Source organism: Ezakiella coagulans, assembly GCF_003096635.1.
In the GTDB taxonomy this organism is placed as follows: Bacteria; Bacillota; Clostridia; order Tissierellales; family Peptoniphilaceae; genus Ezakiella; species Ezakiella coagulans.
Genome location: NZ_QEKV01000001.1, coordinates 129205 through 244547, shown reverse-complemented (window position 1 = coordinate 244547; position 115343 = coordinate 129205). Strand labels below are relative to the sequence as shown.

General features: G+C 37.3%; 105 protein-coding genes, 1 pseudogene and 2 riboswitches (2 of these 108 only partly in view). Of the genes and pseudogenes, 11 read left to right on the top strand and 95 right to left on the bottom strand.

Features of this window, described 5'->3' with window-relative positions; translation table 11 throughout:
• The 3 genes from C7381_RS01105 to C7381_RS08550 form a co-directional block, all read right to left on the bottom strand.
• Positions 1-392, bottom strand: the 5' portion of a protein-coding gene (locus C7381_RS01105) for an MptD family putative ECF transporter S component (RefSeq protein ID WP_001060382.1). It extends 211 nt beyond the left edge of the window; only the first 392 of its 603 coding nucleotides appear in the window; its start codon is at positions 390-392; its stop codon lies beyond the left edge, outside the window.
• 141 nt (positions 393-533) lie between these two features.
• A complete protein-coding gene (locus tag C7381_RS01100) occupies positions 534-1505 on the bottom strand; it encodes a helix-turn-helix domain-containing protein (protein ID WP_116479587.1) in 972 nt (323 codons plus the stop codon).
• Between the two features lie 156 nt (positions 1506-1661).
• On the bottom strand, positions 1662-1817 hold the full coding sequence (locus C7381_RS08550; RefSeq protein ID WP_165803544.1) for a hypothetical protein: 156 nt from the start codon (positions 1815-1817) through the stop codon (positions 1662-1664).
• A gap of 68 nt (positions 1818-1885) precedes the next feature.
• Between C7381_RS08550 and C7381_RS01095 the strand changes: the two genes are divergently transcribed.
• Positions 1886-2257, top strand: a complete 372-nt coding sequence (locus C7381_RS01095; RefSeq protein WP_116479586.1) for a plasmid mobilization protein — start codon at positions 1886-1888, stop codon at positions 2255-2257.
• Here the strand turns inward: C7381_RS01095 and C7381_RS01090 are convergent.
• From C7381_RS01090 to C7381_RS01070, 6 genes and pseudogenes are all read right to left on the bottom strand, one after another.
• Positions 2151-2622: pseudogene (locus tag C7381_RS01090) on the bottom strand (nucleotidyl transferase AbiEii/AbiGii toxin family protein); the annotation flags it as partial. The gene C7381_RS01095 and the pseudogene C7381_RS01090 sit on opposite strands and share 107 nt — an antisense overlap.
• A 75-nt stretch (positions 2623-2697) precedes the next feature.
• Positions 2698-3546 (bottom strand): AraC family transcriptional regulator, encoded by an 849-nt coding sequence (locus C7381_RS01085; RefSeq protein WP_116479585.1) that lies wholly within the window; start codon positions 3544-3546, stop codon positions 2698-2700.
• Between the two features lie 146 nt (positions 3547-3692).
• Positions 3693-4280, bottom strand: coding sequence for a type IV toxin-antitoxin system AbiEi family antitoxin domain-containing protein (locus tag C7381_RS01080; RefSeq protein ID WP_116479584.1), 588 nt, complete (start codon positions 4278-4280; stop codon positions 3693-3695).
• Between the two features lie 553 nt (positions 4281-4833).
• Positions 4834-5319, bottom strand: coding sequence for a hypothetical protein (locus C7381_RS01075; protein ID WP_116479583.1), 486 nt, complete (start codon positions 5317-5319; stop codon positions 4834-4836).
• A 1-nt stretch (position 5320) separates the two neighbouring features.
• Complete coding sequence (locus tag C7381_RS08545; RefSeq protein WP_165803543.1) at positions 5321-5494, bottom strand: hypothetical protein; 174 nt, start codon at positions 5492-5494, stop codon at positions 5321-5323.
• An 898-nt stretch (positions 5495-6392) separates the two neighbouring features.
• Positions 6393-7571 (bottom strand): iron-containing alcohol dehydrogenase, encoded by a 1179-nt coding sequence (locus tag C7381_RS01070; RefSeq protein WP_116479582.1) that lies wholly within the window; start codon positions 7569-7571, stop codon positions 6393-6395.
• 1036 nt (positions 7572-8607) lie between these two features.
• Positions 8608-8728: riboswitch (adenosylcobalamin (AdoCbl) riboswitch) on the top strand.
• A gap of 46 nt (positions 8729-8774) precedes the next feature.
• On the opposite strand from C7381_RS01070, the gene C7381_RS01060 reads away from it, so the two are divergent.
• From C7381_RS01060 to C7381_RS01040, 5 genes are read left to right on the top strand one after another with little or no spacing between them, the layout of a single operon-like run.
• On the top strand, positions 8775-10265 hold the full coding sequence (locus C7381_RS01060; RefSeq protein ID WP_116479580.1) for an ABC transporter substrate-binding protein: 1491 nt from the start codon (positions 8775-8777) through the stop codon (positions 10263-10265).
• A 1-nt stretch (position 10266) separates the two neighbouring features.
• Complete coding sequence (locus tag C7381_RS01055; RefSeq protein WP_116479579.1) at positions 10267-11184, top strand: ABC transporter permease; 918 nt, start codon at positions 10267-10269, stop codon at positions 11182-11184.
• On the top strand, positions 11184-11951 hold the full coding sequence (locus C7381_RS01050) for an ABC transporter permease (RefSeq protein ID WP_116479578.1): 768 nt from the start codon (positions 11184-11186) through the stop codon (positions 11949-11951). The genes C7381_RS01055 and C7381_RS01050 overlap by 1 nt, the downstream gene beginning before the upstream one ends.
• On the top strand, positions 11948-12706 hold the full coding sequence (locus C7381_RS01045) for an ATP-binding cassette domain-containing protein (protein WP_116479577.1): 759 nt from the start codon (positions 11948-11950) through the stop codon (positions 12704-12706). Before C7381_RS01050 ends, C7381_RS01045 begins: the two co-directional genes overlap by 4 nt.
• The gene (locus C7381_RS01040; protein WP_165803542.1) at positions 12591-13373 is read left to right on the top strand and encodes an ABC transporter ATP-binding protein; all 783 of its coding nucleotides are present in this window, start codon (positions 12591-12593) and stop codon (positions 13371-13373) included. The genes C7381_RS01045 and C7381_RS01040 overlap by 116 nt, the downstream gene beginning before the upstream one ends.
• A gap of 1000 nt (positions 13374-14373) precedes the next feature.
• On the opposite strand, the gene C7381_RS01035 is transcribed toward C7381_RS01040, so the two are convergent.
• The 53 genes from C7381_RS01035 to nagA all read right to left on the bottom strand — a co-directional run bounded on the left by C7381_RS01035 (position 14374) and on the right by nagA (position 76845).
• Positions 14374-16161, bottom strand: coding sequence for an ABC transporter ATP-binding protein (locus C7381_RS01035; protein ID WP_116479575.1), 1788 nt, complete (start codon positions 16159-16161; stop codon positions 14374-14376).
• Entirely contained in the window at positions 16148-17932 is a 1785-nt protein-coding gene (locus C7381_RS01030) for an ABC transporter ATP-binding protein (RefSeq protein ID WP_116479574.1), read from the bottom strand. The genes C7381_RS01035 and C7381_RS01030 overlap by 14 nt, the downstream gene beginning before the upstream one ends.
• A gap of 496 nt (positions 17933-18428) precedes the next feature.
• A complete protein-coding gene (locus tag C7381_RS01025; protein ID WP_116479573.1) occupies positions 18429-19661 on the bottom strand; it encodes an MFS transporter in 1233 nt (410 codons plus the stop codon).
• Positions 19662-20211: 550 nt separating this feature from the next.
• On the bottom strand, positions 20212-21543 hold the full coding sequence (locus C7381_RS01020) for a C1 family peptidase (protein WP_116479572.1): 1332 nt from the start codon (positions 21541-21543) through the stop codon (positions 20212-20214).
• A 9-nt stretch (positions 21544-21552) separates the two neighbouring features.
• Entirely contained in the window at positions 21553-22872 is a 1320-nt protein-coding gene (locus C7381_RS01015; protein WP_116479571.1) for a C1 family peptidase, read from the bottom strand.
• 1000 nt (positions 22873-23872) lie between these two features.
• A complete protein-coding gene (locus C7381_RS01010; protein ID WP_116479570.1) occupies positions 23873-24454 on the bottom strand; it encodes a hypothetical protein in 582 nt (193 codons plus the stop codon).
• 24 nt (positions 24455-24478) lie between these two features.
• Positions 24479-24880 (bottom strand): hypothetical protein, encoded by a 402-nt coding sequence (locus C7381_RS01005; protein WP_116479569.1) that lies wholly within the window; start codon positions 24878-24880, stop codon positions 24479-24481.
• 757 nt (positions 24881-25637) lie between these two features.
• Positions 25638-25976 carry a 50S ribosomal protein L17 gene (gene rplQ, locus C7381_RS01000; protein ID WP_034547819.1) on the bottom strand — a complete coding sequence of 113 codons (339 nt, stop codon included), beginning with the start codon at positions 25974-25976 and terminating at the stop codon, positions 25638-25640.
• A 12-nt stretch (positions 25977-25988) separates the two neighbouring features.
• Positions 25989-26942, bottom strand: coding sequence for a DNA-directed RNA polymerase subunit alpha (locus C7381_RS00995; RefSeq protein ID WP_116479568.1), 954 nt, complete (start codon positions 26940-26942; stop codon positions 25989-25991).
• Positions 26943-26969: 27 nt separating this feature from the next.
• Entirely contained in the window at positions 26970-27368 is a 399-nt protein-coding gene (rpsK, locus tag C7381_RS00990; RefSeq protein ID WP_116479567.1) for a 30S ribosomal protein S11, read from the bottom strand.
• Positions 27369-27381: 13 nt separating this feature from the next.
• Entirely contained in the window at positions 27382-27738 is a 357-nt protein-coding gene (gene rpsM, locus C7381_RS00985) for a 30S ribosomal protein S13 (protein ID WP_116479566.1), read from the bottom strand.
• A gap of 14 nt (positions 27739-27752) precedes the next feature.
• Positions 27753-27866, bottom strand: a complete 114-nt coding sequence (rpmJ, locus tag C7381_RS00980) for a 50S ribosomal protein L36 (RefSeq protein ID WP_034547827.1) — start codon at positions 27864-27866, stop codon at positions 27753-27755.
• Between the two features lie 19 nt (positions 27867-27885).
• Complete coding sequence (gene infA, locus C7381_RS00975) at positions 27886-28104, bottom strand: translation initiation factor IF-1 (protein ID WP_034547830.1); 219 nt, start codon at positions 28102-28104, stop codon at positions 27886-27888.
• Positions 28104-28370: a KOW domain-containing RNA-binding protein gene (locus C7381_RS00970; RefSeq protein WP_034547832.1), complete on the bottom strand. Its 267-nt coding sequence runs from the start codon at positions 28368-28370 to the stop codon at positions 28104-28106. The genes infA and C7381_RS00970 overlap by 1 nt, the downstream gene beginning before the upstream one ends.
• 3 nt (positions 28371-28373) lie before the next feature.
• Positions 28374-29015 carry an adenylate kinase gene (locus tag C7381_RS00965; protein ID WP_116479565.1) on the bottom strand — a complete coding sequence of 214 codons (642 nt, stop codon included), beginning with the start codon at positions 29013-29015 and terminating at the stop codon, positions 28374-28376.
• Positions 29015-30289, bottom strand: coding sequence for a preprotein translocase subunit SecY (gene secY / locus C7381_RS00960; protein WP_116479564.1), 1275 nt, complete (start codon positions 30287-30289; stop codon positions 29015-29017). The genes C7381_RS00965 and secY overlap by 1 nt, the downstream gene beginning before the upstream one ends.
• Positions 30289-30723, bottom strand: coding sequence for a 50S ribosomal protein L15 (rplO, locus tag C7381_RS00955; RefSeq protein WP_034547839.1), 435 nt, complete (start codon positions 30721-30723; stop codon positions 30289-30291). The genes secY and rplO overlap by 1 nt, the downstream gene beginning before the upstream one ends.
• Positions 30724-30732: 9 nt before the next feature.
• On the bottom strand, positions 30733-30909 hold the full coding sequence (gene rpmD, locus C7381_RS00950) for a 50S ribosomal protein L30 (RefSeq protein ID WP_034547841.1): 177 nt from the start codon (positions 30907-30909) through the stop codon (positions 30733-30735).
• Between the two features lie 10 nt (positions 30910-30919).
• On the bottom strand, positions 30920-31423 hold the full coding sequence (gene rpsE / locus C7381_RS00945) for a 30S ribosomal protein S5 (protein WP_116479563.1): 504 nt from the start codon (positions 31421-31423) through the stop codon (positions 30920-30922).
• Positions 31424-31437: 14 nt separating this feature from the next.
• Positions 31438-31800, bottom strand: a complete 363-nt coding sequence (gene rplR, locus C7381_RS00940) for a 50S ribosomal protein L18 (RefSeq protein ID WP_034547846.1) — start codon at positions 31798-31800, stop codon at positions 31438-31440.
• A gap of 12 nt (positions 31801-31812) precedes the next feature.
• On the bottom strand, positions 31813-32349 hold the full coding sequence (gene rplF, locus C7381_RS00935; protein ID WP_034547848.1) for a 50S ribosomal protein L6: 537 nt from the start codon (positions 32347-32349) through the stop codon (positions 31813-31815).
• Between the two features lie 10 nt (positions 32350-32359).
• Positions 32360-32758, bottom strand: coding sequence for a 30S ribosomal protein S8 (gene rpsH / locus C7381_RS00930; RefSeq protein WP_034547850.1), 399 nt, complete (start codon positions 32756-32758; stop codon positions 32360-32362).
• A 16-nt stretch (positions 32759-32774) separates the two neighbouring features.
• Complete coding sequence (locus tag C7381_RS00925; RefSeq protein WP_034547852.1) at positions 32775-32960, bottom strand: type Z 30S ribosomal protein S14; 186 nt, start codon at positions 32958-32960, stop codon at positions 32775-32777.
• Positions 32961-32971: 11 nt separating this feature from the next.
• On the bottom strand, positions 32972-33514 hold the full coding sequence (rplE, locus tag C7381_RS00920) for a 50S ribosomal protein L5 (RefSeq protein ID WP_034547855.1): 543 nt from the start codon (positions 33512-33514) through the stop codon (positions 32972-32974).
• A 13-nt stretch (positions 33515-33527) separates the two neighbouring features.
• On the bottom strand, positions 33528-33839 hold the full coding sequence (gene rplX, locus C7381_RS00915) for a 50S ribosomal protein L24 (RefSeq protein WP_034547857.1): 312 nt from the start codon (positions 33837-33839) through the stop codon (positions 33528-33530).
• A 10-nt stretch (positions 33840-33849) separates the two neighbouring features.
• Positions 33850-34218: a 50S ribosomal protein L14 gene (rplN, locus tag C7381_RS00910; protein WP_034547860.1), complete on the bottom strand. Its 369-nt coding sequence runs from the start codon at positions 34216-34218 to the stop codon at positions 33850-33852.
• Positions 34219-34231: 13 nt separating this feature from the next.
• Complete coding sequence (gene rpsQ, locus C7381_RS00905) at positions 34232-34486, bottom strand: 30S ribosomal protein S17 (protein ID WP_034547863.1); 255 nt, start codon at positions 34484-34486, stop codon at positions 34232-34234.
• A 4-nt stretch (positions 34487-34490) separates the two neighbouring features.
• Entirely contained in the window at positions 34491-34697 is a 207-nt protein-coding gene (gene rpmC, locus C7381_RS00900) for a 50S ribosomal protein L29 (RefSeq protein WP_034547865.1), read from the bottom strand.
• Positions 34687-35130 carry a 50S ribosomal protein L16 gene (gene rplP, locus C7381_RS00895; protein WP_034547867.1) on the bottom strand — a complete coding sequence of 148 codons (444 nt, stop codon included), beginning with the start codon at positions 35128-35130 and terminating at the stop codon, positions 34687-34689. Before rplP ends, rpmC begins: the two co-directional genes overlap by 11 nt.
• A 14-nt stretch (positions 35131-35144) precedes the next feature.
• The gene (rpsC, locus tag C7381_RS00890) at positions 35145-35855 is read right to left on the bottom strand and encodes a 30S ribosomal protein S3 (RefSeq protein WP_116479562.1); all 711 of its coding nucleotides are present in this window, start codon (positions 35853-35855) and stop codon (positions 35145-35147) included.
• A 15-nt stretch (positions 35856-35870) separates the two neighbouring features.
• Positions 35871-36203: a 50S ribosomal protein L22 gene (gene rplV / locus C7381_RS00885; protein ID WP_034547874.1), complete on the bottom strand. Its 333-nt coding sequence runs from the start codon at positions 36201-36203 to the stop codon at positions 35871-35873.
• A gap of 12 nt (positions 36204-36215) precedes the next feature.
• Entirely contained in the window at positions 36216-36497 is a 282-nt protein-coding gene (rpsS, locus tag C7381_RS00880; protein ID WP_034547877.1) for a 30S ribosomal protein S19, read from the bottom strand.
• A gap of 9 nt (positions 36498-36506) precedes the next feature.
• Entirely contained in the window at positions 36507-37337 is an 831-nt protein-coding gene (gene rplB / locus C7381_RS00875; RefSeq protein ID WP_116479561.1) for a 50S ribosomal protein L2, read from the bottom strand.
• A gap of 14 nt (positions 37338-37351) precedes the next feature.
• On the bottom strand, positions 37352-37642 hold the full coding sequence (gene rplW / locus C7381_RS00870) for a 50S ribosomal protein L23 (RefSeq protein ID WP_034547881.1): 291 nt from the start codon (positions 37640-37642) through the stop codon (positions 37352-37354).
• A complete protein-coding gene (rplD, locus tag C7381_RS00865; RefSeq protein ID WP_116479560.1) occupies positions 37642-38262 on the bottom strand; it encodes a 50S ribosomal protein L4 in 621 nt (206 codons plus the stop codon). Before rplD ends, rplW begins: the two co-directional genes overlap by 1 nt.
• An 11-nt stretch (positions 38263-38273) precedes the next feature.
• Entirely contained in the window at positions 38274-38900 is a 627-nt protein-coding gene (gene rplC / locus C7381_RS00860; RefSeq protein WP_034547887.1) for a 50S ribosomal protein L3, read from the bottom strand.
• A 58-nt stretch (positions 38901-38958) separates the two neighbouring features.
• Positions 38959-39270, bottom strand: a complete 312-nt coding sequence (gene rpsJ / locus C7381_RS00855; RefSeq protein WP_034547889.1) for a 30S ribosomal protein S10 — start codon at positions 39268-39270, stop codon at positions 38959-38961.
• Between the two features lie 1493 nt (positions 39271-40763).
• Positions 40764-41303 (bottom strand): PIN domain-containing protein, encoded by a 540-nt coding sequence (locus C7381_RS00850; RefSeq protein ID WP_116479559.1) that lies wholly within the window; start codon positions 41301-41303, stop codon positions 40764-40766.
• A complete protein-coding gene (locus C7381_RS00845) occupies positions 41296-42039 on the bottom strand; it encodes an ImmA/IrrE family metallo-endopeptidase (protein WP_081935508.1) in 744 nt (247 codons plus the stop codon). Before C7381_RS00845 ends, C7381_RS00850 begins: the two co-directional genes overlap by 8 nt.
• Positions 42029-42376 carry a helix-turn-helix domain-containing protein gene (locus tag C7381_RS00840; protein WP_116479558.1) on the bottom strand — a complete coding sequence of 116 codons (348 nt, stop codon included), beginning with the start codon at positions 42374-42376 and terminating at the stop codon, positions 42029-42031. The genes C7381_RS00845 and C7381_RS00840 overlap by 11 nt, the downstream gene beginning before the upstream one ends.
• A gap of 1246 nt (positions 42377-43622) precedes the next feature.
• Complete coding sequence (locus tag C7381_RS00835; RefSeq protein ID WP_116479557.1) at positions 43623-44807, bottom strand: PD-(D/E)XK nuclease family protein; 1185 nt, start codon at positions 44805-44807, stop codon at positions 43623-43625.
• Between the two features lie 493 nt (positions 44808-45300).
• Positions 45301-46911: a hypothetical protein gene (locus C7381_RS00830; protein ID WP_116479556.1), complete on the bottom strand. Its 1611-nt coding sequence runs from the start codon at positions 46909-46911 to the stop codon at positions 45301-45303.
• Between the two features lie 84 nt (positions 46912-46995).
• On the bottom strand, positions 46996-51720 hold the full coding sequence (locus C7381_RS00825) for an S-layer homology domain-containing protein (protein WP_116479555.1): 4725 nt from the start codon (positions 51718-51720) through the stop codon (positions 46996-46998).
• 46 nt (positions 51721-51766) lie between these two features.
• Positions 51767-60061: an Ig-like domain-containing protein gene (locus tag C7381_RS00820; protein ID WP_116479554.1), complete on the bottom strand. Its 8295-nt coding sequence runs from the start codon at positions 60059-60061 to the stop codon at positions 51767-51769.
• Positions 60062-60128: 67 nt separating this feature from the next.
• Positions 60129-65996 (bottom strand): hypothetical protein, encoded by a 5868-nt coding sequence (locus C7381_RS00815; RefSeq protein ID WP_116479553.1) that lies wholly within the window; start codon positions 65994-65996, stop codon positions 60129-60131.
• Between the two features lie 1038 nt (positions 65997-67034).
• Complete coding sequence (locus tag C7381_RS00810; RefSeq protein WP_116479552.1) at positions 67035-67511, bottom strand: sigma-70 family RNA polymerase sigma factor; 477 nt, start codon at positions 67509-67511, stop codon at positions 67035-67037.
• A 179-nt stretch (positions 67512-67690) separates the two neighbouring features.
• A complete protein-coding gene (locus C7381_RS00805) occupies positions 67691-67912 on the bottom strand; it encodes a DUF2922 domain-containing protein (RefSeq protein ID WP_034547922.1) in 222 nt (73 codons plus the stop codon).
• Positions 67913-67965: 53 nt separating this feature from the next.
• The gene (locus C7381_RS00800; RefSeq protein WP_034547924.1) at positions 67966-68160 is read right to left on the bottom strand and encodes a DUF1659 domain-containing protein; all 195 of its coding nucleotides are present in this window, start codon (positions 68158-68160) and stop codon (positions 67966-67968) included.
• Between the two features lie 837 nt (positions 68161-68997).
• Positions 68998-70386, bottom strand: coding sequence for a replicative DNA helicase (dnaB, locus tag C7381_RS00795; protein ID WP_116479551.1), 1389 nt, complete (start codon positions 70384-70386; stop codon positions 68998-69000).
• Positions 70387-70830, bottom strand: coding sequence for a 50S ribosomal protein L9 (rplI, locus tag C7381_RS00790; RefSeq protein ID WP_034547935.1), 444 nt, complete (start codon positions 70828-70830; stop codon positions 70387-70389).
• Positions 70831-72819, bottom strand: a complete 1989-nt coding sequence (locus C7381_RS00785) for a DHH family phosphoesterase (protein ID WP_116479550.1) — start codon at positions 72817-72819, stop codon at positions 70831-70833.
• 1322 nt (positions 72820-74141) lie between these two features.
• Positions 74142-75659, bottom strand: a complete 1518-nt coding sequence (gene ptsP / locus C7381_RS00780) for a phosphoenolpyruvate--protein phosphotransferase (RefSeq protein WP_116479549.1) — start codon at positions 75657-75659, stop codon at positions 74142-74144.
• Positions 75660-75726: 67 nt separating this feature from the next.
• The gene (gene nagA / locus C7381_RS00775) at positions 75727-76845 is read right to left on the bottom strand and encodes an N-acetylglucosamine-6-phosphate deacetylase (protein WP_116479548.1); all 1119 of its coding nucleotides are present in this window, start codon (positions 76843-76845) and stop codon (positions 75727-75729) included.
• A 160-nt stretch (positions 76846-77005) separates the two neighbouring features.
• Between nagA and nagE the strand changes: the two genes are divergently transcribed.
• Positions 77006-78493, top strand: a complete 1488-nt coding sequence (gene nagE, locus C7381_RS00770; RefSeq protein ID WP_116479547.1) for an N-acetylglucosamine-specific PTS transporter subunit IIBC — start codon at positions 77006-77008, stop codon at positions 78491-78493.
• Positions 78493-78957 (top strand): PTS sugar transporter subunit IIA, encoded by a 465-nt coding sequence (locus C7381_RS00765; protein WP_116479546.1) that lies wholly within the window; start codon positions 78493-78495, stop codon positions 78955-78957. The genes nagE and C7381_RS00765 overlap by 1 nt, the downstream gene beginning before the upstream one ends.
• A gap of 70 nt (positions 78958-79027) precedes the next feature.
• On the opposite strand, the gene C7381_RS00760 is transcribed toward C7381_RS00765, so the two are convergent.
• The 30 genes from C7381_RS00760 to C7381_RS00615 form a co-directional block, all read right to left on the bottom strand.
• On the bottom strand, positions 79028-79543 hold the full coding sequence (locus C7381_RS00760; protein WP_165803541.1) for a histidine phosphatase family protein: 516 nt from the start codon (positions 79541-79543) through the stop codon (positions 79028-79030).
• A 17-nt stretch (positions 79544-79560) separates the two neighbouring features.
• Positions 79561-80304 (bottom strand): adenosylcobinamide-GDP ribazoletransferase, encoded by a 744-nt coding sequence (gene cobS / locus C7381_RS00755; protein WP_116479544.1) that lies wholly within the window; start codon positions 80302-80304, stop codon positions 79561-79563.
• The gene (locus C7381_RS00750; RefSeq protein WP_116479543.1) at positions 80301-80834 is read right to left on the bottom strand and encodes a bifunctional adenosylcobinamide kinase/adenosylcobinamide-phosphate guanylyltransferase; all 534 of its coding nucleotides are present in this window, start codon (positions 80832-80834) and stop codon (positions 80301-80303) included. The genes cobS and C7381_RS00750 overlap by 4 nt, the downstream gene beginning before the upstream one ends.
• Complete coding sequence (gene cobT, locus C7381_RS00745; RefSeq protein ID WP_116479542.1) at positions 80827-81906, bottom strand: nicotinate-nucleotide--dimethylbenzimidazole phosphoribosyltransferase; 1080 nt, start codon at positions 81904-81906, stop codon at positions 80827-80829. Before cobT ends, C7381_RS00750 begins: the two co-directional genes overlap by 8 nt.
• Positions 81906-82640 (bottom strand): precorrin-6A reductase, encoded by a 735-nt coding sequence (gene cobK, locus C7381_RS00740; protein ID WP_116479541.1) that lies wholly within the window; start codon positions 82638-82640, stop codon positions 81906-81908. Before cobK ends, cobT begins: the two co-directional genes overlap by 1 nt.
• Positions 82637-83356 carry a precorrin-3B C(17)-methyltransferase gene (cobJ, locus tag C7381_RS00735; RefSeq protein WP_116479540.1) on the bottom strand — a complete coding sequence of 240 codons (720 nt, stop codon included), beginning with the start codon at positions 83354-83356 and terminating at the stop codon, positions 82637-82639. The genes cobK and cobJ overlap by 4 nt, the downstream gene beginning before the upstream one ends.
• Before the next feature lies 1 nt (position 83357).
• On the bottom strand, positions 83358-84323 hold the full coding sequence (locus C7381_RS00730; protein ID WP_116479539.1) for a cobalt-precorrin 5A hydrolase: 966 nt from the start codon (positions 84321-84323) through the stop codon (positions 83358-83360).
• Positions 84316-85086 carry a precorrin-4 C(11)-methyltransferase gene (gene cobM / locus C7381_RS00725; protein ID WP_034547391.1) on the bottom strand — a complete coding sequence of 257 codons (771 nt, stop codon included), beginning with the start codon at positions 85084-85086 and terminating at the stop codon, positions 84316-84318. Before cobM ends, C7381_RS00730 begins: the two co-directional genes overlap by 8 nt.
• Positions 85083-85622 (bottom strand): precorrin-6Y C5,15-methyltransferase (decarboxylating) subunit CbiT, encoded by a 540-nt coding sequence (gene cbiT / locus C7381_RS00720; RefSeq protein WP_034547393.1) that lies wholly within the window; start codon positions 85620-85622, stop codon positions 85083-85085. The genes cobM and cbiT overlap by 4 nt, the downstream gene beginning before the upstream one ends.
• Positions 85609-86211 carry a precorrin-6y C5,15-methyltransferase (decarboxylating) subunit CbiE gene (cbiE, locus tag C7381_RS00715; protein ID WP_116479538.1) on the bottom strand — a complete coding sequence of 201 codons (603 nt, stop codon included), beginning with the start codon at positions 86209-86211 and terminating at the stop codon, positions 85609-85611. Before cbiE ends, cbiT begins: the two co-directional genes overlap by 14 nt.
• A complete protein-coding gene (cbiD, locus tag C7381_RS00710; RefSeq protein WP_245893678.1) occupies positions 86211-87281 on the bottom strand; it encodes a cobalt-precorrin-5B (C(1))-methyltransferase CbiD in 1071 nt (356 codons plus the stop codon). Before cbiD ends, cbiE begins: the two co-directional genes overlap by 1 nt.
• A complete protein-coding gene (locus tag C7381_RS00705) occupies positions 87282-87908 on the bottom strand; it encodes a precorrin-8X methylmutase (protein ID WP_034547442.1) in 627 nt (208 codons plus the stop codon).
• Complete coding sequence (locus C7381_RS00700) at positions 87908-89236, bottom strand: cobyrinic acid a,c-diamide synthase CobB (RefSeq protein ID WP_116479537.1); 1329 nt, start codon at positions 89234-89236, stop codon at positions 87908-87910. Before C7381_RS00700 ends, C7381_RS00705 begins: the two co-directional genes overlap by 1 nt.
• Entirely contained in the window at positions 89226-90260 is a 1035-nt protein-coding gene (locus C7381_RS00695; protein WP_116479536.1) for a pyridoxal phosphate-dependent aminotransferase, read from the bottom strand. The genes C7381_RS00700 and C7381_RS00695 overlap by 11 nt, the downstream gene beginning before the upstream one ends.
• The gene (locus C7381_RS00690; RefSeq protein WP_116479535.1) at positions 90253-90903 is read right to left on the bottom strand and encodes a precorrin-2 C(20)-methyltransferase; all 651 of its coding nucleotides are present in this window, start codon (positions 90901-90903) and stop codon (positions 90253-90255) included. Before C7381_RS00690 ends, C7381_RS00695 begins: the two co-directional genes overlap by 8 nt.
• A gap of 2 nt (positions 90904-90905) precedes the next feature.
• Entirely contained in the window at positions 90906-91652 is a 747-nt protein-coding gene (locus tag C7381_RS00685) for a sirohydrochlorin cobaltochelatase (RefSeq protein WP_116479534.1), read from the bottom strand.
• 10 nt (positions 91653-91662) lie between these two features.
• Positions 91663-92613: an adenosylcobinamide-phosphate synthase CbiB gene (gene cbiB, locus C7381_RS00680; protein WP_034547403.1), complete on the bottom strand. Its 951-nt coding sequence runs from the start codon at positions 92611-92613 to the stop codon at positions 91663-91665.
• Positions 92610-93449, bottom strand: a complete 840-nt coding sequence (locus tag C7381_RS00675; protein WP_165803540.1) for a cobyric acid synthase — start codon at positions 93447-93449, stop codon at positions 92610-92612. Before C7381_RS00675 ends, cbiB begins: the two co-directional genes overlap by 4 nt.
• Before the next feature lie 121 nt (positions 93450-93570).
• A riboswitch (cobalamin riboswitch) is annotated at positions 93571-93744 on the bottom strand.
• A 99-nt stretch (positions 93745-93843) separates the two neighbouring features.
• A complete protein-coding gene (locus C7381_RS00670) occupies positions 93844-94428 on the bottom strand; it encodes a hypothetical protein (protein WP_116479532.1) in 585 nt (194 codons plus the stop codon).
• 105 nt (positions 94429-94533) lie between these two features.
• Positions 94534-96108: an ATP-binding cassette domain-containing protein gene (locus tag C7381_RS00665; RefSeq protein ID WP_116479531.1), complete on the bottom strand. Its 1575-nt coding sequence runs from the start codon at positions 96106-96108 to the stop codon at positions 94534-94536.
• Positions 96109-96241: 133 nt separating this feature from the next.
• Positions 96242-97801, bottom strand: a complete 1560-nt coding sequence (locus tag C7381_RS00660) for an ABC transporter transmembrane domain-containing protein (protein WP_116479530.1) — start codon at positions 97799-97801, stop codon at positions 96242-96244.
• 334 nt (positions 97802-98135) lie between these two features.
• The gene (gene truA, locus C7381_RS00655) at positions 98136-98876 is read right to left on the bottom strand and encodes a tRNA pseudouridine(38-40) synthase TruA (protein WP_165803539.1); all 741 of its coding nucleotides are present in this window, start codon (positions 98874-98876) and stop codon (positions 98136-98138) included.
• Between the two features lie 16 nt (positions 98877-98892).
• Positions 98893-99702 carry an energy-coupling factor transporter transmembrane component T family protein gene (locus tag C7381_RS00650; RefSeq protein WP_116479528.1) on the bottom strand — a complete coding sequence of 270 codons (810 nt, stop codon included), beginning with the start codon at positions 99700-99702 and terminating at the stop codon, positions 98893-98895.
• Positions 99699-101480 (bottom strand): energy-coupling factor transporter ATPase, encoded by a 1782-nt coding sequence (locus C7381_RS00645; RefSeq protein WP_116479527.1) that lies wholly within the window; start codon positions 101478-101480, stop codon positions 99699-99701. Before C7381_RS00645 ends, C7381_RS00650 begins: the two co-directional genes overlap by 4 nt.
• Positions 101461-102108: a glutamate racemase gene (locus C7381_RS00640; protein WP_165803538.1), complete on the bottom strand. Its 648-nt coding sequence runs from the start codon at positions 102106-102108 to the stop codon at positions 101461-101463. Before C7381_RS00640 ends, C7381_RS00645 begins: the two co-directional genes overlap by 20 nt.
• Before the next feature lie 511 nt (positions 102109-102619).
• Positions 102620-104749, bottom strand: a complete 2130-nt coding sequence (locus C7381_RS00635; RefSeq protein WP_116479525.1) for an adenosylcobalamin-dependent ribonucleoside-diphosphate reductase — start codon at positions 104747-104749, stop codon at positions 102620-102622.
• 284 nt (positions 104750-105033) lie between these two features.
• On the bottom strand, positions 105034-105690 hold the full coding sequence (locus tag C7381_RS00630; RefSeq protein ID WP_165803537.1) for an ABC transporter ATP-binding protein: 657 nt from the start codon (positions 105688-105690) through the stop codon (positions 105034-105036).
• Positions 105683-106675: a hypothetical protein gene (locus tag C7381_RS00625; protein ID WP_116479523.1), complete on the bottom strand. Its 993-nt coding sequence runs from the start codon at positions 106673-106675 to the stop codon at positions 105683-105685. The genes C7381_RS00630 and C7381_RS00625 overlap by 8 nt, the downstream gene beginning before the upstream one ends.
• Positions 106668-107702, bottom strand: a complete 1035-nt coding sequence (locus C7381_RS00620) for a hypothetical protein (RefSeq protein WP_133240912.1) — start codon at positions 107700-107702, stop codon at positions 106668-106670. The genes C7381_RS00625 and C7381_RS00620 overlap by 8 nt, the downstream gene beginning before the upstream one ends.
• A gap of 142 nt (positions 107703-107844) precedes the next feature.
• Positions 107845-109194, bottom strand: a complete 1350-nt coding sequence (locus C7381_RS00615) for an MATE family efflux transporter (RefSeq protein ID WP_116479521.1) — start codon at positions 109192-109194, stop codon at positions 107845-107847.
• A 292-nt stretch (positions 109195-109486) separates the two neighbouring features.
• On the opposite strand from C7381_RS00615, the gene C7381_RS00610 reads away from it, so the two are divergent.
• Positions 109487-110986 carry a C69 family dipeptidase gene (locus tag C7381_RS00610; RefSeq protein WP_116479520.1) on the top strand — a complete coding sequence of 500 codons (1500 nt, stop codon included), beginning with the start codon at positions 109487-109489 and terminating at the stop codon, positions 110984-110986.
• 178 nt (positions 110987-111164) lie between these two features.
• On the opposite strand, the gene C7381_RS00605 is transcribed toward C7381_RS00610, so the two are convergent.
• From C7381_RS00605 to C7381_RS00595, 3 genes are read right to left on the bottom strand one after another with little or no spacing between them, the layout of a single operon-like run.
• Positions 111165-112058 carry a C39 family peptidase gene (locus tag C7381_RS00605; protein WP_116479519.1) on the bottom strand — a complete coding sequence of 298 codons (894 nt, stop codon included), beginning with the start codon at positions 112056-112058 and terminating at the stop codon, positions 111165-111167.
• Entirely contained in the window at positions 112051-113607 is a 1557-nt protein-coding gene (murJ, locus tag C7381_RS00600; protein ID WP_116479518.1) for a murein biosynthesis integral membrane protein MurJ, read from the bottom strand. The genes C7381_RS00605 and murJ overlap by 8 nt, the downstream gene beginning before the upstream one ends.
• Positions 113608-113631: 24 nt before the next feature.
• On the bottom strand, positions 113632-113910 hold the full coding sequence (locus tag C7381_RS00595) for a DUF1294 domain-containing protein (protein WP_034547426.1): 279 nt from the start codon (positions 113908-113910) through the stop codon (positions 113632-113634).
• A gap of 121 nt (positions 113911-114031) precedes the next feature.
• Here C7381_RS00595 and C7381_RS00590 point away from each other — a divergent pair, with 121 nt between their 5' ends.
• Positions 114032-115126, top strand: coding sequence for an ornithine cyclodeaminase family domain (locus C7381_RS00590; RefSeq protein ID WP_116479517.1), 1095 nt, complete (start codon positions 114032-114034; stop codon positions 115124-115126).
• On the top strand, positions 115126-115343 hold the 5' portion of the coding sequence (locus C7381_RS00585; RefSeq protein ID WP_034547428.1) for a putative NPN-dependent ornithine cyclodeaminase. The gene runs 844 nt beyond the window's last position; the window shows 218 of its 1062 coding nt (coding positions 1-218); the start codon lies at positions 115126-115128; the stop codon falls past the right edge of the window. The genes C7381_RS00590 and C7381_RS00585 overlap by 1 nt, the downstream gene beginning before the upstream one ends.

Below are 115343 nucleotides of genomic sequence, written 5' to 3'. Positions count from 1 at the left end.
ACTCCTATTCCCATGAACATACCAGCACCATAAACACTCCAGCCAATCATATTTCTTATTGGATTTATATAAGTATCTTTGCCTATCATTACTATTTCACACAAAATAGCAAGTCCAATAAAATATGGAAGCATAAACACATAACCCATAGCTGCTGTGATAAGACCATAAATTAATATCCATATAAATAATAGCCCGTGTTTATTAAGTCTGTTAGCTGCTACTAAGTAGAAAATAGCTCCTATAAACATTTCAATTCCAGCAGTACCATAAATATATACAACTGGAACAGCAACCATACTCATTCCAATAACAATAGAAATTGCATAAAATAAAGCAATCATAATAGCTACTGTTACTACATCTTTTGTAGTCATTTTTTTATTGTTCATAAAACACCTCCGTTAATTAATAAAATGTACATAGAATGTGTATAGAGAATATTTACAAAAAAATATCCATCTCAACTTTATTATAAAGTAAGATGGATATTTTCTTTATAACCTGACAGCTCTTTATTTGCTCTAAAAAGGTCAGATGGATTTTTTTCTATATTCTTGAGGAGTTTGCCCAAAATGTTTTTTGAATGACTCAGAAAATTTACTAGGATTCAAATATCCTGACAAATCAGAAATCTCTCCTATTGACATTAAGGGTTTATGAATTAATAATTTAGCAGCGGCTTCTAAACAATTTTCCCTAATAAAATTACCTATTGAGCTTCCAGTTATGTATATAAAACATCTCTTCAAACTGGATTCTGAAATAGCATATTTTTTTGATAAATCAGAAATAGAATATCTTTCAAAAGGATTATTTAAAATCGTCTTATATGATTCTACAGTTGCTTTATATACTGGTTCTGAAAAAGACGTTAACTTAAATGTATCTGAACTTTCAACTAAATTTAAAAATAATAACAACTCTATTGTCTTTATAATTGAATAAGAAAGTCTTATTCTAGAATCTACTCTATAAAGTTCACTAATAACATGGTCTATCTCATGACGTGAATGAATAATTAAAGCTGCACCATTTTTACATAAACGATCTTTTATTTCTAACAAATCAATTTTTGCATATGGAAAGTATTTATCGATAGATTTTTGTGCCTTTTCAATATCAATAAATATTGAAAGTCCCACATATTTTTTTGTTGGTATGCATGAATCTTCAAAAGGAACTTTACCTATTTCGATTACACTTAGATCACCTTTACCTATCAAAGCACGTTCATTATTTTCAAGTTTAAACTCATAACATCCCTCTAAGCAATGATCTATTTCTAAAACCCCGCTTTTAGGATTTATTTTTTGATATGCCGTCTCCATATTAAGGTTATTATAAGATAACTGAACGCCTTCAAATAAATTGTAGCAACGCATTTCGCCACAGCCAGTAGAATTTTCAATTGTATAAATTTTACATTCATCAGTAACCTTTTTTTCAGAAAAAACATATCCTTCAAGGACATCTTCTATAATATCTTCATGATTTAATTCCAAAACTCTACCTCCTAATGCATCATAATAATCAATTAAATTATACCCAAAAATTAGTTTTTATACTAAAAATACACTATAGCATATTAATCGTACATCTATATTTTAAGCTTTTCTATTAGATACAAACATTTCAATTTTATGGTATAATGGTAGTAATTAAATAACAAGCTTAACGCTTATAACTTTAATAGCAAGCTTAACGCTTATAACTTTAATAGCAAGCTTAACGCTTATAACTTTAATAGCAAGCACAGTAAGTGTACGGACACTTACGAAAAAATTAATGGAGCAGCCCTTTACGGAATGCTCCATTTTTTTAATTTTTACCTTGTTAGGGAGAACCCTAAGACCCCGAAATATATTTTATAAAGGAGAATAAAATGGCAAATAGATTTAGAAATGAAAGAATAGAAATAAAATTAACTAAGGAAGAAAAGGAAGTTTTTGAAAAGAAAATGAAACTTGCTAATTGCAAAACTATGTCTCACTTTCTTAGAAAGTGTGTATTAGAAAAAGAAATTTATATAGTAGATTTAGAACCATTTAGAAACCTACAATGGCTACTTTCAAATGCAACAAATAATATAAACCAGATTGCAAAAGCTACAAATACAACTGGTGTTATTTACAAAAATGAAATTGAATCTATGAATAATCAGATAGAAAAATTATCAAAAGAAATATGGCAGATCCATTCCCTACTCCAACAACCTTATCAAAGGTCAAATCACCAATATACTTATTTTCACTGAGATATACTTACCACAAGGATCTTAGATATGAATCTTCTTTTATGTCCTCGATTATTTACTCATAGTCTTTCATTATCTCCTGACTTCCTCTTTTATTTGAGGTTCTTTCTATTGCTTCTTTTAATATTTTATAATCTATCTCATTTTTTTAATTTGTAGAGGGTGTATAGGTCGTAAAAGTCTATCATTCTTGTTGTTGCTATATTTCTTCTGAATATTGTTTCGTATTTTTCTGCTAAAATTGTTTCTAATGGACATACCATTATTTTTATATTTTCTTTGCTAAAGATACATGGATAGGTGTATTCTATTTCCCTTGGTGTCATTGCATCACCTGTTGTTAGGTCAAGTTTCATAGGACTTTTTACTCATTCCTATTTTTACTAATATCAATCAAAAAAGCACCTACCATTTGATAGATGCCGTTAAACAAATTTAAATTATTCTTTTACTATAGGAACCCATAATTCCATTTTATAATCTTCTGAATTAGGGTCTCCATCTCCATATACTTCAAAATCGGGACTTTCATCATGTCTATATCCCTCTTTTGGGAAGAAATATGAAATAATATACTTCCATCCTTCGTGAATGCACTTTGGTATAGGACCTTCTAAGCTTACAATAGCATACTCTTTTTCAGGAATGCTGAGTATATCTAAACCTAACTCCTCAGCTTTTACCTCATCCGTTAAATCAAAACCAGCTAAGTATATAAATGAATCTTCTTCATCCATTACATAGTCATATCCTACGCCAAAGATTTGACCATTACCAAACTCTTCAAATTTTTCTCTTGGTACTTTTTCAACCAGTCTATCCCAAACTTTTGGGAAATTTGAACTTTTAGTTACATCTGATTTAATACCAGCTACTTTAAACGCTTTCTTTTTCTCAATCTTAATATCCATTTGATTTCCTCCTTGAACTGAAATTGAAAAGTAGATTCTTGGGAAATATTGATACTTTTCTCCTTTTTTTACTTGACCTGGAGTTAGCTTATGAAAACTTTTAAAAGCTAAGGCAAAAGAATCCTGAGAATTATAACCATATTTTATTGCGATGTCTATAATTCTTTTATCTGAATTTTTTAAATCAATTGCAGCATTTGTCATCTTTCTTAATCTTATATATTCAGATAATGAATATCCTGATACGATTGAAAATATTCTTGAAAACATTGGAAATGAATATCCTGTTATCCGTGTTATTTCTTTTTCATCAAGTTCATCAGTTAAGTTATCTTCAATATAGTCAATTGCTAAGTTAAATGATTTCATTATATCCATCTTTCCACCACCTTTCATTTAAATTGTACAAGGATTTATTAAATTATACCCGATAATGCTAATACAAATATTATAGCATCACATGTTTATACTATTTTTCTTCTCTGCCAGACTTCTTATCTTTCCCTTTATACTCTCGATATTAATCACAATAATACCTCCATATATTTTCTAATTTCATCTTCTATGTTAAATAGTCTACTGTACTTTATTAGTCGTCTTAGATTTTTATTTGGTGATTTAAAGTATCTTTTTATGGCTTCTGTAAAAATTTGCTTATCTATTTTTTCTCTGTCTATTATGATATCGCAAATTGTTCTTTCGATATCGTAATCTGGTATGAGATTGCCTTGTGGCGATTTTATTTCTGCCTTTCCTAGTTCGTATAAATCTTTTTTTACATAGTGAACTTGTAAATCTTCATATCTCTTTTTTATATGACTGGCATTGTAGCCTTGGGGTACAGATATATGAAATACATTTGGGGTCCTATCGTATAGGTCGTGGAGGTATAGGGCTGTTTGATGGGAAAATATAATTCGATTGCTATTTGATGATATTAAAACAAAATCGTCTATTACTTTTCCTTTTAATTGATATAGTCCCGGTCTTAATCTTTCTAATTGTCCGCTTTCTGTTAATTCAGATAAATTATGCCTGGTATATCCAAGTTCTTCTGCTTCTTTGTTGGTTATCACTAAATTTTCTTGGATATATTCTTTAAGTGTATTCATAGTCCGCCTCCTCTCGTTTACGCTTTTATTATATGTTGTAAAAGCGAATATGTAAAGTTGCTTATGAGTTTTCCATTTTTTGAAAAAGGATGTAACGAATCCTTACTCCCTTTAATAAAAAAAGAGCAGCCTTTTCAGCTACTCTTGTAGAAAGTACAAAATGAGTTAATTATATTTTTTGTGTTTCCTCATACTAGTCTCAAAACTACTCTTACGTTCATGTAGTTTTTTGAGTCTTTTTGACATATCCTTCTTCATCTTTATCAAAAACAAAATGATTATAAAACTGCTTGAAATGCAGGATTTCTAAATTTACATCTTTTGTATCAACGCTATTGCTTCCACATGAGGCGTATTGGTAAATACGCTGTAGGTTGGGAACTTCTGAAAAGCAAGTTAGTCGCCATTTTAGCAAGAATAATTACACATTCGCAGATAAAATGGATGAAAAAGGCGTAGTACAGACAACACTCGAGTGAGACGTGCTTAAACGCACGTCGCAATGAGAGTGGTGACGAAACAAGCCTTTTTCGCCATTTTAGCAAGAATTTTTTTATCTGGTGATTCCTAATCCTATGGGAAACCTAATCTCCTCCCCCTTGTACTCAAAACTGAGCACATTAATCTTCTTTTCATCTCTCAATCTTGTACACTTTTCCATAAGCATACTTATTTCAAATAAGATCTTGTTGTTTAAGGTACCGTTCTTGCGATTTTCATAAAATTTCTCGGGATCCATAAACACTTCGCTAAAGAGCCTTTCATCCGTTGGAGCGTAAAATTCGTAATTCTTCTTTTCTTCTTCCAATACTTCGGACCTATGCATTGATGCACTTCCAAAAAAATCCCACATTTTCCAGATTTTATCATAGATTTCATCTGAATCTTCATTTTCAATGTCGACGTGTGTTATTTTTGCATCTATGACTTTCTCTTTTCCGATTAAGACAAATAGCTCAGTAAATATAAATGAAAATAAGACGGCGAAAAGAATTATTTTTACATATGGAATTTTTTCTAAATTCATTTCATTTTTCATATTAATACCCCGGAGAAGTTTCCACAACTATTTTCATATATTCATACACTTCATCAAAAACAAATCTCAGATTTTCTTGTCTCGTTGAATAGAAAAACACGGCAACCAAAATTCCAATTAAAACGGAATATATCCACCAGTGTTTTATGCTGAATTTTTTAAATTTTTCCTTCATTTTTTCATCCACTCCTAACACTTATATTTTATCACAATAGAAAAAAATGTCAAAGATGTATTTTTTGCTAATGAAAAGATGATATTATTGGATAATTATTATAGGGAGATATTCTATATACACAGCGTTGTTCGTAATAACAAATATTTCCCATACACAAAAATGGGCGTCGCAATGTTAAAGACCTAACCCGTAATTTTTGATTTGAAAAATCAAAAATACGATGGTAGGTCTTATACAAAGACGTCCGACGATATTTCGACGAACAGGAGAAATGAGTCTATGACGTCGATTGTGCACCCGACGCTACTTTTTGGGATACGTACAGATCGAAAATACGTTTATAAATTATAAAATAGAATAGTTTATATATTTTATATGCACAACGTTGTTGGTAATGTTCCAAATTTAATACACGTCATATATGGCGGCGGGATTCCCGGAACCCGCCGTTACAGCAGCGTACACACACCTCTACAAAAAAATACCTTGAAATGATTTTTAATCAATCTCAAGGTATTTTTATTATATATTTCACCCAAATTCTTCGCTAAAATGGATGAATAACGCCGCTTTGGAAGAAGCGACCAACCGAGGCGTATTGGTAAATACGTCGCAGGTTGGGAGCTTCTGAAAAGCAAGTTAGTCGCCATTTTAGCAAGAATGATTCCGTGCGAGACTTTTTTGGAGCGAGGCATACTGCTAAGTATGTCGCAGCGACTAAAAAGTCGAACAACCGTTTTTCGCAATTTTAGCAAGAACAGTTATACTGTAAATTCTTAGATAAAATGGATGAAAAAGGCGTAGTACAGACAACACTCGAGTGAGACGTGCTTAAACGCACGTCGCAATGAGAGTGGTGGCGAAACAAGGCTTTTTCGCCATTTTAGCAAGAATTTTAGAAGGTAACTTCTTCTCCGTAATAAATGCATTTTAACAGTTTTTCCATCGTCGCATCGTCAATTTTTCTTGGGTTTGAGCCTGTGCATGCGTCGAGGACTGCATTCTTTGCAATTGTAGGGAGTTTTTCGAGGAATTCCTTTTCATCGACTCCGAATTCTTTCAAGGAATTTACGATTTCGAATTCTTTGTTGAAATCTCTAATCATTGCAATATATTTGTCGCTGATTTCTAGATCTGTTCCTTCAAAACCGAGCATTCTTCCGATGTCACCATATCTCTTCAAAGCTCTTTCGTCTTTTCTGTTGTACTGAATTACATATGGAAGATACATTGCGTTTGCGTAGCCGTGAACAACGTGTCCGCAACTAAATGCTGCGCCTGTTTTGTGAGCAAGTGAGTGGACAATTCCAAGAAGTGCGTTCGAGAAAGCTTGTCCTGCCATGCATTGTGCATAGTGCATTTGTTCACGTGCATCTTTGTCGCCGTGGTATGATTTTTTTAGATATTTATCAATCATTGCAATTGCTTTTAGAGCGAGTGGATCGGTAAAAGGTGATGCAACTGTTGATACATAAGCTTCAGTTGCGTGTGTAAGAGCGTCCATACCTGTGTCGGCTGTAAGTCTTTGCGGCATAGATTCAACAATTCTTGGGTCAAGGATTGCAATATCAGGTGTTATTTCAAAGTCTGCAAGTGGATATTTTATTCCTTTTTCGTAGTCCGTAATAACAGAGAAAGCGGTAACTTCCGTTGCTGTTCCTGAAGTTGAAGAAATCGCAACAAATTTAGCTTTCTTTCTTAGTTTCGGAAAATTGAAAGGTATGATCAAATCTTCAAATGTCACTTCCGGATGTTCATAGAAAGCCCACATTGCTTTTGCAGCGTCAATCGGAGAACCTCCGCCGATTGCAACAATCCAGTCCGGTCCGAAGTCTTGCATTGCCTTTGCGCCCTTCATAACAGTTTCAACTGACGGGTCGGATTCAACATTTTCAAAAAGTTCGACTTCCATTCCGGCTTCTTTTAAATTGTTTACAGTTTCGTCGAGGAAACCGGCTCTTTTCATCGAACCTCCTCCGACAACAACAATCGCTTTCTTTCCTTCAAGTTCCTTCAAAATGTCTAGAGCGTGATCGCCATAATACATATCTCTTGGTAAAGTAAATCTCATCATAATAAATTCCTCTCTTTCTATAATTACATTCTAACAGACAGAATTGTTGATTTCAAATTTACAATATGAGCATGTTTTTATTGTATATTAATATATTTTTAACGATAATCGCCTATATAATAACTTCTTATTCCGTTTTGTGTGCAAATTAAATCATATATAGAGATATATAATGATTTTTTGTCCAACTATTACACGTTTCAATGTTTATTGTTAAGAAATCATAATGTTTGTGAATAGTATGTTTTTTATTTTTTTAAATATGTTATGAAAATTATTAAAATATCAATTGTCTTAATCGTTGTGGGAGCGATATTTTATATATAGCATTGTTGATGTGGTTGTAAATTATATAATTAAGGTGGTTTATATTTTTTATTTACACAACGTTGTTGGTAATGTTCTAAATTTAATACACGTCATATATGGCGGCAGGACATCGTTACTCCTTACGTCGTAACGTATGCCAGCCGCTACAACGCGTATACATGCTTATACAAAAAAATACCTTAAAATTATTTAACAAAATCAATATCAAGGTATTTAACGTCTCCTAACTAAAATTCTTCGCTAAAATGGTTGAATAACGCCGCTTTGGAAGAATCGAATAACCGAGGCGTATTGGTAAATACGTCGCAGGTTGTGAGATTCTGAAAAGCAAGTTAGTCGCCATTTTAGCAAGAATAGTTACGTGCGAGACTTTTTTGGAGCGAGGCATATTGGCAAGTATGTCGCAGCGACTAAAAAGTCGAACAACCGTTTTTCGCAATTTTAACAAGAATAGAACCGAGCAACCGAGGCGTATTGGTAAATACACTGCAGGTTGGGAGGTTCTGAAAAGCAAGTTAGTCGCCATTTTAGCAAGAATAATTACACATTCGCAGATAAAATGGATGAAAAAGGCGTAGTCCAGACAACACTCGAGTGAGACGTGCTTAAACGCACGTCGCAATGAGAGTGGTGGCGAAACAAGCCTTTTTCGCCATTTTAGCAAGAATAGTTGTTATCTAACTCACTTTGCAGTATAATGGGAATAGATAGAATATAACAAGGAAGTGGGTTAGAATCCCACACAGTGCCGCTACGGTATTTGCATTTATGCATAAGTCCGATACTTGTACCTTAGTTTTGCTCCGGTTCAGAGCAATGCTAGTTTTTTTACCTGTTTATTTCTATACTATAATTAGTTAAAGGAGAATTTTTATGAAAAAACTAATTTTAATTGCAGTTTTAATTGCTATGTTATTTACATTCGGCTGCAAAAAAGACGACACACAAGCAGATGTTAAAGAAATTGTTGTCGGTCAAACATGGGTTATCGCAAGCGATGATCCGCTTGACGGTGCAAACGGTTGGAGTTTAACAAACCATGGTATCAGTGAATATGTTTATACTCTTCAACCTGACGGAACACTTAAGTCAAGATTTGTTAAATCAATCGAGGCTAAGGACAACAACAATTTTGTTGCAGAGCTAAACGAAGGCGTCTGTTTCTCAAACGGAGACAAAGTTGACGCTCAAGCTTTCTGTGATGCAATGAATATGATTATGGACAAAAACGAATTTGCACGTGCATCTGCCGGCAAGATTGTTTTCACTCCAATCGATGAATACAAGGTTCAAATTGTTACAGAATTGCCGACAGTTAGCCTTGAATCAATTTTTGCAGAATGGACAAATGTTATGTTTAAGAAAGACGGCGACAAGTTTATTTTCACAGGAGCTTACAAGATTAAGGATTTAAAACCGGGTGCCGAAGTTGTTTTGGAAAGAAATGAGTTCTACGACGGTTTTGAAGACAGACCTGAAACAGTTCTTATTAAGGCATTCCAAGATGCAAATGCACTTAGACTTGCTTATGAAAGCGGTGAAGTTGACGTTGCTTTCGGTTTAACAAATGATGTTGCAACAAGTTTGAAGAAAAAAGGATTTAATGCTGTAGATTATAGTGCAGGTTATCAATATTATTGTTTCTTGAATTTGAACAGAGACCATATCAAGGATATTCATTTCAGAAAGGCCCTTGATTTATTGGTAAATAGACAAGAAATAATTGATGCTCTCGGCGGCGGAGACATTCCTACAGGATTATTTGCAAAGAATTTCAGCTTCAACGGCGATCAAAAAATTGTTTACGATGTTGATAAGGCTAAAGAAGAATTTAAACAAGCAGGCTATTCATATAACGGCGGCAAGTTGGTTGACAAAGACGGCAACAATGTTAAGCTTTCAATTTTAACATATTCTGCAAAACCAGATCTTCCGATTATCGGTCAAGTTCTCGTTTCAGATTTGGAACAAGTCGGTATTGAAGCTACTGTAAGACTTGCAGACAGTATCGATGAAGAAGCTGAAAAGGGAGACCACGATATTCTTCTTTATGCACAAAATCCTACAGCAAGCGGCAATCCGCACTATTTCTTTGCACAACACTTCAAGACAGGTTCTGTAAAAAATCACAGCTACTATGGAAATGAAGAAGTTGACAAGTTGATTGATGAACTCGGAGTTACAGCTGATATCGCTAAGAGAGATGAACTTTCAAAAGAAATTCAAGCAAAGATCTATGAAGATCTTCCAATTTTATACACAGTCGACCCGCACTGGTTCGTAATGCTTTCAGACAAGGTTAAAGGTTACGAAATTTGGAACGGAGACTTTTTTGTTACAAATCCGACTTTAAAAGTTAGATAAGATGAAATTTGTAAATTTTTTCTGTAAATGGTTTCTAATTTTCTTCATAGGCTCTATCATCGCATTTGGCGTTGTAAGGCTTATGAGCGGTGACCCGGTTATGATGGTCCTCAGTGAGAAAAATCTGCCCGCCACCGAAGAAAACATTAACTATTTGAAAAAAGAATTCGGTCTTGATAAACCCCTTATCACACAGTATTTCGACTGGATTTCAGATTTTATTAAAGGAGATTGGGGCAAGAGCTTTATGACCGGTGTAAATTTAAAACCTGAGATCATAAGGCGTGCTCCAACGTCTCTTTTGCTAGGCTTTTTAGGGCTATTATACGCAAGTATATTAGCCTTTTGTCTTGGCTATCTGTCCAGTTTGAAAGACGGTTTTTTTGACCGTTTAACAAGAGCACTCGCGCTTTTTACCCAAACTGTTCCTGTCTTTATCCTTATAATTTTATTCGTATACTTTTTCGGGGTAAAGTATAAATTTATCAGGTTTTTCAGATCCGGATCAGTTGCAAGTCTTGCTGTCGGCGTTTTTTTTGTTGGACTCCCGCTTATCGGGCCGATGTCGCGAACGGTTAGAATCTACTTTTTAGACGTTATTAAAAAACCTTTTTTCAGATTTTATATCGAAAGAGGTTACAGCAAACAGAAAGCTCTCCTAAAGTATTGCTACCACGAACCGCTTCAAGGGCTGTTCGGGCTTTTGATAAGCCAAAGTGCCTATGTCATCGGGGCAAGTTCAGTTGTTGAATTCGCACTCTCGATTCAAGGGCTTTCAGCATTTTTAATCGAGTCGATAGCACACAGGGACTATCTGATAATTCAGACATATATAATGATGATTATAATATGGATGTTTTTTGTACATCTAATATTTAACATCTTTTCGAGCCATTTTATAAAAAGGGGGAATGATTAATGAAAAGAGCTTTAATAGCAATTGCTGTCATCGTTTTGTTGGCAATTATTTTTTCTATAATTCCCACACAAAATCCGAAATTCGTAAACATAGCTAATAAATTTTTGCCTCCATCGTCGGAACATTTAATGGGAACCGACCATTTGGGGAGAGACATATTTTCTCTCATGGCACAAGGTTTTTTAAGAACGCTTTATGTAGTTGTTGTTGCAAGTACTGTGTCCTACATTTTCGGGGTCTTTCTTGGAATTATTGCGGGATTCTACGGAGGATTCCCCCTTGTTGTCATAAGATTTTTAACTGACCTTACACTTATAATTCCTACATTTATTGTGGCACTTATTTCATCCATCATGTTCAGCGACTCCGTCTTTGCGGTCGGACTTGCCCTCGGATTTTCAAATATCGGCTTTTTCGCAAACCAAAGCTACAAACTGTGCGATATAATTTTAAGAGACCCGTATGTGGACACGCTAAGGATGCTTCAGGCTCCAAATTCATACATCATGAGGAAGTTTTTGTTCCCGGAACTTCTTCCGTCAACATTAAATCTTATGGGCAACAAAGCATCAAATCATATTTTGGCATACGCATCGCTAACATTCATCGGTTTGGGTGCTGACATCACCTCTCCTGATTTTGGAACTATGCTATATCAATATAGAGGATTCATTATTGAAAAGCCGCTGGTCGTGCTTTGGCCTGCACTCGGAATATTTTTCCTGAGCTTGATATTCCACTACACATTTGACGAGGTTCATATATGATTGAGTTAAAAAATTATTCAGTAAGTCTATCCGACAATACTATTATAAAAGATATCAACTTGAATCTTGAACCTGGCTCTTCACTTGGAATCATCGGTGCTTCCGGTGCCGGAAAGAGTTTTACCTTCCGCTCTGCACTCGGTCTTATAAACAATGCAAAAATTGACGGCGAAATTTTTTATAATCACGAAAAAGTTCAGACGAATTTAAAAGATAAATTAAAAAAATCCATCGGCTATATCACGCAAGATGTTCAAAACTCATTAAATCCGTATATAAAAATCATCGATCAAATGGTCAGCGACTTGATTTTTGTAAAAGGCATTTCAAAAAAAGCCGCAACGGAAATTGCCCTCGATTCATTAGAAAACATCGGCATCAATAAAGAAAACGCCAAAAAATTTCCTGAAGAATTTTCGGGCGGAATGCAACAACGTGTCGTAATAGCGATGATATTAAATCGTGAGCCGGAGCTTTTGATAGCTGACGAAATTTCCAGTGCTCTCGACAGAGACTCCACCGACATGGCAATAAGCATTATAAAATCTCATATTGAAAAAACAAATATGAGCCTTATATACATCACGCATAACCCATTTGATGCAATTCAGCTCACAGACAGAATCTGCGTGTTTAAGGATGGAAAAATTACCGAAGACAAAAACTCCAAAGAGATTTTTGACAGCAAAGATGAAAACACACAATCTCTTTTACAATCAGCAAGGATTATTTATGGACAAAATTCTAGAGATTAAAAATTTAAAAAAGAGTTTTAAGATGGAAGACGCTCCAACCATTATGGACCTTAACCTGGATTTATATGAAAATGAATTTTTGGGAATAATAGGTCCGTCGGGCAGCGGCAAAACCACACTATTGAGACTTATTGCAGGCCTCATTGTTTTGGACAGCGGTGAAATCCTATACAAAGGAAGGGATCTTCCGATTGTCGGTGACAAACGGAGAAATCTTGAAGATTTTCCGGTTCAGCTTATTTTCCAAAACGCAGTTTCATCGTTTGACTCGAAAAAAACTATCCTTCAAAGTTTCAAAGAAGCACTTCACTTCTCCAAAAAAGAATTTAATGAAGCGGAACTTGAAACACTTATTGAAGATTTTGAACTGGATAAAGAATGCCTCAAAAAGCGTCCTTACGAATTGTCAGGCGGAATGATAAGTCGTGCACAAATCATCAGGGCACTTCTAACTGAGCCGAAAGTTTTGCTTGCCGATGAAATCACTTCCCCGCTTGACGTGAATTTGAAATTAAAAACAACGGAGCTTTTGGATTCATATAGAAAAAAACACGGCATGAGTATAATTCTTGTAAGCCACGACGTTCAGCTTCTTTACTATGCTTGCGACAGAGTGGTCAACATCAAAGACATCATGCATAAACAAAAGAAATCACGATTTAAATAAAACAGGAACCGGCGGCAAAAATGCTTTCGGTTTTTATTTACATATTGACACAAACTGAAAATTATAGAATAGGAATGGTATATATATTTTAAAAACACAACGTCGTTGGTAATGTTCCAAATTTAATAGACGTCATATATGGCGGTACCCTTCCCGCGTTCAAATACGAAATCAAAGATGTATGCCTGTGCCCGGCAGTGCGAAAAAGAAATCTGTGATTTCGTATTTGAGCACTGAGAGGGTATTTCACGCGGTTGGGCACAGGCAGTTCTATCGTTACTCCTTTCGTCGTAACGTATGCCAGCCGCTACAACGCGTACAAAAGCTTATACAAAAAAACACCTTGGAAATGTATCTTCCCAAGGTGTTTTCATTTCAAATATCACCAAAATTCCTCGCTAAAATGGATGAATAACGCAGCTTTGCAAGAAGCGACCAATCAATTGTTCACCCTAATTCTTCGCTAAAATGGATGAATAATGCCGCTTTGCAAAAACCGACCTATTATATCTCAACATCATTCGCAGATAAAATTGATGAAAAAGGGGTAGTACAAACAACACTTGTGTGTAGTCGAAACAAGCCTTTCTCCTTAATAGCATAATTGTTATTTTTACCCTAAATTCTTCGCTAAAATGGATGAATAACGCAGCTTTGGAAGAAGCGACCAACCGAAGCGTATTGGTAAATACGCTGCAGGTTGGGAACTTCTGAAAAGCAAGTTAGTCGCCATTTTAGCAAGAATAATTACACATTCGCAGATAAAATTGATGAAAAAGGCGTAGTACAGACACCACTCGAGTGAGACGTGCTTAAACGCACGTTGCAATGAGAGCGGAGGTGAAACAAGCACCTATCATGATTATAACAATTGTATTTTTGTCCTCACATTCGCAGATAAAATTGATGAAAAACGGTTAGTGCGAGACTTTTTTGGAGCGAGGCATACTGGCAAGTATGTCGCAGCGACTAAAAAGTCGAACAACCGTTTTTCGCAATTTTAGCAAGAATAAAAATACTTAGCTTGGGCCTCCCACATTTCTCGATACCTCTCACTCCCTCTAATCATTTCCTCATGCGTTCCGATTGCTGAGATTTTACCTTTTTCAAAGAGTATGATTCTGTCGGCAAATTTGCAGGCACTCATTCTATGAGAGACGAAGATTGAGGTTTTTCCTTTCGAGACTTCGTTGAAGCTTTCAAAAACTTTCATTTCCGATTTCGGGTCGAGTTTTGATGTAGGTTCGTCAAAGAGCAAGATTTTTTTGTTTCCATATATTGCCCTTGCGAGTGCAATTTTTTGAGCTTCTCCGCCCGAAACGTCGACACCGTCTTCGTCAATGTCTTTGTAGAGATATGTTTCAAGCGGATATTTGTCGCCGAAGCCGGAGGTTTCGAGTGCGAGTTTTGCATTTTTCACATCAACATCCCTTGACGATGTAACATTTTCTCCGAGCATAAATGAGAACAAGAAGAAGTCCTGGCTCACAACTCCCGCTTCTTTCGAAGTATTTTCAAGTGTCGGAGTTTTTCCGTTCACAAATATTTCTCCCGATGTCGGTCTATAAAGTCCGGTCAAGAGATTTATAAATGTTGTTTTTCCCGAGCCGTTCTCGCCCACGATTGCAATTTTCTCGCCGTTTTTTATTGTGACATCAATTTCTTCGAGTGTGTTTTTGTCGCTTCCCGGATAAGCAAAGCAAATATTTTTTGCAACAATTGCATTTTCCGTGCTTTCTTCAATATATTTTCCTTCGTCGCTCTCCGATTTAAGAGCGATTACGTCATATAAAATTTCTATTTTCGGCTCGATGGATTTTTTATAGCCGACCGATTCAATCAAAAGTTTTATTCCATCGACAATTTCTTTGAATGCACCGTAGTAGATTATAAGCGCATCCGCCCCAAAGAGTCCGCCGATTGCCTTTACCGCAAGCACGAGCAAAAATAACACATTGATTCCCGTCATCAAAAATTCGTTCATGGCTTGCGAAAAAGCGGTTCTTACACTCACTCTTCTGTCCAGTGACAGTCCGTCTTTCACAAATTTGTCGTTCAATTCTCTTTTGATGAACGGCTTTTCATCAAATATTTTTATTTGTTTGAGCGACTCGTAGTCGGACAAAAGGCGCATATAAAAATCGTAGATTTTATATTTTACCGAATATTCTTCGCGGTCATCCTCATTTTTCTCCTCAACTTTTTTTCTAAAGATTGCTAAAAGCACCGAAAGTATAATAAGCGCCGCAAGTAAAATAAGCGGAAAATATCTTTCCCCGAGAATTTTTATATCCACCGACTGATTCAAAGTTTTATAAAATCCACCGAGAGAAATTGCCGCAATAATAATCGTCAAAACTCCGCTCACAAAATCGCTCAAAAGATAAAGCGTTTCATAATAAACTCCGCCGATTCCGTCGGTCTCCTGTCTGTGTCTCGAAATCTTATCCTTGTATTCCTTGGATTCGAAATCCTTGAAGTCGAGATTAAACATTCCCTTAATCAAAAGATTTTTCTCTTTGCAATTCAAATAGTCCATAAATTCCATTTTGTAATTTTCCGTTATGTTTTTTATAACATAAACCGCAAGAGAAATCGCCGCCCCGACAAGAGAAAGCGTAACTATTTCTTTAAACGCCCTTCCCTCAATCAAATATTTCACCAATTTCCCCGACACAAAAATAAACACAAAAGGCTCAATCGCACTGAATAGACAGTTTAAAAGTATAACCGGAAGAATGTTTTTATTAATTTTGTTTATGTCGCGATAAACATCAATCATCTTCATTTTCGTCCTCCTTATAATACTTCGCTTGCAAATCGAACATCTTTTTGTATTTTCCGTTCAGCTTCATCAGCTCCTCGTATGTTCCGTATTCCGCAATTTCGCCGTTTTCCAAATAAATTATTTTGTCGCAAAATCTCGTCGAGGTGATTCTGTGCGAAATAAAAATGGAAATCTTGTCCCTGCTGAAATCCTTGTACTCATTGTAGAGCTTTTCTTCGCTTATCGGGTCAAGTGCAGCCGTCGGCTCGTCAAGAATCAATATGTCGCTCTCTTTCATAAGCGATTTTATAAGGAGAATTCTTTGAAGTTCCCCTCCCGAAAAACCTTCAATTTTATTGTTTTCCACATCGATCACTTCGCTTTGAAGCCCATCTGTCAAGCCGTCTATTCTATCTTTAAGTCCAAGCTTTTCCACAAACTCCGTCGCCCTTTTTTCGTCAAGACCTTTGTTGTCCATATTTTCAAGAAGCGTCCCCGGAAGCATGAAATAATCCTGAAAAAGAATGCTCGTCCTTTTATAAATAGACTCGCTCGAAAAATTGTTAAAATCTTTACCATTTACATAAATCTCGCCCGCCGTCGGCTTGTATAAACCGGCAAGCACTTTTATAAGCGTGGTTTTTCCGGCTCCGTTTTCACCGACAATTGCAACCGAGTCGCCCCTTTTCATCGATAAATTTATATCCTTTAAAATCTTCGAATCCTCGTCATATTGAAATGAAAGATTTTTTAGTTCGATATCATTTATGACGTCAATGTCCGGCTTCTTATCCTCGTCTTTCTTCTCATCGACAAACTCGCGATACTTGCCGCAGCCGATTGAAATTCTTTTAAGACTCATAATATGACCCGTGAAATTGTTCAGCCATTCCGAAAAACCGACAACAAGAGTGAGATAAAAAATAAAGTCACCGGTCGAAATTTTTCCAAGTGCCGCATTTTTCGCCAAAATATAATATGTGAAAAAATCTCTCACAAAACCAAGCACCGCTTGGAGTTCTGTGGATGTGTTCGCCTTTTTTGTATATTTTCTTAAAATTGAATAATATGCGTTTGAAAACTTTGCAAGATACGAATAGACCATGCCGAAAGCATTCAAAATCCGCACCTCTCGTTGTGCACGCGACTCGCCGGCTATCCTATATAAATAATATAGGCGCATCTCCTCGAGCGACATCTCGTCCGCCGTCACATTTCCGAATTCCGTCAACTTGTGTTGGAGAAAATATGCAATAAACGAAGTCAAAATAACAATCGCAATCAACACAAAACTGACCTTGCTGAAAATGATCGTGTAAGTAAGAAAACCGACAAACGATGTCAAAAGCTTTGAAAATCTTATCGCTGACCACGCACCGTCCGCTTGGTCTCCGTCAAATGCAAAACTCTTTGCACGCTCAAAAAGCGAGCGGCCCTTCGTGCTTTCAAAATCCGCAAGCTCCTTGTCCATGACCGCATCCATCAAATCGACTCCATAGAGCATGCTGACCTTGTTTTGAAAAAACCACGTCCGTTCCTCCGCCCACACATTTATAAACTTCAAAACTATATAAACGCAAAAAAGAACCGCAAGCTCTCTTATGAAAAAACTAATCTCCGCACTTTCAATTATCGAATTTGCAACAGTTCTCGTAATAAATGCATCAACCATCGGAATTATAACGGAAATAATAGCCGAAACAAAAACGACAATCGCCCCGAACGTGTCCTTTTTGAACCAATTTTTTATTAGAAAAAATAAATTGCTGAAAAAACTGTACTTGTCTTTCATAATGTACTCCCTTGTGAAAATAATATGTATATTTATAGTATATCAATGCTTGTTGATGGTGTCAAATCATAAAAGGAATGTGAAGGTGTAGGACGAAATAGATGAGGTTCTTATTCGATATTATATAAGCACAAAGTTGTTGGTTTGTCTTCATATTCCAAACACACAAAAATGGGCGGCGGAATGTAATCCGCCGTTACAGCGGCGTACACACACCTCTACAAAAAAATACCTCAAGATGATTTTTAATCAATCTCAAGGTATTTTTATTATATAGTTCACACTACATTCTTCGCTAAAATGGATGAATAACGCCGCTTTGCAATAAACGACCAACCGAGGCGTATTGGTAAATACGTCGCAGGTTGTGAGATTCTGAAAAGCAAGTTAGTCGCCATTTTAGCAAGAATATTTCCGTGCGAGATTTTTTTGGAGCGAGGCATACTGGCAAGTATGTCGCAGCGACTAAAAAGTCGAACAACCGTTTTTCGCAATTTTAGCAAGAATATTTCTCCACCTTTAACAACGCATAATACACCCCAAATACAACCAGAGCCACCGCGTATATATATTGTGTCATTATGCTTCCATATTCTTTTATTACAAATGCTCCTGCAAAAGTTCCTAAAGGAATTATTGCCGAGATAATGCTTTCATTTATTGTCTCAACTCTCCCCAATATATTCACCGGAACAGTTGATTGGACAAGCGATATAAATAAAATATTCATAAAGCTTATAAAAGCACTGCAAAAAAATATTGAGATGCAACACAAAACAAAAATTCTATTTATTGTTATCGCAGTTATTAGTTTAAATATCCCGGATGATATCAAGCACATTGCGACCGTTTTTCTAAGATTCGCTTTTTCAATATTTTTAAATTGTGTAAATGCGCCACCCACAATTGACCCAATTGCACTGATTGATAGTATAAGCCCATAGCCTGTGGCTTCATCTGAAATATATTCGCTTGCAAGCCTCGGTAGCCCTATATCCGCAATTGCAAAAAAGAAGTTTATTACCATAAGAGGTATTATGAGTTTTAGAAGTTCATTTTGTTTTCGAAGTTCCACAAATCCCTCTTTTAAATCCGCTATATATTCTCCTACCGTTCCCTCTTCTTCATAGTCTTCAATCTCTGAAAAGTCAAAATTTTCATCATAATTTAACAGCGAATATAGCTTTATCCCAATTAAAAAAACTACCAACGAAATGATCAGATTGAAGCTTACGTTAAAAGATGAAATTAAGAGTGTTGCTCCGGCATTAAAAAGCACATCAAATATTTTTTCAGAGAGATTAAATATTCCGTTTACTTTAACCAAAGGTGTCTCACCTGCTACCATCGGTATCATTTTTGTCTGTAATGGATAAATTATTGTGCTTGCGAGAGTGGTTATAGTTAAAGAAAGAACCATTATAATCGAATATATCACATTACTTTTGATTCCAAAAGTAATATTTATCACACACAAAATCAGAACATTTATTATTTGTACTGCAGAACATTTAATCAACAATTTTTTGCTGTTCGAATTATCAATCAGCGGTCCAAATAAAAAACTGATTACATCTGCCCCGGATTCAATCGCAAATATTACACCCAACAAAAAAGGTGACTTAAATGTCTCGTTGAAAAACCAAAGAATCATCATATATTGAAGTGAGTCCGCTATATTTGTGGCAATTCTCCCTCCAAGTAAGTATTTTGTCTGTTTGTTATACATATATTGTCTCCCGTTTTAATTGAATTTATGTATGTCATTTTAATTGAAGTACATCAAAATTTATAGCTTTTAATAGTATTATAACATAAATATTAGTTTGCTCCTAATTGATGTTATAATTATAAATTTTCGATCTTCGTTATAATCAAATTGGTTAGTTTGTCTACATATTCTAAACACACAAAAATGGGCGTTGGGAAGCGTACAGAGCGAATAAAGGTTTATGTATTATATGATTAGGTATGTTTATATATTTTGCAACACAGCGTTGTTGGTAATGTTCTTCAAAACACAAACGTCATATATGGCGTCAGGACATCGTTACTCCTTACGTCGTAACGTATGCCAGCCGCTACGTCGCGTACAAAAGCTCCCACAAAAAATACCTTGGAAACACATTGTTCCCAAGGTATTATATCTCACCAAATTGCACTCTAAATTTGATGAGATTGTGGGATGAAAGAAAAAAATACCTCGAGTCGTACTTAAAATGTACGTCGAGAGGTATTTTTTGAATTTCAGACCGCAAGGTCGCAAATTTAGTTGCAATTTATGCTAGGGAGCCCATTGGGTCCCATGGGCTTAACTCTATTGCTTTTTTCTCATAAGCTTTTCTGAGTTTTTCCGGCAAGTATTTTTTGTTGACGACGACTTGGTAGACGTATTGGTCGAACCAGTCTGAAGTCATGACAAAGTGACCTTTGTAGCCGAATTTTTCTCCCCATGAGTTTTCAACTTTGAATCTTAGAGCTTCATTGCCATTCATTTGAACTCCGGTGAAGGTCATTGCGTGTGTCATCATCGAGTAGCCGTAGTCAAGGGCGTCTTCTTTTGAAAGTTTCAAGTCGACGTTGAAGAGGGATTCGTAGTCGACAGCTTTTGTGTCGAGCATTGCTCTTTCATCTTCCACTACAGATGAGCGTCCTACGTCGCAACCGAACCAAACAGGATATCCGTCTTTTAATTGTTTTACGGCAGCTTTTTTAAGTTCTTCGATAGGAAGATTCAAGTGCTTTACAATTTTACCTTCAATAATGTTTCCAAGATATTTTATGGTATATGTTTGGTTGAAAGGTTTATCTTCTGTCGGTGAGTTGATTAATGAAATATATTGATCAATTTCTACGCCGATATATTTGTCAAAGAAGCTGTGTGCGTCCATGCCCTTGTCTTCAATAAGTTTTCCGTCTTTGTCGTGAAGAACCACGTCAAATTTTTCCGGCATTTGTCCAAGTGTTGAAGTCAAAACATTGTAGACGTCTTTCAAAACTTCTTCTTTTAACTCTCTTGCCTTTTTCACGCCTTCATTTTGCACTGCGTCTCTAAGTTCAGTTGTATATTTTCTCAAAATTTTACAGAGATATTTGTTCAGTTGAACAGTTGCAGATGAAGTTTGGGATTCAGGATATGCATATTTTGGAACAAGTCCGTATTTTTTTACGATATTCACAAACATATCCCATTGTCCGCCGTCCGACAACAAGTCCGACATAAGATAGTCCATAACTCTGTCTTCAAGTGGTTCATTTGCCTTTTCGATTACCGCTTCCATATAGTAATTGCATCTTTCGAGTTTGTCCCAAAACAATGTGTAGCTTTGTGAAAGTTCAAAGTTTTCAAGATTGAACTTTTTAATCACGATATTTCTCAAAACATTCATCGAAGCAAACATCCAGCATCTGCCTGATTGCTTTTGGTTTGTAACTTCGCCGTTTTTAATATCCACATTAAAAGCGAACGGTTCATTTTTCAGCGCATTCACATCTCTTGCAACCTTTTGAACTCCGTTATATGTTGCGGCGTTCATTGCTACGATATTTCTCTTGTCTTCTAAAAATTCTTTTTCATATTCATTTATTTTATCAATACTTAATCTCGTCATAATTTCCTCCTAGAGTTCCCAAGGTAGTAGTTTTACAGGTTCTTTGTTAAATGCAGCAAGTTCTTCCTTGTTAAGGAAAGATTTTTTAGGAATGATTTCATAAGCATAGTTGTCAAACCATGCTTCATCCATAACAAGATAGCCTGCAAGTCCTGCCTTTTCGCCCCATGAATTTTGAACCTTAAATCTGAGTCCCTTTGAAGAATTATCATATCCCACAATAACCATAGCGTGTGTAGCTTCGGATTCGCGAGTTTCCATTCTTTGGACCTTGTTCGTCTTTGTGTCAACTCCAAAAAGTGAATCCCTGTCGAGAATATTGTAGAGCATAAATCCCGTGTCAAGACCGTCTCTTGAAATCAAAGAATCCTTGCCCACGTCACACGCAAACCAAACCGGTTCGCCGGCGTCGATCATCGACATAACAATTTCCTTCATTCTTGCAATCGAAACATTTACATATCTCAAGCTGCCACCGATTCTTTGTTGAATGAAAACTCTTTCATAAAGAACATTTTCTTCTTTGTTTTTGCCCGGATAATTTCCAAGTTCAACATATTCCGAAACATCTTCCTTGAAAAATTCATTGTAGAATTCAATCGGAGAAATATTTCTTCTTTCAATCAATTTATTGTCCTTGTCTTTTACGCAAAGATCAAATCTCTTTGGTGGAACGCCCAATGAAATCGCGGTAATTCTATACACATCCTTCATTGCCTTTTCCTTGATGCATTCGATTTCGGATTCTCTGCCTTCTTTAAAAGCATCTCTTATTGCCTTTGCCGCAATCTTTAATCTCTTGTCGAGATTGTCAATCAAATCATTTGTGCGACTTACATTCTTTGAATCCGGATATGCATACTCAGGAACAATTCCGTATTTTGAGACAAGACGTTGGAAAGTTGTCCACCAAGCACCGTCATCTGCAGCATAAAAAACAACATTTCTATTTAATCTGTCATCCAAATCTTTATCTTTCAACTCAATAACATCGTCCAAATATTGGTTTGCACGTTCGAGCTTGTCGAAGAAATAAAGATAATTGTGTGAAAATTTAATATCTTGAAGATTGAAATTCTTCAAAACGCTCACCTTTAAAGTATTTAAACCGGCAAACATCCAACATCTGCCCGATTGCTTTTGATTTGTAATCTTTCCGATTTTCAATTCCTTTGAAAAAACATTCGGATTTTTATTTACCAATTCATAATTTATGGACGCATCCATAATACCAACCGATGCAACCGCATTTTGAGACATCCTGCTGAAGTTCTTATCATAATTTTCTTTGAACTCTTTGAGCATGTCTTTCGTAATTTCTCTATCCATAAAATCCTCCTTATATCATTTTGAAAGCTCACCTTTCAAATTTCTTCTATAACTTTTATTCTAACACTTTTAAAATGTGATTACAAGCATAAAACTTACATCAAAATAATTAATAAATTGATATTGAGGTGTGGGAGAGTTGCGAGATTGTTTTGTGAGGTGTTAATTGTTTTATATTTTTAAATCGCTTATACGCGTATGTTTGTCTATATCTCATGCGTCGCAATATGATAGCCCTAACCCGTGCTTTTTGATTTGAAAAATCAAAAACACGATGGTAGGTCTTCCGCATAGACGTCCGGATACATTTCGACGAATAGTAGAAATGAGCCGTAGACGTCGACTGAGCGACGGTTACTACCTGTGGCGTTTATTCACTTGTTATTTTAATCGTTCAGACGCCGTGTGTTTATCTATATCTCATGCGTCGCAATGTAATGCGACGCTACAAATTCTGTCATCTTATACATAAATAAAACACATCCATACATTTATTTTCACATTTTTCTATTTACGCCGTTTATAATATTTATAATTCATAAATCTATCGTCTTACGTTTCCAAAAAAGTAGCGTCGGGTTACATCCCGACGCCCATTTTTGTGTATATTGAATATGTATTATTACCAACAACGGTGTGTATATATAATGTAAACCCAACAATTAATTCAATTTATAAATTCACCCATCATTGTGTGTTTTTAAAAATTTTTCCACCCATTCTCCATCTTGGCGGCGATACACCTTTTTATCTCATCTCACGACGAAATCAAAGATTTCTGTTCGATGGATAAAAAAACTGGTCGGTAATACAACATTTATTTATTTTTAAATGGCATCAATCGCAATCGTATATTAACTCATATCCCATGCGTCGGGATGTAACCCGACGCTACAAACAACGTTTACCAGTTTCTACAATCAACATTCAATTTTATTTGCGAGAGATTTTGATTATATGCGTCGCAAAATAGACCGCAAAAGATCCGCAAATAATCCCCCTATTCTACTTCAAAAACAACTTCTATCTTCCCTTCCGCTTCTTCAAACGAAACGTCTGTATCCACATCTTTTCTATCCAAAAGCTTAAATCTTATAGTCTTGATATCCTTGGCGTTCTCAATATAGAATTGATGGTTTACAGTCGATTTGCCTGTCGGTCCGGTTTTAAACTCATCTCTTACGTCTCCCGGAATATAATAAACCATTTCCGTCACTTCCACACCGTCATCAATCGCCCACTGTCCAATCAATTCATTTTCCGGAAATACGATTTTATAGCTGTCCGCTTTTTTTATTTTACATTCCACTTTACTCGAGAGATTTTCGCTCAATTTCGGCTTTTCATCCTTTTGTAGTTCGAAAAAATTCTCCTTAAAAACTTCATCATTTACAAAAAACCAATCTCCGTTATTGTAAAAATCATCCGCAAGCTGTTCTTTGTAAAAACTGACCTCAAATGTTTTAAACTCATCACTCTTTGAATTGTCTTTCGCTCCGTTATTTGAACCGCATCCAAATAGCATTGAAGCCATGGATATCGATAAAAATATTAATACTCTTTCTCTAAATTTTCTTTGCATGTTAATCTCCTTTTTACTATAATCCTACATTTCTTTAAACTCAATCTTTGCAAATAAACTTTTGTGCATAAATCTATCTTTTTTTATTACAAGCCCTTCGGAGGAATTGTAGATTTCGAATTTATCCAAAAGCTTTCCATTTTCATCATAGAAATTATACTCGCCTTCCAAATCATAAAGCTCAATGTCCTTATGAGATATAAATAATCTGCGGTCTTCATTTTCGAAAGCGTATTTTTTGCTTTCATCATCGACACGCTCGGCATACTCCGCATGAAACAAAGTATTCCCGAGTTTATTTACCGGCTTTCTTATAGCAATATCCTTGTAAAGAGAAACCGCAAATAATACTAAAACAACCGCGAATATTAATGTTATTATTGTCTGCCACTTAATCAATTTTACTTCCGGTTTATATTCTTCCATAATCTTTCTCCTCCTTAAAATCCTAAAATTTATTCTAAATCTTTTTCAAATTTTACTGACAAAACTATACCAATGATTTAGATAATCCATACTTATAAACTTTGTGTCAGCCTTGTATTCTTCTTGAAAAAATATCTTCCCTATCTTTAAACTTATAAAGCTAATTCCAAAAAATTAATTTTATTAACAATCAATTTTAATATTAGAATAATATTAATCCATATTTATTATAAATCTTTTTAAAAAAAAATCAAGTCATAGTATTTGATTTATTTATAGACATACTATTATTTAATAATCTTATCATTACTTATTCGACGGGTTACATCCCGACGACCATTTTTGTGTATATTGAATATGTATTATCACCAACAACGGGGTTTATAAATTATCTATCTCAAAAACTCTTACAATATATAAATTCACCCATCATTATTTGTTTTTAAAAATTATCCCAATTATTCTCCCTCATGGCGGCAGGACATCGTTGTGTCTTACGACACAACGTATGCCAGCCGTTACGTTCTCCATACAAAAATTGTTGAGTTGCGTCTAAATATTTATACAATTAATACACACTTTTATTTGCGATGATATTTTGATGAGATGCGCCGCAAACTTAATTTTTGATTGCGCAGGTGTGCTCAATTGCACTCCGAGCAATCAAATAATTGAAGTTTGCAAGCAGGTCGCAAAATAGACCGCAAATAGCCGCAAATAAAAAAAGGAGCATAATGCCCCTTTTATCATTTCCATCTTATACCAATTCAATAATACACATTTCCGATGCATCGCCACGACGAACACCTGTTTTAATGATTCTTGTGTATCCACCTTTTCTATCGGCATATTTAGTATTGTATTCAGTGAAAACCTTCTTTGCCGCTTCATTATTAAATAGGAAAGAATTGACTTGTCTTATTGCGTGAAGATCGCCTCTTTTACCAAGAGTGATCATATTATCTGCAAGTTTTCTCAATTCTTTTGCTCTTGTGACTGTTGTAACAACACGTCCATTTAATAAGAGAGAGGTTGTAAGGTTTCTAAGCATTGCCATTCTGTGGTCAGATCTTCTGCCAAGCTTTCTTTGTGCCATTAATAACCCTCCTTAACTTTCAGTTTCTTTTAAACTAAGACCGTATTCAGCCAATTTGTTGATGACTTCTTCCAAACTTTTTCTTCCAAGGTTTCTGACTTTTAACATATCGTCTTCCGACTTTTCTGTAAGTTCAGCAACTGTGTTGATGTTTGCTCTCTTCAAACTGTTGAATGAACGAACGCTCAAATCAAGTTCTTCAATTGACATCTTCAAATATCTTTGCTTTGCACGATCATCTCTTAATTTTAATATCCCACCTTGGTCCATATTTTCGCATAGACCGCTTATGAGACTTAAATGTTCGATTAAAATTCTTGCGCCCAAGGAGGCCGCTTCATCCGCGTTTATGGTTCCATTCGTCCAAATTTCCAAAACCAATCTGTCATAGTCTGTAATTTGTCCGACTCTAGTGTTTTCAATTTTGAAATTCACTTTCTTTACAGGTGTAAATTCTGAGTCGATTGGAATATCCCCTATGGATGTGGATTCTTTTAAAGCTTCTTTATTCTTTTCTTGGAGCACATAACCTCTGCCGTGTGTAAGGTCCATTTCAATGACTAGGTGTCCATTTTTATTTACGGTTGCGATTTTTAAATCTTTATTAATAATATCACAGTCCGTTCCTGTAATAATGTCCGCCCCTGTAACTTCCTTCGGGCCCTTTACATCGATAAGAAGTTTTTGTGGTTCTTTTGTATAGCTTTTTATAGCCAAGTTCTTTATATTTAGAATAATTTCCGGAACATCTTCATAAACACCTTCAATAGTTGAAAATTCATGAAGAACTCCTTGAATTCGAATATTAGAAATGCTGCTTCCCGGAAGACTTGATAGAAGTACCCTTCTCATTGAGTTTCCTAAAGTAGTTCCATATCCTCTTTCAAGCGGCTCGATAGAGATTTTAGCGTAGCTCTTGTCCTCGCTCATATCTAAAATTTCGATAATAGGCTTTTCAATTTCCATAAGGTTCCCTCCTTGCAAGATTAATCCCTAAACTCTTCTGCGTTTAGGAGGTCTGCATCCGTTATGTGGAATAGGTGTTACGTCTTTGATAGATGTAACTTCAAGTCCTGATGCTTGAAGAGCTCTGATAGCAGCTTCTCTTCCTGAACCAGGTCCTTTAACATAAACTTCCACCGTCTTTAAACCATGTTCCATTGCTTTCTTTGAAGCAGTTTCAGCAGCTTCTTGTGCAGCAAATGGAGTACTTTTTCTTGAGCCTCTAAATCCGAGTCCTCCGGCACTTGCCCATGAAATCAGATTGCCTTGCATATCTGTCAAAGACACCATTGTATTGTTAAATGATGAAGAGATATGGGCTTGACCTTTTTCTATATTTTTTCTGGCTCTTCTTTTAACTCTAGTAGCCTTTCCTTTATTACTTGCCAAGATTTATCCCTCCTTATTTTTTACCGGCTTGTCCCGGACCTTTTCTTGTCCTAGCGTTCGTCTTTGTTCTTTGTCCTCTTACCGGAAGACTTCTCTTATGACGTTGACCTCTGTATGAACCGATTTCGCGAAGTCTCTTAATATTAAGAGCAACATCACGGCGAAGATCTCCTTCAACCTTAATATGTTCCATAGCAGCTCTGATTTTAGCAGCATCTGCTTCGGTCAAATCACGTACACGAATATCCGGATCAACTCCGGCATCTGTCAAAATTTTCTTTGAAGTAACTCTACCAATTCCGAAGATGTATGTTAAACCGATTTCGATTCTTTTATCTCTAGGAAGGTCGATACCTGCAATTCTTGCCATATTAATTAGCCTCCTTAACCCTGTACTTGTTTATGTTTAGGGTTTTCACAGATTACCATTACTTTTCCGCCTCTTTTAATAATTTTGCATTTGTCGCAAATTTTCTTTACGGATGGTCTTACTTTCATCTTTATTTCATCCCCTTAATTATTTGTTTCTCCATGTGATCCTGCCCTTGGTAAGATCGTATGGAGATAGTTCCAAGTTTACTCTATCTCCCGGCAAAACTCGAATATTGTGCATTCTTAATTTACCGGAAATATGCGCGATAATTTCATAACCATTATCAAGTTTTACTTTAAAAATAGCATTAGGGAGAGCATCTACAACAACGCCCTCAACCTCAATAGTATTCTTTTTTGACATTAATACTTGTCCCCCTCGTTGTACCTTTGCATTAGTTTCTTTAAATTTTTGTTTGTTAACGAAAATGATTCGTCTTTAAAAGCATTGTCATTTAAAATAGCCAAATGTTTTATTTTCTTTTTCTTCGGCGTTTCCAGCTTTCTGGTTTTTCCATCTGAAATTAAAACAAAATCATTATCAACCACTTCTACAATCACAAAATGTTTAAACATATCGTGACCTGCCTTGCTTCTAACAATTTGTCCGGGTACTATCTTCTCTATCATTGATTACTTAAGACCCTCGAAGATTTCTTTTGTAACTTCTTTTGGACTCTTGTTACCATCAATGTTAAGGACAAGTCCTTGTTTGTTGTAATAGTCGATTAATGGACTGGTTTCTCTTTCGTACACACCTATACGATTCTTAACCGTTTCTTCATTATCATCAGCCCTTTGAATGAGCTCGCCTCCGCAGTGGTCACAAACGTTTTCCTTCTTTGGAGGATTAAAGGCAATGTGGAAGCTTGCCTTGCAATCTTTGCATACACGGCGACCCGTGATCCTGTCAAGTAGAACACTCTTGTCTACATCTATATTAACAACTCTGTCAAGCTTGATTCCTTCTTCTTTCAAAAATCCGTCAAGCGCTTCAGCTTGAGGAATTGTTCTTGGAAAGCCATCCAACAAAAAGCCCTTATTTGCATCGTCTTTTCTTAGTCTGTCTTTCACAAGTTCAATTGTCAGCTCGTCAGGAACAAGTTTACCTTCATCCATATATCCCTTTGCTTTTTTTCCAAGCTCTGTTCCATCTTTAATATTTGCTCTAAAAATGTCACCTGTTGAAATATGTGGAATACTAAATTCTTCTTTAATTTCTATAGCTTGAGTGCCTTTTCCGGCACCCGGTGCACCTAATAATATTAGTCTCATTAGCCTAAAAATCCTTTATAGTGACGCATGGTCATTTGTGCTTCAATTTGTTGTACAGTTTCGAGTGCAACACCTACCACGATGATCATCCCTGTTCCTTGGAAAGCAACGTCAAGGTTTGAAAAGTGTGATAGTAATAGCGGTAAGCTTGATAAAATAGCAAGTGCAAGACCACCGATGAACGTTATTCTGTTAACAGTTCTTGAAAGGAATTGACTTGTTGGCTTTCCAGGTCTGATTCCCGGAATGAAACCGCCTTGTGATTGAATATTCTTTGCATATTCAACTGTGTTAAATTGAATTGCATTGTAGAAATACGTAAAGAATACAATAAGCACAAAATTTATGATAAGATAAATCCAAAAACCGAATTTACCGTCTTGTGTTAACCAATTGTGTAGGAAATTTGCAAAACCACCCTTTGAGAAAAGAGCAATTGTTGCAGGAATTTGCATAAATGTCGATGCGAAGATAACAGGCATAACTGAAGCCATATTAACCTTAATTGGAATATGTGTAGCTTGTCCGCCATAAACTCTTCTTCCAACAACACGCTTTGCATATTGGACCGGAACCCTTCTTTCACCTTCTTGGATAATAACAACAAATGCAACAATTGCAACCATAATCAAAAGATAAATGATAACAGCAATCCATGATGTTACACCTGCTTGTGCAAGTCTGAAATTCTTCATCAAAGTTTCAGGTAATCTTGCAACGATACCAACGAAGATAATAAGTGAAATACCGTTTCCAACTCCGTTTTCTGTAATTCTGTCTCCGAGCCATACAAGGAAACTTGTACCGGCTACTAATGTTATAATAATGAGTGAGTTTTGAATGAATCCGGTTGCTGTAACAGCCTTGCTGTATAGTCCGAAAACTGTACCCATAGATTGAATGAGTGCCAAAACAACACCTGTAACTCTTGTAATATTATTGAGTTTTCTTCTTCCTTCTTCTCCTTCTTTTGCAAGTTCTTCAAGTTTAGGAATTGCAACTGTAAGAAGTTGGATAATAATTGACGCCGTGATATATGGATAAATATTCATGGCAAATATACTCATATTGGAGAGCGAACCACCGGCCATCAAGTCCAAAAATCCGAGAACACTTTGTCCTGCACTTTCAAAAATCTTTGCGATTTGTGACTTATCAATAAATGGTGCCGGTATATGACTTCCTAAGCGGAAAATAAAGAGACAAAATAATGTGAAAAGAATCTTGTTTCTTATTTCCTTAACTTTCCATGCGTCTCTTAATGTTTTAAACATTAGTTCACCTCAGCTGTTCCACCAGCTTTTTCAATCTTTTCTTGTGCAGACTTGCTGAACTTTTGTGCTTTAACAGTAAGCTTCTTGGATAAATCTCCTTCGCCTAAAATTTTAATAGCACCAACACTTCTGTGTACAAGTCCTTTTTCGATCATTGCAGCCTTGTCAACTGTTTGACCGTTGTCAAATGCTTCAAGTTCTGAAACATTAACGATTGAATAATCCGTTCTCCATATGTTTGTAAATCCTCTTTTCGGCATACGTCTGAAAAGTGGCATTTGGCCCCCTTCAAATCCAGGACGTGTACCGCCACCGCTTCTGGAATTTTGTCCCTTCATACCGCGAGTAGAAGTTTTACCCATTCCGGAACCGATTCCTCTTCCAACTCTTTTCTTGGAAGTTCTCTTAAGTCCTTTTAAATTACTTAGATCCATAATTCCCTCCTAGTCAATAACCTCAACAATGTGTTTAACCTTGTTGATCATTCCTCTAATTTGTGGAGTATCGGTTGTTTCAACTACGTGGCCAATTCTGTGAAGACCTAAAGCTTTAACAATCCTTCTGTGACTTTCGGGTTTACCGATGAGACTTCTCTTTTGTCTAAATTTTATTGTAGCCATAAGACGCCTCCTAACCTAATATTTCATCCACTGACTTGCCTCTCATCTTTGCAACGTCTTCCGGACGTTTCAAACTTGATAGACCTGCCATTGTTGCGTTAACAACATTTCTTGGGTTATTACTGCCAAGACACTTTGTACGAATATCTTTGATACCTGCAAGTTCGCAAACTGCACGAACAGCTGCTCCTGCAATAACTCCGGTACCTTCTTTTGAAGGCTTTAGAAGTACACTGCCTGCACCGTATCTACCAATGATTTCGTGTGGAATTGTTGTATCTTGAATAACAACCTCGATCATATTCTTCTTTGCATCAGCAACAGCTTTTCTAATAGCTTCCGGAACTTCAAGAGCCTTGCCCATTCCGATGCCGACGTGAGACTTTTGATCTCCGACAACAACGAGTGCGGCAAATCTGAAGTTCTTACCACCTTTAACAGTCTTAGAAACTCTGTTGATTGCAACAACTCTTTCTTGTAAATCGAGTTCTTCGTGATTAATTCTCTCAGTCAAAGTAATACCTCCTTCTAGAAGTCGAGTCCGGCTTCTCTAGCGCCTTCAGCCAATTCTTTAATGCGACCGTGGTAAACATATCCGCCTCTGTCGAATACTACTTCCTTGATGCCATTTTTAATAGCACGCTTTGCAACAAGTTCGCCAACCTTCTTAGCAGCTTCCTTGTTTGATGTGTGTTCAAGACCTAATTCCTTGTCTAGGGATGAAGCAGCAGCGAGCGTCCTCATTTCAACATCATCAATGATTTGAGCATAAATATGCTTAGAACTTCTTCTAACACAAAGTCTTGGTCTTTCAGCAGTACCGTTTACCTTGTTTCTTACGCGAAGATGTCTTTTTATACGAGTTTGATTCTTATCAACTTTTTTTATCATTTAAAAGACCTCCTACTTACCAGTCTTACCGACTTTACGACGTACATGTTCATCAACGTAACGAACACCTTTTCCTAGATATGGTTCAGGTGGTCTGTAACCTCTGACGAGAGCCGCAAATTGTCCGACTTGTTGTTTATCAGCACCTGAAATTACAATAGTTAAGTTGTCCGGTGTTTCAACTGTCAAACCTGCTGGAACTTCAACATCGAGTGGATGTGAAAAACCAAGGGTAAGACCCAATTTTTTACCGTTCATACTTGCTCTGTAACCGGTTCCGATAATCTTTAATTCCTTCTTAAATCCTTCTGTAACACCTTCAACCATATTTGCAACAAGACTTCTTGTCAAACCGTGAAGACTTCTGACTCTCTTTGTTTCGTCAGCTCTAATTACATGGATTTCATTATCCTTTACTTCAAAAGTCATTTCCTTAACAGCCGTAAAAGAAAGTTCACCCTTAGGTCCCTTAACCTTAACTGTTTGGTCCTTAATATCTACAGTACAGCCTGAAGGAATTGCAATTGGTTTCAATCCGATTCTACTCATAATCTCCTCCTTACCATACGTAGCAAATAACTTCGCCGCCAACCTTTTGAGCACGAGCATTCTTGTCTGTCATAATTCCCTTAGAAGTGGAAATAATGGCAATACCAAGACCGCCTAAAACTCTTGGCAGTTCATTTGTATTTACATAAATTCTTAAACCAGGTTTAGAAATTCTTCTGATACCTGAAATAACTCTTTCTTTACTATTAATATATTTCAACGCAATACGAATTGTCTTAGAAACTCCGTCTTCAAGAACCTCAAAATCCTTGATGTATCCTTCATCTTTTAGAATTTCAGCAATCGAAACTTTAATTTTACTAGCCGGAATGTCTACGAATTCGTGCCTTTGACTATTTGCATTTCTAATTCTCGTAAGCATATCTGCAATAGGATCAGTTAACATAATTTACCTCCTTCAAAGCTTACCAGCTTGCCTTTCTTACTCCAGGAATTTCACCCTTGTAAGCGAGTTCTCTAAAACAAATACGGCAAATACCATATTTTCTGAGATAGGCGTGTGGTCTTCCACAAATCTTGCAACGATTGTATTGTCTTGAAGAGAATTTAGGAGTTCTCTTTTGACTTGCTATCTTTGATTTCTTTGCCATTAAAATCCTCCTTATTTTCTGAACGGCATACCGAGAAGACCCAATAATTCTTTTGCTTCCTCGTCTGTCTTAGCCGTTGTAACAATAACGATGTCCATACCGTGTATCTCTTCAACTTCGTCATAAATGATTTCAGGGAAAATCAATTGTTCTCTGACACCCGTAGCATAATTTCCACGACCGTCAAAACTTCTGTCGCTAACCCCTCTGAAGTCTCTAACACGTGGCAAAGAGATATTTACAAACTTGTCCAAGAAGTAATACATCTTGTCACCTCTTAGAGTAACCTTTGCACCTATCTTCATACCTTCACGAAGTTTAAAATTAGCAATAGACTTTCTTGCGTGGGTTACAACAGGAGCTTGACCTGAAATAAGGGCCAATTCCTTAACAATTGCATCCAACATCTTCGGATTGTCCTTTGCCTTACCCAAACCAACGTTTAAAGTAATCTTTTCAAGCTTTGGAACTTCGTTTATATTCTTATATCCAAATTTCTCAACCAATTGAGAAACTACTTCATTCTTATATTTTTCTAATAATCTTGGAGCCATCTATATCATCCTCCTAGTCTATAACTTCGCCATCAGATTTTCTAAATCTTACTTTAGTGCCATCTTCAAGGAACTTATAGCCGATTCTTGAACGCTTCTTTGCTGATGTATCGTAATACATAACATTTGAAACATCAATCTTGCCTTCTCTCTTAACAAGTCCGCCCGGTTTTTGTGGTCCCATAGGTTTTTGGTGCTTAACTTGAATATTAACACCTTCAACAATAACCTTCTTTTCTTGTGGGAAAGAACGCAAAACCTTTCCGGTTTTTCCTTTATCTTTACCGGCAATTACTATTACTGTATCATCTTTTCTAATCTTCATATGAAACTCCTTATAGTACTTCCGGAGCAAGTGAAACGATCTTCATGAAATCATTTTTTCTTAGCTCTCTTGTGACAGGCCCGAAAATACGGGTGCCAACCGGGTTCTTGTCATCTTTTATAATAACGCATGCGTTGTCATCGAAAGAAATGTAACTGCCGTCAGCACGTCTTACAGGACGAACTGTTCTTACAATAACAGCCTTTTGAACATCACCTTTTTTTACAACTCCGCCGGGTGTTGCACTTTTGACAGCAACAACTACAATGTCCCCAACAGATGCGATCTTTCTTCTTGTTCCTCCGAGAACCTTAATAACGAGGACTTCTTTAGCACCTGAGTTATCAGCAACTCTCATGCGACTTTCTTGTTGTATCATAATTCCTCCTTAATTAACGTGCTTCCTCAATGATTTGAACGAGGCGCCATCTCTTAGTTTTTGACAAAGGTCTGGTTTCCATAATTTGAACCTTGTCACCGATCTTAGCTTGGTTTTGTTCATCATGAGCTTTAAAAACTGTTGTACGATTAATTCTCTTCTTATAAACAGGGTGAGCGACTTTGGTTTCAACTTTAACTGTGATCGTCTTGTCCATCTTATCGCTTGTAACGATACCGATCTTAGTCTTTCTTAAACTTCTTTCCATAACCTTAAGCCTCCTTCCTTATTCCAAGAGCTCTTTCGCTCTCAATAGTCTTAATCTTTGCTATTTCTTTTCTAACAATACGAATCCTCATCGGATTTTCAAGACCACCGGTTACAGCTTGAAAACGAAGATTGAAGAGCTCTGCTTTCAATTCTTGAAGTTTAGCTTGTAATTCTTGATCCGATAATTGTCGAATTTCATTAATCTTCATCAGCTTCACCGCCTTTAGCTTCTACATCATCACGAGTGATGAACTTAGTCTTAATTGGTAACTTGTGTTGGGCAAGTCTCATAGCTTCTCTAGCGTCTTCAAGAGGAACGCCGCCCATTTCAAACATAACTCTTCCCGGTTTAACAACAGCTACCCAATATTCCGGAGCTCCTTTACCGGAACCCATACGTGTTTCAGCAGGCTTCTTTGAAACCGGCTTATCCGGGAAAATCTTAATCCAAATACTACCGCCACGCTTAATATATCTTGTCATAGCACGACGTGCAGCTTCTATTTGGTTGGAGGTAATCCATGCAGGTTCGAGAGCTTGAATAGCATATTCGCCGTAAGTAATAGTATTACCCTTGTTTGCGAAGCCCTTCATTCTGCCCCTGTGGACTCTTCTTCTTTTGACTCTTTTAGGCATCAACATAACTACATATCCTCCTACTTATTAGATTGTCCCTTGACAAATCTCTTTCTTCTTCTCTTCTTTCCGTCGTCAGCAGGCTTTACTTCAGGAAGCTTACCATTTAAAACTTCGCCCTTGTAAATCCAGACCTTGCAGCCAATCTTACCATAAGTAGTATTAGCTTCTGCAAAACCGTAATCGATATCTGCTCTGATAGTTTGAAGAGGAATTGTACCTTCACTGTATCTTTCAGCTCTTGCAATATCAGCTCCGCCTAAACGACCGGAAACTTGTGTCTTAATACCCTTTGCTCCAGCTCTCATAGTTCTTTGGATAGCAGACTTCATAGCACGTCTAAATGCAATACGTCTTTCCAAAGCAGCTGCAATATTTTCTGCAACCAATTGAGCATCAACATCAGGATTCTTTACTTCTTCAACGCTTACAACAACATCTTTACCTGTGAGCTTGTTTAACTTCAATCTCAAAGTTTCAACACCTTCACCGCCACGTCCGATAACTACGCCCGGCTTTTGAGTGAAAATAGAAACCTTAACCTTGTTTACAGCGCGTTCAATATCAATCTTGGAAATTCCCGCTTGGTATAATTCCTTCTTTAAAAACTCTCTAATCTTGTAATCTTCAATAAGATTGTCGGAGAAGTCTTTCTTACTTGCAAACCATCTGGAATTCCAATCCTTGATAACTCCAACTCTTAGTCCATGTGGATTAACTTTTTGACCCATAATTCAAACTCTCCTTTACTCATCTGCGACTACAACGCCAATGTGACTGGTACGTTTTATAATAGGATAAGCCTTACCCTTAGCCTTCGGACGATATCTCTTCATCCTTGGGCCTTCATTTGCGAAAGCTTCCTTAACAATCAACTTTTCTCTATCTGCTTCAAAATTATGTTCAGCATTAGCAACAGCACTCTTTAAAACATCAGAAAGAATGCGTGCACCCTTCTTAGGAGTAAACATCAAGAAAGCTAAAGCTTCGTCCACTTGCTTTCCACGAATCTCTTGACAGATAAAGTGTACTTTTCTAGGACTGATTCTTACATATTTAGCAATTGCACTTGTCTTCATATGAACTCCTCCCTACATACCTGCCGTCTTAGCATCTTTGCCGGCATGTCCTTTAAATGTTCTAGTAAGAACGAACTCTCCAAGTTTGTGGCCAACCATATCTTCTGTAATATATACAGGCACATGCTTTCTTCCGTCATGTACAGCAATCGTGTGACCTACAAATTCCGGAAATATTGTTGATCTTCTAGACCATGTCTTAATAACTTTTTTATCATTCTTCTCGTTTAATGCTTCAACCTTCTTCATAAGATGTTCATCAACGAAAGGTCCTTTTTTAATCGATCTAGCCATTTTTCCTCCCTACTTGGTTCTTCTTCTGATAATCATTGCATCAGACTTTTTGCCCTTCTTACGTGTCTTTACACCGTGGCTCTTCTTGCCCCAAGGTGTCATAGGTGCAGGACGTCCTACAGGAGCTCTACCTTCACCACCACCATGCGGGTGATCTACCGGGTTCATAGCTGAACCTCTAACATGTGGGCGTCTACCCATCTTGCGGCTTCTTCCTGCCTTACCGATAGTAATAAGCTCGTGTTCTTGATTTCCAACAGAACCGATAGTTGCACGGCATTCTGCAAGAACCATTCTCATTTCGCCTGAAGGAAGTCTCAATTGAGCATACTTACCTTCTCTACCCATAAGTTGAGCTTCATTACCTGCTGAACGAGCTAATTGTCCGCCTTTGCCAGGTTTTAACTCAATATTGTGAAGGAAAGTACCGACAGGAATATCCTTTAACTTCAAAGCATTTCCTACCTTAATATCAGCGTTTTCACCTGATAAAACAGTATCGCCTACCTTGAGTCCTTGTGGGTGAAGAATATATCTCTTTTCCCCGTCCTTATAGAAAATAAGAGCAATATTTGCACTTCTATTTGGATCGTACTCAATAGCATTTACAATACCTGGAATACCATCTTTATCTCTCTTGAAATCGATAATTCTATACTTCTTCTTAGCACCGCCACCTCTGTGACGCATTGTAATTCTACCCTTGGAATTTCTACCTGCATTCTTTGCTAAAGAAACCACCAAACTCTTTTCAGGATACTTCTTTGTGATTTCTTCGAAAGTAGAAACCGTCATATGACGACGGCTAGGTGAGGTCGGTTTAAAACTTTTAATTCCCATAATCTAACCTCCTACTACTCAAGGCTTTCGAAGAACTCAATACCCTTTGATTCCGGAGTAAGCTTTATAATAGCCTTCTTCCAATCTGAAGTTCTTCCCTCTGTCATACCTTGACGTTTCTTCTTACCGGTTACATTCATAATAGTAACCTTCTCTACATCTACACCGAAAATAGTTTCAATAGCCTTCTTGACCTCAGTCTTATTAGCTGTCTTTAAAACCTTAAAAGTATACTTTCTTTCGGCCAAATCATCCATCGCCCTTTCTGTAACAACAGGACGTAAAATAATATCATATGCGTTCATTAGTTAAAAACCTCCTCAACTCTTTTGAGTGCGGATTCACTGATAACCAAATTATCGTGCTTTAAAAGCTCATAAACATTGATTAAATCTGCATATGTTACCGCAGCTTTCTCTATATTTCTTGCTGATAAATAAACATTCTTGTCAACTGATTCAGTAACAACAAGCGGCTTTCTTGCACCCAACTTATCGAAAAACTCAATCATCTTTGAAGTCTTCGGTGCGTCAAAACTAATATTATCAACAACAATCATCTTACCGTCATTGAACTTGCTTGTCAAAGCTGAATACAAAGCAACCTTCTTCAAACTCTTCGGTAACTTATATGAATAATCTCTTGGCTTCGGAGCAAAAACAACTCCGCCACCCTTCCATTGTGGTGAACGAGTTGAACCTTGTCTTGCAGAACCGGTTCCCTTTTGTCTCCATGGCTTTCTGCCACCGCCTCTTACTTCACTTCTTGTCTTGGTAGATTGAGTTCCTTGACGTCTATTTGCCAAGTGATTTACCACAGCTTGGTGAACAGCTGTTTCATTGATGTCTGATGCAAACAAAACTTCAGAAATTTCAATTTCTCTTAGTTCCTTGCCTGACATATCTACAACTTTTATCTTAGGCATTTCGTCCTCCTTTACTTCTTAAGCGCAGCCTTAACAAGAACCATACCGTTTCTTGCTCCCGGAACCGCACCCTTTACAAGCAAAAGATTCTTGTCTGCGTCTACGCGAACAATCTCAAGGTTTTGAACAGTAACCTTCTCATTACCCATTCTACCTTCCATTCTTTTGCCCTTAAAAACTCTTCCTGGATAAGTTCCTGCAGACAAACCACCCGGCATTCTGTGGAACTTAGAACCGTGTGACTCACGACCCCTTTGGAAACCGTGACGTTTAATAACACCTTGTGTTCCCTTACCCTTTGAAATACCTGTGATATCTACGAAACTACCTTCTTCGAAAATATCTACCTTCACTTCACTTCCAAGATCTAAAGCTTGGAAAGAATCATCTTTAAACTCTCTCAAAAAACGCATCGGCTTAGCACCGGCCTTTTCGAAATGTCCCTTCTTCGGCTTGTTAGCAAGCTTCTCGCGGATAGGTTCGAAACCCAGTTGAACTGCGTCATAACCTTCCTTATCTACCGTCTTCTTTTGAACAACAACATTCGGTGTTGCTTCAATAACGGTTACGGCAACCAACTCTCCGGTTTCACCGAAAATTTGTGTCATGCCGAGTTTTTTACCCATTATGCCTTTCATCTAAAGCACCTCCATATTTTATAGCGGATTGATCTTCAATCATATAAATCTTAACAGCCTATAACTTAATCTCGATATCTACACCTGTAGCTAAATTCAACTTCATCAAAGCATCTACAGTCTTTTGATTAGGATTCAAAATATCGATTAATCTCTTGTGAGTCCTTTGCTCAAATTGCTCTCTGGAATCCTTATTAACGTGAACAGATCTCAAAATTGTAATAATTTCCTTTTCTGTTGGAAGAGGAATAGGTCCTGAAACCTCAACGCCTGTTCTCTTTGCAGCTTCCACAATTCTCTTTGCAGAGTTGTCTAATAACTCATGATCATAAGCCTTAAGACGGATTCTGATTTTATTTTTTGTGCTCATATTACCCTCCTTCGTATGATAGCCCTTACATACGACGTCAATACAACAACTCATCCGGGTGTTTCCTCTTCCGCTTAAAAAGAAAAACCACAAAAGTCATTGCTTTCGCGAAAGCTCGCCGGCTTCGCATACTCCGGGAAAATCTCCCAATTCAAACGATTGGCCACCTTTCCCTTCAACGCCATCGACTTCGGGCACCTATATATTATAACACAAAGAAAACCGAATTACAAGCAAAAACTTAAAAAAATTGAAAAAATTTTTAAAAACCTGTAAAATCGAAACCTTAGTGTCAACCTAAATATAATAACATAAAAAACAACTGCGTGTCAAGGGAAATAATGAATAAAAAATTACACTTTTAATAAAGGAAAAAATTCTTGGGAGAAAGAATACATTGAAACAAAAAATACAACTTAAAAATATATAGACGATGATATATTCATACAATTGTATCATTTCGCAATCGCCGCTTGTAACGGCTGGCATACGTTGTGACGATAGGAACAACGATGTCCTGCCGCCATATATCAATGATTTACAATTTACAACTCCAGCAACAACGTTGCGTATGTAAAATATATAAAACATAAACCCTTACCAATTTATAAACATACCTTCGCTCTGTCCGTCTCCCAGAACGTAACGGCGCATGCACAATCGACGTCAACGACTCATTTCTCCTGTTCGTCGAAATGTCGTCGGACGTCTTTGTATAAGTCCTACCATCGTGTTTTTGATTTTTCAAATCAAAAAGCACGGGTTAGGGCTATAATGTTGCGCCGCCATATATGACGTTTATTTTTGTACAACCTCACCAACAACGCTGTGTAAATAAAATATAAAACCGAAAAATATCACACGCCATTTTATCCACGATGATATATTCATACAATTGTATGCCTACGCAATCGCATCTGTAACGGCGGGTTATATCCCGCCGCATAGCTGTATGTTGTTATAACAACATACAGCTAACAATAAATTCAAAAATATAAAACCGAAACATGCTACGAGCAAACATTACCCACGCCGATAAATTTTTCAATTATATACTTATATGTACGCGTTGTAGCGTGACGGCATACGTTACGACGAAAGGAGTAACGATGTCCTCACGCCATATATCAAGTTAAAACAATTTACAACCCCACCAACAACGGTGTGTATATACAATATAAAAACCAAACGTCAAAATAATTATCACCCCAACCCACGCCGCATATCCAACTTTCGTTGTTATTACAACATACCACCATCGGTGTATTTATGAAATATTAAGCCCAAAACCCCATACCGTTTATAAACATATCTTCGCTCTGCACGTCCCCCAGAACGTTACGGCGCACTGTGTCCCGCCGCCCATTTTTGTGCACGTAAAATATGTATTTCCACCAACAACGGTGTGTCAATACAATATCGAACCCAATATCGTAATAAAACACCCTAAACCAAAAAAACGCATGCATCTCTGCACACACGTTTTTCAAATCTCACTTATAACCTTTTTTCTCTAAAAACTCTGAAAATGAACCATATCCTAACATTCTTCTTTTATCAAGCATCCTCTGCCATATATCATTTCCATCTTCCTCACTTATAATTCCGCTATTGTATGCATCAAAAAGTATATCCCCTGTCGTTATATGTTCCAAATGGAATTCCTTAATATAATCTAAAACATCTCTTAAATTGTTGCTTGCAACTATGCCTCCATATACTTTTGCAAGCGAAATTGCGGACGCCTCACCTTTCCCTATCCACTTTTGACCTTCCGTGCTCGGATGCGTCAGCTCTCTAAATAAATCATACTCTTCAGACCCTATCTCCATATCCACTATACGAGCAACGTCTCTTGAAATCATATCATCCATTCGTCTTTTTAAATGAGAAATGCGTGGATTATTTAATTCCTCATATACCTCTCTCGGAAAAACAATTCTTCCTCCATAAAGCTGTTCGACAATACTCTGATTATTCACCCACAAAAAAGCACTTATACAGTCCGTATCAAAAAAAATAGTATCAGTCAAGCCTTGCCTCACCTTCATTCATACCATAAACAATATCATCTCGGAACGCATCTAACAAAAGTTCCTCATACTTGCCTCTAGATATAAGACCGCTATCCAAAAGCTTATCTGCGCTCGAAATATAATATCCTAAAACTCCCATCTTCTTGTCCGGTGATGAAGGATAATAAATACTTGTATCATATCCCAGCCTTGCTGCAATACTAACAACTCCATATTCCATATACTTAGCAGTTTGAAAATCTATAAACCCTTCATCCACAAGTCTGTACAACATAGCTTTGTGGCTCACGCCAAAATATTGCTCAAGCTTTATTATATTCTCTATATCCAAATTATCTCTTCCGATCTTGTCAACCTTCTCATATAAAGTTGGACCTGGAACCAAAAAATATGATGCGAACTGATCTGCATTTCGCTCAGTCTCATCCCCTTCTCCAATATTCAATAAACTGACCGAACTACTTGCACTCTCATCATAATATAAATGATATAATTCATGGGCTAAGGAAAATCTCTGTCTGCCTATTGACATATCTGAATTAATGGCAATAACAGAAGATTTCTCCCCCTTATAACACACTCCACTTATATTTTTATTTAAAGGATAAAAAATTATAGATAAATTTTCTATTGATTGAACCACCTTAAAAATATCAATTGGCGAAGATTCATCTTCCCCTAATCTCTTTCGAATAAAAATCGCTTTATTCATCAACTCAACTTTATTCATCATCTAGCTCTCCTAAAATATCATCCATCTCAAATTGATTCAAAGCTATAGCATTTACAACAGACAATGCCTCTAAATCTTCATTACCTAAATCGCCGGCTCTGAATGCAATTGAACCCCTTACGTTTGACTGAGCACCATACAAAATATAATCAGAGGCACAACAAAACAACCTTGACAAACGTTCAATGTCATACGAATTAATCGGCCTTTCTCCCTTTTCAATCTTGGACAAATTGCTTTGATCCATATCTAAAAATTCACTCAAATTTGATTGAGTCAGATTTGAAGCCTCTCTAAGAGCCCTAATCCGAATTCCAATATCCTTTCTGTTTAACATATCATCTACCTCCATATATATTATATCACACACTTGTCATATTGTAAATACATTTTTATATATATTATATGACAAATATGTACTATTCACAATTATACTATTATTCGTTTTGTGTAATTTCATAATTTATCCAAACATTCCAATGCTTGGCGGCGATACGCTTTTCTCCGCACTCCATCACGAAATCGAAGATTTCTACCTCACCCGCAAAAAAACTGGTCGCCGTTACGTGCAGCGTATACGAATTTATACATAAATTGTTTTGCTCACATTCATAAAATTGTTTTATTCATACAATTGTATCATTTCGCAATCGCTGCTTGTAGCGGCTGGCATACGTTGTGACGATAGGAACAACGATGTCCTGCCGCCATATATCAAGTTAAAACAATTTACAACCCCACCAACAACGTTCTGTATATACAATATAAAACCCAAGCGTCAAAACAATTATCACACAACCCCCGCCGCATATTTACTTTCGTTGTTATAACAACATACAGCTAACGATGTGTATATAAAATATATAATCAAAAATAGCACACGCCATTTTATCCACGATGATATATTCATACAATTTTATCATTTCGCAATCGCCGCTTGTAGCGTCGGGTTACTATCCCGACGCCCATTTTTGTGTTTGTGCAATATTTGTTATTACCAACAATGCTGTGCCAATAAAATATAAAACCCAAACCACAATTATACATCTCACCCCCAACCCTCACTTTCGTTGTTATAACAACATACAGTCAAAGATGAATATATAAAAAAATAGAATATATAAATTTCGTTGTTATAACAACATACAGCTAACAATAAATCCAAAAATATAAAACCGAAACATGCTACGAGTAAACATTACCCACGCCGATAAATTTTTCAATTATATACGTATATGTACGCGTTGTAGCGTGACGGCATACGTTACGACGAAAGGAGTAACGATGTCCTCACGCCATATATCAAGTTCAAACAATTTACAACCCCACCAACAACAGTGTGTATATACAATATAAAACCCAAGCGTCAAAACAATTATCACACAACCCCCGCCGCATATTTGATTTCGTTGTTATAACAACATACAGCCATCGATGAATATATAAAAAAATAGAATATATAAATTTCGTTGTTATAACAACATACAATCATCGGCCGATATATTTATAAAATATCGATCTCACACTAAACAAAAATAACGACATACAAACCATGCCGTTATAATTTCGTAATCTATCAACTTTTACTCTTTAAATGAGAGACCCTTTTCAACACATTCCTTCGCAATTTTTAATTGCTTAATCGTTTCATCTACCAAATAATCATATAATCTATCTGAAATATTCCAATATTGGTAAAGATGATTTCCGTAACTACAGTATTTTTCAACTTTAATTCTGCTTTTCTTACCTTCCTTCTTTAAATTTCCTTTAAATTCTGATATTGTAGGGCACAAATAGCCAATCTCCACCAACTTATCAAATGTTTTATTCGAGTTCTTCCTTCCCGGTGAAGATGAACCACCATAAATCCTAAATTGATCTCTTTGAATTTGTACTCCAATCCTTCCATATTCACTCTCTACATTTAAATTATATTTTTCTGATTCTTTGATATCAGGCTTCATCTCTCTATAAATGAATGTAATAATTGGAGTTCCATTGCTAAAACTTACATCTCCATATGGTCCACTCCAACCATTCATATCTAAATTCAAATCGCTTGCATTATTCTCAACCTCAGCCTTTATCCTGTTAGCAAGCTCAGTTGCCTTTAACTTTAAAAACACATCCGAAAAGCTAATCTCTGATAAATAATCGTCTAAATAAACATACTTGTCTTTATTTTCATCAAGTTCAAATGCTTCATCAATCAAAAGTTGAATATTATTTAAATCCTTGACATATTGAGAAATGAAAATACCATAATCTAAATCCGCATTCTCTTCTAAAATATTTTTTATATTTTCAGCAATATCAGCATATGATAAAAATGTCCATCGGGCTAAATTGCCCGTCCCGATACCTATGCTTTTATTCTCTATCAAGCCGGTCAAAATCCCCTCATTGAATTCAAATCCAAGAGTTGTCTTGTTTTGATATCTGATTAGTTGACTTTTATCAGCTATAGCCTTAATCTTATTCTCAATAACTAAAGAACGGAATCTGTCTTTTTCATCTGTATAAGTTATATACAAATCAAAATTAAACAACTCCCTTTTCACATCAAGAAAATAACACTCCTTGCCACGTTCATAAAAATCCGGTTTAAAAACTTTTATAAATGGGTGTCTTCCCTCTGAATCTTTTATATCAAGGAGCCATTTCCAAAAATTTGAGTGTGCCAACTCCTTTGATGCAAGCGATATTGCAAAAAGTGGCGAATGTTTTAACTCATTCAATGGTGACTTATTATCATTTTTTTCCATAAAATCCCTCCTGTTTACTTGTAATCTCTATACAACATTTACCCATTACATTATTCTACTAAACATTTTACCTATTAATTCTCCATAAATCATTGCGGCGATACACCTTTTTATGCGTTCGTAAACGAAATCATAGATTTCTAACTCGCCCGTAAAAAACCCGGTCGTCGCTACGTGCAGCGTATACGGATTTATACGTAAATTGTTTCGCTCACATTCATAAAATTGTATCATTTCGCAATCACTGCTTGTAGCGGCTGGCATACGATTTGACGATAGACACAACGATGTCCTGCCGCCATATATGTCGTTTATTTTTTGTACAACCTCAACAACAACGGTGTGTATATACAATATAGAATCCAAACGTCAAAACAATTATCACCCTAACCCACGCCGTATATTTGATTTCGTTGTTATAACAACATACAGCCGCCAAGATAGATATATTTATATTTCCACTTTAGTTTATAAATAGACAAATGTAACATTCCTATTCCAAATCTAAATTAATTATAATTTCTCCTGTATATTCATCAATACTAAAATTCTTTTTAACGCTTTCATCCAATTTAAATTTGAAATTATTTATACCGTAAATAGTTTCTAAAATATGTTTTATTTCTGACTTTATAATCATCCTGCCGTTTTTAAAAATCACATCACAAATAATATCAATTCCTCTTGTATCATATTCTAAGTTTTTTATATTAATTGCCTCTTTCTCTAAATTGAGCGAAATATCAAAACTACATTTAATTTCTTCGCTATTACAATCTATGATACTTGCAGGAATAACAAAATCTAACATATCGACAACAACTGATTTAAAAGTTTTTTGTGCAAATATCTCTGTATCTAAAATATCTATAATTCTATAATTTGAACGCATTAAATATAAATTTTCTTGATATATCAAGCCCTCCATGACTAATAATTTATCTTTATATTCAGTAATAACTACTTCCTTCATTAATCCGGGCTTATCAATATATTCATATATTTTGATTTTCTTTGGATTAAAAAATCTATTTCTTAATAATAAAAGTAGCGCTGCTGTTAAAATAAATATAGATGCCATTGCAAAAATAAATATAATAGGATCTAATAATAGATTCAATATTATCAATAATCTCATAGATGTATAAAGTTCTTTCTCTATATGTGCATCTTTAATTTTACTAAAAAATTCATCTAGGTTTTGTTGCAATTGACTTTTTTCAACACTACTTTCATAATCTATATCTAATCTGATTAAATCTTTCGGATTCTTAAAAAGCGTTACAAATTCATTAAATTTTAAATCTCCACTATTCTTTAGTACATAATTTAAATATTCTTTCGTCGAATTGTCATTTTGATTATTTCCTTCACTTAGATCTTTATATTGATTTATTACTGTATTTGTTTTTGTATTTATTTCTGTCTTTGTTTCTGATTGTTTTGCAATTCTATTATTTAAATTTTCATTTATTTCATCAGCAAAAATTAAACAAGATATTAATGAAATAGAAAGCAAACTTAAAATAAAAAATAATATTGGATTTATAAAGATATAAATGCTATTCTTTTTATTTTTACATTTGATATTTTTACATTTGAGAATTTTGTTCACAGCAATTATGATACCAAGTATACATATTACTAATATAATAGCACATTTAAATGTAAAATTGTGAAACAAAAATACCATTAATATACTTATTATTAATATACCTATTATTAATATAGGTATTAAGCATTTTATGCTGACGTCTATTCGAACCATATAATTAAATATATAAATTACAATGCCTATGCATAATATAGATAAAAGAACTAGATAAATAATAGCTCCTTCCAAGGAAAAATGAATTATAAGATCATAAAACAAAAATGTAAAATTCAGTATTACAAATATAAATAGACAGGTATAGGCAATTAACTTTTTTAAAGATGAAAAATTAAAATATTTTCCAACTACATTATAATATTTCGAATTTACTGATTTGTAATATATATCAATTATAACGGGTGTTAAAGCCATAACAATAAGTACTATCCATTTTGCAAATCCCAACTCATTTATGCTATCTATAATTTTTTCTAAAACAAGATCTACCATCTTACATACCCCCATTTTCAATATGTACTAACAAAGCGTGTGGATTGCCACACGCCTTGTATATTAAAATCTAGTTCCAAACAATTATCTTTCTCTTATTTCAAAAGCTTGTCCGTTAACTCTATTCCATTTTTCATCAACACCATTCGGTTGTCTTTCAAATGAGTGGCCAACTGCTGCTTCATGAATGTCATAGAAGTACCATGCACTTCTTAGATTGTCAATGAATGAATGTTTAGATTTCATTAAGTTGTTATCAACATAAGCCTTGTCAGCTTTTCTGTTGAGCATTCTGTTTACGATTGCAACAACTTCTGCTCTTGTGATGTTGTTGTTAGGTCTGAATGTGTTGTCTTCGTATCCTGTGATCCATCCTGCACCACCAACTCTGTTGATTAGAGTGTATGCCCAGTCTGTTGATGGAACATCTCTGAATGTTCTCCATGTGTCGATATTTCCTGCATATCTTGCTGCAATTGCTGCAAATTCACGTCTTGTTATCGGTTGATTTGGTCTAAATGTTCCATCTTCGTAACCTTTAACAACGCCTTGTCTTGCAACGATATCAACTGCCGTCTTGTACCAATCTCCAGCCTTAACGTCCTTAAATTGTGGAGCACCTGATACTGATTGATTGATTGAAAGTCTTGCGAAAATCATTGCAACTTCAGCTCTTGTAATTGTTCTGTTCGGTCCGAAAGTATTGTCGCCGTATCCTTTGATATATGAGAAGTGATCGCGAGCGTTGAGTTCTGCAGGAGTCCAAACCTTTTTGATTTCTACAGGTTTCTTTGGTTCTTCCTTCTTGTCGTCTTTTCTCCAATATTCATAGTCATATCTTATTTCTTCAGATACCCAAACTGATGGATCGCAAGGTTCTTTAATTTGTCTTGCATAAACAAATTGTTCATCTTCGAGTGGATATGGTGTGTAAACTTCCCATTCACCGAAAGTATCAACTTTTGTTCTTAAAATAGGATAATCTCTGTATCTTACTTCGATAACAGCTCCCGGAATTCCATGTCCTGTGATGTATTCATCTGAATCATAAACAGGATTCATTTCAGGTGCCGGAGTCATACATCTTAAATCTGTTACGTGAACAGTAATTTCTACTTCTTCAATTCTCGGTTTAGTAGGTTCTTCCGGATTTGGAATTGTAACAACAATTGTTGCTTTCTTATCTCCTGGAGTTTTTGTATCGATAGGTTCTTTGAACTTATAGTCCGTATCTTTCGGTGCATCCTTATGATTTTCAATTCCGTCTTTTGGATCAGGTGTTTCACCGACTTGTACCGTGATATCTTTACCTATTGGATAGAATTCTCCAACATATTCCCATACACCGATAAATTTAATGTCTTCTGTGCCTGCTTTAACATTAACAGGTTTCCATTCTTTAAATGTGTATGTTCCTATAAGTTTTTCCGGAGTACCTTTTTTAATTTCAACCTTTGTATCTTTAGCCGGAGTTGTAGGAGCCACAACATTTTCTCCTTCTTTAGCTGTTGATTTCCAATTACCATCCGGATTTAGATAGTGGTTGACTTTTTCTTCAGTAATCTTTGCGCCCTTATCAGTAACAAATTCGTAAGAAACTTTTACTTCTTTAGCTTGAAGTTCGTTTGTTACTTTTAGACCATCATAAGTTACCTTATAGTCTCTTCCGTCAAGCTTAATTTTACCTTCAGCTTCTCCAACTTCTTTTACAGTATATTTAATTTCTGTAGTTCCGTTTGCTTGGTACTTAGCAAGCTTACCAAAGTTTGCTTCGCCATTAGCATCTACTGCTACTTCTTTACCAGCAACATCTGCTCCGTCAGCAATTAATTGTAATTTTACTGCAGGATTTTTTGTTAAAGCTGTAACGCCGTTTGCAACTGTCCAAGTCTTAGTAGCTTTTACTTCTTTAAGTTCTTTTTGAAGAGTATTTGTTACTGTTTTATCTTCTTCGCTATATTCTACCGTATAATCTTGGTTATTTAGCTTAATAGCTCCCTTATCTTCGCCTTGTTCTTTAACAGTATATACAATTTCGTCTCCGTCTTTTGTATACTTGTCAAGACCTGAGAATTTGGCTTTATTAGTTGTTGAATCAACTTTTGCAGTTGTTGTAGTTACTGTTCCGTCTTTTACTAGAACAAATGTTACTTCCGGTAATGTTGTAGGAAGAGTTGTGCCATCAGCAGCTGCCCAAACTTTTGTAAATTCAACATCAGTAGTTTCTTTCTTGAGTGTATTAGTTACTGTGATTACGCCATTATTCATATCTGTCATCTTAACTTCATACTTCTTACCGTCAAGTTCTATTGTATTGTTGGCTGTTTGTCCTTCACTAACTGTATATACAGCTAAATCAGTTCCATTTGCTTGGTACTTGTCGAGTCCTGTCCATTTTACACTTGTTTGACCCGCTGCTAATGTCTTTGATTGTCCATCAACTTTAGTACCGTCTTTGTATAAGTCAAATGTTAATGTCGGTTTTGTTTCAGGTAGCTTTGCAGCTCCATCTTCTCTAGCCCAAACTTTATTAACTGTTAAATTTATTACCTCTTTGCCAAGTGTGTTAGTAACACCTATATCTGTATAAGTTACCGCATATGTCTTGTCGCCAAGAGTTATAGAATTATTAGCTTCGCCTTTTTCTTTAACAGTGTATTTGATTTCAGTTGTTGCTTTTCCTGTATTATCATAATTGTATCTTACAAGATCCTTATATTCAGCAGTTAAGGCTCCATTTGATAAAATTCGTTCTCCATTTGTTTCAACCTTAGCATCATCAGCATAAAGTTCAAATGTAACCGTTGGTTTTGTATCAGGTAATTTTGCACCGTCTGCAGCCGCCCATGTCTTAGTAAATTTCTTAGTAGTTGTTTCTTTCTTGAAGTTTGCGTTTATAACAAGTGGATTTGCTGTATCTTTAGTAATAGCAGTGTCGGCCGTTATTCCTTGTGGGTATGTCCACTTATTAGTGTCATCTACAATGTAACCTGTCTCTGCCCCAACATTTGGTACAGTTGCGTCACTTACTTTCTTTCCTGCAACTGGGTTTACATAGTAAACAACTTGCTCAGCTTTTTTAGTTTCTTCGCCTAAATAACCCTTAACCTTTTCTGCCTTGTAAACAACCTTCTTGTAATAATTCTTTACTTCAGGTTTATTTGCATCTGGGTTATCTTTTCCATCATCACCTTTTTCAGGTATGATGTCAGCAAGTTTTTTGTATTCAACTTCTACAGTTTGAATATGTTCATTTTGATATTTCTTTCCTGATACATCTATAGCTTTATCAGTTCTTTCATAACCATAGAATACTGGCTCAGGAATCTTATTAATATCAACATCTTCACCTACATTGCCTTCAGCTTTATCCGGATATTGTTCAGTTGCAATCTTATAGGTATCTTGAATAGCATTACCGTCTGTATCAACATATTGAATAGCAACCTTACCTTGAGCCTTAGGTGCGTAAACTGCATAGAAAGTTACATTTTTCTTAACTTCATATCCTTGTGGATTTACAAGTTTATCTGCGTTCTTTCCATCGCTAAAGTCTAATGATTTGTTAGTTTCATCAACAACCCAACCAACAAATTCTTGGTCTTTGTTGTCTTTTTGTGGAATGTTTGAGATTTGATTTTTAGTTGGAACTGTAACAGCTTCTAAGTCTCCAAAAGCTTCTCCAATTTTCATAGAGTGTCCAATTGCTTGTTCAGTTTTAACAGCTGGTGCAAATGTAGCTCCATTTGGATCAAATTTAACTTTTAGTTCTTCACGAAGTTCTATTTCGTGTAGGGTCCTGTAATCTCCAGTAATATTGTAATAATATTTTGTGCCTAGTTGAAGGAAGCCCTTTTGTGTTTCGACTCCATCTTTTATGATATAAGAACCGGCAGTATCCACCGGAGTAACGTCATCTATGTTTAAACTAACAAATTGAATTGGTTCTTCTTTATAGCCTTTCTTTAATTCTCCTGCCATGTGTCCTTCAGAAGGTGTGTATGGTTTATTATTTCCAGTATAAAGATCTTTTCTTCCGATAAGCTCTTTAATAACTGTGTAATATCCATCTTCTGTTGAACCTACAAGATCAGTTTCTATACTTTTACTACCCTTCCATTTTCCTTCGAATTCTTGTCTTTTGGATGAATCATTGTCAAACCAGCTTATTTTATAAACTGACATTACATTTTGGCTGACATTTGCTAAAAATTGGTACTCTTGATACTCATGTCCATTCCATTCGTTATTTTTCACAATACGCAAATCGTACTTTATAAAATGAGGGCAAAGTATTTCTGCTCCTTCAATATAATCGTTGGGATTAATACCCTCCTTTACCTTCATCTTAATACGTTCATTTGAATTGCCCTTTTGGGCATGAGCTGCGTCTACTTCAAATATACCTAATTCGATTTCATCTCCAGTATTTTCCTCTCCGTCCGGATTATAGATTACTGGAAATATAATTGTTTCATTCGGAAAGTCAATATCTCTTGTTTCCCAGTTTATTTTTAATGTCCACAACTTATTTGGATCCGTTTCTGTTTGATCAACATATCCTGAAGTCCTCATCAGGCCTGAGTTGAAGGCTCTTTTCTGACTTTGCTTTTTCACTAAATTATCTGGCATAATATCAGAAATTTTATATGCCTTATATTTTTGACCGTTAATGTTAACTACATTGTATTTTGCTTCAGCCTCTTTGTTTGGATTGACATTTCTACTTTGATGTCCAAATGCTTCTACTGGTACTGAAGTTAAAATCATCAAAAGTATTAACATAAATGAAATTATTCTTTTCTTCATATTTCCTCCTTTGAAATATATAGTTAAAAGGGTTATCCCCTTTTAACTATATTACTTTCACTCTTTCTGTCCTCGATAAATAACCATCGTGTTCTACAACAACTCTCAAAATCATTCCACTTTTTAATTTAACAGTATTTTCGTCAAATGTTATTGTTCCAATACCTTTAGAGTTTGTAGTTCCTTCTCCTATTAGATTCTTCTCAGATACTATTCCTTTGTAAACTTTAAACTTAGAGTTACCTGGTATTGTTGTTAGCTCCATCTTTAAAGTTCCCGCTACTGGAGGAGTGATACTTACTGCTAACTGTTGCTTGTTGTATTGGTCGATCTTTTCTTGTATCTTTTCTATTTCCTTATCGATGTCTTCTTTTGTCTTAGTTTTATCGTCATGAGTTACCTGACCATCTGTTGCAGCCTTATCAAGTTCTTTCCTTACATCGTCTGGTTTAGTTGGATACTCAGGATCATTCTTCTTGTCGTTGGCTTCATTTATCTTTTCTTGAAGTTTATCTCTAGCTTCGTCGGCATCTTTCTTGTCCTTAATAGCTTTTTCGATAGCTTCTTTTTTCTCTTTAACTTTTTCTGCAGATTCCGGATTCTTAGAGACTTCTTCGCCCTCTTTGATTGCTTTTTCTAGAGCTTTATCTTCAGGTGTACCGTTATTCTTTCCGCCTTTTTTAGGATCTAAAGCGTCTTTACCATCTTGGATTGCCTTATCAAGTTCTGAAGTATCAATTCCTACCGTAACAGGATCAGATTCTGTTGGATCTTTATCTTTTTCTTTTGCGGTAGCTACAATCTTATCTCCATCATTTAGATTATTTACATCGACTTCAAAGTTTCCTTGTTTGTCAGCCTTTGTATTGATTTCCTTTGGCTCTCCACCATCTTTAGGTGTGATAGTTATAACAATATCAGCGCCAGGTTCTGCATTTTTTCCCGTAATCTTATTATCATTAGATGTTACTTGATTTAATTCTGGCTTTTTAGATTTTTCTTTATCTACAACTGTAACTTCTGCTGCTGGTGATTCTTTCTTTGAATCATTGATTGTTGATACTTTAATTACATCGTCTTTTTTAGCTGATGGGTCAAGTGGCACTACAACTTTACCATCTTTTACTTCAACTTTAGCATTTGGATTGTCTTTAACTTTCCAGCTTCCGTCTGGTTGTTTTTCAACGATCATTGAATTGTTATCGTTAACTTTAACCTTAATAGTCTTAGCTGTTGGGTCTGCCACTGTTGGGTCTGCAATCTTAACTTCTTTCTCGCCTGTGTAAACAGGGTCAACTTTTGGTGTTTGACTTGCTTTTTGTACAGGTGCCTTCTCGAAAGCTTCATTAGCTGGCTTTTCGCCATCTTTAAATGTTACTTTAATTTGGTCTCTGTCGTTTAGTGGAAGCTTATCCTTTACTGGAATTTCTAGCTTACCATCGTTATTTTCTACAACTTTTTCTACCGGTTTCGAACCATCAACAATCCAAGTCTTACCTGTCTTGTCAGTAGAATCTTTTGTAAGTGTTACAGTATTTCCATTTTGGTCTGTAACTTCGATTTTTTGAATCTTGTCATCAGCTTTTGGAGCTTCTACTACAACTTTTTCATCTTTTTCTCTTATTGGATCGATTACTGGAGTTGAAAGTTTAGATCCTGTGTCTGCTTTCCAGTTTCCATCTTTATCTCTTATAACAGTTTCTTCTTCTTTTGGAGATTCTGTCTTTCCTGGTTCAGTAGCTGTGAAGTAAACTTTTGTTCCTGGATCTAATAATTTATTTAAATCTGCAGTAAAGTCTCCGTTAGAATCTGCTTTAACAGTTGTGTTGTCAGGTAATAAGTTATTACCTGCTTTATCAGTTACTTTAATCTCAGCACCACTTACTGCTTTACCTTTTACCTTTGTAACTTTTGCGTCACCTTGGTTTGCAGCAGCCAAGTCTGTAGGTTTTGCTGATTGCATTTTGTTTACAGTAAGTGCTGTTGGTGTTTCATCTGTAATGGCTTCAGTTACTTGTGTGTTACCTGTTGTATCTAATGTTACTGTTAGCTTCTTGTCATTATCAGCATTTGATAATTTTTGATTTTGTTTGTAGTCTACTGATAATCCAGCTTCTGTGAATTCAGTATTGGCATCATGTTTGTATGTGAAAATCTTTTGATTTCCATTTACATCTGTAAGAAGAACTTTCAGTCCATCAAGATTTAATTGGTCTCCGTCAGTGTAAACCATCTTGTCTGGAGATGCTACTACTTGCATTTCTTTTGCCTTCTTAACATCAAAATCTTTTGCTGAGTCTGGTTGACCAGTTCCATCAGTATCTTTAAATACTACTACAGTTTGTTTTAATGATTCTGTTTTTGGTGCTAAAGTTGCTGTTACATCAATTTTAACGCCTTCTTTGATAGGTTTTTCGTTTTGTTTAGCTTGGATAGTGTACTTACCAGTTGTTTTGTCTGCTGTTGCAGTTCCAACTACTTGATTACCTACATAAGCAGTAACAGTTGCACCCTTTTCAGCTTCACCAGTAATTGTTGTAAATGTTGGTTTCTTGCCGATATTTGATGCAATAGCTGCCGGTCTTTCTGTTTGACCTGCCTTGCTGTCGTCTTCTCCGTCGTTGTCGGAGTCTCTTACTACTGTTGTTTTAACAGGATCAGAGTCTTTCTTACCTGGTTCAGTTACAATGACTTGGACTTTTTTGCCTTCGTCTTGTTTTTTTACTTCAGCAGTGAATTCGCCATTGTCAGCAACTTGTTCAACCTTACCGATTTCTTCTCCTGCTTCATTTTTAATGATAACAGTTGAGCCCGGTTTAGCCTTACCAGATACTGTTGTAGTGTCTTTCGGTTCGTTTGTAACCTTGCCTTCTACAACCTTGTTTTGGTTAAGTGCCTTAACGTCTTTTGCTTGTTCAGATTTTTCATCTTCATCAGCTGTACCATTGTCATCAGCGTCAAGTTGAACTTTTACATTTCCGCCTGTTGCTGTTGGTTTAGTTTGACTTTCTGCTCCAGTTATAGTAACTGTGAATGGAATTGTCTTAGTCTTGCCGTTGTCTAGGCCAAGTTGTTCTCCTTCTGCTGGTGAAAGTTTAATCTTGTCTGTAAGATTCTTTAATTCATCAGCATTGTAAGTTACAGTCTTTCCGCTAGCATCTTCTAACTTGATAACTACACCTGCTGTTTTAAATGGTGTTTTGCCATCTTTTGTAGTAACTAGGTAGTTCATCTTTGATGGATCTTGGATGATAGTTACCTTAGTTGTTTTAGCTATGTCAAACTTTTCTTTTTCATCAGCAATACCATTGTTATTAGCATCAAGTTTAACTGACAAATTACCAGTTGTTTCTACTTCTTTTGTTTGCATATCAGCTGGTGCTGTAAGAAGTGTTACTTTAACTTTCTTGTCATGGTTGGCTTTAATTGTTAAGTCACTATCGTGAGCCGGTTCAACTTTAAAGTTTGTTTTATCAGCTGTTAGTTCTGCTGCTGTGTAAAGTTTTTCTTTACCTGCCTTGTCAGTTAATCTAACAAGCATTCCTGTTGCATCGAACTTAACTGTTCCTTCTTGTGTTGTCACAAGATAGTCCATCTTGTTAGGGTCGCTAACCATTTCAATCTTTGCAGTCTTTGTAATGTCGAATTCTTCTTCGTTATCTGCAGTTCCATTGCCGTCTTTATCTTCTTTAACTATAGCTTCTGTTGGATCAGATTCTTTTTTAACTCCAACTTGTGCAGTTACATTTACTTTTGTATCTTTTGGAAGTGCAGCACCATCTTTTGTTGCATTGATAGTGTATTCTCCAGTTTGTGCATCTGCTGTTGTTTCGCCAACTTTTACGTTGCCTACCATTGCTACAACTTTTGCACCTTTTTCAGCTTTACCTGTAATAGTTGTCGATTTTGGATCTTTTCCAACATTAAGTGCCTTAGCTGTTGGTGCCGGAGTTTTTTCGTCTTTATCAGCTTTTCCATTTCCATCTGCATCGATTTCGATAGCAAATGTGCTTGTTGATGTTGCTTTTGAAGTAGCTGTTGCTGGATCAACTTTTTTAAGTTTAACTTCAAGGTTTTTACCAACTAGGTTGTGTGTTTGGTTTTCTTTCTTATCTGTTGTACCATTTGCCGGTGTTACAGAGATGTGAGTAGTATCCTTCATCAATTCTTCTAGAGTCATGATCTTGGATTCTGTCTTGTCGCCGTTCTTGTAAGATAGTTCAAGGTAAATTGCTTTGCCTTTTCCATCTTTTCCGTTGAAAGTAACTTCTGTATCTTTTGTTGCAACAAGGTAAGTTAGGTCCGGTTGGTCAACAAATTTAATGTCTGTTGCTTTTTCAATATTGAAACCTTCGTCCCTATCCGGTTGCTTATTGTTATTCTTGTCATCAAATACAGTTGTTGGCGTTGGGTCTGATTCGCCCATTTCACCAAGTTTTGCTGTTACTTTGATGTCTGTTCCGTCAGCTTGTAGTGGAATAGTTGCTTTGTATTTTCCGTCTGGTCCAGCTACAACTTTTTCAGGGTCAGTTGTTAAAACTTTTCCTTCCTTGTCAGTAATCTTGATTACTGCACCTGGTGTTGCCATACCTTCTACTGTTGTTTTGTCTGGATTTTCTCCAATGTTTCTAGCCATTGCTGATGGTGCCGGGGTTTTTTGTTCTTGACCGTAGTCTGGTTTATTATCCTTGTTAGCATCGTAGAATACTTTTAATGGATCTGTTTCTGCTTTAGAGTTATTTGGTCCAGTTATAACAACCTTACTTTCATTATGACCCTTATCAGTATCACTAGTTTGTGGTGTTAATGTTGCACCATGAGCTGGTGTTGCAGTAAGCACTGTGATTTCTTTTGTTGGTTCGTCGTAATCTACGAACTTACCTTCCTTAACTAAAGCAAGTTTTTCCTTGCCTGCCTTGTCAGTCATTCTTACAATCATGCCTTCAAGGTTTAGCTTGAATTTGCTATCTTCTGACTTGTCTTTAGCAATATAGTCAAGTTGAGGTTGTTTGATTACTTCAAGTTTTATAATCTTTTCTGGATCAAAGTTTTGTGTTCTGTCGTCTTTTCCATCCTTATCATAGTCCGGTCCTACACGAAGAACGCCGTCTGTCTTAGCTGTTAGTGTTTTTTCTCCATCTTTGTACTCAACTTCGATGAATTTAACGTCATCTGCAAGTGTAAGGTCTCCACCATCTTTTATTGGCTTACCATTAACTTTGAAAGTTACATTCTTATCTGTTAATTGAACTGGAGTCTTTTTACCAAGATTATCAACTAAGTTTAGTGTCATACCTTCAAGGTTCAGTTGAGCCTTGCCGTCTTTTTCAGTAATGAGGTAAGACATCTTACTTGGATCTTTTGTAACTTCAATTGCTGAATTTGTTCTTGGCTTAACTGTAAGAGTCATTTCGTGAGTAACTTCTGCTCCTGCGTTGTCTTTTGCAGTGTAAGTTACTTTGTATGTTCCAACAGTATCTTTAATAGTAGAAAGATCTGCAACTGGTGATTCAGTTTGTCCTTCAACTTTTTTAACTTCTACTTTTACATTTGATCCGTTTTCAACAACTAGGTCGTCTGCTCCGTCGCCGTCTGTAACTTCAACTAAAGCCTTTAGATCTAATGCTTCACCTACAAATATTTCGTGAGTCTTTGGACCTGAAATACTTGGTGGGATGTTTGCTGTTAATTTTTTAAGAGCTTCTTCTAATGCAGTAACCGCATTATCAATTGCTGTTTGGTTTTCTGCAGTGTCTGTTCCCTTAGCTTTACCATTCTCATCAACAAGCTTTTCAGCTTCTGTGATAGCTTTGTTAAGTGCATCTAATCTTTCTTTAATAATAGCATTTTGCTTTTTACTAAAGCTATCTTTTTGTGCCTTAGCAATTGGTAGAAGTTGATTTAATCTATCTGGGTTGAGCTTAACGATCTTTTCAACTGCTGGTGATGCTTTATCTGCTTTTGGTAGTGTTACTCTTACCTTGATTGTTTCGCCGGCTTCTAATGGTCTTGTACCTGCGACGAATGAACCGTCTGTATTAGCAAGTGTGATACCAATTACTTTGTCGTCCTTATCTAGGATTTCAACTTTTGCACCTTCAAGTGTTTCTTTACTAACAATCTTACCTTTTACAACTTCGTCTTTGTGGCGAGGTGCGTTGGCGTCTTTGTCAGATCCTTTGTCGTAGTCGATGTCTACACTAGTGTCTATAACTATAAGTTTTTGATTATTTACTTCTAATGAGGATCCATCTGTGAAAGTAACTTTAAGCGTACCTGGGAAAGTACCTGCTTTATCAGTTGTTCTCTTTTCAGGTGTAATATCAGTTACTGTTGCTGACTGTATAAGTCTTCCTAGAACTGCATCTTCTCTTTGTGTTTTAACACCCTTGTTCCAGAACTTTTCACCGATTGTATCGCCTTTGTAAGCTGTAATATCTACTGCTTTTAAAGGGTTGTTTTTAAACTTGTTTGCTATTTCTTCTGTTGCACTTGCTAAAAATTCTGTATATGTTGTAATCTGTCTTTCAAATGGTTTTTCAAGTTTTTCTGAACCAACATACCATGCTGGGTCTTTGTAGCCTTCTTTAGCTTTGCCATCTAATTTAGCAAACTTATCTGATTCTAGTGTACCGTTAGGTTTAACTGTATAAAATTTTGTTACTACTGTATTATCTACAATAGATTCATCTTGGCTAACTTTTACCTTGAACCAATCCTTTGGTATTGTGTCGCCTTCATTAATTTCGTCGCCTGATTTTATGAAATGAGCTGTGTAAGTTTGTCCTTCAGCCGCATTAGTAAGTGCTGGTTTCCACTCAGTAAAGCCGTAGTCTTTTTCAGGTATAGTTGTAATCTCAGCTTTAGTAGAAAGGTCGATACCTGGTTTTACTTTTGCAAGTACTGTTTCGCCTTCCTTTTTGCCAATTTTAACTTTACCTTTTGTAGCACTTTCTGATTTGAAAGTTACTACTACATAGTTTTCCGGAATTGGATCTCCATTCTCATCTTCTTTAGGAACTGGTTCTGTAGGTAGGTAAGGAATGATCTCCTTATCACTTGATTTATAAGTTGCGTTTAAATTTTTTGTTTCTTTTGCAACGGCATTTCCTAGTGTGCCTAACTCTGGTGTCCACTTGTCAAATTTTTTACCTGTGTCTACTTTATTTGCAGATGTGAGTGGGAATGGCTTGCCTTGTTTGTCAATTTCTACTTTAGCAGTAGTGTAGGCTTTGCCTTCTTTTACGTCAACATATCTAAGATTGTCTTTGTCATCGTCTTTTGTGAATGTTCCTGTTGGTCCAGCTCCAGTAGCGTCTGCTGAAAGTTTAAGTCTTGCATATCCATCTGGAATATCGCCAGGGTTCTGTGGGTCTTTTGGTGTTACTACATCCTTTTGTCTCTTTATAGTAACTTTACCACCATTAATTACATCGTAAGTTGATGTAAGTTTGTAGTCGATGTTGTTTGACTTGATAGAATCTTTTTCTAAAATAAGTTTAATTGAACTATCGATTAATTCATCTTCGTCTTCAATTTGTTCATCTCTTAAGATGTCTGTACCATCTTTTTTTAGGTTGAAAGTTAACAGTGGTTCATCTGTTCCATTTCCAAACTTAGCTTGGTTTTTAAGGTCAGCAGCTTCTGGTTTTTCTTCTTTTTGGTCATCAAGCTTGATTAGCTTGCCATATTCATCAATTAGTTCGTAAGTGATTGTTGTACTTACAATTTGTTGAATTCCTATTTTAAATGTTAAGTCAGCCTGGTCTTTTGGTGAAAGTGAGTTTTTGTAATCAAGAATTGCATTGACCTTTATCAGTTTGTCACCTTCATCATATTCTGTTCTAAGATAGTAGAAGTCTACTGTCTTAGAAGAATCTAAAGTTACAGTAGCGTTGATATCTCCAGCGCTTGAAATTTCAAAGTCTTCAGATACCTTGTGTCTTTCAGTTGCAACTTCTTCTCCTGATTTTTTATCTTCTACATAAGCAACTTCTATCCAAGCTGTGAACTTTTTATTTTGTCCAAAGGCTGCCCAGTCAAATGTTTTTTTGCCATTGTCAAGACCTGTTGCTGTTGTCTTGATTTTTAAAGTCTCTGTTCTAGTTGTTGAAACTTGTCTTGCATTATTTAGGGACATAGTTCCCATAGTAAACCAAGACTTTATTGGCTTCTTAGTGTTTTTGAATGTAAATACCTCTGATCTCTCTCCTATCTTTTGTCCCTCGGACATTTGCACACTAGTTCCGCCAGATTTGGCTTGAACTTGTACTTGTGGTACTATGATTTGTAATACCATCATTATAGACAGAAGCAGAGACATTATTCTCTTCTTATTCATTATTCCTCCTTAATTCATTCCCAGGGGAGCAGGTGCTCCCCTAAGAATTTTCTGTGTTTATAAAATCCTACCTAAGTTCATGAATCCATGGGTTGTTAGTGTAAACCTTTTTGTTTTCGCCTTGCCCTTCTTCACATCTTCCTTCTATTAGGATCTGTGTATTCTTTTCTAGCTTATAGTTATTGCTTAGAGTGAATTTTTGGAAAGTACCTGCTTCTGTAAGCAAAAATGTTTCTTTATGAACTGCTTTTCCGTCTTTTAAGAAAGTAAGTTTTACAGTAGTATTTGCTCTATCAGATTTTAATCTAACGAAGTTACGTCCAACTCTTGGATTCCTTAGAGTTAGTTCTAATTGGTAAGTTTGCTTATAATTCAAATCACTTGTCTTTGTGTTTCCAAACTCGTCAGTAGCGGTAATCCATACTCCGTGTAGGGTTATATCTTCATTGTGGACAATTTCATTGTAGAACTTAATAACTTGGTCCTTGTCGCCTGTAAATTTCTTGTTATCCTTATGGCCTTGTTCTCCAGCTGTACCCACTTCGATAGTAACTTGTTTTCCAGGTACTTCGTTTAGCTTAGCGTCGATGTTGATATAGCGTCTGAAGCGTTCATCTTTCGCTTCACCTTTAGCTTCAGGTCCTGCCAGGTCAAGCTTAATATAGTGCTTGTAATCTGCAGGTGCTTGGTCCGGTGTCTTAGGGTCTACTTCAAGTGGTGTGTATGCTCCACTGTCTTTGTCTCCTACTGAGTAAGATTCTAACTTACCTGGTTCGTCGGACTTAATACGGATAATCTCACCATCAGCTACTTCTCCGGTGATTTTCATTGTTGTTGTAGAACCTCTTAGGTTGGTTCCACTTACTTCAGTTCTTCCTACATCAACCCATTTTTGTCCATCGAATTTTTGAGCTGTGTAAATTGTACCAGGCGCTACTTGATCTGTTGGACCTTCATCTGGAATAACGAACTTGATTCTAGCCTTTTCGCCGTCTTTCTTTTCGATTTGTTCCATGTCTTTGACTTTAAGTGAAGTTAAGACTCTTGTAATTACTACCTTGCCCTTGTCGCCTTCGACTTCTGTTTTTTCACCTTCAGCGCCCACTTCTTTTACATAGGATCCGTAGATGGTTCTGCTTGGTTCATCTGCCGGAAGGTTTTTGAAGTCAAAATTACCAATTGTAAGTTTTCCTGTGTTTTCATCTAAAGTAGCTGTCATGCCACTAGGTGCTGTGAAAGTCTTGCCGTCTTTTCCTATAGTGAATTCTACATCTTCAAACTCTGATTTGTATTTTTTCTTGCCAGTTTTTGGATCTGTTCCGTCTTCAACTGCATGTGGAACTTGTAGTTTAAGTTTTGCAAGCTTTTCATTGATAAGACCTTGACCAAAGTTGATGTCAATAGTTTTATCTGTTTCTTTCACTGAGTTAAATTCAGGTGTTGGCATAGATTGTGGTGTATTTGTAAGGAAGATGTTGTAACCTGTAACTTCTTCTTTAGTTTCACGAACTGTTCTTACTGTAGCTTGTCTTGATGTTGCTGAAGTAAAGGCGTCTACCTTACCTTTAGTATCTACACTAAAGTTTTGTTGCTTAGCAAGACCGATTCCGTATGGGTCCCCTCTTGAAATTGATTCATGTAAGTTTCTAGGCGCACCTCTATCTATCTCTGCTGATAAACCTGAAAGCTTAACATAAGTTGTAATTCCAAGTGAGTTCCAATCGTAGATTCCACCCTTTGGATCATTTGGATTTTTTTGCTTAAAATTCTTGTAAGCTTCTGTCTTGCCTTGCGGTATAACAGTTGCTACATAGGATTGTCTCATACCTTCACGGTCAAAGCCTGGTACCTTCCATGTTAGGACTTTATTTGTGCCGTCCCATGGTTTGATTACAAGGTCGTTTGGAAGCAGGTCTTTTTCAGTAAGCGGGTTGTAGGTTGCCCCTTGTAGAACAGTCGGTTTTGTATAGTCTGTTACTGCTGTTCTGTAAAGGAGGGCTATTTCTAAGTTTTTCTTCTTTGCTGCTTCTACATTATCCACATACTTACCGTATTGGTGTCTTGCATCAGCTTCGCCGATGTTCATATATTGTGGTTGAACGTTTACTTCGAAGTAAGGTCTATAGTTTGCGTATAGGTGGATGTCTTTACCTTCTTTAATCAAGGCTTCATAGCCTTTGGATATGGCGAAGTTGTAACCATTTGGAACATAGGCATCTTTATAATTACCTAGGTATTGAGTTGATTCGGTTCTCTTTGGAAGGCTCTTGCCATCTTTAGTTTCACCCTTTTGAATCTCGCCTATACGTTCGTTGTTGTTACCTGCTACGAATTCTGATTTTTTATCATTAGTGAATCTTTCAGTAGTCCAACCAACGAAAGTTGAGTTTTCCATAATAAAGTTTTCAAGTCTTGAATCAAATTCTTCTCCAATATCCTTGGATCTATATTTATAAGGTGCTAGTGGAAGTTGTTTGATTACGTTATTGTTCTTTAAGTTTTCCTTGGTTGGCGATGTCATGGCATCGATAATCTTGTTTGTGTTAGTAGCATCATCCGGTGTAAAAGGAATACGAACAATAGTTTCTTTGTTAGGATCAAATTTGCCAGTAACTTTATCATATGTGTTGTTGGAGTGAAGCACTAAGCTCGGTGTACCCCAAACTGCGTATACTGTTCTGTTCTTGTCAACCGGTGAATATTCGTTGAAGATGTAGTTTTGTTTATCTTCATCCACATCTTTCCATTGACTAAGGTCAGATAAGACTTTTTTCTCTTTTTCAAGTTCATAGAATTGGTCTACTGCATCCTTTGTCGGAATATCCTTAAGTTCTTTCGTCGTCCAACCGATAACAGTCTTACCGTCTGTTCTCTTTGAACCGTCTGCTTTATTACCTAGAGCTTCATCGAATTCTGCATCCGGATATAGACGTTTGATGAATTCTTGAACTGCTCTGTCTTTTATAGCAGGATCCGAACTGTTGACGCCGTAAGCATAGCCGTCGTGGTTAAGGAAGTTTGGATAAGTTACATCCTTGTCCTTTTTAAAAGCATCTGTTGATGTTAGAGACGTTCTCTTAACTGATATAGTCGGTTCCTTTTCATCTACACGAATGTTGTTTTCGCCATCTTTTGCCTTAAATCCGTTTCCTTTATAGTTTGGATTCGGCTTGCCGGTGGTTTGAAGTCTTTGAGCTTCTTCAAGTCCATTTTTATTTAATTTTTCCGGTTCGATTGAGTACTCTGTATTTAGTGGTACTATCTTATCCATGGCTACATTTTGCTTTGGATATAGCATGAATTTAACTTTTGCTTGAACTTGTTCGTATACTGGTGCAGACATTAAAGATGTATGTCTAAATGAGTTGAACATAACTGGTTGGTCCTTGATAAGACCCATGTCTTCAACTTTCGTTTCTTGAGTGGAATCCTTAAATTGATCACCACCAAAGTATAGCTTTTTGATGGTAAATCTTAAACCTTCAAATTCCTTGTCTACAACATTGTTCTTAGTATCAAGGCCTTTAACTGTTCTCTTTTCCTTTATTTTGTCAGGATCTACAGCTTCAGGGCTTTCCTTGTCTTTAAGTCTACCGTCTGTTCTTTCGTAGCCTGTGATATTTCCTTTATCATCGGAATCAGAGTCGATCCAGTTTTCACCGAAGTGTTCTGTAGTCGTTCTATCATCTTTAGGCTTATAAAGTGATGCTAGCACACCACCTTCAGTTCTCATGATACCAGTAAAGTCTTTTGAATCTGTGAAGATTTCATCAACGATAGGTGTGTATTGCTCTCTGATTGCTGAACCACCAATTGTTGAAACAGTGTTCTTGATATATAGAGGATTGTAGAAAATATCAGAGCCGTTTTCCTTCTTTACCTTCTTAAGGGTTACCTTCTTACCGCCCATTAAGGACTTGGCATTTTTCAGTTGGGATGTGGTAAGTCCAATTTGGTCACCTGTTGCTAAGTCAAAGTGAATTTTATCTGCTTTAGTTGAGTAGTCTTTAGGAAGATAGACAGTAATTGGTGTGCCTTTTTTAATAGTTCCACCAATTGTCATTGTATGCTTAGTTAAGTGCATTTCTTTACCATAAGGCGAAATTGCATATGCGTCAGTACCGTCATTAAACCAGGCAGTACCTTCACGCTTCCATGACTTCCATATTCCGTCCGCTCCACCAATGTTTAAAATAAAGTCGGCTGCTTTAGCACTGCCTCCTATGTTGGTAGTAATGCTTTCATATGGCTCCGGAATTAATCTATAGAAGACATTTTTTCCCGGCGGATAGACTATATCTTCCTCTACAACGCCCGTATACTTGCGCATACCTTCGTTGTTGGATGTGATATAGCGAGTGTCGAACATAAAGTTCTTGGAGAACTCTTTCTTCTCGATCATAGATGCGTTAATAAGGCTTGGGTCGATATTGTATTCGAATACGCCTAGGATACCGTCCCCATTGTTTTCTCTGAAATAAATATTATAAGCATCTGTAATCTTTGTGTATATATAGTTGGGATCAGATGAACCCGGGTTTTCCTTGTCTACGAATTCTTTTGAACCAAATTGGATAAAGACGGATTTGTCATCTCGCGTATAGATTGGATTGTTATTTTCGTCTAGCTCAATTTTTCCGTCTGCTGTCTTTTTAACACCATTTAAGTCTTTGGCAAAGATGTCAATGGGTTCACCATATTTTTTTTCATTTGGATGAAAAAGTTGGTAGGTACCGATCTTTGTATCCGGATTTGATAAATCAAGATAGCGTACAAAGTCTGGGTCTAGGGTTTGACGTAGACCAATGTCTTCACCAAAGGCCTTGTAGTCTCCTCTTGTAGTGGCTGTCTTAGCAATTGAATAGATGATTCTTACTTTTTTGTTGTCTCTATCCAATTGCAGTGAAGAGTCAGCCGTATGGAAGATGTCGTTATAGGCATCGGCTTGTACCATAGATATCATAGTTGACTCTACAAGGTCGCCGGGACGTTTGGAAAGGTCACCTACAACAGCTGTCTTGGTATGGGTGTTGTAACCAAAGGATGTGTACTGTTTGCCAGCACCTCTAGCTGATGTAGAAAACATCTTCAAGTTTTTGTTGTTACCATTATATAGTCTAAGTTGTACTACTTGTGATTTGCCTGCAAAGTCCTTTTCCCAGTTAACATCCTTTTTAAGAACTACGTTTATCTCCCTGTGGCCGTATTGGGCACCAAAGTTCCTAAATGGGAATTGATAGGTGTAGGCGGTTTGCTCTCTTATGGTAGTGGCTTCGAATCTATCGAAGTTGTCGATTCGATATACTTCGGTTTGCTTCCATAGAATAAATGACGCATCTGTATCGATAGCATTGTAAAGTTCTTTCGGGAAGCGCATGACATATTTATCCCACACACCGGAGTTGGCTGTGGCTCTATGTCCGATGTCGAACTTAAGTACGATACGTCCTTGATCATCTAAATACTTACCTAAGTAGGTAAATCCAAATGTATTAATTGGGTCGGAGCCGTTGTGGGCGTTGACAATGTTCACGCCTGATGGTAGTGACCAGTAGGATGAACCGTCATCACGACCTTCTCCTGCACTTTTATCCCAGTCTACCGGAGGTTTTCCTTCCGCGTCTACTGAACGATTGCTAGTCTTACCTGGTGCTGGTGTGTTTGGTTCTTGTAGTGCAGGTAAGACATTATCTTCCGAAGTTTCCAATCCGGAATTTGCTTTGGAAACACTACCCTCGTTCCAAAACATTTTTTCAAATGTTTGATCTCTTTCCGATGACTCTTTAGGGGCTACAGGATTTGGTCCAAGTGCCTCTTTCTCCCATCGTGAAAATCCACTTGCAAATACGTTCATTGGTACCATAGATACGACCATAACAATGGCTAATATCCATGCAAGTGTTCGCGTTACAAAATTTTTCTTATAATTTTGCATATTTTTCTCCTTTCGTTAGTAAAATATATATTTGACTTTAGTTTTTGTGTTAAGTCGACACATTTAAGAATCCAAAGTGCCACCCTTGATTCTTATTTACCCATTTTAATAATAAAAAAACGAGTCGTGCCACCAACTCGTTTGAATAATTGCTTGACTTCGGGTTTCGTAGTATCCCTTCGTCTTATTACTCTATTTTGCTTTTCACACACTTTCAGTTTTTTGATAGTTTTCGGTCTAACTTTGATGTGGTCAAAAAAAGAAGCATATGAAATTAGCCGGAATTTTCAGGATTATAACACGAGATTCTCCCGTGCGGGTGGCACACATAATCCATATTTACCGTTACGTTTATGATACCATTTTCGGGTATGATTGTCAAGGCGAATTTATGTTTTTGTGTAATTTTATACAAATGTAATGTGGGTGTAATATTTGGATGAATGCAGGGTATAGAGGGAGTTTGGTCGTGCGATAAAGCGAAAGATGGAGAGAGTGGAAAATGAGGAAAAGTTGTAGGGTGATTTTATATGAACAGAGCGAAGATAGGCGGGAAAGTTATAGCTGTGTGAAAAAAATATTGCGTAATCATATATTGATGGATAAATTTATGAAATGTAATGATACTATTGTTTCTATATTTTATCGACACAACGTTGTTGGTGAAGATACATATTTCTTTTACACAAAAATGGGCGGGAGGACATCGTTACTCCTTACGTCGTAACGTATGCCATCCCGCTACGGATGCGTACACATGCATATACAATTATAAAAACAAAAAGAACCGGCGTTTACCGGTTACCACACAAGCACCACAACTTGCGAGGAATTTTCGATGAATCAATAATACAATTTTTATCTGTTTCTAAATAGCATCCATCACAATCGTGTATTTGTCCATACTCCATGCGTCGGGATGTGACCCGACGCTACTTAAATATTGAATCAAGTGTTTATCGCGAAAGGGCCCGCAAATGAACCAAAAAAAGAACCGGTAATACCGGTTCAGATATCATGGAAAAAGAATGTGATTGTTCATATTATTCCGTTACGCATTTTGTCGATTGCTCTTGTTTTCAAGTAAAAGACACGAGTTTGCGAGATGGATTTAATTTCCGAGATTTGTTTTGCGGTTTTTTCGGAGAAATAAAAGAGTTCGATTATTTCCCGCTCGTCATTATCGAGAGTTTTCAAGAGTTGTTCGACGAGAATTTTTTGTTCTTTCTCGACATATGGGTCGTAGCCGCACGGTTCGATGTCGACGTCGCCGTGCATTCTTCTTTTTTCGTATTTTTGTTTGTTTCTGAAAAATGTTCTGAGTCGCACTTTCAAGAACCAAGGGAGTTTTGCTCCGTCTTCTTCATCGAATTCTTTCAGTGCACGAAGTATTTCTTCTTTGCCGTCTTCAATCAAGTCCTCATAGAGATGAGGGTAGTTTGCATAAAGCTTGATATTTGAAATTATTAACGGCATAAATTGGTTGATTATTTGTTCATCGGTTTCAAAAATCATTTGTCTTCTCCTTATTTTTTATTTGAAATTATGCATGTGGCAAAGGTTTTCCGGTTTTGCTATTCTATTTCAAATATAATTATATCATACGCATTTAGATTTCGCAATAGTTTTTTAAATATTTTTTAATAAAAATTCGCCGTGTCACGAAGGTCAGATGGCACGGCGAGTTTTTATTTTTAGTTTTGTTCTTCAACAAGTATAGTTTTTGTTGTTTCGATTACTTCTGCTTTTGAAAGTTTTGTGAACGGTTTGTCTTTTACTGTGAAGACGCCTGTTTCAATGATTTCCTTTGATGCTTCTTTTACATTTTCAGCGGAAATGTCTTCTTTCATGTTTGCGATGCTTACAGATTTTCTGTCGCTGTCAGCATTTTTGAATGTCATTTGAAGTCTTTTCATTTTATCACCTCCTTTCCGGTAATTTTTGTTTTAGGGTTTGTCACTTTCGGTCATTAAGCGTTCACAAGGCTTGTGAATTCAACTTTTATGACGTCGGAGTTGTCACCCTTCATGAGTTTTGCAACAGCTTGTCCCGCTTTGAGTAGGTTTTCGTTTGTTGCACCGTTTGAAATGTTTTGGAATGTACGAGATTTCTTCTTTTCCTTTCCGTCAATCATTTCTTTTTGTTCGATGGTAAGTTTAATCATTTTATCCCCTCCTTTCTTTTGGATTTGTAATTGGCTTTCACCCCTTACATAGATATATATCCTGAGAAAGGTCTTTTTAGGATTTTATTTGAAAATTTTTTGAGAGAGGGGGTGGAGGGTATGGATGCGTACAAATGCATATAAAATTATAAAAGTAATAAAATTTTATGAATGGGAATATAATTATTTATGTATAGACACGCACACGCCGTACGTAGCGGCGACCAGTTTTTTTATCCATCGAACAGAAATCTTTGATTTCGTCGTGAGATGAGATAAAAAGGTGTATCGCCGCCAACAGGTGTGAGGAATGGTGAAGATATTTTATAAGCACAACGTTGTTAGTGGATATAACTATTTTTTTGCATAATAATAGCGGGAGGACATCGTTGTTCCTATCGTCACAACGTATGCCATCCCGCCACAGATGCGTACACATACATATACAATTAAAGAGTATATCCATAATTTAAAATACCAAAAAAGAACCGGCATTTACCGGCTCCCACATAAGCACCACAATTTACGAGGATATTTTGATGAGAAACGGTTAGATAGAGTGTTTTTGGAGTGAGGCATATTGATAAATATGTCGCAACGACGAAAACACGGAATCAACCGTTTATCGCAAAATAGACCGCAAATAGACCACAAACAAAAAAAGAACCGGTGTTTACCGGTTCCCACATACACACAACGTAATTTGCGAGGAATTTTCGATGAGAAACGCTTAGATGAAATATTTTAGGAGTGAGACGTACCGAAAAGTACGTCGCAGCAACGAAAATATTGAATCAAGCGTTTATCGCGAAAATAACCGCAAATTAGACCGCAAATTTAGATGAAGTCGGGGATTTCTCCCTTAGCTTCCGCTTCCACTTCCGCCGGCGGTGCATCACCCGGCACGTTTTTCATGTCGAGGAATTTTGTATTTTCGCCTTTGTAGACGAGTTTGATGCTGCCTGTCGGTCCGTTTCTATGTTTTGCGATGATGACTTCGCCGGTGCCTCGATCTTCGGAGTCTTTGTTGTAGTATTCGTCTCTATAGAGGAACATTACAACGTCGGCGTCCTGTTCGATTGCTCCGGATTCTCTGAGGTCCGACAAGATCGGTCGGTGGTCGCTTCTCATTTCCGGTGCACGGGAGAGCTGTGAAAGTGCGATGAGCGGTATGTTAAGTTCTTTTGCAAGTCCTTTTAATCCTCTTGATATTTTCGAAATTTCTTGTTGTCTATTCTCGATTTTTCCTCCGGCTTCCATGAGTTGAAGGTAGTCGATTAAGACGAGGTCGATTCCATCCTGTTGCAGTGCAAGTCTTCTTAGTTTTGCACGAATATCCGTGATTGAGACTCCGGATGTGTCGTCGATGAAAAGATTTTTCGATGAGAATTCATTAGCACTCACGCTGATTCTTTTCCAGTCGTCCATGTCGAGGTCGCCTTTCAAGAGTTTGGTGAGGTCGATGTTTGCTAGTTGTGAGTAGATTCTCATTGCAAGTTGCTCTTTGCTCATTTCGAGTGAGAATATTACAACGGTTTTTCCTTCTTTTGCCGCAGCAACAGCAAAGTTTACCATGATTGCAGATTTACCCATGGAAGGTCTTGCTGCAAGAAGTATGAGGTCGGATTTTTGAAAGCCCGATAGCATTGCGTCGAGGTCTTCAAATCCGGTTGAAAGTCCGGAGATGCCCCCCTTTAGTTTCGAGCGTGTCACAAGTTCTTCGGCTGTGTTTTTAAGTATAAAGTTTATTCTTTCCGGGTCATTTTGTATTGAGTGAAGCCCGATGTCTAGGATTCTTTCTTCTGTTTCGCTTATGATGGATTTTATATCTGTGTCAGCTTTGAGTGCTTCAGCACGTGTTTCCGTCGCAACGTCATAGAGTCGTCTGAACAGAAATTTGTTGTGAACCAGTGTTGCAACTTCTTTTGTGTTATCACCCGAAATATAGTTGTTTGCGATGTTTACAATGTTATTAACTCCACCGGCTTTGTCAAGATTGCCCGATGTCATAAGGCAATCGACAAGGTTTACACGATTTATCCCCTGACCTCTGGAGTTTAGAGAAATCATTGCATCAAAAATAATCCGATGAGCACTGTAGTAGAATTCATCGGATGAGCGAACTATTTCAAGAGCTGTGTCGACGCTTCTCGCATCTTGTATCATGTTGCCGAGAAGTGTCACTTCGGCGTCAAGTGACGCCGGCAATGTCAACTCAGTTTGCATCTAGACCACCACTTCTATTTTAACATTTGCCTCAACACTGCCGTATAGTTTGATTTTTACGTCATATATTCCGGCTTCTTTGATTGCTTTTTTCAAGTCAATTTTTCTTTTATCGATTTCAATGCCTTTTTCTTCACTGATTTTGTTTGCAATGTCGATATTTGTTACAGAACCGAAAAGTTTGCCCGTCGAACCACCTTTAAAGTGGAGTTTTATGACTTCTTTTTCAAGATTTTTCTTCATTTCTTCCGCTTCCAATGTGTTTTGTTCGTCAAGTTCTTTCAAACGTTTTTGTTCTTCTTCCCATTCTTTCATATTTTCTTTGCTTGCTTCTATTGCTAAATTTTTCGGGAGAAGTGAATTTCTTGCAAAACCCGGTTTTACTTCTTTTATTTCTCCCTTTTTGCCAACATTTTTAACGTCTTCTAATAATATAACTTTCACTTAATTCTCCTTTTCATAATTGTCAATTGCATTTTTCAGGCTTTCCTTCGACTTTTCCAAATCAAGTGCGAGTCTTGCCCCCGCTTGTGCAAGGTGACCACCGCCGCCAAGTGATTCTGCAATGAGTTGTACGTTTATATCTCCGATGCTTCTTGCACTCAAGTGTGTTTCATTTTCTCCAATATTGGCCAATACAAAACTTGCCTTGACCCCGTCAATTGTCAATAGGTCGTCCGCAACTTGTGCCGCCGTAAGGATTGCACTAGGTGAATTTCCTACGGTTGCAATCGCATATTTTTGATCGTATATTTCCGTTGTTTCAATTGCTTTTGCTTTATTTATAAATGTGTTGTAGTCATCTCTAAAGAGCAATTTTACTTCTTCAGGGTCAGCACCCATTCTAACAAGAAGTCCTGCCGCTTCAAATGTTCTTATGCCGGTTTGCACGGTGAAGTTTTTCGTGTCGAGCATTATCCCCGCCATGAGTGCACTCGATTCGAAGTGAGATAATTTTTTATCTTCTATTATATATTGAAGAATTTCACTTACGAGTTCACTCGCACTGGACGCGTGCGGTTCGAGATAGGTAAGTGATGGATTTTTTATAAATTCATCAGCCCTTCTGTGGTGATCGATAACAACAACATTATCAGCCGTTTCAGAAAGTTCCATGCTCGGGCTTAGACTCGGCTTGTGATGGTCGGTCAAGATAAGAAGATCGCCCTTTTTATAATTTTTCAGAGCTTCCTCGGGTGTCACAATTGATTTATAAATATCCGGCGACTCTTCTTTCATCAAATCGAGTATATTTGAAATTGCAACCGTATCATTTCCAAGTATGAGGGAAGCACTTTTTCCCATAAGTTGAACGACAGCCATCATTCCGACAGCACTTCCGATTGCATCCATGTCCGGATTTTTATGGCCGGAAATATAGATATTATTTGCCTCTTTTATAAGTTCCTTTAGAGCATAGCCGATAACTCTTGCCTTGACTTTTGTTCGCTTTTGAACCGCTTTTGTCTTGCCACCGAAGTAATCATATCCGTTTTCAAGAACCACAACAGCTTGGTCGCCACCGCGTCCAAGAGCGATGTCAAGTGCACTTCTGGCCTTGCCATATTTTTGAAGAGGTGTCTCTCCTATGTCCGACACTCCAATTGAAAGGGTAACCGGAATAGTATTTCCGACTTCAATCTCTCTTACCTTATCTAGAATGTCAAACTTTTTATTTTTTATTTTATTGAAATTCTCACGATCAAGTCCGATTAAAAATTTATCCGGTTCATACTTTCTCACAAAGCCGTTGTGTTCACTGAAATAATTCGTGATACCGGTGTCTATTACGGATTGTATTTTCGCACGATATGACTCGTCGCCCAGGCCTTTGACTTCATCGAGATTATCCACGAAAAGATAAAGAGCAACAAGGCCTTCCTTTGTGTACAGTTTTTTTAGATTATTATACTCAGTTATATCCGACATATATAGGACATATCTTTCGACTTCACCATTTCTTAAAATCTTGTCGGTGTAGCCCTTGTACATCCTGTCTTTGAATGTGAAAGTGAAATCGTCCTGCTCCTTCTCAAATTCGGAAATATTTATTGCCGGAATCATTTCATTTATCTTTGCATTTCTCGGAATCTCGCCTAAAATTTTTGAAAATGGTTCATTTTGCCATGTAATCACGCCGTTTGAATTGAGCATAGCCATCGGATATGGCATATTAAAAATCGCATGAGCGGTTACACTTTTGAGTTCCTCTTCTTCACGTCTTTCCGAAGTGGTTTCTTCTTCAACTCTCTCCTCGTGCAAATTCACATCACGTGAAATCAAATAAGCGAGAGCCAAAAGAGCGAGTCCTCCGAAAATAGGCTGATAAATAAATGCCGGAATCAGAACTATTATCATTAAAATCACATACGGATATGTGGTTTTAAAATATCTCAATATCCAATTTCTTAAAGCTAATAAAAAATCTTTCATATAGCCTCCTTAAAGAGTATAAAATCCATATATGATTATTATACAACAAATACTTTATCTATTCAACTTGAATGATAAGGGGTTTTATTTGCGTGCTAATTTGCGATAAACGGTTTATTCTGTGTTTTCGTCGCTGCGACGTACTTGCCAGTACGTCTCACTCCAAAAACACGTCATACAACCGTTTCTCATCAAATTATCATCGCAAATGACGGCGGAGATAAGTTTTAGAAAATGGGAAAGGTGAAAATAATGGGAGAAAAAGAGATAAGATTTTGATAGACGGTTTAGGTTTGAAATAGATGTTGTTTTAGGGCAGAGTTGTTGGTGGGGGTGTAAATTGTACGAACGACATATATGGCGGCAGGACACACAGTGCCTGCCGTTACGGATGCGAACACATGCATATACAATTCTAAAAGCAATATAATTTTATGAATGTGAAGGTGATAATTTATGTATAAACATGCATACGCCGTCAGTAGCGTCGGGTCACATCCCGACGCATAAGTTTATCCATCGAACAGAAATCTTTGATTTCGTCGTGAGATGAGATAAAAAGGTGTATCGCCGCAAATATGTGTGAGGAATGGTAAAGATATTTTATAGACACAGCGGGGTTTGTGGGGGTGTAAATTACATAAACGACATATATGGCGGCGCAATGTAATGCGCCGTTACGGATGCGTACACATACATATACAATTGTAAAAGCAATATAATTTTATGAATGTGAATGTGGTTTTTTTGTGAAGATATTTTATGAACACACCGTTGTTGGTAATGATACATATTCCACATACACAAAAATGGGCGGCGGGATGTAACCCGCCGTTACGTTCTGGAAGACACACAATGATGGGTGGGGTTGAATATGATAAAGGGGTATTGGTTTCGGATATATATTGTATAGGCACAACGTTGTTGGTGGGGTTGTAAATTGTACGAACGACATATATGGCGGCGGGATTCATAGAACCCGCCGTTACAGATGCGAACACAGGCATATACAATTCTAAAATATATACAAAATTTCAAATACGCAAAAAAAGAACCGGCGGTTGCCAGTTCAAATGTATAACGTCACAATTTGCGAGGAATTTTCGATGAGAAACGTTTGTAGCGTCGGGTCACATCCCGACGCTTATTTTAGTGTGTTTATCGCGAAAAGGCCCGCAAATACTCTCTAGCAATTTGCGATGATATTTTGATGAGAAACGGTTGTATGGAGTGTTTTTGGAGTGAGGCATATTGATAAATATGTCGCAACGACGAAAACACGGAATCAACCGTTTATCGCAAAATAGCACGCAAATAAAAAACTAATCTGCATTAATAACGTTTCTCTTCGTTTCCAGTATCTTGTTCATCGACACACTCACCTCATCCAGTCCTATGTCCAGATAAAAGTCGAGCATTTTCGGGTCGGCGCCCATTGCACCACAGATGCCGACTTCGATGTCGTTCTTTTTTGCACCTGCGACGGTGAGTTCGATGAGGCGTTTGATTGCAGGGTGGTAGTCGTCACGCATGTGTGCGATTTCGTTATTTGTACGGTCGATTGCGAGGGTGTAGCTCACGAGGTCGTTTGTGCCGATTGAGAAGAAGTCTACATATTTCCCCAGTTCATCAGCGATGATTGCAGCAGCCGGGGTTTCGATCATGATGCCCAGTTTAAATTCTTTAAAGTGTCTCTTTTCATTTTTCAGTTCTTCAAGACATTCGTCGATTATTTCTCTGGTTTCAAGAATTTCTTTCGGCGAGATGACCATTGGAAGCATGACACGCAAGTCTCCGTAGTAAGACGCTCTCAAAAGTGCTCTGAGTTGAGTTTTAAAAAGTTCTCTTTCTGAAAGCGAGAGTCTTATACCCCTTAGCCCCATTTGCGGATTGTCCTCTTTTTTAAGGTCGAGATAATCAACTTGTTTGTCGGCGCCGATGTCCATTGTACGAACAATGACCGGTCTGTCTTTCATAGAGACGACTGCGAGTTTATATGCTCTATATTGTTCTTCTTCATCCGGCGGATTTTTTCTTCCGAGATACAAAAATTCACTTCTAAAAAGTCCGATTCCTTCCGCTCCGTTTTTATTCGCTTCATCAGCTTCAATTTCGGAGCCGATGTTTGCGAACACATTGAGCTTTTTCCCGGACTTTGTCACGGCATTTTTCGAGATATATTCTTTCAGCTCTCTTGCCTTTTCCATTTCTTTTTCAATCTTTTTTTCGTAACTCGACAGCACATCTTCGTCCGGCTCGACAATGAGTTCTTGGGATTCTGCATCTATAATTGCGACCTTGCCGTCAAGGCTATAAATATTTCCACAGTCGAGACTTATCAGTGCCGGTATGTTAAAGTTGTTCGCCAAAATCGTCGTGTGTGAAGTTTTCGAACCACGAAGAGTTGCGATTCCCTTGATTTTCCTGAAATCCATCTCAAGTGTTTCCGATGGATATAGCTCATCCGAAACGAGAATGTATTCCTCATTCATGTCTTCAGCTTTTTTTCCGAGTAAATTCTTTATAACTCTTGTCATTATGTCTTCAACATCGTTTGCACGTGCTCTAAAATACTCGTCTTCCATATCGATAAAGATTTTTTTGAGATCTTCTTTTGCACGAAAAACGGAATATTCCGCAGTGAAGTCCATGTCGATATAGCTTTCGACAGTTCCTATAACTTCAGGATCCGAGAGCATTTCAAGATGTGCCTCGAAAATTTCTTTTTCATCTCCGTCGACACCGCTCTTGATATTTTCAATTTGATTTTTTGCACTTTCAAAAGCATCGAGACTTCTCTTCTTTTCGACCTCGATTCCCGCACCTTTCTTTTCCTCGATTTCCTCTTCCCTTTCAAGGACTTTTTTATTTTAGAAATGCTGATTCCGTTTGAAACGGAAATCCCCTTTATTTTTTGCATATTTCTTCTCCTCGTAAAAATATTCTTTCTATATTGAGCTCGTCGTCAAGCACGAGCAAATTTGCAATATTGCCTTCTCTGATAGTTCCGACACTCCTATCGATACCTAAGAGTTTTGCAGGATTTATCGTCGCCGCTCTTATTGCATCTTCCTCCTTTATACCCGCCTTTATTGCATGTTTCATACAGTCAAAAAGATTCGTTGCGCTTCCGGCAATCGTGTCCGTGCCCTTTATCGTCGCCTTGTTTTTCACCTTGACAATTTTTTGACCGCCAAGCATATATTCTCCGTCCGAAAGCCCCGTCGCTTCGTTCGAATCGGAAACAAGAATCATTCTCGTGTTTCCGAACAATTTAAAAATAAGTCGAATAATCGCATCGTGAATATGAACGCCATCGGTTATAAGTTCAGCGGTGCTGCCATTTTCGAGAGCAGCCGGAATCACTCCCGGTTTCCTGTGGTGAATACCGGGCATTGCGTTAAATGTGTGCGTCAAATGTGAAAAACCGTTTCTGTATGCGTCGACAGCTTCGTCATAGGTCGCATTTGTGTGTGCAACTGAAAGCACATATTTGTCACCGAGTTTTTTTGCAAACTCCATCGCTCCTTTTATTTCAGGTGCAATGCTTATTATTTTTAAAAGCCCGCCGCTTTTATCGTCGAGCCTTTCGACCATTCCCACGTCAGGTTCCATCAAATACTTCGGGTTTTGTGCGCCGATTTTGTCTTTGCTTATAAACGGTCCCTCCATGTGAATGCCGACAACTTCACTGTATTTGTTGTCGTATTCGCCGATTGATTTAAAAATACCGTTAAGAATTTCTTCATTAAAAGTCATAGTCGTCGGACAAAATTGTGTGATGCCATGCTCCAAATTATATTTTGCAATAGTTTCAATCGAGCTCACTTCCCCGTCGGAACTGTCCTTTCCCATCGCTCCGTGCGTGTGGATGTCCGTGAGTCCCGGAATAATTCTTTTCCCCGAAAGGTCAAGTCCGTCCGCCATAATTTCGTCCATAATGAATTTTATTTTTCCATCTTCAATCCATAAATCTTTTCTTTTATATTTTCCGCCAATGAAAACAGCGGCATTTTTTAATAACATAGAATCAACTCCCAATTAAATTATACCCATAAATTTTAGATATACACCTACATTTTTATGATAAAGTGTTTATATAACGCCGTTTTTTGGTATAATATATGTGAGGATGTGGTATAGAGAATCTATTCACATTTGAAAATTTTTTAAAGGAGGGTTTCCTATGAAAAACCTACAAAAATTAGGCAAAGCTTTGATGCAACCTGTAGCAGTTCTTCCTATAGCTGCACTTTTGGTCGGCATCGGCTATTGGATCGACCCGGTAGGCTGGGGTGGCTCAAATAAGCTCGCAGCTATTCTTATTAAATCGGGCACAGCAATCTTAGACAATATTCCTATTATATTTGCAGCCGGTGTTGCATACGGCCTTTCAAAAGACAACAACGGAGCCGCTGCTCTTGCGGGACTCGTTTCTTTCCTCGTTTTAAAACAAATTTTAAATCCTGGAACAGTTGCAATGCTTAAAGGCCTTGACGCAAACGCTGCCGACTATGCAGACCAAATGAAATATATTTCAAATGAACTCGGTTTTGCAAAAATTGAAAATGCTTTGACCGGAATTTTGTCGGGTCTTGTCGGTGCATTAAGCTACAACAAGTTCTATGACAAAAAATTACCGGATGCACTTGCATTCTTCAGCGGCAGAAGAATGACCCCGATCATTGCATCATTCATTATGATCTTTGTATCAATCATTCTTTACTTCGTATGGCCTGTCGTTTTCGCAGGACTTGTAAAATTCGGTAACTGGATGATTGGACTCGGAGCACTCGGTGCAGGACTTTTCGGATTCTTCAACAGACTTTTGATTCCGTTCGGTCTACACCACGCACTCAACTCAGTATTCTGGCTCGACACAATCGGTATCGGCGACATTACAAACTTCCTCTCAGGAGCACAAGCTCTTGAAGCAGGAACAGCTGTAAAAGGTGTAACAGGAATGTATCAAGCAGGTTTCTTCCCGATTATGATGTTCGGACTTCCTGCAGCAGCACTCGCAATGTACACATGTGCAAAACCTGAAAAGAAAAAAGAAGCAATGGGCGTTCTTTTGGCAGGTGCAATCGCATCATTCGCAACAGGTGTTACAGAACCTCTTGAATTCTCATTCATGTTCCTCGCTCCTGTTCTATACCTTGTTCACTCAATCTTAACAGGTATCTCACTTGCAGTCGCAACACTCTTGAAATCAACAGCAGGCTTCGGATTCTCCGCAGGTGTAGTTGACTTTATACTCTCACTTAAAAACCCGGTTGCAAACAAACCGTGGCTATTGATGCTCATGGGTTTAGTTGCATTTGTTATTTACTTTGTTGTATTCAGACTCTTTATCAAGGGCATGAATCTCAAGACTCCTGGAAGAGAAGATGATACAGCTGAAAAAGTAACAACTGCAAAATCAGGCAATGATAAATTCAGAAAACAAGCTGAAATAATTATTGCAGGTCTTGGCGGAATCGAAAATATTGCATCTTTCGACTACTGCACAACAAGAATCAGAGCAACTGTAAATGATCCGACAAAAGTAAATGATGCACAAATCAAATCATCAGGCGCATCAGGACTTATAAAGCCGGACGCAAAATCCATTCAAGTTGTAGTTGGTCCACAAGTGCAATTTGTATATGACGAAATGGTGAAGATGGCATAATGCTTGGACTATTTAAAAAAGCAATTAAAATCTACGCCCCGATGAATGGAAATGTAGTTGATATAACCGAAATCGACGATCCGGTTTTCTCACAAAAAATGGTCGGCGACGGCGTTGCTATAATTCCTGAATCGATGGATGTGCTCGCTCCGATGGACGGAGAAATAACACAATTCTTCGAAACGGGACACGCTTTTTCAATAAAAAACGGCGACATAGAAATTCTCGTTCACGTCGGAATGGACACAGTCGAACTGAAAGGCGAAGGATTTACAAAGATTAAAAAAGTTGGCGACACAGTTAAACACGGCGACGTAATTTTAAAAGTCGACCTTCGTAAAATCGAAGAACTCGGCAAAAAAATTGACACCCCTATCGTCGTTATGGACGCTGAAGACAAAGAAATAAAGAAAATAACGGGTGCTGCAACTGCAGGCGAAACCGTTATCATGGAAGTAAAATAAGAGATGGAGTCCAAATCGGGCTCCATTTTTTGTGCATAAAAAAAGCAGGCGTTAAAACCTGCTTTGAATTTTATCTTATATTCACTATTTTTATTTTCCCATTTTTTATTTTTTGCGTTTTTATTTTTTTGTTCTCGTATCCGAGCACGAGTTGTATAAATCCCTCGTGCGTGAAAACCACAATATCCCCTTCATAAAGTTTTATTTTATCCAAAAATATTTTTACTCTTTTAAATGCATTTTGAAAACTTTCGCCGCTCGGCGGGGCAGTTCTGTCCGGTCCCAACATCCATTCGTTCAAACTCTCGCCGTAATGTTCGATATTTTCTTTGAAAGTCCTTCCGACGAGGTCGCCGAAATCGATTTCATTTACATATTTTGTCACGCGAAGTTTTTCATAATATTTTTTTTGTAGAACGTATTTCGCGGTCTCCTGTGCTCTTTTGTATTCGCTTGCAATAAAAATCGGATTCTTCAGTTTTAACTTATTAAATTCTCTTCTCGTATTTTTTGTGCGAAGTTTTCCAATTGTCGCAAGTTTTACTTCTTTTCCGGCAAATGTATGCGTCAAATTTCCAACCGACATTTCATGCCTTATTAAAATTAAACGGCACATATAAACACCATCCCTATAACTTCAACCGTTTCAACAATCGCTCCATAGATGTCGCCGTTCAGTCCGCCGATTTTTTTCTTTGCCCAAAGTGCCATAAGGTTTGAAGCCAAAATTGCGATACCGATGAAAATGAGCGATTTTATATTTAGAATTGAGGAAATTATAAGCGTTACGATAAATCCGATTGCCCAAAATATACGTGGGTCGGAGCTGTGAAATGTGTAGCCGAGTCCGCTTTTTTTCGTTGTTTCATAAAACGAGAGCACGAACCCTGCGGCAATTCTTGCAATTGTCGGCGGCAATATGAGAAGCCACACATTTTTTTCGATTATGATAAATTCTTTAAGCATTTCAAATTTGATTAAAAGCAAAAATACAATTGTAATGACTCCGAAAGCACCAACGTGACTGTCTTTCATTATTTCCAGTGTCTTTTCTTTGTTACGCATCGAGAAGAATCCGTCCGCCATATCGCTTATGCCGTCGATGTGCATTCCGCCGGTTATGAATATCCAAATGAGTAAAATTATTATTGCCGATACTGCCGGAATCAAATCAAACCGGTTAAAAAGTGTCATTGCTCCTGCAAGAATTACACCGATAAATGCACCCACAAGTCCGAACCACATGAGGCTCCTTCTCAAATTTCCTGTGTCCCACTCGACATTTATCGGGAGATAGAATCTCGTTAAAAATTGAAATGCAACAACTATGGATTCTAAAATTTTCATTTCAGTCTCACCTCAAGTCCCATGCAAACAAAATATGCTCTATCACATTTTGCAGCGACCTCTTTGTTTATTGTCCCGATTAAATCTCGATATACTCTTGCAACTTTCGACTCCGGAATTATACTCATTCCAACTTCGTCAGTCACGATCACAAGTTCCTTGTCATTTTCTCTCGCCCAATCGAGCAATTTTTCGAGTTCTTTTCGCACTACGAGAATCGTTTCTTCAATCGACTTATCGCTCAAGTCGTCCGCCGTTTTTGAAAACATAATATTGGAAACGAAAACTCCGAGCGAATCGAATAGTACATATTTTTCCTCACCCGAAAGTTCGTCAAAATTCTTCAAACATTCGACAGTTCGCCATTTTATTCCCGATTCATCACGACGCTTTACATGTTTTTTTATCCTGAGGTCCATCTCGTCGTCGTAGTTTTCAGCGGTCGCAATATAAATCGCATCGCCTTTTATTAGGCTCTCCGCAAATTCGGACTTCCCGCTTCTTGCACCTCCCGTAACAATGCTAATCATTTTTATCCCTGATATTTACAAGCACGTCAGGAAGAATTTCAATTTCTTCATATCTTCCCATATTTCTCATGAGATAGACCGCCGTGTCTAAAATTTTAAAGAGGAGCATACATCCGGTTCCTTCGCCAAGTCGCATTGAAAGGTAGAGCGTCGGGTGAAGTCCGAGTTCGTTGAACACAAGTTCCACTTGCTTTTCTCTGCTTCTGTGGCTCGGAATGATGTAGTCTATGACGTGTTCGTTCATTCTTACCGCAACAAGTGCTGCAATTGCGGAAATAAATCCGTCTATGACCGCAACTTTTTTGTGCTTTGCGGCACCCAAAAATACACCGACAAGTCCGCATATATCATATCCGCCGACGCATGCGAGAATTTCGAGAGGGGTTTTATTGTATAAGTCATATTTTTTTATCGCTTCGTTCACGACATTCACTTTGTTTTTTAGTCCTTCATTTGTGACACCTGCACCGAGTCCGCAAGTCGTTTCACCGTCAGTCTTTAGAAGGGCAGCAAGAACTGCCGCCGAAGTTGTCGTGTTTCCGATTCCGAGTTCGCCGGTTCCGAAAATGTCGATACCCTTCTTTACAAGTTCGTCGACCATATAAATTCCGGTTTCAATCGCTTTTGTTGCTTCTTCAACAGTCATCGCCGGTTCTTTTCTGAAGTTTTTGGTTTCGCTGTTTATCCTGAAGTGGAGCACATTTTCGTGATTTATTTCACGCCTTGTTCCGATGTCCACAACATAAATTTCAGTATCTGTTTCAAGACACATGTTCGCAGCTCCGGTTTTTCTTTGTGCCATCGAATAAACGAGTTGACTTGTAAGATCCGGATAACCGCTAGAAACATTTTCCTCGATAATTCCATTGTCCGATGCCATAACTATGAGCGCTCTACTTTTAACAAGTGGAAAAATATTGCCTTGAATTCCCGCGATTTTTATTGTAAGTTCTTCGAGTTCTCCCAAAGAGCCGGTCGGGTGTGCAATGCTGTCCCATTCTTTTCTTGGAAGTTCAAACGCCTTTTTATCTACTCCCTTTATACTTTCAATTGTTTCTTCTAAAATTCCCATCAATATTCCCCCAAAATTTTTATTAATTCATCCATGCTCTGAATGCCGTTTTCTTCTTCCGCTTCAATCATAACCACTTTGATGCCCACATTTTTTGCAGCGAGAAGTTTTTCTTTCGTTCCCGAACCTTCGCCGCTGTTTTTTGTTACGAGATAATCCGCATCATAAGTTTTTATGAGTGCTGTGTTTAATTCTTCATCAAAAGGTCCAAGCATCGCACAGATGTCCTTCATCGGAACTCCGAGCTCTGAAATTTTTTCAATGCTTTTAACACTCGGAAGAATTCTGAAAATCATTCTGCTATCGTTTTTAACTTTCAAAAATCTTTCGCATTCGTTAACACCCGTCGTGAAAAAATATGTGCCCGGGTGCGACGAGATAAATTTCTCCGCTTCATCGTAACTTTTCACATAAATAATATAATCTTCAGAAAAACTTGTGACCTTTCTGTTGAATCGTACAAAATCTATATTGTATTTTTTTGAAAAGTCCGCGATTGACTTTTTTATATGTCTTGCAAACGGATGCGTCATGTCGACGATGAGATTTATGTCGTTCTCTTTAACAAAAGATAATTTCTCCTCTTCCGTCATACTCCCAACTCGCACTTTCAAATCTTTCGGCAGAAATTCACGTGCTTCATCGGTCGTAACCGTGACAATTATATTGTCATAATTTGAAAGTTTATCAAGTAAAAGCGGAACCTCGTGTGTTCCGCCTAAAATCCAAATCATATATCATAGCCTCTTTTGGTTATAATAGTGTCGCCGTGAATGTAGCTTGTGCTGTTTCCGATAATGACAATTGTCTTCATGTCGACAGATTCGCAGTCAATTGTGTCGAGCGTTGCAATCTCTTTACTAAAATCGTCTCTGCCCGAATTTCTAACGATGCCGACAGGTGTTGTGCCCTTACGGTATTTTTTAATAATTTGAATCGCTTCATTCAAATAATCCGGTCTGCCCTTGCTTCTCGGATTATAAAGAGAAATTACAAAATCAGCTTCCGCAGCGAGCTCAACGCGTTTTTTTATTTTTTCATAGCTCACAAGAAGGTCCGAAAGACTTATGATTGCTGTGTCCATCATAAGCGGTGCTCCAAGGTCAGCCGCAGCACTGAAGACTGCACTCACTCCCGGTACCACTTCAAACTTGACGTCACTGTCTTTTAAAAGTTCGATGACCGGTCCCGCCATTCCATAAAGTCCGGCGTCTCCCGTTGAAATGATTGTAACGTTTTTGCCTCCCTCTGCAAACTCAATCGCTTTTTTACATCTTTCAATTTCGCCCGTCATGCCGGTTGAAAAAGTCTCCTGATCCGTTAAAAATTCCGAAACATATTCGATATATGGTTTATAGCCGACGATAACGTCGGATTCTTTTATTTTTTGAACCGCTTCGAGCGTCATTCTCTCTTTTCCGCCCGGTCCAATTCCTATAATATAAAGCATTTTACCTCACCTTTCCAATTGATATTGTAACTCCATTATAAACATATTTTTCAATTATCAAATCTCCGAACAATGCCGCCGCCCTTGCAGACACAGCACCGCATCCGGTTGTTTTTTTCACAAATTCCGATTCCTCAAACTCGCCTTCGACTTCATTCAAGACTTTATCGGAATATGTTTCGAAAGGAACCTTCAGTTCTTTCGCCGCTTCAACGATTCCAACTTCATCTTTTTTCAAATCAATAGAAACAAATTTTACAATCGAAAGAATTGAAAGTTTTTTCATTTCGAAAGCATTTTCGAGTGCTTTCAAAACCGTTTCCTTTGGTGTTCCTCTCTTTGCTCCGATTCCGACAACAAGTTCCCTCAGTCTTAAAGAGGTTGTCGGAACTGAAAAATTATACACCGTCGACGAAATAACAAGTGCCGCTTCGGCCTCCTCTTCGTTTTCGGCAACAAACGGATATTCGTATTTAAAAGCTGTGTCATTTTTGATTATGACTTTACGCTTTTCGACAATTCTCGCCATAACGGGTGCGATACTCTTTATATCCTCAATTACGAGCGAATGTTTTTTTGCAAACATATCGATTGACTCCACGCCATGTGAATCCGACGCCGTCGTCACAACAGCTGTCGCACCGATTCGATTTGCAATCTTTGTCGCAAGTTCATTTGCACCGCCGAGGTGCCCCGAAAGAATCGGAATGACAAATTTTCCGCATTCGTCCATCACGATGACCGCAGGGTCCGTGTCTTTTGAAACGATGTAGTCCTTAATCATTCTGACTGCGATTCCGCATGCCGAAATAAATATGACCGCATCGTAGTCACGCATGATTTTCGGCATATATTTTTTGACGCCGCCGGTCAATTTTTTGTTGAAATACAAATCGCCGTTTATTCTGAGCCTTTTGTAGAGCTCAAGCCCTCCGTCGGTGAATGTGACAACCGCAGTTTTACTCATCTTTATCTTTCTTCGGAACCGCTTTTCTGTATTCCGTTTCGAAATGCTTGTCGTAAAGTTTTGAGAGTTCAAAATCCGTATCCAAAAAATCTCCGACCAAAATCATCGCTTGCTTTCCAATATTTTCGAAACGAACTTTTTCCGCAATGTCAGAAATTGTTCCCGTGACAATTTTTTGGTCCGCCCATGTTGCACGATAGACAACTGCAATCGGCGTTTCTTCGGTGTAGCCCTCCAAAAGTTCTTTGCAAACGTCTTCAATCATAGAAATCGAAAGGAAAATCGCCATCGTTGCATGGTGCTTCGAAAGCTCAGCAAGACTTTGTCCTTCCGGAACCGGCGTTCTTCCCGCCATTCTCGTAATGATTATAGTTTGCGTTACGCCCGGAAGTGTCATTTCCTTTTTAAGCTCTGCATTCGCAGCGGAGAAACTTGAAACGCCCGGCACAACTTCGTAGTAAATGTCGTGCTTGTCGAGTTCTCTCATCTGTTCCGCAATTGCACCGTAGATTCCCGGGTCGCCCGTGTGAAGACGTACAGTGGTCTTCTTTTCCTTCTCCGCTTTCAAAAATACTTCCATGACTTCATCGAGATTCATTGTTGCGGAATTGTATACTTCCGCATCTTCTCTCACATAATCAAGCTGTCTTTTTGAAACGAGACTCCCCGCATAAATCACGACGTCAGCTTCTTCCAAAAGTTTTCTTCCCTTTATAGTTATCAAATCCGGGTCGCCCGGACCTGCTCCAACAAAAAATATCATTTAACACCTCTAATCAAAAAAATAGGATTGTTCGCAATCATCATTCCGATTTTATTTATCTCCGACGTTTGAATGAGCGTCGATTCAACTTCTTTGAATTCGTGCATAAGAGCCATTGCCTCTGTATAGTTCTTTGGCAAAATAAATGTTAGAACAATTGTGCCGCCGACTTTTAAACTGTCGTATGCCGCGTCAATTATCTCCTTCATTCTCCCCTTTGTTCCACCGATGAAAATTTTGTCGTACATTTCGCCCCTGATTCCATCGGGAGCCATCAAATTTTTCGTTTCAATTTTCACGCCGAACTTTTCAGCATTTTGGTTTATTAAACTTATGCCCTCTTCTTCTATTTCAATTGCTCTAACTTCTGCTCCGCGAAGTGCCATCTCAACCGAAACGCTTCCCGTGCCTGCCCCGACGTCAAGAGCTTTGTCGCCTCTTTCTATGTCGAGTGCATCCATTATATAAGCACGAATTGTACGCTTCGTCATCGGTATGTCGCCGCGGATAAAAAGAGCGTCATTAATTGCTCTCATTTAAAATCTCCACATACATAAGATTCAAATCGCTTTTAATTTCAATATCATCACCGATTTCATATCTATCGACAGCTTCGTCATCGTAGCTTAGATTAAAGCCAACGACAATCTTTCCTCTGTATCCTTCGCCATAAAGCCATTTTGAAATACTGTCCGGATTATTTTTCGAATCCGTATAAATCATAAGCTTGTCATTTGAAATCAAATCTTTGTTCAGCTCACGACCGTGAAAAGAAATCGAAGTGACGTCATTTAATGAAATGTTTTCGTATCCCGCCATGTACGAAACGCAAGAAATACCCGGAATTGTTTTTATCTTATATCTTTTTGAAAGATATTCACCGATTCCGAAAAAACTCGGGTCCCCCGAAGCCAAAACCGAAATGTCGACGTCTTCGTTCATGTGTTCATTCAAGAAATCTGTAATTTCTTTTAAGCTATCTATTTCAATAATCTTAGCCATTGGCTCTATAGTTTCTTTTACTCGCTTGTACGAAAGCACATAGTCACTTTTAAAAATAATATCCTCTGCAATATTTGTCAGATATTTCGGATTGCCCGGTCCTATTCCAACAACATAAATCATTAAATCACTCCTCTTTCCATAGAATAGATAATAACTTTCACATCGAGGTCGCTCTTTTTAAGATATCTTCGAACTCTTTCCTCGGCGCCCTTTTCCATAAGTTTTATTACCTCACTGTATCCCATATCAATCGCCATATTCATCGCAATCTCGGCGGTGTTTTGGCTGCAAATTTTAAGTACGTCCTCTCTCTTCGCATTCATTTTAAATAAATAGTAAACGAACGCCTCCATTCTCGTGTCCGAAACGTTTGAGTGAGTGTTGAAAATTCCAATTGAAAGCTTTGAAAACTTGCCGATATGCCCGACTAAAATAATTTTCTTAAAACCGTCTTCGAGTGCCATCTTTAGAGCATCTCCGACATAGTTACTCATCTCAACTGCGGGTTTTTCAACGTTCATTTTTTTGAGCATATCCTTGCCGTAACTCCCCGGAACCAAAACAATTTCATCGGTTCCATACTCCTCTTTGTTCATGTTGAGTTCGAGTTTGATTGTGTCGAGAAGTGCTTTTTCGCTCATCGGATGAACGATGCCCGTCGTTCCTATAATTGAGATTCCGCCTTCAATCCCCATATTTTCATTGTATGTCTTCTTTGCGATTTCCCGACCATTTGGAACATAAATCTCGACGTCGAAACCGCCAAAAGGTTTCAGTGCATCTTGAATCATTTTTCTCGGTGTCGGGTTTATTGCATGTTCGCCGACTTTTCCAAAAAGCCCTTTGCGTTTTATTGTGCCTACTCCCTCGCCGCCGGTAATGACAATCTTGTCGTCATTTCTCTTTCTGACTTTTGCACCGATTAAAATTCCGTCCGTCACGTCCGGATCGTCGCCCGAACTTTTTCTTATCTCGGAATAAGCGTACTCTCCCTCGATTTTTTTATTCAAAACTTCCAAAATCAAGGTTATACCCGACGGCGTTTCGAGTTTAAGTATATCGCTCTCATCGTTCATAAGCATTTTTGCAGCAGAAAGAGCCGCCGCAGTTGCACAACTTCCCGTTGTGTAGCCGAGGCGGAGCCCATTTTCATAAATCTCATGACCTTTTCCAAGCAATTTTTCTTCCAACTAAAAATCCCTCTCGATAAAACTGTATAAAAGTGCATTTATAACTGAAACCGCAACATTTGAGCCACCCTTTGAGCCATTCGTCCTTACAAAAGGCACTTCAACTGTCGAAAGTTCCTCTTTCGATTCAGCCGCTCCAACAAATCCGACCGGTACGCCGATGATGAAATCCGGAGAAATATCGCCTGCTTTTATATGTTCGATAAGTCTAAAGAGTGCTGTCGGCGCGTTCCCGAACGCAAACATTGTAACGCCGTCATTTATAGCTTTGTCTATTGCTGCCATTGAACGAGTTATCTCTTTTTCCTTTGCTATTTTTCGAACATCCTCATCGGAAACACAGGTGAAAACTTCAATATTCGCCTTTTCAAGTGCCGGCTTGTTCACACCTGCTGTAATCATATTTGTGTCGGCGTAAATCTTGCCGCCCTTTTTCATTGCCGCAATAGCTCTTTCAACGAAATTATTTTGAAATTCGATAATATGTCTGTAGTCAACATCGCCCGTCGTATGAATCATACGCTTAACAATAGGGAGTTCCCCTTCTGTAAACGTCACATCACTTAAATACGGGGCAATAATATCCATTGAATTGCTTTCAATTTTTTTCGGATTCTTTATATACATTAAATTTTCCTTTCCAAAAATTGTAAAATCATATTGCTTACAGCATCCGGGTGAGCGTGGCTGTATGAACCGTAAGCATTTCTTTCCTTGTATCCGTCGCTGTGTCTTGTTTCGCCTGTTTCGTCGCTCGGTTTACTCAATGTGAGCATCGATCTGCTTGAAGTTTCATAAATCCCACGGTGATATTCACGTGCATTGAATTCACCACGTTGTGTACCAAGCCATTCATCTTCGATTACCGCCTTTTGGTAACCGAAATGGATCAGGTTCTTTGTCATTGATGAAAGTCCCGGGAAAATTCCTACCATAGGCACTTCTCCAATTCTTTTTGAAAGATAGATAAGTCCTCCACCATAAGCTATAATTCTTCCACCTTTTCTATGATATTCTCGAAGTGAATTCATCATTGATTCATTTTTTGAAAGTTGGTATCTGAAGAGTTCAGGATATCCTCCGCCGATAACAACCAAATCAGTATCAGCCGGAATTTCTTTGTCTTCAAGTGGTGAGAAGAATGTCGCTGCATCATATAGTTCAGAATCATAGTGGAAACAGAACGCATCATCATTTGCCATTAAAATCTTGTATTTCTTAAATGGATTTTCCTGAATTTTATCCTGTTCACTTGTTTGTTGTGTAGCAGCCATGAGCACTCCCCTTATGTCAACAGTCTGCTTCATTTGATTGGTGATTATATTGAGCCTTTCATCGATATCTTCGACTTCTTTCGGCCTTATAAGTCCCAAACTTCTTTCGTGAATTTCAAGCCTTCTGTCACGTGGAATATATCCGAGTGCACTAATGCCTACGTATTTTTCAATTTGCGGTGCAATCATATCATAAATCTTTTTACTTGTTTTATTAAATATAACACCTTTAATTTGGCCTTCGCTGAAATCAACCATTCCCTTAATCTTAGGAACCATCGTAAACATTTCTCCCTTAGGTTCGTAAAGAAGAATTGCACCTATATCAAGCTTCTTCGAAAGGTCAAAGCTACTTGCTTCAAACGTGTTTCCTGAACCGTCAAAGTATCCCATGACTCCCTCGACGAGAAGCACATCATTTTTCACAGCGATTTTATTAATTTTACTTCTTATTAAATCTTCGTCCATCAAAAATAGGTCGAAGTTTTCACTCTTCTTGCCGGAAGCATAGGTTAAATATTCAGCATCTATATAGTCAGGACCTGTCTTTGCTCCCATAACTTCAAGGTCCAATTCCTTAAATAATTTTATTAAAGCGGTGCTTATAAGCGTCTTTCCTGTGTTGGAAGACGGCGCCGTTATCATAAGTTTTCTTAATGTATTTCGTTTATTATCTTCCATTTTTTTCCTCCTTTAAAGCTTTTAAAAGCTTTTCATTATCCTCGTCTTTTTTTACAGCAACTCTTATATATTGATGCCCCAAATTTGCATAATTATCACACTTTCTGACCAAAATCCCTTTTTTTAAGAGATTTTGAAATAACATTTCGTTGTCAAAGTCCGTTTTAATCAATATATAGTTTGCGTCCGACGGAAGCGGATGAATTCCATCTATTTTTTTAAGCTCCAAAAAGAGCTTATCTCTGGATTTTGCTAGTTTCGCTTTCGATGATATAATAAACTCCTCATCCAAAAGTAAATCCTCTCCCAAATTTTCAACAAGCGATGAAACAGACCACGTAGGAATGTGGTTATCAATATCGTTTTTGAAATTCGAAACCAAATATCCGAGTCTTAAACCCGGAAGCGAGAAAAATTTTGTCGCAGCTCTCACCACAAACAAATTTTTGTATTTCGATATTTCTTTTGCCAAGTCATAATCCACGCTTGAAAATTCATGAAATGCCTCGTCCATCAAAATCGCTCCGCCGTTATTTGAAACTTTTTCATAAATCTCGTCGAACTCTTTTTTTGAAAGACTTACTCCGCTCGGATTGTGCGGGCTTGTGATAATTACGAGAGTATTTTCTAAATCAAAATCCAAATCGTGCACATTCGGCTTAAAAGATGAATCCAAATTTATTTTTTTTATATTTTTCTTTTGCACTCGTGCACGTATTTCGTATTCCATAAATGCAGGTTCAAATATTACAATGTTTTCATAGAGCGAGATTGTCGCATCAATCACTTCCATCGCACCGTTTCCAAGTGAAATGTGTGTTTTGTCCACTCCGAGATATTTCTCGAGCACGTCAAAAAGTTTTCCATACGACACATCCGGATATCTTGCAATCAAATCGAGATGTTCTCTTATATTTTTCTTGACCCTCTCGGTCGGTCCGTATGGATTTATATTGCTCGAAAAATCGAGAAGATCTCCGCTCTTTGAATATTTAAAAATATTTGCACCATGCCCTTTATTCATTTTTCCATCCAATCATGAGGGACATATAATTCTCCCTTTCTAAAATTTCTTCTTTTTCTCGAAGTATAAGTTCGTTTTCCGCCGAAACATTTTCAAGATAAATATAAGAAAAATTGTGTGCTTCGAGCTTCTCTATCACTTCTTTTTTATTTTTATAAGTTTTTAAAATTGCAATTCTGTCGACAAAATCGAGATTTGCGTTTTCGATATCATCGGTCAAGAGAAAATTCTTGCCCTTTGTTGCAAGTGGCACTCCTGCGAAGTCCGCTGCCGCCAAAAATGATGGAATGCCCGGCGACATTTCAAAAGAGATTTCCTCATCGAAATAAAGAGTATTTATAAATGTGCTGTAAATTGCAGCGTCGCCAATCGTAATAAAAACTCCGGACTTGTTGTCCGACAAATTCTCGTGGATAATTTCGAGATTCTTTTTGTATATTTCCGGTCCGACTTTTCCCATAGGAAAATCGAGATAAATAATATTTTCAGTTTTGATATACTCGCGAACCGTGTCAAGTGCCATATTTTTGCCCTTGTTGTTCGGTGCGAAAATTACATCGGCATTTTCAATAAGTCTTGCACTTCTAACTGTTATTAAGTCAGATGCCCCCGGACCTGTGCCGATGCCGTAGAGTTTTTTCATCTCTAAAGCACCTCTTTTAATCTGTCGTAAAACATTTCTCTTGCAAAATCAAACTCGCCAAGCCCCTTCAAAACTGCTTCGACTTTAAAACCTTTTTGTGTGAGAATGCTTTTCCATGAATCAGGCTCATCGCCCGCCATATCATTTTTCGCATGGTCACCGCTCACAAGCATCATCGGTCTTAATGTGATTTTTTTATCTTTAAACTTTTCGAGTTCCGGCAAAATTGTCTCAAGACTTCTTCTTCCTTCAACCGTCGCAACGAAAACATTTTCTCCGCCGTTTTTCTTAAAACACTCGTCGCAATAATCATAAACGTCGTCAACTTCGTGACTTGTGCCATGACCCATCCATACTGTGCATTCATCTTCCGGAAATATTGCTTTCTTTGTGAACTCGTTTATTGCATCTTTGTCAGCAAAAAGTGATTTTGAAACTCGAAGTCCGGGATAAAATTCCTTAAGTGAAAGAATTTTTTCGTACTCGATTCCTTCCAAAAGATGAGTGCTGAAAACTATCGGCTCATCAATGCCGAGACTTTTAAAATGATCAAGTGCCTCTTTTTCATTTTTTACGTCCATCACGCCTCTATCTTTCAGCCTTTTCTTTATAATTCGTGACGTGAATGCCATCTCCACTTCATATTCTTTTCCATATTCATTCTTAACATAATCAAAAATCGGTTTTATACATGCGTTGTAAGTGTCCATGTGAGTTGTTCCAAAAAAACAAACTGTAATTCCTTTCATATTTTCCTCCTTATAATGCTACATAGAGCGGTGAATATAATAAAATAGACATAGCGGCTGTCAAAAGAGCTGTCGCAACATACATAACTCTGTTTGCCAAAAAAATGTCGTCTCTGTTAATTTCTCTCAAGTCATTTCCAATAAACGGCTTGTCCGACAAAACTCCATGGTATGTCGAAGGTCCCAAAAGTTTAACTCCCAAAAGTCCCGCCATTGCAGACTCCGGAAAACCCGCATTAAGACTTGCGTGTTTTTTTGAATCCCTAATAGTTACCTCAACTCCATTTTGAGTGTTCAAATCTAAAACTGCTCCCGCCAAAATAAAGAAAATCGCCGTGAGTCTTGCCGGGATAAAGTTTATAACATCGTCTGTGAGAGCCGCTGTTTTACCAAAATATAAATACTTGCTGTCGTCGTATCCAATCATTGAATCCATCGTATTTGCCATCTTCATCATGATTGCCCCGGCAGGTCCGAACAAAAACGCAAATATAAGCGGACTGAAAACACCGTCGCTCGCATTTTCCGCAACAGTTTCCACAGTCGCCATCACAATTTGCTTTTCCGTTAAGTTTTCCGTATCACGACCGACTATCATAGAGAGTTCGTGCCTTGCATCGACAATTGAAACCTCAAGCTTTTCTCGTACCTTTCTTGCACATTTCGAAAGTTCTTTGAGCGAAATGCACGAATAAACCACATAAATTTTAAAAAGCGTTCTAAAAATTCCCGCCGGAATAATTTTTATAATAAAATACGTGATGAGATACGAAAATATTAGATTGAAAACAACAACTGCACTACCTGCGACGAATTTTTCATAGTCGCTCATATCTTCCTTTAAAAACTTTTTCTCTTCAAAGGAAATGAGCTTTCCCATAAGCCTTATCGGGTGAAACGGATAAACCGGATCGCCGATCAAGAGGTCGATTAAGAGTGCTGCCAAAACTATTTTAATCATAGCCCGGCAATCTCCTCAACCAATTTCATATCCATATTGTCGGCAATCGCATTCATAAGCTTATCAAATTCAATTTCCAATTCTTCCCTGGTAACTCCGCCATGATTTGCAGGTTTGTCGTAGTCAACGAGCGAATCTTCGTCAGGGATATTGAGCTTCACATACGGAATCGTTCCTATGACCGGAATTCCCGTAAGCTTTTCAATTTGCTCTATGCCCGAATCGAGAAGAGTTTTGTCGCCTCTGAATTTATTTATGACAAGTCCCTTGATTCTCTTTCTTTCGTTCTCGCTTAAAAGCATGACCGTTCCATAAAGAGATGCAAAAACTCCGCCGCGGTCGATATCCGCAACAAGAATCACGGGCAAATCTACTAGTTCCGCCAAGCCCATATTCACAATGTCATTCTCTCTCAAATTTATTTCAGCAGGACTTCCCGCACCTTCGACCACAATGATGTCGTTTTCAGATTCAATCTCCGAAAAAGTTTTCTCAATTACCGGAAGGAGCTCCTTCTTGTACTCGAAATACTCTCTAGCTTTCATATCCTTGAACTCTTTTCCGAAAAGTACAACAGTGCTTCCGACGTCGGTCTTTGGAATCAGTAAAACAGGATTCATCTTGACATCGGGCTTTCTGTTGCAAGCAAAAGCTTGTTGGACCTGTGCGGTTGCAATTTTGTTGCCGTCTTCATCGACAAATGCGTTTCTACTCATATTTTGCGACTTGAAAGGAAAAACTTTCAAACCTTTTTTATAAAAATATCTGCATAAACCGGTACACAACAACGACTTGCCTGCCGAAGAAGTTGCACCTTGAACCATAATCTTCGCCAAAATAAACCTCCAATTTAAAAATGGGCAAGTTAATCAAGATTCGAATTAAAATCTTAAAAACTTACCCATACATCCTCCAAAAATTTATTTTAAAGGAACAACATAAAACAGCATACTTCCCAATCCCAAAAGTACAACTGAAGGTATCCTGACTCGCCATCAAAATATATACCGCCTTCCCGTTAAGTGGCAAATGGCATATACTCCGGCATACAGTAGAGGTTGCTGTTCGGTTTTTAACCGTATTCCCTTAATCTATCTACATAAAATTATATCATTAATCATATAATTTTTCAAATTTATAGTCGCTCAAAAACATAAATTTCCGGTAATTATTAAATTTTATTATTTTAAAATTGAGAACGAAAAATTGTATTTTAAAACAAAATAAAAACTACTTCTCACTCTCATTCAAAAAATCTTCGAGTTGTTTTTTTCTATGTCTCAGCTCGTGATTTTCCCGAAACATTTTCTCATTACTTTTTCGCATCCTGAATTCCGAAATCATTCGAATCGCATACATAAAAAGACTGCAGATTAAGCATTTTACCGCCGCACCGAAAAGATAAACGCCTTTGTATGTGTTTGCGTCTCTATTTACAATGAGTGCGTTCATTTCAAAGAGTCGCATCACTGTGTCGATTCCCATAAATGCCTGAAAAATTCCAAGCACCACTATAATAAAGAAAAATATTCTAGGAGCGTAAACTTTCTCCGAGGTCATAAATGTAATCGCATCGTACACACCCATGCTGCTGTAAAACATAAAAAGTACACCGTTTACAAACACAAATATGCTCATTAAATCGATGTATTTATCAACCTGTGCGGTTCTGTAGTTAAGATGAAGGCTGTGCAGTGCTTTTGTGTCTATGATTGCGATGTCGATTGCGATGAGTGCACCGAAAACCAGAGCAAAAATAAGTCGCCCCTTCAATGTGTTGTATTCGAAAAAGTTGCCCTTTGAATATTTTTTCATAAAACCTCCGCTTTCATTTTTATTGATTAAAAACGTAATATATTTATTCTACCACATTTTATGACTTTTCAAAAGTTATTTATATAATTAAAGTCTCCCTCTCCACTAAATTTCATAAATGGCATCGAAAAGCTTTCTCGTGTTCTCATCCAAATTGTGGCTCACCATAATAATTGTGAGATTCTCACTTTTAAGTAAATTCTCTTCAATCGCCGCTCTGTTTTCCCGGTCGAGTGCACTCGTGCCCTCGTCAATCAAAATCGTGTCTTTGCCGTTTATCAGACTTCTTGCAATTGCGATTCTTTGTTTTTCCCCTCCGGAAATATTCGCACCATTTTCTCCGACAATCGTGTCGATTCCGTCTTTAAAGTTTTCGATGTCCGTTTGAAGCGAACTTTTAAAAAGTGCATCGCTTATATCCGTACCTGAAAACTCCCCGCCCAAAACAATATTCTCCTTTATCGAGGCATTAAAAAGATACACATCTTGCGAAATATAGGACATACTTGTGTCGAGTGCTTTCTCGCGAACTCTTCCGTCGTAGAGAACCTCGCCCTTGTAATCCTTTATAATTCCCATAATAATCTTTAAAATTGTCGATTTTCCGCGTCCCGACTTTCCGACAATTGCATATTTGCCGTTCTTTTTAAATTTCATATTCAAACTTTCGAGAATCTGTTTGTCGTCGTAGCTGTACGAAATATTTTTGAGCGTAAGCGTTTCGTTAAACGACCCAACGCACACTTTTTCAACATCGGTTGATTTTAGAATTTCAAAATACGGCTTCGACTGCATTATCATCATTTTTGCATTTGTGAGATTTGAAAGTCCGTTTGTGACTCCACCTATGAGATTTGCCGCACCTGCAAGCACCGCAACTCCGATTCGCCCGTAAAACGCAAGAACAACTACGATGACTTCCGCCAAAATTTGCATTAAAACACTCACGATTCCCATCGTGCATTCCAAAATCTCCGTCATATAATTTTTTCTCGACTTCGCCTCTTCGCTTATTTCGCTCGCGTCCATTCCTCTTTTTAAATACCAATTTTTTGCGGACAGAATTTTTAGAATGTGCACGCCGTAAATCAAATCTTTAAATTTCTTCATCGCCTCCGCTTGTGCTTTTAAATTGTCCTCTCCGATTTTTTCGATACGCTTTTCAAAAATTTTAGGCATAAACCACATTATAAGAGTTGAAAAAACGGCGAATAAAAACAGATAAAAGTCGAGATAGAGAAGCGCCGCAACGCTCCAAACTATCTGTGCAACTCTTCCGACCAGATTAAAAACGCTTTCCCATGCGAGAGTTGAAATTTCATCGACATTTTTTGTTATGTAAGAAATATATTCCGCTCTTTTTTCTCCGCCGAAATTTTTTATATCTCCGTTGTAAATTGTCTCGTAAAAATGCTTTCGAAGATCATTGTTCATGGACTTTACCGCCATTGCACGAAAATAAGACTCAAGCATACAAATTAAATAATATGCGAGCCATCCTGCAAACGAAATCGAAATCCACTTCAAAAAGTGATGAATGTCGAGTCTGATTGCACCGTCAAATGTTTTTATAGCAAAAAATTGCACAATGACCTGCATTCCCCACATCAAAATTTGCAAGAGAAAAACAATCAGAGTTTTTATTTTGTTTTGATAAAGATATCTTCTAATATTTTCCATAGTCGCCTCTATATCATCATACCAAAAAATCGAAGCGTTATCAATCACCGAAAACAAAAACACCCTTGCAAAAGCAAGAGTGTCAAATCTAAATACATAACCTTATAGATTTAATACCAAAACATTTTTAGATTTATATAGAAATATTTTTCGAAAAATATTTTTCGTCAATATATTTGTGATCAATGGTAATGACTGTTTTTGCTTCTAAATATTTCATAGTGTCATCAAAAATTTTATAAAAAAGTTTTTCATCAAGCCCTGTGCTAATTTCATCAAAAATGTATAGTTCGCAATCTTTGTATAATGCTCTCGCTAACAACACTCTTGTTTTCTCTCCACCTGATAAGGTGCTGCTGTCGAACCCGATATTCTTTATTGAATACTTTTCAAGAACTTCATCCAACCTACATATTTTAATGATTTCATTCAATTTCTTATCATTAACCGTAGATTTAAATGTGATGTTTTCGATTATTGACATGTTAAATAATTTATTTTCTTGAAAAACCGCTGATAATGAAACCGTCTGATTTTCTTTTCCATCAACATATATATTACCCGAAGTCGGCTTATACATATTAGTGATTAATTTTGCAATACTTGACTTGCCTGAACCTGTTCTTCCATTTATTTTTAATTTATCACCTTTATTTATGGCTAAATTAAAATCTGTTAAAACGTGGTTATCTCCATAATTTAGCGAAACATCTTTAAATTCAATAGTGTTAAAATTTTCGATTAAATTTACACATTCTTTCTCTATTCTTTTAAAAGTATCATCTATCCTTTTAACAGAATTTTTGAAAGCTGATATTTCTTTTTGATTTTCTATGATATTAAATATCGGATCGGTAATCATTGAGGCATACAATATGATTGCTATCAATGCTCCGACTGACAAGTTGCCTTGACTAACACGCATTCCTCCAATAAAAATTAAAATAGCCATAATAAGATTAAACAATAAACTTACAAGTGCTTGAGAAACATTTTTAATATTTATTATTTTTTTATCGAGCTTATTCAGCGTCTGATTCTCTTTGTAAAATTCATTTAAAAAAATCTTTTCTTTATTAAACAGTTTAATATCCCTTGCGCCCACAATAATGTCAAAAAATTTATTTATAACATTCAGCCTTTGAATTTGACTGTTTGCAGATGCTATTTCTGAACTTTTTAAAATCTTTTGAATTACAATTGTTGACGCAACAGATATGGCAATCATAGCAAATAACATAATATAGTCGTACTTTATTATAATTATTGACCCAATCACAAAACTTGAGATAGAAAAACCTAAATCAAAAACCAAAGGTATTAATTTATCATCAATCGATTTTAAGTCGTCAATTATAACATTAAAAACATTGCTTCGTCCAGCTCTTTCCAGCTGTTCCATCTTTGTATTAAGAATACTTTCAACAATCTCATTTCTTATGTCTCGATTTAAATTCAGTTCAAATTTTGAGCCGAAGTTTACGAGAGCTATCCTAAATATATTTACCAAAATATATACAAGTGAATAAAATATTATATATTTTATAAATTCAATGCGATTCCCTAAGGTTAAATAGTCTATCACCTTTTGAATAAATAGCATAGGAATTATACTTAAACTTCCTACAATTATCCCTGTTAAAAATAATAATAAAATTTTAGAAAAGTTCTCCTTATATTTATCTCTTATCATAATTCCCCCATGAATTTATTGACATTTAGAATATTCTTATCAAATCTATAGATATTATTCTCGCTTGGTCTCAAAAATCATTTGTAAAATTTCTATATTTCTTGCCAACTTTACAAATAAATCTATGACATTTTTTTGTTATTTTTGTCAGTTTTCCCCATCGAATTCGATGGGTTTGAATTCCGGTTTTATTTCTAAACATATCGAATGATAAACATTTATTATTTACAAGTTCCTAAAGTTTTGTTAATTACTATTTTTATAATACCAAAAAATCGAAGCGTTATCAATCAGCAGAAACAAAAACACCCTTGCAAAAGCAAGAGTGTCCAATCTAAATTCTAAATTTTTCCCAATCGTATTTTATCTCGACCATGGTGAGACCTTCGGGTGGCATTGTGACCCCCGCTTTCGTTCGGTCTTTCGATTCAAAAAGTTCTTCGATTTCCGTCGGCGTTATTCGCCCTTCGTTCGCTTTCAAAATTGTTCCGACCATTATTCTAACCATGTTCTTCAAAAATGCCTCGCCGTAGATGTCGAATGTGAGAATGTTGTTTTCGTATTTTATAATTATATCCGTCACATTTCTCACAGACGTCGGCATCTGCGCATATGGTCCTTCGAACGCTTTGAAGTCGTGCGTTCCCACAAGAACTTTCGCCGCATCGGAAATTTTATCCATGTCGATGTCGTATGAGTAGAGCGAGAAAAATCTTTTCATCGTTGCGGGAAGCACTTCACCCACATAAACCGAGTATCTGTAGTGTTTCAACAGTGCGGAAAATCTCGCACTGAAATCGTCCGTCACCTCAAAAGATTTTTCGATTCTTATGTCCCCCGGCAAAATGTTGTTCAACGGATATAAAAATTTTTCCGGCGGAATTGTGGAATTTGTTTTGAAATTCGCAACCTGTGCAAGAGCGTGAACTCCTGCGTCGGTTCTTCCCGCCGCTTTCAAAACAATTTCCTCGCCCGTCACCTCCGAGAGTGCATTTTCAATCACTTCCTGGATTGCAAGTGCATTTTGCTGTTTTTGCCATCCGCTGTAATCCGTACCGTCATAACTTATAATCAAACAAATATTTTTCATCTTATTTTACAAAAGGTATGAAATTCAAAAGAATCATAAATGCGAAATAGCTCAAAACAATCGCATACGCAACAAAGTCTCTCGACTCGTATTTGAGTTCTTTTAGTTTCGTTCTGCCTTCGCCGCCTCTATAAAGTCTTGCTTCCATCGCATTTGCAAGTTCGTCTGCACGTCTGAAGCTGTTGATAAAGAGCGGAATTAAAATCGGCACAAGTGCTTTCGCACGTTTGAAAAGATTTCCCTCTTCAAAATTTGCACCTCTCGCCTTTTGTGCTTTCATGATTTTGTCCGTTTCGTCCATAAGCGTCGGGATAAATCTCAAAGCAATCGTCATCATCATCGCTATTTCGTGGCTCGGCACTCCGATTTTTCTCAAAGGATTCAAAATCTTTTCTATTCCGTCTGTGAGTCTTATCGGCGAAGTTGTGAGCGTCATAATGCCCGAGCCCATAACCATCAAAACAAGTCTTATCGCCATAAAAAATGCGTATCTCACACCTTCTTTTGTGGCTGTGAGAGGTCCGATTTGAAAAAGCGTTTCGCCCTTAACCATAAATATATTAAGTCCGACAGTCAAAAATAAAATAAATATTAAACTCTTTATCCCTTTAAAGAGCATTTTAAACGGAATTTTTGCAATTTTCGTCACGGCATAAAGATATAAAAATGCAAATGCATACGCCGTGAATGTCTTTACAAAAAACAGTATAAAAATATATGTGAATGTGAGAATTATTTTTGTTCGCGGGTCAAGCTTGTGAACAAATGAATCGCCCGGGAAATATTGGCCGATTGTGATATCTTTCATCATTTTAAAAGCCCTCCTATTTCCTTTGCCGCATCTTCAGGCGTGAGTGCTTGTTGAAGGACCACACCTTTTTTTCTGAGCATGTTCATAAAATCCACAACATACGGAACGTCAAGCCCGATGTGTTCAAGTTCTTCTTCGCGTTTAAAAATTTTCTCCGGTTTGTCAAAATATTTGAGCTCGCCTTTTTCCATGACGAGAATTCTGTCCGCAATTCTTGCGATGTCTTCCATCGAGTGCGTTACATAGACAATTGTAAGATTGTTTTTCTTTTGAATCGAGCGAATCTCTTCAATAATCTCGTCACGTCCTCTCGGGTCGAGTCCCGCAGTCGGTTCGTCCAAAATAAGAGTGTTCGGTTTCATCGCAAGCACGCCCGCAATTGCAACACGTCTTTTTTGTCCGCCCGAAAGTTCAAACGGCGAGCGGTCCTTCACCCACTCATAATCGAGTCCGACATCTTCAATCGCATCCTTCACTCGCTTATCTATTTCCTCTTCGCCGAGTCCCAAATTTTTCGGACCGTACGCAATGTCCTTTGCGCAAGTCTCCTCAAAAAGTTGATGCTCCGGATATTGAAAAACCATTCCGACCCTTTGTCTCAAACCGATGAGTCGCATATCCTTCGAAATCTTCTCGCCCTCAACGTGCACCTCGCCCGACGTCGGAAACAAAAGTGCGTTGAAGTGTTGAATTAGAGTCGACTTTCCGGAGCCCGTGTGTCCGATTACCCCGACAAATTCGCCCTGCTTTATGCTTAGCGTTACATCGCCGACAGCAGTCTTTTCAAAAGGCGTGCCTTGGCTGTAGACGTGCGACATATTTTTCAGAGCAATTTCCGCGTTCGCGTCAAATTCAGAGCTCTCAGAAACAACCTCATCCCTGAATTCGTTGTATGAATTTTCGTCGAACTTCGCTTTGCCGTTTTCCTTTATTTTTTTAAGCACACAGTCCGCATAATCTTTTAGTTCAAAACTCGTGCAGCCCGTCTTTTTGTCTCCCAAAAGATATTCCATCTCCGGAACGAACGGACTGTCCAGTCCATATTTTCTTATTTCATTCGGGTCCTTAAAAATCTCCTGCGGAGTTTCGTCCCGAACGATTTTCCCTTGCTCAAAAACAACCACACGGTCGGCGTTTATCGCCTCTTCCATGTAGTGCGTGATGAGAAGAATAGTCTTGTTTTGCTCTCTGTTGAGCCTTAAAATTGTGTCCAAAACATCTTTTCGTCCGGACGGGTCGAGCATCGCCGTCGGCTCGTCAAAAAGAATAATGTCCGGATTGATTGCCAAAATTCCCGCAATTGCGACACGCTGTTTTTGTCCACCGCTCAAAAGATTCGGGCTGTGGTCTTTGTAGTCGAGCATATCGACAATCTTTAAACTCTCGTCAACCCTCTTTCTTATTTCAGCCGGCGGCACACCCAAATTTTCCGGACCGAAAGCGACATCCTCTTCAACAATAGTCGCAACAATTTGGTTGTCCGGATTTTGAAAAACCATACCGCAATTTTTTCTTATGTCCCAAATCTTCTCCTCTTCCTTGGTGTTCATGCCGTAAACGGTCACATCACCTTTCTTAGGCATAAGCTGAGCGTTTATAAGTTTGCAAAGTGTGCTTTTCCCCGAGCCGTTTGCACCCAAAACCGCAACGAACTCGCCCTTCTTTACATTCATAGAAACATCGTCAATCGCAAGCAAAGACTCGCCCGTTATATTTGAAGTATAACTGAAACTGACATTTTTCAGCTCGATTATAGGATCATTTTCTTTTAAATCCATGTCCTGCTCCTTTTAATCTGTCGAGGCGTCTCAAAACCGCCTCTGCTTGATACTTTCCGGGATACAAAAGCTCCAAATGCGGATACATATCCCTGATAATATAGTCTATAAGCTCATAGTGGGTACATCCCAAAATAAGTCTTGTGACTCTTCTTTTTATAAGCGGCGGAATAAGGACCTCAAGTTCCTTTCTCACACCGTCTAAATCATCTTCTTCTATAAGCCTTGCAAGATTTCTTGAAGGCAAGGAAATCGCTCCGAGCATCCTCGAATAAATTCCTGAATTATGCGTAAATGATGTGGAAATAACTCCCAAATGTCGCAAATTTTGTCTTCGCAAAACTTGAACGGTCGGCGTTATAATATCCACAATATTTCGCCTTAAATTTCCCGTCTCAATGAGAGCTGTGCTTATGGTGTTGCACGCCGGTGCAAGAACTGCGAACTCGCCTTTGAACGGACGAACCATCTTCTTTGTGAGCTTCACAATCTCGCCTTTCGACCTCTCGCCGTATGGCATATTCTTTTCGTCGGATGTATAAATCAAATCAATACCCGGAGACATACTCTCCAAATACTTATATACAACCTTTCCGCCCTTGCCGGAATCCAAAACCAAAACCTTCATAAAATCCTCTCTTGAAACCAAATTAAAATAGTAGAAAAATCTACCCTCTATCCGTATAATTATATCACAAAAGAACCACCCTGTCGAATAAAAAGCAATTACAAAAAGAAAAGGAAACGCATGTCGAAAAAATCGATGCATTTCCTTTTTGTTTGATTATTTATTTGTGTTTTTGTTGTTGGGATTTTTTGTGTGGGTTTTTTATATGATTATTGTAATTGTAAATTTCAAATTCAAATATAAATTGTTTCACAGTAATTATAATCTTTGCAATTTATAAATTCACATTAACCTATAAGCTTTTTCCGCAAATTAATTATACTTATCCAACTTCCACCCCACACTCAACTCGCAATCCGTTTTTCTAAGTGGAAAGCGAAGTATTTTTGTCCCGTGGAGAATTTTTTGAAGCGAGTCGTAGTAAACCTACGTCGAGCTCAAAAAATTCGAACGACAAAAAGACGAGCTTTCCACGACGAAAATGGATTGCAGCCCCATCGTTTGCAGCGTCCTACACGGCGCAAGGCGAAAACCCACACTCCTGACACTCCGCACAGCCGCCGCTGTGGTTCATTTTGCCGCCGCAGATTGGGCATTTATCAGGGTCTTGTTTGAGGGCGGTGTCGGCGAGTTCATCGATTTCGCGTTTGAGTTCTTCGATGCGGTCGGTTGGCGATTTCTTTTTATCGGTGATTAAGATTCCACCTCTGGCGCAACCGTCGCGATAGATTGTGATGCCTTTCAAGCCTTTTTCCCATGCGTAGATATAGAGGTCTTCAACTTCTTCAACGGTAAATTCGTTCGGAACGTTTACGGTTGAGGAGATTGAAGCGTCGATATATTGTTGCCATGCGGATTGAACGTCGATTCTTTCTCTGTAGTTCAAGTTTGAAGTTGTGACGATAAATTCCGGCAAGTCCGCTTCGTCGAAGATATTATTTTTGTCCATATATTGCTTTACGATATCGGTGTAGACCTTGTAGTAGGTGTCGATACCGTGAATTGATTCAGTTTTTCTCGTGTATGAAATTTGGAAAATCGGTTCAACTCCGTTTGAGCATCCGATGAGAGTTGAAATCGAACCCGTCGGTGCAATTGTGAGAAGTTGACTGTTTCTCAAGCCATGTTTTTCAATCATTTCCAATGTGTCATCATCGGCGTTCGATCTTATAAATTCGCTCTTTAGAACTGCTTCTTTGTTAAAGAACGGGAACGGTCCGTCTTTCTTTGCAAGCTCAGCTGACGCTTTCAAAGCTTCATTGACCATAAGTCTTCCGATTTGATGAATGAGCTTAATGGATTCCGGACTTCCGTATTTAATCTTGAGCTTTATAAACATGTCCGCAAGTCCCATTATTCCGAGACCGATTTGTCTCAAGTTGTGTGCAAGTTCTCTTTGTTCCTTGATTGGGTGGAGATTTTCATTTTCGTCCAAAACGCCGTTTAGATAAAATACGCCTTCACGAACCAAGTTTGCAAATGCTTCGAAATCGAATCTGCCGTAATCGGTGAACGGATCTCGTACAAATGCTCCGAGATTGATTGAGCTCAAGTTGCATGAACCCCAAGCAGGAAGCGGCTCTTCAGCGCACGGATTAACTCCCGCATATGAGAAATTTTCATCGGCGCTCATTATGTGCCACGAATTTATTCTGTCCCAATAAAGAATTCCCGGTTCCGCCATATTCCAATTGTTCTTTGCAAGAGTGTTCCACAAATCCCTTGCGCGAACTTCTTTTCTTATTTCTTCTCCGCTCGATTCCACGTCGAAACGAAGAGTGTAATTTGTATCTTCCTTGACAGCCTTTAAAAATTCATCATTTACATTGACGCTGATATTTGCCGAGTTTACTTTCGACAAATCGTTTTTTACGTCGATGAATTCCATAATGTCAGGGTGCGACACGTCCATATTGATCATAAGTGCACCACGTCTTCCGCGCATACCGATAAGTCCGGTTGTAAGTGCAAATAAATCCATAAATGAAACTGCACCCGTCGTTGTTGAAGCCGCATTGTTTACTCTTGCGCCCTTCGGTCTCAAATTTGAAATATTGATTCCGCAGCCGCCGCCGTATGAATAAGTCCTTGCAAGTCTCTTTGCGGTGTCAAAAATCGACTCGATATTGTCTTCCACTTTCGGCATAACATAACAATTCGAAAGTGTGACTTTTTTGCCCTTTTTGTCGAGGCCGCGACCCGCCAAAATTCTTCCAGCCGGCATAAACTTCTTGTCCTTTATAGCCTTTCCGATTACATCGTTGTCGCCGCTCACTCTCTTAATAAAGCCTTCGAAATTTTCTCCGTCATAGCGATATTTCTTGTCGTAAATATCCCTTTGGAGATTCGTCATCGCCCAGCCTTCTTCTCTCAGTCTCGTGCGTTCTTCTCTGTACAAAATGTATTTCTTTGCAGCTTCCGGTGCTCTCTTCATGAGTTCAAACTCAACTAAGTCTTGAATTTCTTCAATCGAAACCTTGTCGCTGTCCTTATACTTTTCATGAACCGCCTCTCCGACTTCCTTCGCAGCAGTTTCATCAATTCCCTTTTCAGTTTCTTTCATCGCCTTCTCGACCGCGATGACAATTTTTTGCGTTTCAAAATCGACTTCTCTTCCGTCGCGCTTAATTACTTGTACCATTTATTTCTCCTTATTTAATAGTTATATAAAACCACATATAGTGGTGAAAATAGTTTTTTCGTTTAATTACACTATATATCATATCAGATACAACTATAAAAAACAACATAAATCCAATCGAAATTCTATTACAGTTACTTAACAAGTGCAAAATATTTATGAGATTAATTTATTTAAACACGATATTATCGAGGTTATAAACTTTTGAGGACGCAAAAAATAAATTTTTTTACGCAAACAAAAAACACCCAAAAATTTTTGAGTGTTCATACTTTATTTTTCAACTAACAATCCGTCAATCTTCCATTCTCCAAAATCATCTTTTTCATATTGAGATTTTTAATCACGCCGAAATCGTGAGTGACGATTATATTTGACTTGTTATTTTCGATTCTCTCCTCGACATACCCCAACAATTTTATCACAAGTTTTTCCGAAAGAAAGCTGAAAGGTTCATCCAAAATCAAAACTTCCGGCTCATTTATTATTGCGCGAGCAATCGAAATCTTTTTCCTCTCTCCTCCCGAAAGAAATCGAGTTTGTTTATCCAAAATGCCCTCGAGTTCCAAAAACTGAACCGCAAAATCGAGTTTTCTTGTTTTTTCGTCCCTATTTGATTCGGAAATTTTCAGAGGGATTTCTATATTGTCGCGCACAGTTCCGTCTTCCATAAAAATTTCGCGCTGGTGCGAAAAACCGAAAAATTTATTCCTGTATTCAGAAACCGTGTCCGCTTTCATTTTCTTTGTGTCAGTCCCTTTAATAAAATACTCTCCATTGTAATTAAAATCCAAAAGCGCCATTATTCGAAGAAGTGTCGTCTTTCCGACTCCATTTTCTCCGGTGATTAAAATACTCTCGCCTTCTTCTATATCGAGCGAAAGTCCGTTTAAAATCAAATTGTCGTCATATCTCTTTTCAATATTTTTAATATTAATCAAAATACTTTACTCCTTTGTTATTGATTCTTATATTTAAATATAACACAAATTCGAGCAAAATAAAAAGCGCCGAAACTGTTACCAAATAAATTTTAAATAGTAAATCAATCATATATACGTTTAAAATCACAAAGATAACCACTCCCAAAACAATGGAAAGCATATTAAAAAGAGTGTTTTCTATAAAGATTTTTCTAAGTTTTTTTCCGCTCATAATATTGATGTAGTCATCTTTTTCTTTCACAACATAAACATCGCTGTAATAAATAATAAATGATTGAACTATAAAAAGAAGAAGCATTATAACATATGGTATCACATATCTTTTTACAAAAGTTTTCTCATCGTTTTCTCTCGACACCGTGACCGCAATTTTTGCACTGTCATTGTTGTCGTCGAGTTTTAAAACCTCGTCAATCGCACCTTTACCAATCTCGCTTCTGTTAAAATCAAGACTTTCGAAAAGATAGCTCACTTCCGAATGTGAAAGATCATATCCCTTAAATGTGTTGTATTCATCTTTGTCTACATAGTAAAAATCATAATTTTTATCATTTAAAATGCTCGAAAAAGTATTTATGATTTTTTCGTCATGAACTTCATCTAAAAAATCCAGTTTTGAAAAATTGACATTTACATTTTTCTCTATCGCCCAAATATATTTGTCCGACAGACTTTTATCGACAAAAATATATATGTGAGTTTTTAAAATCTCATCGATTTTCTCCGATCTAAAATATGTTCGCCCATATTTTTCAAGTATGTTTTGAAGTCCCTCCGCAAAATCGGTACAGTCCGATTCTTTTAAAGTCGGAACGATTTCAAAAGATGTTGTTTGACTATTAACGTCATTTTCCATAGCACCCCAATACATAAAAGATTTTACAACCAAAGAAATCGTCGCTGAAGATGCAAATATTAAAAGTGCCAAGATAACGAGGACATATGTGCGTTTTGTCATTCTAATAAAAAATGATTTATTCATACAAATCACCTCTTTTAATTTTCGAAAGTCCTTCCGCTGTTCTTAAAAAGGAAATAACAAGATTCGTTAGAAATAATATCAGAACTATTTTCAAAAAATTCTCTCTCATTAATGACAATTCGCCGATATATTTCAAATATAGATAAGATAAGACAGTCATTATAACACAAACTGCCAAATTCGGTAAGATGTAATTTCTAACAGTTGTCCAAATAATTTCTTTTTTTGTTGCCCCCGAGATAAAAAGAATCTTTGTTTCTTTTAATATTTCTTTATTTATAATAAATAAAAATATCACATAGGACAAATAACTCAAAATGAGTATCAGTCCAAACATTTTATCATATACTCTCGAGCTTAAAGAAGCTTTAACAGTTTCAAAAATTCCGGAGTTCTTTTTTTCAGTTTCAACAAATCCTCTTTCTTTCATCTCCGCAATCAAATCTCTTCTTTCTGACGCAGAAAATTCTTCTTTTGGCGTTATTTTAACTATGTCTAAAGAATTTTCGCTCTCAGAAAACAGATTCTTAATAATTTTCACCTTTTCATTTTCTTCGGTAACATTGGAATTCGGGTCGAAAACATGAATGATTTTCGTGTTGTACTTTTCTTCCAAGTTCAAAATCCTTTTTCGCCACGATTCGCTTCCCCTAATATTTAAAAGCGTTTCTATTTCAAAGATATATATCGAGACGTCCCTTTTATTCTTATAATCATCCTCTGAAAAATATCTATAGCTTCCGTTTGAAATGATTTTGGATGAATTTACATACCAATAAAAGCCCGGGTCATAAATATAAACAACATTTTCGTCCTTTGACGTCGCCCTTACGCGAATATCTTGTTTTTCGTTTAAAAAACTTAAATCCGCCGCATCTTCATTTTCATTTTTGAAAAAAATGCTCTTTAAATCTTCCGGAGTTAGTTTTTGACAGCTCCCGAAAATATAATTTAAAGAAAAAACGACAATCAAAGTAATTGTCGCCGTATATATCATTTGGTTTTTGTATTTGTTTAAAATTTTCATATCTTCCATTCCTATTTTGTTTAATCAAAATTTCCTATCATACCCTACTAAAATATTACTTAACATTATACTTTATTATATAGAATCAACTAAAAATTGTCAAAAAAACACCCAAAAATTTTTGAGTGTTTCATAATCCAAATTATATTTTAATATTGACCCATTTTCCGGTTTTAAATCGAAGGCTCATCATGATAAATCTCGAGAATTGATCCGAAAGTATTCCGATCCAGATTCCCGTAAGTCCGAGGTTAAATCCGTTTACGAGTACATATGTCACGACCGTTCTTATAATAGAGACGCTCACAATCGACGCCATCAATGTGTATTTTACGTCGCCACCCGCTCTCAAACAACCGCCGTAGATGATTTGAGAAATTTGAAGGATGACAATGACCGTGATAAATCTTGTGATGAGTACACCGTATTCGATGATTTCCGGCTCAGCATTTGCGTCGAAGAAGAGTTTGAAAATGTGTTTTCCGAACACAAACAGAATTACCGATAGGCCGATTGAAATCGCAAGTCCGATTCTTTGGCAGACTTGTCCGTATGTTCGCGCATCGTCTTTTTGCCCTGCGCCCAAGCTTTGTCCCGCAAGGCTCACCGCCGCAACTTGCATTCCGTCGGCAAATGCGAATCCGAGACTCAGTACTTGCATTCCGACATTGTGCGCAGCAAATTGTGCTGTGCCAAGTCCCGCCGCAAGAAGTGCAGTCGCTAAAAATCCGATTCTCATCGCAATATTTTCAACAAACATGTTGAGTCCGAGTTTCGCAATGCTTATCGCCTCTTCAACTCTCGGTTTTATTTTCCTTGCAAAAATATATCTTATATCGACATAGCTATGCGGTTTAAAGAGCGATCTTATACTCATAATGCTTGCGACCGCCGTTCCGATTATTGTTGCAATCGCGGCTCCTCTGACTCCGAGTTCCGGAAATCCCAAGTTGCCCCCTATCAAAAGATAGTTGAAAGTCATATTCACAATGCTTGAGACAAAGTTTGTCGTGAATGCAATTTGAGTGTTTCCACTTCCTCTTTGCGCTGCATTTATAGTCATGCTTATTACATTAAAAAATACAAATCCCATTATTATTCTGAAATATTCGTTCGCCAATTCGTGCGTGTCGGAATTGCTTCCCGCCCATCTCAAAATAGTTTCAGAATATTTTACAAATACAAATGAGATTATTGCAGTTAAAACTGCGGCAATTGCAAATGCGGTAACTAAAACGGTGTTAGCCGAGTTTTTGTCCTCCTCACCTTTCCGCCGCGCGACAAGTGCCGACACCGCAACGTTTATCGAAAAGAAGAATGAGAGTCCTATAAATTTCGGTTGGTTTGTAAGTCCAACCGCCGCAATCGCTTCTTTTCCTAAACTCGAGACCATAAATGTATCTATAAGTCCCGTAAGCGTTATAAAAAAACTTTCTAAAACCGATGGCCACGCCACTTTCATAGCTTTAGAATAAAAACTTTTCTTCTCCAATTAATCATCTCCATATAAAAATAAATAGCACCGCAAAGTAAAACAATTAATAAACATAAGTGCTATCATTTAAATTATACATTAATTTTTATTCTATTGCAAATAAAGTTCATTCTATGCGTACTTAAACTTGTCGCAAACCATGTAAAAGGCATATAAATATTTAACACAGTCCTTGGAATTTGTAATTAATATGCCTAATTTTTTTATTTTTATCATGCAATTTATTTAATATTATTTTTCCAATTTGGGTATAATAAATTATGAATGAATAAAAGAAAGGAAGATTATTATGGCTTGTACAACAATTTTAGTAGGTAAAAACGCAAGCTACGACGGTTCAACACTCGTAGCAAGAAATGAAGATTCACCGAGCGGTCAATTCACGCCGAAGAAGTTCGTGGTTGTTAAACCTGACGAACAACCGAGAAAATATAAATCAGTGATTTCAAAAGTTGAAATCGATTTGCCGGACAATCCGATGAGATATACATGCATGCCGAATGCGGTAAAAGACGAAGGAGTTTGGGGGGCTTTCGGAGTTAACGAAAAGAATGTTTCGATGACTGCAACCGAAACGCTTACAACAAATGAAAGAGTGCTCGCAGCAGATCCACTTGTAGAATATGTAAAAGCTGTTGGAAAACCGGGCGAAGACGGTTATGTCGAAGAAGCTTTCGGCGGAATCGGCGAAGAAGATATGGTTACAATCACTCTTCCATACATCAACTCCGCAAGAGAAGGTGCTGAAAGACTCGGTGCACTCCTTGAAAAGTACGGCACTTATGAAATGAATGGTATCGCATTTCAAGATGAAAATGAAATTTGGTGGCTCGAAACTATCGGCGGTCACAATTGGATGGCAAGAAGAGTGCCGGACGATCACTATGTAATCATGCCGAACCAACTCGGTCTTGACCATTTTGATTTCGAAGACGCTTACGGCGAACAAAAGGAATTTATGTGCTCAAAAGATTTGAAGGATTTCACCGAAAAGTATCACCTCGATTTGAGTCTTGACGGCAATATCAATCCTCGTGACGCATACGGTTCACACTCAGATGCTGACCACACATACAACACTCCGCGTGCTTGGATTCTTATGAGATATTTCAATCCTAACTCATATTATTGGGATGGAATTGACGCGGACTTCAGACCTGAAAGCGATGACATTCCTTGGATGCTTATCCCTGAAAAGAAGATCACTGTTGAAGACATCAAGTATGCACTTTCACACCACTATCAAGGAACAGATTACGATTGCTATGGAAAACATGGCGACGAACGTCAAAGAAATAAATTCAGACCAATCGGCATTAACAGAAACAATGTTATGGGTCTTGTTCAAATCAGACCTTATATGCCTGACGAAATCAAATCCGTCGAATGGCTAAGCCTCGGCTGTAATGTGTTTAATGCGGTTGTTCCGTTCTATTCAAATGTAAACGACACACCGGCATATTTGAAGAACACAACAGGCGAACCGACAACTGATGATTTCTATTGGACAAATCGTATCGTTGCTGCACTTGCCGACGCACACTACGCTGACACAAGTTCACACATTGAACGCTATCAACAAAAAGCGGGCAGCGTTACTGCAAGAATTTTAACTGAAACCGACGAAGCTTTCCTCGAAAATAAGCCGGCTGATGTTCAAGAATTCCTCGAAAAAGCAAATCAAAAAATCGCCGACAAACTTAAAGTTGAAACCGACGATCTTTTGGCAAAAGTTTTATACACCGCAAGCTGCAAGATGAAAAACGGTTTTGCAAGAAGCGACGCATAGTTTATAAGATAAGGGGCTTTGCTCCTTATTTTTTTGTGCGAAATTGAAAAATTGCAGTTTGTTTTATATAGCTATTTGCAAATAACTTTATATACACATATTCGCATGCAATCATACGCATACATATTCACAAAAAAATCCGAAGAAGTGTAATCACCCCAACGGATTTTGATTCAAATTATTTTCCGACGCTCCAACAACCCTTTATTTCATTTTGGAGTTCGCTATAGTCCCAAGTTTTCACTGAGTATCTCACAGAATTCGGGTCGTTTAATATAAACTTTCCGTCCTCCGTCGCGCCTACCAAAATCATGTAGTGTCCGCCGGTTGTAAATTTTCCTTCTCTCATCGAAAGGAGAATTTGTTTGCCTTCATTTAAAACATTTTTAAATTTATTTTCGCCCAAAGGAATCTCCGAAACATTGAGGCCATGATCTCGAAGAGTTTTCTTGATTCCCTCCCAACTTGTTCCTAAATCTTTCAAATATGCACCACTTGCAACCATTTCATTCATAAGGTCGATTGGAGTTTTCTTTTCTCCGTATGCGTTTAAAAGCATCGCAACCGAAGTCGGTCCGCAACCGATGATTGCGAAGTAGTCCTCATACATTTTATATCCCCATCTCGGGTCCCACTGTATAAAAAGCGGTACATTGCGACCAAGCGGAGAACTTTCGGTGTAGCTTTCGACATATCTGTCCTTATATTCGTCTTTGTAGAAAACAAAATTTATTGCATCCACTCTGTTCGACGCAAGTTTGAGCATTGTATCTCCAATGTGTGCACGATTGTCGAGAATATTTTTTGCATTTTCATTTATTTTTGAGGACTCACTCAAATTTTTCACATAACCGTCAATACTGTTTTGCATTTCGTACTCGCCGTCAAAACGCTTGTCTACACTCACTCCGTCAAGCTTAAAATCCATGGGATTATTTATCTCGTTTTCACCATTTCTCTCGCTGTCCAAAACTATCGGCTTGTAGTTCGACTCTTTCTCCCCGTTAAAAATTAAAAATAGTGCAAAAACGACAACAAATGCCGCAATTATTAGAGCAAATATTCTACGCATTTTTTCTACCAAACTTTCTTTTTAATGTTGCAACTAGAGTTCTCGTATCTTTTACACCAAAAAGCATCGTCGATAATATATAAATCAAAATTGCAATCATTATCGTCACAAACAAAAACATAACTTCTTTCATTCTCGAGGTCATCATAGGTGTGAACGCCTTCCACATAAAGTGTGTCGCAACACCCATCAGAATCCCGCTTAATAGAATTTTTAAAAATGTTAATAGAGTTTCTTTTTCGTTGAATTTAACTTTTTTTCTTATTATAAAATACATGATTATACTTGTGATTAGCATTGAAAGCGATGTCGCAAGTGCAAGCCCTCTGTGTCCCAAAGGTTTAATTAAAATAAGATTGAAAATAATATTTAATATGACGGTAAGAAAACCCGTGTACATCGGGATTTTCGTCTGTTGATATGAATAGAACATATTTTCAAAACACATTCTTAAAGACTGTCCTATGAGTCCCGGCGCATAGAAAAGAAGCGCGCCGCTCGTTAGGATCGTCGCTTTTTCATCGAACGCTCCCCTTTGAAAAAGAATGCCAATAATCGGGCGATTCAAAACAATGAGTCCGATTGCCGCAGGAATCGTCACGAGCTGAACAAGATTTACACTAGAAGAAAAAAGTGTACCCGTTTCCTTTACGTCCCTCTTTAAAACCGCATTAGTTAGTTTCGGAAAAACAACAGTCGTGATTGCAACGACAAATACACTTACAACAAGTGTGTTTACTTTGTTTGCATAGTTAAGAGCGGAAATCGCCCCTTCTGTCAACGTCGACGCAAGTGTCTTGTCAATCATAATATTTATTTGGCTCACGGTGCTCGAAATAATTATCGGCACAACCAAAATAAATGTGCGTTTTAAATATGCGTCATTAAAATTTAAATTGAATTTAAAGCGAAGTCTTCTGCTGCGAAGTGCCGGGAGCTGTATCAAAAATTGCGATGCAGATGCAAGCATCGTCACATTCATAAGTCCAACGACCGTCGGTTTTTTTGCAACCAAAAGATAAATTATAAAAATAAGATTGTACGGTATCCCCATCAAAGCGTGCGGTCCGTAGACCTCGTCGCTTTGAAGATATGCATTTGAAACATAAGTGATGCCCAAAAATATTCCAATTGGAAGACCTTGTCTTATTAAAAACACAATAAGATCGTGCATCTCGCCTTCGTAGCCGATTGCAAGAATTCTTGCAAAAGGTCCCGCAAGTGCGAACATCAAAACAGTTATTATAGTCATCACGAGAAGTGTGACGCTTAATATATTGCTGAAATATTTATTTTTCCCTTCGCGGCCATGGTTTTTCTTTATATCCGAAAAAATCGGCACAAGTGTAGTTTGAAGACCCGCACCGAGTGCTCCGATGACAATTATGATTCCGCTCATCGCCGTGAAGTATGCGTCCGATTCGTGACCGGCACCGAAAGAGCGCGCCGTCAATACGTCTCTGAAAAATCCCATCACTTTTGAAATCATCAGAAAGACGCTCACGAGCATCGCCCAATATTTTGCATTTTCGTAGTTATTTTTTCCCATATAGTCCTCTCTATAAATCAGTTTTTAATATCCATAACCAACTTTGTACATATATATAAGTACAATTACAAGTTGAAATACAAACACAATCGGTACGAGAAGTACAAAGACCGGCTTTTGCGTTTTGTGATGAAAAATCTTCATCGAAAGAAATGCTCCGGCAGCACCGAAGAAAAACGCAAGTCTCAAAAGATTTTTTTCGCTCACTCTGTACATTCCTCTTGTCGCTGCAAATTTATCCCATGCATAAACAACAAAAGTGAATATATTTATAATTAAAATCAGTAAAAGCGGTGTATCCATACTTCCTCCAAAACAATTAATAAGTATATTATATCACATTTATTTTTTATATTTAAGTCCCCCACTTTAGGGTAGATTTTTTCGATAAAATAATGTACAATATATGTAAGGAGGGATAAAATTGAAATATAATTTTCCTATTTCAGACATAAGAGAATTCACAGAAGAAGAAATTAAAAATATCAATGAGGCAAAATTTGCCGAGGCAAAAGAAGATTCAATTATGCCTGTCGGTGCATATCTTTCATCACCGTTTGTTGAATATGTAAAAGTTGATGGCAAGATGATGTTACCGAAAAATCATGAAATTAAAGGCGTCATCATAAAAAACAATGATGATTTAATTGTTACAGATCCGAATTATATTAAAAAGGGCGACCTTGTTTTGATTGCCGACAAATCAGATCCGAAGTACGGAATTTTCAGAGACAAGGAAATTTTTGATGAATTTAATTTGAAACACAAAAATCCGATGTATGCTTCATCCGCTGAAACATACAAAAAGTTGTTCCATTTAATGAGTGAAGTTAAAGAAAAAGGCGGAAAAATCGCTTGGGTTCTCGGACCAGCTGTTGTTTTCGACTACGACACAAGACTTGCTCTCTCAGATTTGGTCAATGCGGGATATGTTCAACTTTTACTCGCAGGAAATGCAATGACAACCCACGATCTCGAAGGCGGATTTTTAAACACTGCTCTCGGACAAAATATATATACACAAGAAAGTGTTCCAAACGGTCACTACAACCACTTGGACCTTATCAACGAAGCCAGACACTACGGCAGCCTTAAAGAATTTGTCGAAACGGGCAAAGTAAAAGACGGCTTTATAAAAAATCTTGTTGAAAACGATATTCCAATCGTTCTTTGCGGCTCAATCAGAGACGACGGACCACTTCCTGAAGTTTTCCATAACGTTCACGAAGGGCTCCACAAAATGAGAGAGTCACTCGAAGACTTCGACTTGATCATCACACTTGCAACACTTCTCCACTCGGTCAGTGCGACACAAGTTGCTCCAAGCTATCGTGTGAAGGAAGGAAAAATCTACGGAACACCGGTTTTCTCAATCGACATCACGGACTATGCAACAAATTCCGTCATTGATGAAAGACAAGGATTCCTTGTGGATTCAATCGTTACAAATGTTCAAGATTTCTGCGTAAACGCAAGAAATAATTTAATAAAATTTGATGGTGAAGGGAGGACAAGATAATGAGTTTCACACTAAACAAATACGTCGAACCGGATTTTAATCAAGACTTTCTTAAAAATGCACCGGATTGTAAATGGGAAGAAGCTCCTCTTGATGGAGTTGCACCAAGGCATTATCATGCTCTTTCAATTTATCCTGAATACTTCAAAATAGACGGAAATTGGGTTCTCGCTGTTGAAAGCAGAATGGATACAGTTCCTGTAATAAAATCTCCTAC

Excerpts from the sequence above, each read along its gene's own strand:
- rplN (WP_034547860.1), bottom strand. The coding sequence starts at position 34,218 with ATGATACAACAAGAAAGTCGCATGAGAGTTGCTGATAACTCAGGTGCT.
- rpsM (WP_116479566.1), bottom strand. The coding sequence starts at position 27,738 with ATGGCAAGAATTGCAGGTATCGACCTTCCTAGAGATAAAAGAATCGAA.
- rplC (WP_034547887.1), bottom strand. The coding sequence starts at position 38,900 with ATGAAAGGCATAATGGGTAAAAAACTCGGCATGACACAAATTTTCGGT.
- rpsJ (WP_034547889.1), bottom strand. The coding sequence starts at position 39,270 with ATGAGCACAAAAAATAAAATCAGAATCCGTCTTAAGGCTTATGATCAT.
- C7381_RS00815 (WP_116479553.1), bottom strand. The coding sequence starts at position 65,996 with ATGCAAAATTATAAGAAAAATTTTGTAACGCGAACACTTGCATGGATA.
- C7381_RS00730 (WP_116479539.1), bottom strand. The coding sequence starts at position 84,323 with ATGAGTAAAACTGCGGTTGTCACATTCACCGACGGAGGGCTTGAGCTC.
- cobS (WP_116479544.1), bottom strand. The coding sequence starts at position 80,304 with ATGAAAATTTTAGAATCCATAGTTGTTGCATTTCAATTTTTAACGAGA.
- rplD (WP_116479560.1), bottom strand. The coding sequence starts at position 38,262 with ATGCCTAAGATAAAAGTTGTAGATATGTCAGGCAAGGAACTAAGAGAA.
- C7381_RS01015 (WP_116479571.1), bottom strand. The coding sequence starts at position 22,872 with ATGGATAGAGAAATTACGAAAGACATGCTCAAAGAGTTCAAAGAAAAT.
- cbiB (WP_034547403.1), bottom strand. The coding sequence starts at position 92,613 with ATGATTAAAATAGTTTTGGCAGCACTCTTAATCGACCTCTTGATCGGC.
- C7381_RS01040 (WP_165803542.1), top strand. The coding sequence starts at position 12,591 with ATGGAAAAATTACCGAAGACAAAAACTCCAAAGAGATTTTTGACAGCA.
- C7381_RS00640 (WP_165803538.1), bottom strand. The coding sequence starts at position 102,108 with ATGAAGGTTTTGGTTTTGGATTCCGGCAAGGGCGGAAAGGTTGTATAT.
- C7381_RS00970 (WP_034547832.1), bottom strand. The coding sequence starts at position 28,370 with ATGATAGAGAAGATAGTACCCGGACAAATTGTTAGAAGCAAGGCAGGT.
- C7381_RS00835 (WP_116479557.1), bottom strand. The coding sequence starts at position 44,807 with ATGGAAAAAAATGATAATAAGTCACCATTGAATGAGTTAAAACATTCG.
- cobM (WP_034547391.1), bottom strand. The coding sequence starts at position 85,086 with ATGATATTTTTTGTTGGAGCAGGTCCGGGCGACCCGGATTTGATAACT.
- C7381_RS00595 (WP_034547426.1), bottom strand. The coding sequence starts at position 113,910 with ATGGATACACCGCTTTTACTGATTTTAATTATAAATATATTCACTTTT.
- C7381_RS00635 (WP_116479525.1), bottom strand. The coding sequence starts at position 104,749 with ATGGTACAAGTAATTAAGCGCGACGGAAGAGAAGTCGATTTTGAAACG.
- C7381_RS01080 (WP_116479584.1), bottom strand. The coding sequence starts at position 4,280 with ATGAATACACTTAAAGAATATATCCAAGAAAATTTAGTGATAACCAAC.
- rplP (WP_034547867.1), bottom strand. The coding sequence starts at position 35,130 with ATGTTGATGCCTAAAAGAGTCAAAAGAAGAAGAGTCCACAGGGGCAGA.
- C7381_RS00760 (WP_165803541.1), bottom strand. The coding sequence starts at position 79,543 with ATGTCGGTTGGAAATTTGACGCATACATTTGCCGGAAAAGAAGTAAAA.
- C7381_RS00660 (WP_116479530.1), bottom strand. The coding sequence starts at position 97,801 with ATGATAAGAGATAAATATAAGGAGAACTTTTCTAAAATTTTATTATTA.
- C7381_RS01050 (WP_116479578.1), top strand. The coding sequence starts at position 11,184 with ATGAAAAGAGCTTTAATAGCAATTGCTGTCATCGTTTTGTTGGCAATT.
- C7381_RS00670 (WP_116479532.1), bottom strand. The coding sequence starts at position 94,428 with ATGAAAAAATATTCAAAGGGCAACTTTTTCGAATACAACACATTGAAG.
- rpsQ (WP_034547863.1), bottom strand. The coding sequence starts at position 34,486 with ATGGAAAGAAGTTTAAGAAAGACTAAGATCGGTATCGTTACAAGCGAT.
- rplB (WP_116479561.1), bottom strand. The coding sequence starts at position 37,337 with ATGGGAATTAAAAGTTTTAAACCGACCTCACCTAGCCGTCGTCATATG.
- rpsC (WP_116479562.1), bottom strand. The coding sequence starts at position 35,855 with ATGGGTCAAAAAGTTAATCCACATGGACTAAGAGTTGGAGTTATCAAG.
- rpmC (WP_034547865.1), bottom strand. The coding sequence starts at position 34,697 with ATGAAGATTAATGAAATTCGACAATTATCGGATCAAGAATTACAAGCT.
- dnaB (WP_116479551.1), bottom strand. The coding sequence starts at position 70,386 with ATGCAAACTGAGTTGACATTGCCGGCGTCACTTGACGCCGAAGTGACA.
- C7381_RS00690 (WP_116479535.1), bottom strand. The coding sequence starts at position 90,903 with ATGAAAAAACTCTACGGCATCGGCACAGGTCCGGGGGCATCTGACTTA.
- C7381_RS01010 (WP_116479570.1), bottom strand. The coding sequence starts at position 24,454 with ATGCAAAGAAAATTTAGAGAAAGAGTATTAATATTTTTATCGATATCC.
- rplQ (WP_034547819.1), bottom strand. The coding sequence starts at position 25,976 with ATGGCACAAAGAAAGCTTGGCAGAAGATCTGACCACAGAATGGCAATG.
- C7381_RS08545 (WP_165803543.1), bottom strand. The coding sequence starts at position 5,494 with ATGAAGGAAAAATTTAAAAAATTCAGCATAAAACACTGGTGGATATAT.
- nagA (WP_116479548.1), bottom strand. The coding sequence starts at position 76,845 with ATGTTATTAAAAAATGCCGCTGTTTTCATTGGCGGAAAATATAAAAGA.
- cobJ (WP_116479540.1), bottom strand. The coding sequence starts at position 83,356 with ATGCTTTATATTATAGGAATTGGACCGGGCGGAAAAGAGAGAATGACG.
- secY (WP_116479564.1), bottom strand. The coding sequence starts at position 30,289 with ATGTTTAAAACATTAAGAGACGCATGGAAAGTTAAGGAAATAAGAAAC.
- rplR (WP_034547846.1), bottom strand. The coding sequence starts at position 31,800 with ATGATAAAAAAAGTTGATAAGAATCAAACTCGTATAAAAAGACATCTT.
- cobK (WP_116479541.1), bottom strand. The coding sequence starts at position 82,640 with ATGATTTGGATTTTAGGCGGAACACACGAGGTTCCGCTTTTACTTGAT.
- C7381_RS01030 (WP_116479574.1), bottom strand. The coding sequence starts at position 17,932 with ATGAAAGACAAGTACAGTTTTTTCAGCAATTTATTTTTTCTAATAAAA.
- rplV (WP_034547874.1), bottom strand. The coding sequence starts at position 36,203 with ATGAAGACAAGTGCAATTGCTAAATATGTAAGAATCAGTCCTAGAAAA.
- cobT (WP_116479542.1), bottom strand. The coding sequence starts at position 81,906 with ATGGGAATTTTAGAAGAAACAATTGAAAGTATAAAGGGAGTAGATAAA.
- infA (WP_034547830.1), bottom strand. The coding sequence starts at position 28,104 with ATGTCAAAAAAGAATACTATTGAGGTTGAGGGCGTTGTTGTAGATGCT.
- C7381_RS01035 (WP_116479575.1), bottom strand. The coding sequence starts at position 16,161 with ATGAAGATGATTGATGTTTATCGCGACATAAACAAAATTAATAAAAAC.
- rpmD (WP_034547841.1), bottom strand. The coding sequence starts at position 30,909 with ATGGCTACAATAAAATTTAGACAAAAGAGAAGTCTCATCGGTAAACCC.
- C7381_RS00645 (WP_116479527.1), bottom strand. The coding sequence starts at position 101,480 with ATGGATTTAAAAGAAAATGATCCTATAATCGAGCTGAAAAATGTCAGT.
- rpmJ (WP_034547827.1), bottom strand. The coding sequence starts at position 27,866 with ATGAAAGTAAGACCATCCGTAAAGAAAATTTGCGACAAATGCAAAATT.
- C7381_RS01025 (WP_116479573.1), bottom strand. The coding sequence starts at position 19,661 with ATGTATAACAAACAGACAAAATACTTACTTGGAGGGAGAATTGCCACA.
- C7381_RS00800 (WP_034547924.1), bottom strand. The coding sequence starts at position 68,160 with ATGATTAAACTTACCATCGAACAAAAAGAAATGATTGACGGAAAGGAA.
- C7381_RS00685 (WP_116479534.1), bottom strand. The coding sequence starts at position 91,652 with ATGAAAGGAATTACAGTTTGTTTTTTTGGAACAACTCACATGGACACT.
- C7381_RS00695 (WP_116479536.1), bottom strand. The coding sequence starts at position 90,260 with ATGAATAAAGGGCATGGTGCAAATATTTTTAAATATTCAAAGAGCGGA.
- rpsS (WP_034547877.1), bottom strand. The coding sequence starts at position 36,497 with ATGGCTAGATCGATTAAAAAAGGACCTTTCGTTGATGAACATCTTATG.
- murJ (WP_116479518.1), bottom strand. The coding sequence starts at position 113,607 with ATGGGAAAAAATAACTACGAAAATGCAAAATATTGGGCGATGCTCGTG.
- C7381_RS00700 (WP_116479537.1), bottom strand. The coding sequence starts at position 89,236 with ATGGAAGATAATAAACGAAATACATTAAGAAAACTTATGATAACGGCG.
- C7381_RS00830 (WP_116479556.1), bottom strand. The coding sequence starts at position 46,911 with ATGGTAGATCTTGTTTTAGAAAAAATTATAGATAGCATAAATGAGTTG.
- C7381_RS00785 (WP_116479550.1), bottom strand. The coding sequence starts at position 72,819 with ATGAAAGATTTTTTATTAGCTTTAAGAAATTGGATATTGAGATATTTT.
- C7381_RS00620 (WP_133240912.1), bottom strand. The coding sequence starts at position 107,702 with ATGAAAATTTTAAACAAATACAAAAACCAAATGATATATACGGCGACA.
- cbiT (WP_034547393.1), bottom strand. The coding sequence starts at position 85,622 with ATGAGAGCAATTAATGACGCTCTTTTTATCCGCGGCGACATACCGATG.
- C7381_RS00625 (WP_116479523.1), bottom strand. The coding sequence starts at position 106,675 with ATGAATAAATCATTTTTTATTAGAATGACAAAACGCACATATGTCCTC.
- C7381_RS00650 (WP_116479528.1), bottom strand. The coding sequence starts at position 99,702 with ATGATGAAAGATATCACAATCGGCCAATATTTCCCGGGCGATTCATTT.
- C7381_RS01055 (WP_116479579.1), top strand. The coding sequence starts at position 10,267 with ATGAAATTTGTAAATTTTTTCTGTAAATGGTTTCTAATTTTCTTCATA.
- rplW (WP_034547881.1), bottom strand. The coding sequence starts at position 37,642 with ATGAACGCATATGATATTATTTTACGTCCTGTTGTTACAGAAAGGGCG.
- C7381_RS01070 (WP_116479582.1), bottom strand. The coding sequence starts at position 7,571 with ATGATGAGATTTACTTTACCAAGAGATATGTATTATGGCGATCACGCT.
- C7381_RS00805 (WP_034547922.1), bottom strand. The coding sequence starts at position 67,912 with ATGAAAAGACTTCAAATGACATTCAAAAATGCTGACAGCGACAGAAAA.
- C7381_RS01085 (WP_116479585.1), bottom strand. The coding sequence starts at position 3,546 with ATGGATATAATGAAATCATTTAACTTAGCAATTGACTATATTGAAGAT.
- C7381_RS00705 (WP_034547442.1), bottom strand. The coding sequence starts at position 87,908 with ATGTATATAAAGAATCCGAAAAAAATTGAAAGCAATTCAATGGATATT.
- C7381_RS00825 (WP_116479555.1), bottom strand. The coding sequence starts at position 51,720 with ATGAAGAAAAGAATAATTTCATTTATGTTAATACTTTTGATGATTTTA.
- rplO (WP_034547839.1), bottom strand. The coding sequence starts at position 30,723 with ATGGATCTAAGTAATTTAAAAGGACTTAAGAGAACTTCCAAGAAAAGA.
- C7381_RS01005 (WP_116479569.1), bottom strand. The coding sequence starts at position 24,880 with ATGGAAGAATATAAACCGGAAGTAAAATTGATTAAGTGGCAGACAATA.
- C7381_RS00840 (WP_116479558.1), bottom strand. The coding sequence starts at position 42,376 with ATGTTAAACAGAAAGGATATTGGAATTCGGATTAGGGCTCTTAGAGAG.
- C7381_RS01020 (WP_116479572.1), bottom strand. The coding sequence starts at position 21,543 with ATGACGAGATTAAGTATTGATAAAATAAATGAATATGAAAAAGAATTT.
- rplE (WP_034547855.1), bottom strand. The coding sequence starts at position 33,514 with ATGGCTCCAAGATTATTAGAAAAATATAAGAATGAAGTAGTTTCTCAA.
- rplX (WP_034547857.1), bottom strand. The coding sequence starts at position 33,839 with ATGAAGATTAGAAAAGATGATACAGTAATAGTAATTGCCGGTAAAGAT.
- cbiE (WP_116479538.1), bottom strand. The coding sequence starts at position 86,211 with ATGATTTATGTTGTTGGAATAGGACCGGGCAATCCGAAATATCTGACA.
- C7381_RS00925 (WP_034547852.1), bottom strand. The coding sequence starts at position 32,960 with ATGGCAAAGAAATCAAAGATAGCAAGTCAAAAGAGAACTCCTAAATTC.
- C7381_RS00965 (WP_116479565.1), bottom strand. The coding sequence starts at position 29,015 with ATGAGACTAATATTATTAGGTGCACCGGGTGCCGGAAAAGGCACTCAA.
- C7381_RS00665 (WP_116479531.1), bottom strand. The coding sequence starts at position 96,108 with ATGGAAAATATTAGAAGATATCTTTATCAAAACAAAATAAAAACTCTG.
- C7381_RS00845 (WP_081935508.1), bottom strand. The coding sequence starts at position 42,039 with ATGATGAATAAAGTTGAGTTGATGAATAAAGCGATTTTTATTCGAAAG.
- rplF (WP_034547848.1), bottom strand. The coding sequence starts at position 32,349 with ATGAGTAGAATCGGATTGAAACCAATTGCAATTCCTTCAGGCTGTACT.
- C7381_RS00810 (WP_116479552.1), bottom strand. The coding sequence starts at position 67,511 with ATGATTTTTGAAACCGATGAACAAATAATCAACCAATTTATGCCGTTA.
- C7381_RS00820 (WP_116479554.1), bottom strand. The coding sequence starts at position 60,061 with ATGAATAAGAAGAGAATAATGTCTCTGCTTCTGTCTATAATGATGGTA.
- C7381_RS01060 (WP_116479580.1), top strand. The coding sequence starts at position 8,775 with ATGAAAAAACTAATTTTAATTGCAGTTTTAATTGCTATGTTATTTACA.
- C7381_RS00610 (WP_116479520.1), top strand. The coding sequence starts at position 109,487 with ATGGCTTGTACAACAATTTTAGTAGGTAAAAACGCAAGCTACGACGGT.
- C7381_RS01095 (WP_116479586.1), top strand. The coding sequence starts at position 1,886 with ATGGCAAATAGATTTAGAAATGAAAGAATAGAAATAAAATTAACTAAG.
- C7381_RS08550 (WP_165803544.1), bottom strand. The coding sequence starts at position 1,817 with ATGGAGCATTCCGTAAAGGGCTGCTCCATTAATTTTTTCGTAAGTGTC.
- C7381_RS00995 (WP_116479568.1), bottom strand. The coding sequence starts at position 26,942 with ATGGAAATTGAAAAGCCTATTATCGAAATTTTAGATATGAGCGAGGAC.
- C7381_RS00605 (WP_116479519.1), bottom strand. The coding sequence starts at position 112,058 with ATGCGTAGAATATTTGCTCTAATAATTGCGGCATTTGTTGTCGTTTTT.
- C7381_RS00750 (WP_116479543.1), bottom strand. The coding sequence starts at position 80,834 with ATGATTAGCATTGTTACGGGAGGTGCAAGAAGCGGGAAGTCCGAATTT.
- C7381_RS00765 (WP_116479546.1), top strand. The coding sequence starts at position 78,493 with ATGCTTGGACTATTTAAAAAAGCAATTAAAATCTACGCCCCGATGAAT.
- nagE (WP_116479547.1), top strand. The coding sequence starts at position 77,006 with ATGAAAAACCTACAAAAATTAGGCAAAGCTTTGATGCAACCTGTAGCA.
- C7381_RS01075 (WP_116479583.1), bottom strand. The coding sequence starts at position 5,319 with ATGAAAAATGAAATGAATTTAGAAAAAATTCCATATGTAAAAATAATT.
- C7381_RS01045 (WP_116479577.1), top strand. The coding sequence starts at position 11,948 with ATGATTGAGTTAAAAAATTATTCAGTAAGTCTATCCGACAATACTATT.